The sequence below is a fragment of the Pseudomonas sp. LS_2 genome, from assembly GCF_042709235.1.
In the GTDB taxonomy this organism is placed as follows: Bacteria; Pseudomonadota; Gammaproteobacteria; order Pseudomonadales; family Pseudomonadaceae; genus Aquipseudomonas.
In genome coordinates this window covers 1-114,471 of sequence record NZ_JAVAYC010000012.1, presented here as the reverse complement: position 1 = coordinate 114,471, position 114,471 = coordinate 1, and the positions used below count along the sequence as shown (strand labels likewise).

101 protein-coding genes, 1 tRNA gene and 1 pseudogene (1 of these 103 only partly in view) are annotated in these 114,471 nt (G+C 62.6%); 50 read left to right on the top strand and 53 right to left on the bottom strand.

The genetic code is table 11. From position 1 onward, the window contains the following. Positions 1–1,074: the 5' portion of an OprD family porin gene (locus tag RAC97_RS13530; RefSeq protein ID WP_375098916.1), read on the bottom strand. Its footprint begins 255 nt before the window's first position; only the first 1,074 of its 1,329 coding nucleotides appear in the window; its start codon is at positions 1,072–1,074; its stop codon lies off the left edge, out of view. Between the two features lie 495 nt (positions 1,075–1,569). Here RAC97_RS13530 and tauA point away from each other — a divergent pair, with 495 nt between their 5' ends. From tauA to tauD, 4 genes are all read left to right on the top strand, one after another. Beyond that, a complete protein-coding gene (gene tauA, locus RAC97_RS13525; protein WP_375098917.1) occupies positions 1,570–2,541 on the top strand; it encodes a taurine ABC transporter substrate-binding protein in 972 nt (323 codons plus the stop codon). Between the two features lie 17 nt (positions 2,542–2,558). Beyond that, positions 2,559–3,353, top strand: coding sequence for a taurine ABC transporter ATP-binding subunit (gene tauB, locus RAC97_RS13520; RefSeq protein ID WP_375098918.1), 795 nt, complete (start codon positions 2,559–2,561; stop codon positions 3,351–3,353). Further along, positions 3,350–4,180 (top strand): taurine ABC transporter permease TauC, encoded by an 831-nt coding sequence (tauC, locus tag RAC97_RS13515; RefSeq protein WP_375098919.1) that lies wholly within the window; start codon positions 3,350–3,352, stop codon positions 4,178–4,180. The genes tauB and tauC overlap by 4 nt, the downstream gene beginning before the upstream one ends. Positions 4,181–4,342: 162 nt before the next feature. Beyond that, positions 4,343–5,176, top strand: coding sequence for a taurine dioxygenase (gene tauD / locus RAC97_RS13510; RefSeq protein WP_375098920.1), 834 nt, complete (start codon positions 4,343–4,345; stop codon positions 5,174–5,176). Positions 5,177–5,261: 85 nt separating this feature from the next. Here tauD and betT read toward each other — a convergent pair whose 3' ends face one another. Together betT and epsC are read right to left on the bottom strand one after the other, a co-directional pair. Further along, a complete protein-coding gene (gene betT / locus RAC97_RS13505; RefSeq protein ID WP_375099012.1) occupies positions 5,262–7,223 on the bottom strand; it encodes a choline transporter BetT in 1,962 nt (653 codons plus the stop codon). 266 nt (positions 7,224–7,489) lie between these two features. Then, on the bottom strand, positions 7,490–8,422 hold the full coding sequence (gene epsC / locus RAC97_RS13500; RefSeq protein ID WP_375098921.1) for a serine O-acetyltransferase EpsC: 933 nt from the start codon (positions 8,420–8,422) through the stop codon (positions 7,490–7,492). Between the two features lie 379 nt (positions 8,423–8,801). On the opposite strand from epsC, the gene tcyJ reads away from it, so the two are divergent. From tcyJ to RAC97_RS13455, 9 genes are all read left to right on the top strand, one after another. After that, on the top strand, positions 8,802–9,596 hold the full coding sequence (gene tcyJ / locus RAC97_RS13495; RefSeq protein WP_375098922.1) for a cystine ABC transporter substrate-binding protein: 795 nt from the start codon (positions 8,802–8,804) through the stop codon (positions 9,594–9,596). After that, the gene (gene tcyL / locus RAC97_RS13490; protein WP_375098923.1) at positions 9,593–10,261 is read left to right on the top strand and encodes a cystine ABC transporter permease; all 669 of its coding nucleotides are present in this window, start codon (positions 9,593–9,595) and stop codon (positions 10,259–10,261) included. Before tcyJ ends, tcyL begins: the two co-directional genes overlap by 4 nt. A gap of 2 nt (positions 10,262–10,263) precedes the next feature. Then, on the top strand, positions 10,264–11,025 hold the full coding sequence (tcyN, locus tag RAC97_RS13485; protein WP_375098924.1) for an L-cystine ABC transporter ATP-binding protein TcyN: 762 nt from the start codon (positions 10,264–10,266) through the stop codon (positions 11,023–11,025). A 265-nt stretch (positions 11,026–11,290) separates the two neighbouring features. After that, a complete protein-coding gene (locus RAC97_RS13480; protein WP_375098925.1) occupies positions 11,291–12,532 on the top strand; it encodes an SfnB family sulfur acquisition oxidoreductase in 1,242 nt (413 codons plus the stop codon). Positions 12,533–12,648: 116 nt separating this feature from the next. After that, positions 12,649–13,830, top strand: a complete 1,182-nt coding sequence (locus tag RAC97_RS13475; RefSeq protein ID WP_375098926.1) for an SfnB family sulfur acquisition oxidoreductase — start codon at positions 12,649–12,651, stop codon at positions 13,828–13,830. After that, positions 13,830–15,221: an LLM class flavin-dependent oxidoreductase gene (locus RAC97_RS13470; protein ID WP_375098927.1), complete on the top strand. Its 1,392-nt coding sequence runs from the start codon at positions 13,830–13,832 to the stop codon at positions 15,219–15,221. Before RAC97_RS13475 ends, RAC97_RS13470 begins: the two co-directional genes overlap by 1 nt. Then, positions 15,214–16,014: a MetQ/NlpA family ABC transporter substrate-binding protein gene (locus RAC97_RS13465; RefSeq protein ID WP_375098928.1), complete on the top strand. Its 801-nt coding sequence runs from the start codon at positions 15,214–15,216 to the stop codon at positions 16,012–16,014. Before RAC97_RS13470 ends, RAC97_RS13465 begins: the two co-directional genes overlap by 8 nt. A gap of 1 nt (position 16,015) precedes the next feature. Then, positions 16,016–17,125, top strand: a complete 1,110-nt coding sequence (locus RAC97_RS13460) for a methionine ABC transporter ATP-binding protein (protein WP_375098929.1) — start codon at positions 16,016–16,018, stop codon at positions 17,123–17,125. Beyond that, entirely contained in the window at positions 17,115–17,759 is a 645-nt protein-coding gene (locus RAC97_RS13455) for a methionine ABC transporter permease (protein ID WP_375098930.1), read from the top strand. Before RAC97_RS13460 ends, RAC97_RS13455 begins: the two co-directional genes overlap by 11 nt. Positions 17,760–17,959: 200 nt before the next feature. Here RAC97_RS13455 and dibA read toward each other — a convergent pair whose 3' ends face one another. Further along, positions 17,960–19,855 carry a phosphodiesterase DibA gene (dibA, locus tag RAC97_RS13450; protein ID WP_375098931.1) on the bottom strand — a complete coding sequence of 632 codons (1,896 nt, stop codon included), beginning with the start codon at positions 19,853–19,855 and terminating at the stop codon, positions 17,960–17,962. 148 nt (positions 19,856–20,003) lie between these two features. On the opposite strand from dibA, the gene desA reads away from it, so the two are divergent. The 3 genes from desA to RAC97_RS13435 all read left to right on the top strand — a co-directional run bounded on the left by desA (position 20,004) and on the right by RAC97_RS13435 (position 23,277). Beyond that, positions 20,004–21,188: a delta-9 fatty acid desaturase DesA gene (desA, locus tag RAC97_RS13445; protein ID WP_375098932.1), complete on the top strand. Its 1,185-nt coding sequence runs from the start codon at positions 20,004–20,006 to the stop codon at positions 21,186–21,188. A gap of 140 nt (positions 21,189–21,328) precedes the next feature. Next, on the top strand, positions 21,329–22,315 hold the full coding sequence (locus RAC97_RS13440; protein WP_375098933.1) for a GGDEF domain-containing protein: 987 nt from the start codon (positions 21,329–21,331) through the stop codon (positions 22,313–22,315). Between the two features lie 521 nt (positions 22,316–22,836). After that, the gene (locus RAC97_RS13435) at positions 22,837–23,277 is read left to right on the top strand and encodes a hypothetical protein (RefSeq protein ID WP_375098934.1); all 441 of its coding nucleotides are present in this window, start codon (positions 22,837–22,839) and stop codon (positions 23,275–23,277) included. Between the two features lie 252 nt (positions 23,278–23,529). Here RAC97_RS13435 and RAC97_RS13430 read toward each other — a convergent pair whose 3' ends face one another. The 12 genes from RAC97_RS13430 to RAC97_RS13375 all read right to left on the bottom strand — a co-directional run bounded on the left by RAC97_RS13430 (position 23,530) and on the right by RAC97_RS13375 (position 38,167). After that, positions 23,530–24,858: an HDOD domain-containing protein gene (locus RAC97_RS13430; protein WP_375098935.1), complete on the bottom strand. Its 1,329-nt coding sequence runs from the start codon at positions 24,856–24,858 to the stop codon at positions 23,530–23,532. Between the two features lie 145 nt (positions 24,859–25,003). Continuing rightward, complete coding sequence (gene gabT, locus RAC97_RS13425; RefSeq protein WP_375098936.1) at positions 25,004–26,281, bottom strand: 4-aminobutyrate--2-oxoglutarate transaminase; 1,278 nt, start codon at positions 26,279–26,281, stop codon at positions 25,004–25,006. A 192-nt stretch (positions 26,282–26,473) separates the two neighbouring features. Further along, positions 26,474–27,916, bottom strand: a complete 1,443-nt coding sequence (gene gabD / locus RAC97_RS13420) for an NADP-dependent succinate-semialdehyde dehydrogenase (protein ID WP_375098937.1) — start codon at positions 27,914–27,916, stop codon at positions 26,474–26,476. A 292-nt stretch (positions 27,917–28,208) separates the two neighbouring features. Beyond that, positions 28,209–30,740 (bottom strand): dermonecrotic toxin domain-containing protein, encoded by a 2,532-nt coding sequence (locus RAC97_RS13415; protein ID WP_375098938.1) that lies wholly within the window; start codon positions 30,738–30,740, stop codon positions 28,209–28,211. Positions 30,741–30,831: 91 nt separating this feature from the next. Continuing rightward, on the bottom strand, positions 30,832–31,107 hold the full coding sequence (locus RAC97_RS13410; protein WP_375098939.1) for a gamma-butyrobetaine hydroxylase-like domain-containing protein: 276 nt from the start codon (positions 31,105–31,107) through the stop codon (positions 30,832–30,834). Next, a complete protein-coding gene (locus tag RAC97_RS13405) occupies positions 31,107–32,072 on the bottom strand; it encodes a HEAT repeat domain-containing protein (RefSeq protein WP_375098940.1) in 966 nt (321 codons plus the stop codon). Before RAC97_RS13405 ends, RAC97_RS13410 begins: the two co-directional genes overlap by 1 nt. After that, on the bottom strand, positions 32,069–32,926 hold the full coding sequence (locus RAC97_RS13400; protein ID WP_375098941.1) for an ABC transporter ATP-binding protein: 858 nt from the start codon (positions 32,924–32,926) through the stop codon (positions 32,069–32,071). Before RAC97_RS13400 ends, RAC97_RS13405 begins: the two co-directional genes overlap by 4 nt. Continuing rightward, positions 32,926–33,708 (bottom strand): ABC transporter permease, encoded by a 783-nt coding sequence (locus tag RAC97_RS13395; protein ID WP_375098942.1) that lies wholly within the window; start codon positions 33,706–33,708, stop codon positions 32,926–32,928. The genes RAC97_RS13400 and RAC97_RS13395 overlap by 1 nt, the downstream gene beginning before the upstream one ends. A gap of 22 nt (positions 33,709–33,730) precedes the next feature. Beyond that, entirely contained in the window at positions 33,731–35,137 is a 1,407-nt protein-coding gene (locus RAC97_RS13390) for an ABC transporter substrate-binding protein (RefSeq protein ID WP_375098943.1), read from the bottom strand. 120 nt (positions 35,138–35,257) lie between these two features. Then, the gene (locus RAC97_RS13385) at positions 35,258–35,503 is read right to left on the bottom strand and encodes a ferredoxin family protein (RefSeq protein WP_008096634.1); all 246 of its coding nucleotides are present in this window, start codon (positions 35,501–35,503) and stop codon (positions 35,258–35,260) included. A gap of 193 nt (positions 35,504–35,696) precedes the next feature. Further along, positions 35,697–37,421 (bottom strand): fumarate reductase/succinate dehydrogenase flavoprotein subunit, encoded by a 1,725-nt coding sequence (locus RAC97_RS13380; RefSeq protein ID WP_375098944.1) that lies wholly within the window; start codon positions 37,419–37,421, stop codon positions 35,697–35,699. Next, complete coding sequence (locus RAC97_RS13375) at positions 37,418–38,167, bottom strand: GntR family transcriptional regulator (RefSeq protein WP_375098945.1); 750 nt, start codon at positions 38,165–38,167, stop codon at positions 37,418–37,420. The genes RAC97_RS13380 and RAC97_RS13375 overlap by 4 nt, the downstream gene beginning before the upstream one ends. A 320-nt stretch (positions 38,168–38,487) precedes the next feature. Between RAC97_RS13375 and RAC97_RS13370 the strand changes: the two genes are divergently transcribed. The 8 genes from RAC97_RS13370 to RAC97_RS13335 all read left to right on the top strand — a co-directional run bounded on the left by RAC97_RS13370 (position 38,488) and on the right by RAC97_RS13335 (position 47,499). Beyond that, a tRNA-Arg gene (locus RAC97_RS13370) sits at positions 38,488–38,564 on the top strand. A 110-nt stretch (positions 38,565–38,674) separates the two neighbouring features. Beyond that, positions 38,675–39,769: a DUF6538 domain-containing protein gene (locus RAC97_RS13365; RefSeq protein WP_375098946.1), complete on the top strand. Its 1,095-nt coding sequence runs from the start codon at positions 38,675–38,677 to the stop codon at positions 39,767–39,769. Positions 39,770–39,771: 2 nt separating this feature from the next. Further along, entirely contained in the window at positions 39,772–40,506 is a 735-nt protein-coding gene (locus RAC97_RS13360) for a site-specific integrase (RefSeq protein ID WP_375098947.1), read from the top strand. Between the two features lie 162 nt (positions 40,507–40,668). Then, entirely contained in the window at positions 40,669–41,451 is a 783-nt protein-coding gene (locus tag RAC97_RS13355; RefSeq protein WP_375098948.1) for a hypothetical protein, read from the top strand. Between the two features lie 213 nt (positions 41,452–41,664). Beyond that, positions 41,665–42,261 carry a recombinase family protein gene (locus tag RAC97_RS13350; RefSeq protein WP_209450924.1) on the top strand — a complete coding sequence of 199 codons (597 nt, stop codon included), beginning with the start codon at positions 41,665–41,667 and terminating at the stop codon, positions 42,259–42,261. A gap of 549 nt (positions 42,262–42,810) precedes the next feature. Further along, positions 42,811–43,407, top strand: a complete 597-nt coding sequence (locus tag RAC97_RS13345; protein ID WP_375098949.1) for a helix-turn-helix domain-containing protein — start codon at positions 42,811–42,813, stop codon at positions 43,405–43,407. Positions 43,408–43,562: 155 nt separating this feature from the next. Continuing rightward, the gene (locus RAC97_RS13340) at positions 43,563–44,774 is read left to right on the top strand and encodes a hypothetical protein (RefSeq protein ID WP_375098950.1); all 1,212 of its coding nucleotides are present in this window, start codon (positions 43,563–43,565) and stop codon (positions 44,772–44,774) included. Between the two features lie 379 nt (positions 44,775–45,153). Beyond that, positions 45,154–47,499: a hypothetical protein gene (locus RAC97_RS13335; RefSeq protein ID WP_375098951.1), complete on the top strand. Its 2,346-nt coding sequence runs from the start codon at positions 45,154–45,156 to the stop codon at positions 47,497–47,499. Positions 47,500–47,924: 425 nt separating this feature from the next. Here RAC97_RS13335 and RAC97_RS13330 read toward each other — a convergent pair whose 3' ends face one another. Beyond that, positions 47,925–48,305 (bottom strand): hypothetical protein, encoded by a 381-nt coding sequence (locus tag RAC97_RS13330; protein ID WP_375098952.1) that lies wholly within the window; start codon positions 48,303–48,305, stop codon positions 47,925–47,927. Positions 48,306–48,428: 123 nt separating this feature from the next. Here RAC97_RS13330 and RAC97_RS13325 point away from each other — a divergent pair, with 123 nt between their 5' ends. Together RAC97_RS13325 and RAC97_RS13320 are read left to right on the top strand one after the other, a co-directional pair. Next, the gene (locus tag RAC97_RS13325) at positions 48,429–48,665 is read left to right on the top strand and encodes a helix-turn-helix domain-containing protein (RefSeq protein WP_375098953.1); all 237 of its coding nucleotides are present in this window, start codon (positions 48,429–48,431) and stop codon (positions 48,663–48,665) included. Between the two features lie 49 nt (positions 48,666–48,714). Continuing rightward, a complete protein-coding gene (locus RAC97_RS13320; RefSeq protein WP_375098954.1) occupies positions 48,715–50,703 on the top strand; it encodes an ATP-binding protein in 1,989 nt (662 codons plus the stop codon). Positions 50,704–50,968: 265 nt separating this feature from the next. On the opposite strand, the gene RAC97_RS13315 is transcribed toward RAC97_RS13320, so the two are convergent. From RAC97_RS13315 to antA, 15 genes are all read right to left on the bottom strand, one after another. Further along, positions 50,969–52,204 carry a dienelactone hydrolase family protein gene (locus RAC97_RS13315; RefSeq protein WP_375098955.1) on the bottom strand — a complete coding sequence of 412 codons (1,236 nt, stop codon included), beginning with the start codon at positions 52,202–52,204 and terminating at the stop codon, positions 50,969–50,971. Between the two features lie 27 nt (positions 52,205–52,231). Next, positions 52,232–53,023 carry an SDR family oxidoreductase gene (locus RAC97_RS13310; protein WP_375098956.1) on the bottom strand — a complete coding sequence of 264 codons (792 nt, stop codon included), beginning with the start codon at positions 53,021–53,023 and terminating at the stop codon, positions 52,232–52,234. Beyond that, the gene (locus RAC97_RS13305) at positions 53,023–53,616 is read right to left on the bottom strand and encodes a cysteine hydrolase (protein WP_375098957.1); all 594 of its coding nucleotides are present in this window, start codon (positions 53,614–53,616) and stop codon (positions 53,023–53,025) included. The genes RAC97_RS13310 and RAC97_RS13305 overlap by 1 nt, the downstream gene beginning before the upstream one ends. After that, positions 53,616–54,149, bottom strand: coding sequence for an aromatic-ring-hydroxylating dioxygenase subunit beta (locus RAC97_RS13300; protein ID WP_375098958.1), 534 nt, complete (start codon positions 54,147–54,149; stop codon positions 53,616–53,618). Before RAC97_RS13300 ends, RAC97_RS13305 begins: the two co-directional genes overlap by 1 nt. Next, complete coding sequence (locus tag RAC97_RS13295; RefSeq protein WP_375098959.1) at positions 54,139–55,482, bottom strand: aromatic ring-hydroxylating dioxygenase subunit alpha; 1,344 nt, start codon at positions 55,480–55,482, stop codon at positions 54,139–54,141. The genes RAC97_RS13300 and RAC97_RS13295 overlap by 11 nt, the downstream gene beginning before the upstream one ends. Positions 55,483–55,499: 17 nt before the next feature. Further along, complete coding sequence (locus RAC97_RS13290) at positions 55,500–56,444, bottom strand: PDR/VanB family oxidoreductase (RefSeq protein ID WP_375098960.1); 945 nt, start codon at positions 56,442–56,444, stop codon at positions 55,500–55,502. A gap of 364 nt (positions 56,445–56,808) precedes the next feature. Further along, positions 56,809–57,612, bottom strand: a complete 804-nt coding sequence (locus RAC97_RS13285; protein ID WP_375098961.1) for an alpha/beta hydrolase — start codon at positions 57,610–57,612, stop codon at positions 56,809–56,811. Positions 57,613–57,618: 6 nt separating this feature from the next. After that, a complete protein-coding gene (locus tag RAC97_RS13280; RefSeq protein WP_375098962.1) occupies positions 57,619–58,305 on the bottom strand; it encodes an ABC transporter ATP-binding protein in 687 nt (228 codons plus the stop codon). Then, positions 58,298–59,047, bottom strand: coding sequence for an ABC transporter ATP-binding protein (locus RAC97_RS13275; RefSeq protein WP_375098963.1), 750 nt, complete (start codon positions 59,045–59,047; stop codon positions 58,298–58,300). Before RAC97_RS13275 ends, RAC97_RS13280 begins: the two co-directional genes overlap by 8 nt. Then, on the bottom strand, positions 59,044–60,060 hold the full coding sequence (locus RAC97_RS13270) for a branched-chain amino acid ABC transporter permease (RefSeq protein ID WP_375098964.1): 1,017 nt from the start codon (positions 60,058–60,060) through the stop codon (positions 59,044–59,046). Before RAC97_RS13270 ends, RAC97_RS13275 begins: the two co-directional genes overlap by 4 nt. A gap of 10 nt (positions 60,061–60,070) precedes the next feature. After that, positions 60,071–60,982 (bottom strand): branched-chain amino acid ABC transporter permease, encoded by a 912-nt coding sequence (locus tag RAC97_RS13265; protein WP_375098965.1) that lies wholly within the window; start codon positions 60,980–60,982, stop codon positions 60,071–60,073. Positions 60,983–61,043: 61 nt separating this feature from the next. After that, positions 61,044–62,204, bottom strand: coding sequence for an ABC transporter substrate-binding protein (locus tag RAC97_RS13260; RefSeq protein WP_375098966.1), 1,161 nt, complete (start codon positions 62,202–62,204; stop codon positions 61,044–61,046). Positions 62,205–62,279: 75 nt separating this feature from the next. Continuing rightward, positions 62,280–63,302 (bottom strand): anthranilate 1,2-dioxygenase electron transfer component AntC, encoded by a 1,023-nt coding sequence (antC, locus tag RAC97_RS13255; protein ID WP_375098967.1) that lies wholly within the window; start codon positions 63,300–63,302, stop codon positions 62,280–62,282. 19 nt (positions 63,303–63,321) lie between these two features. After that, positions 63,322–63,813, bottom strand: coding sequence for an anthranilate 1,2-dioxygenase small subunit (gene antB / locus RAC97_RS13250; RefSeq protein WP_375098968.1), 492 nt, complete (start codon positions 63,811–63,813; stop codon positions 63,322–63,324). A gap of 2 nt (positions 63,814–63,815) precedes the next feature. Then, a complete protein-coding gene (gene antA, locus RAC97_RS13245) occupies positions 63,816–65,222 on the bottom strand; it encodes an anthranilate 1,2-dioxygenase large subunit (protein WP_375098969.1) in 1,407 nt (468 codons plus the stop codon). 343 nt (positions 65,223–65,565) lie between these two features. Between antA and RAC97_RS13240 the strand changes: the two genes are divergently transcribed. From RAC97_RS13240 to RAC97_RS13220, 5 genes are all read left to right on the top strand, one after another. Beyond that, positions 65,566–66,816: an OprD family porin gene (locus RAC97_RS13240; protein WP_375098970.1), complete on the top strand. Its 1,251-nt coding sequence runs from the start codon at positions 65,566–65,568 to the stop codon at positions 66,814–66,816. A gap of 239 nt (positions 66,817–67,055) precedes the next feature. After that, positions 67,056–68,069: an AraC family transcriptional regulator gene (locus RAC97_RS13235; protein ID WP_375098971.1), complete on the top strand. Its 1,014-nt coding sequence runs from the start codon at positions 67,056–67,058 to the stop codon at positions 68,067–68,069. Position 68,070: 1 nt separating this feature from the next. Beyond that, a complete protein-coding gene (locus tag RAC97_RS13230; protein ID WP_375098972.1) occupies positions 68,071–69,045 on the top strand; it encodes an AraC family transcriptional regulator in 975 nt (324 codons plus the stop codon). A 159-nt stretch (positions 69,046–69,204) separates the two neighbouring features. Next, a complete protein-coding gene (locus tag RAC97_RS13225) occupies positions 69,205–70,935 on the top strand; it encodes a dipeptidase (protein ID WP_375098973.1) in 1,731 nt (576 codons plus the stop codon). A gap of 251 nt (positions 70,936–71,186) precedes the next feature. Then, positions 71,187–71,624, top strand: coding sequence for a CBS domain-containing protein (locus tag RAC97_RS13220; protein ID WP_375098974.1), 438 nt, complete (start codon positions 71,187–71,189; stop codon positions 71,622–71,624). A gap of 6 nt (positions 71,625–71,630) precedes the next feature. Here the strand turns inward: RAC97_RS13220 and RAC97_RS13215 are convergent, their stop codons facing one another. The 5 genes from RAC97_RS13215 to RAC97_RS13195 all read right to left on the bottom strand — a co-directional run bounded on the left by RAC97_RS13215 (position 71,631) and on the right by RAC97_RS13195 (position 74,057). Then, positions 71,631–72,269, bottom strand: a complete 639-nt coding sequence (locus RAC97_RS13215) for an NADH:ubiquinone oxidoreductase subunit N (protein WP_375098975.1) — start codon at positions 72,267–72,269, stop codon at positions 71,631–71,633. Between the two features lie 69 nt (positions 72,270–72,338). Then, positions 72,339–72,581 carry a DUF2789 domain-containing protein gene (locus RAC97_RS13210; protein WP_375098976.1) on the bottom strand — a complete coding sequence of 81 codons (243 nt, stop codon included), beginning with the start codon at positions 72,579–72,581 and terminating at the stop codon, positions 72,339–72,341. 81 nt (positions 72,582–72,662) lie between these two features. Continuing rightward, positions 72,663–73,295 carry a LysE family transporter gene (locus RAC97_RS13205; RefSeq protein WP_375098977.1) on the bottom strand — a complete coding sequence of 211 codons (633 nt, stop codon included), beginning with the start codon at positions 73,293–73,295 and terminating at the stop codon, positions 72,663–72,665. Positions 73,296–73,372: 77 nt separating this feature from the next. Next, positions 73,373–73,825 carry a YaiI/YqxD family protein gene (locus RAC97_RS13200; RefSeq protein ID WP_375098978.1) on the bottom strand — a complete coding sequence of 151 codons (453 nt, stop codon included), beginning with the start codon at positions 73,823–73,825 and terminating at the stop codon, positions 73,373–73,375. Positions 73,826–73,910: 85 nt separating this feature from the next. Then, entirely contained in the window at positions 73,911–74,057 is a 147-nt protein-coding gene (locus RAC97_RS13195; protein ID WP_375098979.1) for a hypothetical protein, read from the bottom strand. A gap of 256 nt (positions 74,058–74,313) precedes the next feature. Between RAC97_RS13195 and RAC97_RS13190 the strand changes: the two genes are divergently transcribed. From RAC97_RS13190 to RAC97_RS13170, 5 genes are all read left to right on the top strand, one after another. Continuing rightward, positions 74,314–75,234: an RHS repeat-associated core domain-containing protein gene (locus RAC97_RS13190; protein WP_375098980.1), complete on the top strand. Its 921-nt coding sequence runs from the start codon at positions 74,314–74,316 to the stop codon at positions 75,232–75,234. Between the two features lie 235 nt (positions 75,235–75,469). Beyond that, positions 75,470–76,864: a COG3014 family protein gene (locus RAC97_RS13185; protein WP_375098981.1), complete on the top strand. Its 1,395-nt coding sequence runs from the start codon at positions 75,470–75,472 to the stop codon at positions 76,862–76,864. A 17-nt stretch (positions 76,865–76,881) separates the two neighbouring features. Continuing rightward, on the top strand, positions 76,882–77,253 hold the full coding sequence (locus RAC97_RS13180) for a YcfL family protein (protein ID WP_375098982.1): 372 nt from the start codon (positions 76,882–76,884) through the stop codon (positions 77,251–77,253). Between the two features lie 23 nt (positions 77,254–77,276). Beyond that, positions 77,277–77,864, top strand: a complete 588-nt coding sequence (gene lpoB / locus RAC97_RS13175; RefSeq protein WP_375098983.1) for a penicillin-binding protein activator LpoB — start codon at positions 77,277–77,279, stop codon at positions 77,862–77,864. A gap of 3 nt (positions 77,865–77,867) precedes the next feature. Continuing rightward, positions 77,868–78,611 (top strand): penicillin-binding protein activator LpoB, encoded by a 744-nt coding sequence (locus tag RAC97_RS13170; protein ID WP_375098984.1) that lies wholly within the window; start codon positions 77,868–77,870, stop codon positions 78,609–78,611. A 43-nt stretch (positions 78,612–78,654) separates the two neighbouring features. Here the strand turns inward: RAC97_RS13170 and RAC97_RS13165 are convergent, their stop codons facing one another. Continuing rightward, entirely contained in the window at positions 78,655–78,963 is a 309-nt protein-coding gene (locus RAC97_RS13165; protein ID WP_375098985.1) for a Txe/YoeB family addiction module toxin, read from the bottom strand. Further along, complete coding sequence (locus tag RAC97_RS13160; RefSeq protein WP_375098986.1) at positions 78,929–79,213, bottom strand: type II toxin-antitoxin system Phd/YefM family antitoxin; 285 nt, start codon at positions 79,211–79,213, stop codon at positions 78,929–78,931. Before RAC97_RS13160 ends, RAC97_RS13165 begins: the two co-directional genes overlap by 35 nt. Before the next feature lie 363 nt (positions 79,214–79,576). On the opposite strand from RAC97_RS13160, the gene RAC97_RS13155 reads away from it, so the two are divergent. Then, the gene (locus RAC97_RS13155) at positions 79,577–79,876 is read left to right on the top strand and encodes a HigA family addiction module antitoxin (protein ID WP_375098987.1); all 300 of its coding nucleotides are present in this window, start codon (positions 79,577–79,579) and stop codon (positions 79,874–79,876) included. 39 nt (positions 79,877–79,915) lie between these two features. On the opposite strand, the gene RAC97_RS13150 is transcribed toward RAC97_RS13155, so the two are convergent. Further along, on the bottom strand, positions 79,916–80,170 hold the full coding sequence (locus RAC97_RS13150; protein ID WP_375098988.1) for a DUF3077 domain-containing protein: 255 nt from the start codon (positions 80,168–80,170) through the stop codon (positions 79,916–79,918). Beyond that, positions 80,167–80,430 (bottom strand): hypothetical protein, encoded by a 264-nt coding sequence (locus tag RAC97_RS13145; protein WP_375098989.1) that lies wholly within the window; start codon positions 80,428–80,430, stop codon positions 80,167–80,169. Before RAC97_RS13145 ends, RAC97_RS13150 begins: the two co-directional genes overlap by 4 nt. Before the next feature lie 562 nt (positions 80,431–80,992). On the opposite strand from RAC97_RS13145, the pseudogene RAC97_RS13140 reads away from it, so the two are divergent. Both RAC97_RS13140 and RAC97_RS13135 read left to right on the top strand, forming a co-directional pair. After that, a pseudogene (locus RAC97_RS13140) lies at positions 80,993–81,235 on the top strand (RHS repeat-associated core domain-containing protein); the annotation flags it as partial. Positions 81,236–81,496: 261 nt separating this feature from the next. Next, the gene (locus RAC97_RS13135; RefSeq protein ID WP_375099014.1) at positions 81,497–81,832 is read left to right on the top strand and encodes a hypothetical protein; all 336 of its coding nucleotides are present in this window, start codon (positions 81,497–81,499) and stop codon (positions 81,830–81,832) included. A gap of 382 nt (positions 81,833–82,214) precedes the next feature. Here RAC97_RS13135 and RAC97_RS13130 read toward each other — a convergent pair whose 3' ends face one another. From RAC97_RS13130 to RAC97_RS13105, 6 genes are all read right to left on the bottom strand, one after another. Continuing rightward, the gene (locus tag RAC97_RS13130) at positions 82,215–83,633 is read right to left on the bottom strand and encodes an efflux transporter outer membrane subunit (RefSeq protein WP_377748130.1); all 1,419 of its coding nucleotides are present in this window, start codon (positions 83,631–83,633) and stop codon (positions 82,215–82,217) included. After that, on the bottom strand, positions 83,630–84,505 hold the full coding sequence (locus tag RAC97_RS13125; protein WP_375098991.1) for an efflux RND transporter periplasmic adaptor subunit: 876 nt from the start codon (positions 84,503–84,505) through the stop codon (positions 83,630–83,632). The genes RAC97_RS13130 and RAC97_RS13125 overlap by 4 nt, the downstream gene beginning before the upstream one ends. Continuing rightward, entirely contained in the window at positions 84,502–84,714 is a 213-nt protein-coding gene (locus RAC97_RS13120; RefSeq protein ID WP_375098992.1) for a DUF1656 domain-containing protein, read from the bottom strand. Before RAC97_RS13120 ends, RAC97_RS13125 begins: the two co-directional genes overlap by 4 nt. Further along, a complete protein-coding gene (locus tag RAC97_RS13115; protein WP_375098993.1) occupies positions 84,711–86,798 on the bottom strand; it encodes an FUSC family protein in 2,088 nt (695 codons plus the stop codon). The genes RAC97_RS13120 and RAC97_RS13115 overlap by 4 nt, the downstream gene beginning before the upstream one ends. Then, positions 86,795–87,232: a MarR family winged helix-turn-helix transcriptional regulator gene (locus RAC97_RS13110; protein WP_375098994.1), complete on the bottom strand. Its 438-nt coding sequence runs from the start codon at positions 87,230–87,232 to the stop codon at positions 86,795–86,797. The genes RAC97_RS13115 and RAC97_RS13110 overlap by 4 nt, the downstream gene beginning before the upstream one ends. Before the next feature lie 449 nt (positions 87,233–87,681). After that, positions 87,682–88,491, bottom strand: a complete 810-nt coding sequence (locus RAC97_RS13105; RefSeq protein WP_375098995.1) for a tetratricopeptide repeat protein — start codon at positions 88,489–88,491, stop codon at positions 87,682–87,684. A gap of 206 nt (positions 88,492–88,697) precedes the next feature. Here RAC97_RS13105 and RAC97_RS13100 point away from each other — a divergent pair, with 206 nt between their 5' ends. Further along, on the top strand, positions 88,698–89,255 hold the full coding sequence (locus RAC97_RS13100; protein WP_375098996.1) for a WYL domain-containing protein: 558 nt from the start codon (positions 88,698–88,700) through the stop codon (positions 89,253–89,255). A 118-nt stretch (positions 89,256–89,373) separates the two neighbouring features. Here RAC97_RS13100 and RAC97_RS13095 read toward each other — a convergent pair whose 3' ends face one another. Genes RAC97_RS13095 through RAC97_RS13080 form a run of 4 tightly spaced genes read right to left on the bottom strand, consistent with a single transcriptional unit; the run spans position 89,374 to position 93,059 of the window. Beyond that, entirely contained in the window at positions 89,374–90,237 is an 864-nt protein-coding gene (locus RAC97_RS13095) for an ABC transporter permease (RefSeq protein WP_375098997.1), read from the bottom strand. A gap of 13 nt (positions 90,238–90,250) precedes the next feature. Further along, entirely contained in the window at positions 90,251–91,114 is an 864-nt protein-coding gene (locus tag RAC97_RS13090; protein WP_375098998.1) for an ABC transporter ATP-binding protein, read from the bottom strand. Between the two features lie 6 nt (positions 91,115–91,120). Further along, on the bottom strand, positions 91,121–92,140 hold the full coding sequence (locus tag RAC97_RS13085; RefSeq protein WP_375098999.1) for an ABC transporter substrate-binding protein: 1,020 nt from the start codon (positions 92,138–92,140) through the stop codon (positions 91,121–91,123). Between the two features lie 19 nt (positions 92,141–92,159). Continuing rightward, complete coding sequence (locus RAC97_RS13080) at positions 92,160–93,059, bottom strand: TauD/TfdA dioxygenase family protein (protein WP_375099000.1); 900 nt, start codon at positions 93,057–93,059, stop codon at positions 92,160–92,162. A 573-nt stretch (positions 93,060–93,632) separates the two neighbouring features. Here RAC97_RS13080 and bcsQ point away from each other — a divergent pair. Genes bcsQ through RAC97_RS13035 form a run of 9 tightly spaced genes read left to right on the top strand, consistent with a single transcriptional unit; the run spans position 93,633 to position 108,371 of the window. After that, complete coding sequence (gene bcsQ, locus RAC97_RS13075) at positions 93,633–94,784, top strand: cellulose biosynthesis protein BcsQ (protein WP_375099001.1); 1,152 nt, start codon at positions 93,633–93,635, stop codon at positions 94,782–94,784. Then, positions 94,781–97,003 (top strand): UDP-forming cellulose synthase catalytic subunit, encoded by a 2,223-nt coding sequence (gene bcsA / locus RAC97_RS13070; protein ID WP_375099002.1) that lies wholly within the window; start codon positions 94,781–94,783, stop codon positions 97,001–97,003. Before bcsQ ends, bcsA begins: the two co-directional genes overlap by 4 nt. Further along, entirely contained in the window at positions 97,000–99,291 is a 2,292-nt protein-coding gene (bcsB, locus tag RAC97_RS13065) for a cellulose biosynthesis cyclic di-GMP-binding regulatory protein BcsB (RefSeq protein ID WP_375099003.1), read from the top strand. The genes bcsA and bcsB overlap by 4 nt, the downstream gene beginning before the upstream one ends. Before the next feature lie 4 nt (positions 99,292–99,295). Beyond that, the gene (gene bcsZ / locus RAC97_RS13060; protein WP_375099004.1) at positions 99,296–100,507 is read left to right on the top strand and encodes a cellulose synthase complex periplasmic endoglucanase BcsZ; all 1,212 of its coding nucleotides are present in this window, start codon (positions 99,296–99,298) and stop codon (positions 100,505–100,507) included. Continuing rightward, positions 100,483–104,463, top strand: a complete 3,981-nt coding sequence (locus RAC97_RS13055; RefSeq protein ID WP_375099005.1) for a cellulose synthase subunit BcsC-related outer membrane protein — start codon at positions 100,483–100,485, stop codon at positions 104,461–104,463. The genes bcsZ and RAC97_RS13055 overlap by 25 nt, the downstream gene beginning before the upstream one ends. Before the next feature lie 18 nt (positions 104,464–104,481). Further along, a complete protein-coding gene (locus RAC97_RS13050; RefSeq protein WP_375099006.1) occupies positions 104,482–105,138 on the top strand; it encodes an SGNH/GDSL hydrolase family protein in 657 nt (218 codons plus the stop codon). Further along, positions 105,138–105,797 carry an alginate O-acetyltransferase AlgF gene (locus RAC97_RS13045; protein ID WP_375099013.1) on the top strand — a complete coding sequence of 220 codons (660 nt, stop codon included), beginning with the start codon at positions 105,138–105,140 and terminating at the stop codon, positions 105,795–105,797. The genes RAC97_RS13050 and RAC97_RS13045 overlap by 1 nt, the downstream gene beginning before the upstream one ends. Before the next feature lie 19 nt (positions 105,798–105,816). Then, on the top strand, positions 105,817–107,232 hold the full coding sequence (locus RAC97_RS13040; protein WP_375099007.1) for an MBOAT family O-acyltransferase: 1,416 nt from the start codon (positions 105,817–105,819) through the stop codon (positions 107,230–107,232). Then, on the top strand, positions 107,232–108,371 hold the full coding sequence (locus RAC97_RS13035; RefSeq protein WP_375099008.1) for a cell division protein FtsQ: 1,140 nt from the start codon (positions 107,232–107,234) through the stop codon (positions 108,369–108,371). The genes RAC97_RS13040 and RAC97_RS13035 overlap by 1 nt, the downstream gene beginning before the upstream one ends. Positions 108,372–108,599: 228 nt before the next feature. Here RAC97_RS13035 and RAC97_RS13030 read toward each other — a convergent pair whose 3' ends face one another. Continuing rightward, positions 108,600–109,976 carry an HlyD family type I secretion periplasmic adaptor subunit gene (locus tag RAC97_RS13030; protein ID WP_375099009.1) on the bottom strand — a complete coding sequence of 459 codons (1,377 nt, stop codon included), beginning with the start codon at positions 109,974–109,976 and terminating at the stop codon, positions 108,600–108,602. Continuing rightward, the gene (locus RAC97_RS13025; RefSeq protein ID WP_375099010.1) at positions 109,966–112,122 is read right to left on the bottom strand and encodes a type I secretion system permease/ATPase; all 2,157 of its coding nucleotides are present in this window, start codon (positions 112,120–112,122) and stop codon (positions 109,966–109,968) included. Before RAC97_RS13025 ends, RAC97_RS13030 begins: the two co-directional genes overlap by 11 nt. Positions 112,123–112,779: 657 nt before the next feature. Between RAC97_RS13025 and RAC97_RS13020 the strand changes: the two genes are divergently transcribed. Next, positions 112,780–114,471, top strand: a 1,692-nt coding sequence (locus tag RAC97_RS13020; protein ID WP_375099011.1) for a retention module-containing protein, incomplete at its 3' end; no start/stop codon positions are given.

The window sequence follows — 114,471 nt, the reverse complement described above, 5'->3', positions numbered from 1 at the left end:
GTCGTAGCTGTACTGACCGAAGGTGGTGTTGGTACCAGCACGGGCGAACTGGTTGATCATGCTGTCGGTGAACAGGTAGAAGCTGGAGCCGCCACCGTTTTCCGGACGGCCACGGCCGTCGGTCACGCTGCCTTGGTTCAGCCAGACGAAGCCGCCGTCGTCGCCCACCTGCTGGTGACCCAGCATCAACGCATGGCCACCCAGGGTGTAGGTGAACATCGCGGACCAGGTCTTGTTGTCGACCTCGCCGGTGTTCTTGGCGTAGCCACCGTTGTTGTTGAAGTTGTAGCCGCCGCCGTCGCCGTTCTTGCCATCGCTGCTGCTGTCGAAGTAGCGCAGGTCAGTCTTGAAGGACTGGTCGTCAGCGATCTTGAAGACGTGAGTCGCGCCCAGGAAGTGCTGCTTGTAGAAGTCTTCCAGGTTCGAGTAGTAGTACTGCAGGGTCAGGTCTGGAGTGAGCTTGTAGTCCAGGCCACCGAAGCGGAACTTGTTGCTGTCCTGGGTAGCGCCGTTGATCGACAGACCGGTGCTGTTGCTCGAGGCACGGCCCATGGCCTTGCTCAGCTGACCGGCGTTGATGGTCAGGTTGTCGATTTCCTTCGAGGTGAGGGTGCCACCTTCGAAGGTCTGTGGCAGCAGACGGCCATCGTTGGAGACGAGGATCGGCAGGTTTGGCGCCAGGGCGCTACCGTAGCGAACTTCGGTCTTGGAGAAACGAGCCTTGGCGTTGCCGCCGATGCGAGCCCACTGGCTGGAAGCCGAACCGTCGGTGTCGCTTGGGAAGAAGCTGCTGTTGTTCGGGTGCTTGCCGCGGCCGCCGTCGAGGTGAATACCCCACAGGGCCTGGACATCGACACCGAAGCCAACAGTGCCCTGGGTGAAGCCGGAGAGGTAGTCAAGTTTGAAGCCTTGACCCGACTCGCGGTTATCAGCGCCACCTTCACGGTTGTCGTTGTTGAAGTACATGGTACGAGAGCTGACGGACAGTTTGCTGTCCTCGACGAAACCGGCAGCGCCTGCTTGTTGGGCAAGAACCCCCAGTGCCACGGCCAAAGCCAGGCTGGACTTGTACATGTGTTGCTCCTCTACGTTCTAATTTTTGTGTGTCGCAAGCGGCGGGATCTTCTGCCCCACTCGCCGTCGATCTGGCGATTTAGCACCAATTCGTGACTGGTAAGTCAATCGTTACCCGTCGCTTATAGACTTTGGTCTAAGCCGCCACCCCGGGCTACAGGATAATGACAATCCTATAAATCCAAAATGACCGTTTTATGAAATTCTAAGATTTTTACGGAATAACAATGGAACCTTCACAACCAAAAGCTGTATCGGCGTGACGGAAGATAGCTATAGGTTATCTGCAAACGTTTGCCAATAGTCATAGCGGTGAAAGCGTACCGAGCCTGCCAGCGCGGGCGAATTTCACGACAGGATTTACCCTGGCGCTGCGGCTTCATCGCGGTTTTTTGGCTCCTAAGCTAATTCTAAAAAGTTATTTATTTTTAATTTGTTAGATCATTTAGCCTTTTCGTCATTCATCACACCGACTGCCTGACGAGAGGTTCGACCATGATCCCGCACGCTCCCCTGCGCCTGTTCGCCGCGCTGACCCTGGCCGGCAGCAGCTGGCTCGCCCAGGCCGCCGACCTGACCGTTGCCTACCAGACCACCGTCGACCCGGCCAAGGTGGCCCAGGCCGACGGCACCTACGAAAAGGCCAGCAAGGCCAGCATCGATTGGCGCAAGTTCGACAACGGCGCCGATGTCATCACCGCCGTGGCCTCGGGCGACGTGCAGATCGGCTACCTGGGCTCCAGCCCCCTGGCCGCCGCCGCCACCCGCAAGCTGCCGGTGGAAACCTTCCTGATCGCCACGCAGATCGGCGCCGGCGAAGCGCTGGTGGCCCGCGACAGCATCAAGACACCGCAGGACCTGGTCGGCAAGAAAGTCGCCGTGCCCTTCGTCTCCACCGGTCACTACAGCCTGCTGGCCGCGCTGAAGAGCTGGAACATCGACCCGGCCAAGGTACAGATCCTCAACCTGGCCCCCCCGGCGATCATCGCCGCCTGGAAGCGCGGCGACATCGACGCCACCTACGTATGGGACCCGGCCTTGGGCGTAGCCAAGGAAAACGGCAAGGTGCTGATTACCTCCGGCGAACTGGCCAGCAAGGGCGCGCCGACCTTCGATGCATGGATCGTGCGCAAGGACTTCGCCGCCAAGCACCCAGAGATCGTCAAGTCGTTTGCCAAGGTCACCCTCGACGCCTATGCCGACTACCGCAAGGACCCGAAAGCCTGGCTGGCCGACAGCAGCAACGTCGACAAGCTGGTCAAGCTGTCCGGCGCCAAGGCCAGCGACATTCCCGTGCTGCTCGAAGGCAACGTGTTCCCGCTGGCCGCCGACCAGGCCAGCGCACTGGGCGCACCGACCACCCAGGCGCTGACCGACACGGCCACTTTCCTCAAGCAGCAAGGCAAGGTCGAAGCCGTCCTGCCGGACTACTCGCCCTACGTCAGCGCGCAATACCTGCCCAACTGAGAACCCCGGAGCCTGCCATGGCCTTGCTCGAGCTGGAGCGCATCAGCGCACAGTACCCCGGCGCCGACACCCCGGTGCTGGCCGACATCAACCTGAGCCTGGGCCCGCGCCAGCTGCTGGTGGCCCTCGGGCCTTCCGGCAGCGGCAAGACCTCGCTGCTCAACCTGATCGCCGGCTTCGTCGCACCCAGCGCCGGCCGCATCACCCTTGATGGCAATCCTGTACAAGGCCCCGGCGCCGAGCGCGGCGTGGTGTTCCAGGACGACGCCTTGCTGCCCTGGCAGGATGTGCTGGGCAACGTCGCCTTTGGCCTGGAACTGGCCGGCGTACCGCGCCCCCTGCGTGAAGCCAAGGCGCGCGAAATGCTGGCGCTGGTCGACCTGGCCGGATTCGGCGAACGACGTATCTGGCAGCTTTCCGGCGGCCAGAAACAGCGCGTGGGCCTGGCCCGGGCGTTGGCCGCCGACCCACGGGTATTGTTGATGGACGAACCCTTCGGCGCCCTGGATGCCTTTACCCGCGAACAGATGCAAGAGCTGCTGTTGCAGGTCTGGCAGCGCACCGCCAAGCCGGTGTTCCTGATTACCCACGACATCGAAGAAGCGGTGTTCCTCGCCACCGAACTGGTGCTGCTGGCGCCCAACCCAGGGCGTGTGGTGGAACGCCTGCAACTGGACTTCGGCAAGCGCTACGCCGCAGGCGAACCGGCACGGGCGATCAAGTCCGACCCGCGCTTCATCGAGACCCGCGAGCATGTGTTGGCGCGGGTGTTCTCGCAACGCCAGAGCGCACGCCAGCAGGAGGCCGTATGAACAATAGCCTGGAGCTATCCGTGGCGGGCAAAAACGACCGCCAAGCGCCCACGCGCCGACCACTGCCGACCCGCTGGATCAGCGCATTCACTTTGGCCAGCCTGCTGCTGGCCTGGTGGCTGGTAACCACTGCCGGTTGGGTCGAGCCGCTGTTCCTGCCCGCGCCCGGCGACATCCTGGCCAAGGCCTGGCTACTGCTGACCCAGGGCTACATGGACGCCAGCCTCTGGCAACACCTGGGAGCAAGCCTTGGGCGTATCGGCCTGGCGCTGGTGGCGGCGACCCTCACCGCAGTGCCGGTCGGCATCGCCATCGGCTACAACCGCATCGCGCGGGGCGTTCTCGACCCATTGATCGAGTTCTACCGGCCGATCCCGCCGTTGGCCTACCTGCCGCTGATCGTGATCTGGTGCGGCATCGGCGAACTGTCGAAGGTGTTGCTGATCTACCTGGCGATCTTTGCGCCGATCGCCATCGCCACCGCCACCGGCGTGCGCACCGTCGACCCGGTCAAACTGCGCGCCGCGCAGTCGCTGGGCGCGACCCGGGCGCAGCTTATCCGCCATGTGATTTTGCCCAGTGCACTGCCGGACATCCTCACCGGCGTGCGCATCGGCCTGGGCGTCGGCTGGTCGACCCTGGTGGCCGCCGAGTTGATCGCCGCCACCAGCGGCCTGGGCTTCATGGTGCAGTCGGCGGCGCAGTTCCTGGTCACTGACGTGGTGGTGCTGGGCATCTTGCTGATTGCCCTGATCGCCTTCGCCCTGGAAATGGGCCTGCGCGCCCTGCAACGCAAGCTCGTGCCCTGGCACGGGCAAAGTCACTGAACTGTTTTCGACCTGGCCGACCCTTTCGCGGGTAAACCCGCTCCCACAGGTTCACCGCTGACATTGAACACGGCGCTGTACCTGTGGGAGCGGGTTTACCCGCGAAGAGGCCGGCAGCGTCACCCCTGATATTTCTGAATCCGAATCAACGGCGAGACCGACATGAGCCTGACCATCACCCCCCTCAGCCCGGCCCTCGGCGCGCAGATCAGCGGCGTGGACATCAGCGGCGAAATTTCCCCGCAGCAACGCGATGCCCTCGAGCAGGCGCTGCTGCAACACCAGGTGCTGTTCTTCCGCGACCAGCCGATCAGCCCGCAGCAGCAGGCCGACTTCGCCGCGCGCTTCGGCGACCTGCACATCCACCCGATCTACCCCAACGTGCCGCAGACCCCACAGGTGCTGATTCTCGACACCGCCGTCACCGACGTGCGCGATAACGCCATCTGGCACACCGACGTGACCTTCCTGCCGACCCCGGCCCTGGGCGCGGTGCTCAGCGCCAAGCAACTGCCGGCTTATGGCGGCGACACCCTGTGGGCCAGCGGCATCGCGGCCTTCGAGGCGCTGTCGGCGCCGCTGCGTACGCTGCTCGATGGCCTGACTGCGACCCACGACTTCACCAAGTCCTTTCCCCTGGAGCGCTTCGGCACCACGCCTGAAGACTTGGCGCGCTGGGAAGCCACGCGGCGCAGCAACCCGCCGCTGTCGCACCCGGTGGTACGCACCCATCCGGTCAGCGGGCGCAAGGCGTTGTTCGTCAACGAGGGGTTCACCACGCGCATCAACGAGTTGAACGAGCATGAAAGCGAGGCGCTGCTCAAGCTGCTGTTCGCCCATGCCACGCGACCGGAGTTCAGCATTCGCTGGCGCTGGCAGGAGAACGACGTGGCGTTCTGGGACAACCGGGTAACCCAGCACTACGCCGTGGATGACTACCGCCCGCAGCGGCGGGTGATGCATCGCGCGACCATCCTGGGGGATGCGCCGTTCTGAGCAGGTAAAGCCCGCTCCTGCAGGCGCTGGGAAACCTGCAGGAGCGGGCTTTGCCCGCGACGGCGCGCAACGCGACCCTGGGGACCTACCGAACCAGATGCAGGAACTGCATGTGCCGTTCGTACTGGTCGAGGATGTCGTTGATGATCTGCTCCTTGCTGTACCCCACCAGGTCATAGTTCTGGCTGCCTTCGGCCAGGTGCACCTCGGCGCGGTAGTAGCGGCGGTTCTTCAACTCCTGGGTTCCCAGCCCACCCAGAGCGAACGACGGCGTGAAGTAGCCGCGCATCTGCACCTGGTAGATGAACGGCTGCTCCTCGCCATGGCCTATCTTCAGGCTGACATTGTCGTGGCTCGGGTCGTCCTGCGTGATCAGTGTCAGGCCCTTCTGCTCGAACACTGCGGTCACCTCGGCAATCGCCGGGCGCACCACGTTGTCCATGAACCGATAGACCTCGTCACGCGACGGGAAGTGCACCGCCTGGCTCAGGCGCTGGCGCCAGCCCCCGCGGCCAGGGCGCGACACGGCGAACGGCGCCAACGAATGCATTTGCGCGATCTGCCGCTGGCTCTCCAGGTAGAACGCCTTGTGCAGCCCCCACATCATGCACAGCAAAATCAGCGAGAACGGTAGCGAGGTCAGCACCACCGCTGACTTGAGCGAGTCGATGCTTCCGGCGAACAGCAAGCCGCTGGTGATCAGCGCCGTCATCGCCCCCCAGAAGATGCGCAGCCAGTTCGGCCCATCCTCGTCCGGATCACCGCCTTTGGCCGACAGGGTCGAGAGCACCACGGTGCCGGAGTCGGCGGAGGTGACGAAGAACACGAAGCTGATGAATACCGTCACGGCGATCACCGTCTTGCTCCAAGGGTAGGTTTCCAGCAGCAGGTAGAGGCTCATCGACGGGTTGTCCAGCGCCGACTGGCCAAGCGCGGTCATGCCGTGGTTGATCACCTGGTCCAGGGCACTGTTGCCGAAGATCGACATCCACGCCAGGGTGAAGCCCAGGGGAATCAACAGCACGCCGAAGACGAACTCGCGGATGGTCCGCCCCCGGGAAATACGCGCGATGAACAGGCCCACAAACGGCGACCAGGCTATCCACCAGGCCCAGTAGAACACCGTCCAGCCGCCCAGCCAGTCGCGGTTCTCGCCGTAGGCATACACGTCGAAGCTCTTGCGCGGCAAGGCACCGAGGTAGTCACCGAGATTCTGGATCAAGGTATTGAACAGGTGCTGGGTAGGCCCTGCAAACAGCACGAACAGCAGCAGCGTGCAGGCCAGGAACAGGTTGATGTCGCTCATCACCCGCACGCCCTTTTCCACGCCAGCTACCGCCACGGCGACCGCCGCGCCCATCATCAGGGCGATGAGCGCCACTTGCACCCACTGGCTGTGGTCGATGCCGAACAGGTAGTCCAGGCCGGCATTCAGGTGCAGCACACCGAAGCCCATGTCGGCGCCCAAGCCGAACACCGTGGCGATGATGCCGAAGCCGTCCACTGCGTAGCCGATCGGCCCGTTGATGCGCTTGCCGATCAGCGGGTACAGTGCCGAGCGCAGCGCCAGCGGCAGGTTATGGCGGTAGGCGAAGTACGCCAGGGCCATGCCGACGAAGGCGAACACGCCCCAGCCGTGCAGGCCCCAATGCAGGAACAGCACCTGCATCGCCTGGCGCCCGGCCTCCACCGTGCCAGCCTCGCCCTGGGGCGGTTGCAGCAGGTGGGTCAGGGGTTCGGAGACGCAGAAGAAGAACAGCGTGATGCTGATGCCGGCCGCGAACAGCATGCCGGCCCAGGACAGGTAGCTGAACTCGGGTTCGTCATGATCGGCGCCGAGCTTGATCTTGCCGTAGCCCGACAGCGCGGTGACCACCACGAACACCAGATACAGGGTCATGGCCAACATGTAGTACCAGCCAACCGTGTTGGCCGCCCAGTTCTGCGCGGCCAACAGCCACTCGCCAGCAGCCTGCGGATAGGCGATGACCACCAGGCCGAAGGCGAGGATGAAGGTCGCGGCGAAATAGAAGACCGGGGGGTTCATGCGTACCTTGCCCTCGGCAAGGGCGGGGGTCGGTGCACTCATCGGACGTGCACCTCGTCGAGCGACGTAAGGTTCGGATTGAACGGGTTCAGCAAAGGGAATCCTCCTGTTGAACACCGGCAGCGGACCAGCGTTTATATTGAACAAGCGTTCAAGTTAAACATGGATCGGAAATCAATGCGACCCGATGCCGCTGGGCGGGCGTTCAACAGACCTTGCCGTTGTGTCGACAGTTCCAGCCTGTTCGCGGGCCGGAACAGCCAACCTCAGTTCTTGTCCTGGCAATCCAACTGCAAGTTCGCCTGGGTGATGTTGCTGTCCGCTGGCACGCTGCGGGTCAGCCACACATTGCCGCCAATGGTCGAGCCCTTGCCGATGGTGATGCGCCCCAGGATGGTCGCGCCGGCATAGATCACCACGTCGTCCTCGACGATCGGGTGGCGCGCCAGGCCCTTGTGCAAAGTGCCCGACTCGTCCGAAGGGAAGCGCTTGGCGCCCAGGGTCACCGCCTGGTAGATGCGTACCCGCTCACCGATGATCGCGGTCTCGCCGATCACCACACCCGTGCCATGGTCGATGAAGAAGCTTGGGCCGATCTGCGCGCCGGGGTGAATGTCGATGCCAGTGGCCGAATGCGCCAGTTCCGAACTGATGCGCGCCAGCAGCGGCAGGCCCGCCTGGTACAGGTGGTGGGCCAGGCGGTGGTGGATGATCGCCAGGATGCCTGGGTAGCACAGCAGCACCTCGTCGACACTGCGTGCCGCCGGGTCGCCCTGGAAGGCGGCGAGCACGTCGGTGTCGAGCAGCACGCGCAGTTGTGGCAGGGCGGCGGCAAAACCCTGGATCAGCTTCAATGCGTGGGCATCGACGCCAGCCAGGTCGGCCTTGGTCTGCCGCGCCGCGTAACGCAGTTCCAGGCGCGCCTGGCCGAGCAGCGCGGTGAGCGCAGCGTCGAGGGTATGGCCGACATAGAAGTCTTCGCTTTCCTCACGCAGGTCCACCGGCCCAAGGCGCATGGGAAACAACGCACCACACAGCTGCTCGAGAATATGCTGCACCGCCTCGCGCGATGGCAGTTCACGCCCACCCTGCTCGCCGCTGCTGCGGCCATTGCGGGTACGCCATTGTTCTCGGGCACTGCGCAGGCCGCTGACGATGCCCTGCAATTGCCATTGGCCGGTGGATGGTTGTTCGCTCACGGTGATCTCCTGGCTCGCGGCGGTCTCAAGGAAGTTGCACTGAACCCTGTAGGCGCGGGCTTGCCCGCGAATGCCATGTGCAGTCAAGCACCGCATTCGCGGGCAAGCCTGCGCCTACAGAACCAAGGCACGTGCCGCCGATGCGTTTTTACTCTACGGCAAATTCTTCCCTTGGAAAAAACATCGCTTTATTCCATCCTGCGCTAAGTCGGGCATAAGCAGCAGTGACGGGGGCCGGGTTCATGGTTACCCTCTACGCTGTCATTCATGGATGAAGTAGAAAAGAGTAATAATAAAATAAGTTTTTATTATTTCCTGAGCTATAAAGCCCACCCTATAGTCGCCACCCACCACCTCAACAACAACGCGCGGGGCCGCCATGACGAAATTCACCAAACCACTTCTCAACGCCAGCCTGGCGCTGCTGCTCGGCACTGGCCTGCTGGGCCAGGCATTAGCCGGCGAGCAACTGAAGACCATCCAGGAAAAAGGCGTGATCAACGTCGGTCTCGAGGGCACCTACCCTCCGTTCAGTTTCGTTGACGAGAGCGGCAAGCTGACCGGTTTCGAGGTTGAGTTGTCGGAGGCCCTGGCCAAGAAGCTTGGCGTCAAGGCCAAGGTCCAGACCACCAAGTGGGACGGCATTCTCGCGGCCCTGGAGTCCAAGCGTCTGGATGTGGTCGTCAACCAGGTGACCATCTCCGAAGAGCGCAAGAAGAAGTACAACTTCTCCGAGCCATACACCGTCTCCGGCATCCAGGCGCTGGTTCTGAAGAAAAAACTGGAAGACCTGAAGATCAAGGGCGCTGACGACCTGGCAGGCAAGAAAGTAGGCGTGGGCCTGGGTACCAACTACGAGCAATGGGTCAAAGCCAACGTGCCCAAGGCAGACGTGCGCACCTATGAAGACGACCCAAGCAAGTTCCAGGACCTGCGTGTAGGCCGCATCGACGCCATCCTGATCGACCGCCTCGCCGCACTGGAATACGCGAAAAAAGCCACCGATACAGCCGTGACTGGCGAAGCGTTCTCGCGCCAGGAGGCGGGTATCGCCCTGCGCAAGGACGAGCCTGAACTGCTGGCCGCCGTCAACAAGGCGCTGGACGAACTGCGTGCCGACGGCACCCTGGCCAAGCTCTCCGAGAAATACTTCGGTGCCGACGTCACCCAATGATCGCTGAAAGCCTGCAACTCGTTATCGACTCCGCGCCCTTCCTGTTGAAGGGCGCGGGCTACACGGTGCTGCTCAGCGTCGGCGGCATGTTCTTCGGCCTGCTGCTGGGCTTCGCCCTGGCGCTCATGCGGCTGTCGAAGATCTTGCCGCTGAACTGGCTGGCGCGGATCTACGTGTCGTTCTTCCGCGGCACGCCGCTGCTGGTGCAGTTGTTCGTCATCTACTTCGGCATGCCGCAGATCGGTATCGAACTCGACCCGATACCCGCCTCGTTGATCGGCCTGTCGCTCAACATGGCGGCGTACATCTGCGAAATCCTGCGCGCGGCGATCTCCTCGATCGACCGTGGCCAATGGGAAGCCGCTGCCAGCATCGGCATGACCCGCACCCAGGCCATGCGCCGGGCGATCCTGCCCCAGGCCATGCGCACCGCCCTTCCGCCCTTGGGCAACAGCTTCATCTCGCTGGTCAAGGACACCGCCCTGGCGGCAACCATTCAGGTGCCCGAGCTGTTCCGCCAGGCCCAGTTGATTACCGCGCGTACCTTCGAAGTCTTCACCATGTACCTGGCCGTGGCAGTCATCTACTGGATACTGTGCACCATCCTCGCGCACTTCCAGAACCGCATGGAAGCGCGGGTCAACCAGCATGACCAGGAGCACTGAAGATGATCGTAGTTGAAGGCCTGACCAAGCAGTTCAAGGGCCAGACCGTGCTCAACGGCATCGACCTGACCGTGCAGCCCGGCGAGGTGGTGGCCATCATCGGCCCCAGCGGTTCGGGCAAGACCACCTTCCTGCGCTGCCTGAACCTGCTGGAAACCCCGGATGCCGGGCGTATTCAGGTAGGTAACATCAGCATCGACGCCAACCGCTCGCTGGGCAAACAGCAGGCTGCCATTCGCCAGCTGCGCCAACAGGCGGGGTTCGTGTTCCAGAACTTCAACCTGTTCCCCCACCGCACCGCCCTGGACAACGTTATCGAAGGGCCGGTGATCGTCAAGAAGACACCTCGCGACAAGGCCGTCGCACTGGGCCGCAGCCTGCTCGCCAAGGTGGGCCTGGCCGGCAAGGAAGACGCCTACCCACGGCGGCTTTCCGGTGGCCAGCAGCAGCGGGTGGCCATTGCCCGCGCGCTGGCCATGGAACCTGAGGTGATCCTGTTCGACGAACCGACCTCGGCGCTCGACCCGGAGCTGGTCGGCGAAGTGCTGGCGACCATCCGCGGCCTGGCCGAGGAGAAGCGCACCATGATAATCGTCACCCACGAGATGAGTTTCGCCCGCGATGTCGCCAACCGGGTGATCTTCTTCGACAAGGGGGTGATCGTGGAGCAGGGCGAGGCCAAGGCGCTGTTCGCCGCCCCCAAAGAGGAGCGCACCAAGCAATTTCTGCGCAAGTTCCTCGGTACGGCTGCTGCGCAAGACTGAAATCCTCCTTCGACGCCTTCGCGGGTAAACCCGCGAAGGCGTCAGCACATCCGCAAAAATCCCAACTTCTATCCATATTCCAAACCGTTAGTTCATAAACGGTTTATAAGCGCATAGGGTATATAGACCGGACCACCGGACCAGCAAACGTCTGTCGCGATCAGCTGACGCGACACATCCACTTTGTGAGGTAAGGAATGGTCAGGATCACAATCACCCCAGTGCGTAACGCCAGGGCATTGAGTGCAGCCAAGGAGCGGCACTGATGTCCAGCCAGCCAGAAACCCTTTTCCAAAGCGACCTCGACAGCTCGCCCCTGCTGCTGCCGGCCAAGGTGTTGCGCAACGACGCCCAAGCCCTGCAAGCGGCCCGCGAACTGGCCGAGGTCGCCCGCCAGCAAGCCGCCCGCCGCGACCAGCAGCGCAAATTGCCCTGGGCCGAGATCGAGCAGTTCACCCGCAGCGGCCTGGGCAGCATCAGCGTGCCCAAGGCCTTCGGCGGCCCCGAGGTATCGTTCCAGACCATCGCCGAAGTATTCCGTATCATCAGCGCGGCCGACCCGGCGCTGGGGCAGATCCCACAGAACCATTTCGGCATTCTGCAACTGCTGCGCCTGACTGCTACCGAAGCCCAGCAGGCGACCATCTTCCGTTCGGTGCTGGACGGATGGCGCATCGGCAATGCCGGCCCCGAGCGCGGCACCAAGGACACGCTGACGCTCAAGGCGCGCATCACCCGCGCAGGCGACAGCTATCGCATCAGCGGCGAGAAGTTCTACTCCACCGGCGCCCTGTTCGCCCATTGGGTCGCGGTCAAGGCAATAGACGATGAAGGCCGCCAGCGCCTGTCGTTCGTGCGCCGGGGCAGCCCGGGGCTGCGTATCGTCGATGACTGGTCCGGCTTCGGCCAACGCACCACCGCCAGCGGCACCGTGTTGCTGGACAACGTGCCGGTGGACGCGGAACTGGTGATCGACAACTGGCGCCAACGCGAGCAACCGAACACCCAGGGCGCGTCTTCGCAATTGATCCAGGCGGCCATCGATGCCGGCATCGCCGAAGCGGCCATCGAGGATGCCATCGCCTTCGTGCGCGAGAAGTCGCGGCCATGGATCGATGCCAAGGTCGAGCGTGCCAGCGACGACCCCTACGTCATTGCCGATATCGGCCGCCTGAAACTCGAGCTGCACGCCGCCGAAGCCCTGCTGCGCAAGGCCGCGCAAGTGCTCGACGAAGTCAGCGCCGCGCCCGTCGACGCCGCCTCCGCAGCCCGCGCCTCGATCGCCGTGGCCGAGGCCAAGGTGCTGACCACGGAAATTTCCCTGCACGCCAGCGAGAAGCTGCTGGAGCTGGCCGGCAGCCGCGCGACCCTCGCCGAGTTCAACCTCGACCGCCACTGGCGCAACGCCCGGGTGCACACGCTGCACGACCCGGTGCGCTGGAAATACCACGCGGTGGGCGCCTACTACCTCAACGGCACGCTGCCTGCGCGGCATTCCTGGATCTGATTTGCGGCCTTGGAGCCGCTGCGCAGCCCTTCGCGCCTACAGGGTTCACCCTACCCTGCGGGAGCGGGCTTGCCCGCGAAGGGCGCACAGCGGCCCCAAGGCCCCGGAGAAACACCATGACGACAGCACTCATCACCAGCGACACCCAAGCCCTCGCCATCGCCGAGGAAATCGCCCGGCAACTAAGCCGCGACAGCGCCCTGCGCGACCGTGAACGCCGCCTGCCGCACGCCGAGCTGGAGCTGTTCAGCCAGTCCGGCCTGTGGGGCATCAGCGTGCCCAAGGCCTTCGGCGGTGCCGGCGTTTCCAACGTCACCCTGGCCAAGGTCATCGCTCGCATTTCCCAGGCCGATGCCTCGCTGGGGCAAATCCCGCAGAATCACTTCTACGCCCTGGAAGTGCTGCGGGTGAACGGCAGCCCAGAACAGCAACAGCGCCTGTACGCCGAAGTGCTGGCCGGCCAACGTTTCGGCAATGCCCTGGCCGAACTGGGCACCAAGACCGCCCACGACCGCACCACCCGCCTTAGCCGTGAGGGAGACGGCTATCGCATCAACGGCCAGAAGTTCTACTGCACCGGCGCGCTCTACGCCCAGCGCATCCCGACCTCGGTAATCGACGAACAGGGTGTGCAGCAACTGGCCTTCGTGCGCGCCGACAGCAACGGGGTCAAGGTGATCGACGACTGGAGCGGCTTTGGCCAACGCACCACCGGTAGCGGCTCGGTGCACTTCAACAACGCCTTCGTCGCCACAAACGACGTGGTGCCTTTCCAGAGCGCCTTCGAGCGCCCGACCACGGTCGGCCCGCTGGCGCAGATCCTCCACGCCGCCATCGACACCGGCATCGCCCGCGCTGCCTTCGAAGACGCCCTGCACTTCGTGCGCACCCGCAGCCGCCCTTGGGCCGACGCTGGCCTCGACAAGGCCAGCGACGACCCACTCACCCTAAAGAGCTTCGGCCACCTGGGTATCCGCCTGCACGCCGCAGAGGCCTTGCTGGAACGCGCTGGCGAATTCCTCGACCGCGCCCAGGCCGACAGCAGCGCAGCCAACGTGGCCGCGGTATCCATCGCCGTGGCCGAGGCGCGAGCGATCAGCACGGAAATTTCCCTGGCCGCGGGCACCACGCTGTTCGAGCTGGGCGGCAGCCAGTCCACCCTGGCCGAGCACAACCTCGACCGCCACTGGCGCAACGCCCGGGTGCACACCCTGCACGACCCGGTGCGCTGGAAGTACCATGCTATCGGCAACTACTACCTCAACGACCAGAACCCGCCACTGCGGGGGACGATCTGATGAGCAAGCAGATCCTGCTCAACGCCTTCAACATGAACTGCGTCGGGCACATCAACCACGGGCTGTGGACCCACCCGCGCGATACCTCGACCCAGTACAAGAGCCTGGCCTACTGGACCGACCTGGCTCGCTTGTTGGAACGCGGGCTGTTCGATGGGCTGTTCATCGCCGACATCGTCGGCACCTACGACATCTACGGCCAGTCGCTGGACGTGACGCTCAAGGAGTCGATCCAGCTACCGGTCAACGACCCGCTGCTGCTGGTTTCGGCCATGGCAGCGGTGACTCGGCACCTGGGCTTCGGCCTCACCGCCAACCTGACCTACGAAGCGCCCTATCTGTTCGCCCGGCGCCTCTCCACCCTCGACCACCTGAGCAATGGCCGGGTCGGCTGGAACATCGTCACCGGCTACCTCGACAGCGCCGCCCGGGCCATGGGCCTGGCCCGGCAGCCTGAACACGACCGGCGCTACGACCAGGCCGAGGAGTACCTGCACGTGCTGTACAAGCTGCTGGAGGGCAGCTGGGACGACGACGCGGTGCTCGCCGACCGTGCTCGGCGCATCTACGCCCAGCCCGAAAAAGTCCGCAAAGTCAGCCACCACGGCGAGTTCTACAAGGTCGACGGCTACCACCTGTGCGAGCCCTCGCCACAGCGCACCCCGGTTTTGTTCCAGGCCGGAAGCTCCGCGCGCGGCCTGGCCTTCGCCGGCAACCATGCCGAGTGCGTGTTCATCAGCGGGCAGAACCAGGCCGCGACCCGCGCCCAGGTCGACAAGGTGCGCGCCGCCGCCCAGGCCGCTGGCCGCGATCCGCAGGCGGTAAAGGTGTTCATGGGCATCACGGTGATCGTCGCGCCCACCGAGCATGAGGCCCGCCTCAAGCACGCCGAGTACCTGCGCCATGCCAGCCCGCAAGCCGGTGTGGCGCACTTCGCCGCCTCCACCGGTATCGATTTCGCCGCGTTCGAGCTGGACGAACCGATCGCCTTCAGCCCAGGCAACGCCATCCAGTCGGCCACCCGCCAGTTGCAGGACAACGCCTGGACCCGCCGCAAGCTCCTCGAGCAGCACGCCCTGGGCGGGCGCTACGTGACCCTGGTCGGCGACCCCAGCCAGGTTGCCGAGCAGTTGATCGCCTGGCTCGACGAAACCGGCCTGGACGGTTTCAACCTGGCCCGCACCGTTACCCCGGAAAGCTACGAGGACTTCATCGACCTCGTGGTCCCCGAACTGCAACGCCGAGGCCGCTACAAAACCGCCTACGCCGAAGGCAGCCTGCGCGAAAAGTTGTTTGCAGGCAGCGCCCGGCTGCCCGCAGGCCACCCTGGCAGCCGCTATCGCAACACCACCCCTGAACATGCCCCGACTGGAGCCCTGCACCATGCTTGAAAAACTCTTCCGGCCCGTCGTGGCCGCCGCCCTGTCCCTCGGCATCGCCGTCGCCAGCCATGCCGACGAGCCACTGAAGATCGGCACCACCGCCGCCTTCGCCATTCCGCTGGAAGCGGCGGTGGAAGAAGCCCACAAGCAAGGCCTGGAGGTGAAGCTGATCGAGTTCACAGACTGGATCGCCCCTAACGTGAGCCTGGCCAGCGGCGATATCGACGTGAACTACTTCCAGCACATTCCCTTCCTGGAAAACGCCAAGGCCGCCGCGGGGTTCGACCTGGTGCCGTTCAAGCCGGGCATCATCAACAACGTCGGCCTGTATTCGAAGCAGTACAAAAGCTTCGCCGAACTGCCCGAAGGCGCCAGCGTGGCCATCGCCAACGACCCGATCAACAGCGGCCGCGGCTTGCAATTGCTGGCCAAGGCCGGGCTGATCACGCTCAAGCCGGGGGTGGGCTACAAGGCCACCGAGGACGACATCGTCGCCAACCCGAAGAAGCTGAAAATCCTGCAAGTCGAAGCCGTGCAGCTGGTGCGCGCCTACGACGACGCCGACCTGGTGCAGGGCTACCCGGCCTACATCCGCCTGGCCAAGACCTTCGACGCCACCTCGGCCCTGCTGTTCGACGGCCTGGAAAACAAGGAATACGTGATCCAGTTCGTCATCCGCCCGCAAACCAAGGACGACCCGCGACTGGCCAAGTTCATCGACATCTACCAGCACTCGCCGGCCGTGCGCGCCGCCTTGGACAAGACCCACGGCACCCTCTACCAGGCCGGCTGGGAGGGCTGAGGTGAGCAGCGCCAGCGCCCTCAGGGCGCCCGCCAGCCAACCCGTGCCGCTGCCCGCCCGCGAGCAGGTGCTGCGCCCGCAGGTCAATGAAGCGCACGTGCGTTTCATCGGCCTGGGCAAGACCTACCCCGGCCAGGCCCAACCGGCCCTGCAAGGTATCGACCTGAACATCCGCCGCGGCGAGATCTTCGGCATCATCGGCCGCAGCGGCGCCGGCAAGTCGTCGCTGCTGCGCACCATCAACCGTCTGGAACAACCCAGCGAAGGTCGCGTGCTGATCGACCAGGTGGACATTGCGCCGTTCGACGAAGACCGCCTGGTGCAGTTGCGTCGGCACATCGGCATGATCTTCCAGCACTTCAACCTGATGTCGGCCAAGACCGTATGGCAAAACGTCGAGCTGCCGCTGAAGGTGGCCGGCGTGGCCAAGGCCGAACGCCAGCGCAAGGTGCGCGAACTGCTGGCGCTGGTGGGGCTGGAGCACAAGCACCACGTCTACCCGGCGCAGCTCTCCGGTGGCCAGAAGCAGCGCGTGGGCATTGCCCGGGCGCTGGTGCACGACCCCAAGATACTGCTGTGCGACGAAGCCACCTCGGCACTCGACCCGGAAACCACCGCCTCGATCCTTGAACTGCTGCGCGACATCAACCAGCGCCTGGGCCTGACCATCGTGCTGATTACCCACGAGATGGCGGTGATCCGCGACGTCTGCCAGCGCGTGGTGGTGCTTGAGCACGGGCAGGTGGTCGAGCAGGGCGAGGTGTGGCAGGTGTTCGGGGCGCCGCGCCACGAGGTTACCCGCACCCTGCTCGCACCGCTGCAAGCCAAGCTGCCTGCGGCGTTGCAAGCCGGCCTGCGCGCCAGCCCGGCCAGCCGCGACGCTGCCACCGTGCTGCGCCTGACGCGGCTGGGCGAACCTGAACTGTCCGAACTGTTCGCCGACTTGGGCGGGCAGGTGCGCCTGTTGCAAGGCGGCGTGCAAACCATCGGCGAACGCGCCCTGGCGCAGCTTGTGCTGGAGGTGCGCGGCTCGCCGTTCGAAGGTCATCAGCTGCTGGAACGCGTCCGCCGCTGGGGCGACGACGTGGAGGTGCTTGGCTATGTGGACTGAACGCCTGCTGCAAGGCCTGCTCGATACCTTGCTGATGGTCGGCGTGTCGTCGCTGATCGCACTGCTGGCGGGTATTCCGATGGCGGTGCTGCTGGTCACCAGCGGCAAGGGCGGCATCTATGAGGCGCCACTGCTCAACCGGGTGCTGGGGGCCTTCGTCAACCTGTTCCGCTCGATTCCATTTCTGATCCTGATGGTCGCGCTGATCCCCTTCACCCGCCTGGTAGTGGGTACCACCTATGGCGTATGGGCCGCCGTGGTGCCGCTGACCATCGCCGCCACGCCGTTCTTCGCGCGCATCGCCGAAGTGAGCTTGCGCGAGGTCGACCACGGCCTGATCGAAGCTGCCCAGGCGATGGGTTGCCGACGCTGGCACATCATCTGGCATGTACTGCTGCCCGAGGCGCTGCCGGGTATCGTCGGCGGCTTCACCATTACCCTGGTGACCATGATCAACTCCTCAGCCATGGCCGGGGCGATTGGTGCGGGGGGGCTTGGCGACATTGCCTATCGCTATGGATACCAGCGCTTCGATAGCCAGATCATGCTGACGGTGATCGTCATGCTGGTGGCGTTGGTGGCGGTGATCCAGCTGGGTGGGGACCGGTTGGCCAAAGGTTTGAACAAGCGCTGAGGCAATCGCGGGACAAGCCCCACAGTCACCGGACAGCCCTCAAAAACGACGCTGCCCCCTGTGGGAGCGGGTTCACCCGCGAACCAGGGCGAAGCCCTGGCCATACACCACGGTGGATTCTTCGCGGGTAAACCCGCTCCCACAGGTCCGCGCTGAATCAATAAGTGATGTGGAGCTCTATGAGAGCAAACACCACCAAATCAGGGCCAGCGCAGCTCGCAAGCCGGCACCGGCCGCCCGAACCAGTACCCCTGGCCCAGGTCGCACTGGTGCTCCAGCAGGAAGCGCGCCTGTTCGGCCTGCTCGATGCCCTCGGCATGCACCTGCATGCCCATGCTGCGGGCCAGGGCGATGATGACCCGCACGATGGCCACATCGTCCTCATCAAGCGGCAGCCCGGCGACGAAGCCCTGGTCGATCTTCAGCTTCTGCACCGGCAGGCGTTTGAGCCGCAGCAACGATGAATAACCCGTGCCGAAATCATCGATAGCCAGGCGCAGGCCCAGCTCGCGCAGACGATGCAGTTGCTCCAGCGCCACCTCCGGGTCGTCCATTACCGCGCTTTCGGTGACTTCCAGCTCCAGCAGCGCCGGGTCCAAGCCCGTCTCGTGAAGCACCTGGGCGACCTGTGGATAAAGTTCACGCTGGCCGAACAGGCGGCTGGACACGTTCACCGCGACAAACTCCAGCCCACGCGCCTCGGCCTGCCACTGCACCATCTGCCGGCAGGCCTGGCGCAGCACCCAGGTGTCGATCTCGGCAATCAACCCGGTACGCTCGGCAACAGGGATGAACGCCCCCGGCGGTACCAGGCCGCGCTGCGGGTGCTGCCAGCGTACCAGCGCCTCCACACCGACCATGCGCGAGCTGAACAGGTCGTGCACCGGCTGGAAGAACACCCGCAGCTCGTCCTGCTCCAGCGCACGGCGCAGCTCACCGGCGGTTTCGACACGATGCTGGGCGTGGGTGGTCAGCTCTTCGGTATAAAGCGCATAGCAGGCGCGGCCATTGCCCTTGGCCTTGAACAACGCCGCATCGGCATTGCGCAGCAACTGCTCGGCGCCCAGCGCGTCGGCGGGAAACAGGCTGATACCGATGCTGGCACTGATGAACAGGCGGTGCTCGTCGACGTCGAATGGCTCACGCAGGTGGTCGATGATCGACTGGGCCATCTCTGCGGCCTGGCCGACCTGCTGGCAGTTCTCCAGCAGCATCGCGAACTCGTCACCGCCCAGGCGCGCCAGGGTCACACCACTGCCCAGCAGCTCACGCAAGCGCTCGCCCACATGCTTGAGCAACTGGTCGCCCAGGGTGTGGCCCAGGCCATCGTTGATGCTCTGGAAGTGGTCGAGGTCCAAGAGCAACAGGGCACAGCCGCGCTTGTTGGACTGCGCCGACGCCATCGCCTGCTCGGCGCGATCGCTGAACAGCAGGCGGTTGGGCAGGCCGGTGAGCGGGTCGTGGTGGGCAATATAGGCCAGCTCCTGCTCGCTGTGCTTGATGGCGCTGATATCGCTGAACACCGCCACGTAGTGGCTGAGTTCGCCCTGTTCGTCGCGAATGCTGCGGATCGTCTGCCATTGCGGATAGATTTCGCCGTTTTTGCGGCGGTTCCAGATTTCCCCGCTCCACTCGCCCTGGTTGTCCAGCGCTGCGTAGATCTGCTGGTAAAACGAAGCGCCATGGCGGCCAGACTTGAACGTGTTCGGACGCTGGCCGAGCACTTCGTCCTGCTGATAGCCGGTAATGCGCATGAAGGCGCGATTGACGTGCACGATCAGGCCATCGCGGTCGGTCACCAGCACGCCTTCGAGGGTGCAGTCGAACACCGCTGCGGCCATGCGCAGGCGCTCGCGATCCTCGTTGCGCAGGCGCGCGCCAACGCCAATGAAGTTCAGCAAGCGGGCCCGGGAGCAGAAAATCAGCGCTGTGCTCAGCAGCACCCAGACCACCACGTTGATCTGCCGACCGACGGTCAGCGCCAGCGGGTCGTTGGTCATGCCGCGCAATACACCCTCGGACAGCACCAGCCAGAGGATCGAGAGCACCAGGTAGAGCGCAGCCATGCGCAGGGCGTCGCGTGCGGAAACAGACATGTCGGGTGGGTAAGCCCCTGAAAAATGATGGGGCATTATAAAGACTGAAACATCCCGTGACTTCCTATCAAAAAGGGCGACTGGTTTTATTTCCCTGCCAATGGATAATCGGCCCCTGTTTCCTTGATATCCCGAGGGTATTTGCCCCATGTGGTACTACGGTCTGCTCGACCTGTCGGCCTGGCAACTGGTCGGCGTCACCCTGCTGATGACCCACATCACCATCATCAGCGTCACCCTGTACCTGCACCGCTACTCGGCCCACCGCGCCCTGGAGCTGAACGCAGGCCTCAAGCATTTCTTCCGATTCTGGCTGTGGCTCACCACCGCGCAGAACACCCGCGAATGGACCGCGGTGCATCGCAAGCACCACGCCAAGTGCGAAACCCCCGACGACCCGCACAGCCCGGTGCACAAGGGCCTGGGCACCGTGTTGCGCAAGGGCGCGGAACTGTACCGCGACGAGGCGCAGAACCCGGAAACCCTGCGTATCTATGGCAAGAACTGCCCGGAAGACTGGGTCGAGCGCAATGTCTACTCGCGCTTCAAATACGCCGGTATCGCCTTGATGGCGGTCATCGACCTGCTGCTGTTCGGCACCATCGGTATCACCATCTGGGCTATCCAGATGATGTGGATTCCCTTCTGGGCCGCCGGCGTGGTCAACGGCCTGGGGCATGCGGTGGGCTACCGCAACTTCGAATGCAAGGACGCCGCCACCAACCTGGTGCCCTGGGGCATCATCATTGGCGGCGAGGAGCTGCACAACAATCACCACACCTACCCCAACTCGGCCAAGCTCTCGGTCAAACGCTGGGAGTTCGACATGGGCTGGATGTGGATCCGCCTGCTGTCCATGCTGCGCCTGGCCAAGGTGCAGCGCGTGGCGCCCATCGCCCATCGGGTGGAAGGCAAGGCGCACCTGGACATGGACACCGCCATCGCCATCCTCAACAACCGCTTCCAGATCATGGCCCAGTACCGCAAGCTGGTGATCGCGCCGTTGGTCAAGCAGGAGCTGGCAAGAGTCGATGACGCCGTACGTTACCGCTTCCGCCGCGCCAAGCGCCTGCTCTCGCGTGAAACCAGCCTGCTGCACGAACGCCATCATGTGCGCATCGATTCGATGCTGGCACACAGTCAGGCGTTGAAGACCATCTACGAAAAGCGCCTGGCCTTGCAGCAAATCTGGGCGCAGACCAGCGCCAACGGCCACGACATGCTGGCCGCCATCAAGGAATGGGTACACGAGGCCGAGGCCAGCGGTATCCAGTCGCTGCGCGACTTTGCTGCGCAGCTCAAGACCTACTCCCTGCGCCCCGCCACCGTCTGACCGCCGTTGATCGGGCCGCCCTTCATCAGGGCGGCCCGACCGGAACAAATGTCCCAATTCCAGTTCGAAAGGATTAAATCGCCCGCGCGGCGGGTCGCCCTGTGCCCGCGCGCTTTCCTGCAGAGATTCGTTCCGTGTACATGGCCAAGAATCCGCCCTCGCCATTCTCCGTCCCCACGCCGCCCGAGGCGGCCCAGACATTGCTCGCCCTGCTGCACGCCCAAGGCGAAGTGGCACGGCTGAGCGAGCGCGAGCAGCTGTACAGCTCCCTGCTCGACAGCGTCAATGCCGTGCTCTGGGCCTTCGACTGGGAAACCCGTCAAGTGCTGTACGTAAGCCCCGCCTATGAGCGCATCTTTGGCCGCCCCGCCAGCCTGGTGCTGGCCGACTACAACGAATGGCGTGACGCCATCTACCCCGACGACCTCGAATACGCCGAACGCAGCCTGGCCCAGGTGCTGATCAAAGGCTCGGTGGAAGACCGCGAGTACCGCATCATCAACGCCAGCGGCGAGGTGCGCTGGCTGAGCGACAAATGCTTCGTCAACCAGCAACGCGAAGGAGACCGGGTGATCATCGTCGGCATCGCCGAAGACATCACCGAGAAAAAGCAGCTCGAAGGCGAATTGCAGCGTCTGGCCACCACCGACGTGTTGACCCAGAGCAGCAACCGCCGCCACTTCTTCGATTGCGCCCAGGAGGCCTTCGAGCGCGCCAGGGAGGACGGCACGCCGATGTCGTTCCTGCTGCTGGATATCGACGACTTCAAGCAGGTCAACGACAACTATGGCCACCAGGAAGGCGACCTGGTGCTGCAAAGCATCGCCGACAGCGGCAAGGCCGTGTTGCGTCGGGGTGACCTGTTCGGGCGTATTGGTGGTGAGGAGTTCGCCGCAGTGTTCCCCGGCTGTACCGCGCAGGTGGCCGAGCAGATCGCCGAGCGTTTGCAGCGCGAAATCCAGCGGCTGAGCTTCACCTATGAGCAGCAGACCTATGGCGTGACAGTGAGCCAGGGCCTGACCGGGCTTCTGGATGACGACGAAGCGCTCGACAAACTCTACGCCCGTGCCGATGCGGCGATGTATCGGGCCAAGCGGCAGGGGAAGAACCAGATTGTGCGGGGCTGAATTCCCGGACTATTCGCGGGCAAGCCCGCGAATAGTCGATGGAGTACAGGCGGGGTGTGTCTGATAGGAAAGGAAACGGTGGGGGTCGGGAACGTGCTTTTTCATATCGCAAACTCCATGTCAGTTTGAAAGACTGCCCCGATCCTTCCCACAGATTAGGGTGGCAACCGCGCACGAGGTGAGAAGACCGTGGACACAGCGAAACACGGCCAGACCGAAGTCTGCTCGTGCACGGCTGCCATGACATGGAGCCAACGTGTCGGTGACGGGCTTCTCACACCCGATCGCCTGCTGGGCGACCCGGCAAAATTAGACCCGGGGCATTTCCCCGACAACTCAGAGGCTTTCGCAAATTGCGTAGGATACTTCCCAAGCATCCCTAACTGAAGGATTTAGACTCAAGTTCAGATTTGTCGCACCACGCGAGATCACCAGACAATAGCCTCTGGTACGGCTGATGAATTAGGCATAAAAGGGCGATGAGCTGGACTGACATAACAGACGATGGACGCGTCTATAGCATGGCCCATCTGCAACCCTTCACCCGCGCGTTCAGGGTTCACGAAGCCGACATAACTATTCATTTCACATTCGGCTTCCATTGTTTTACGGGCGAGAAAGGGGGTGGAGGGCTGATTCTCAACAGAGGTGAATCCCGTTACTTTTCTCGTGATCGCTGGGAAGCAAGCAAAGACCTGCGCAACTGGATCAGCGAGCGCATGCTGGAGGCGCGAGTCACTCTACACCACAGCGCCAAGCAACGCCGTTATTTCTGCCTGGACATTTATGATTACGCGATGTTTTTTCAGATTACAAAACCTGTCAACACCACGAATGAACTGAAGATGCCGATAATCTCAGCTTACCCGCTGGATCAATGGGGACGTTCAAGCATGCCCAGAGGCAAGTACCATAACCTTTCATGGGTACTTAGCCAAAGAGCGAAGGGAATCGTTCTCTGAAAGCAAAAAGCCCTCGATGCAGAAGCATCGAGGGCTTTTTGTGAATCTGGTTAAAGGTCTGCCTTTTCGCACCGTAGCGCTTATCCAGCCAAGGCTCGGAGAGGTTTTCACCTCCGGATCGACACCCCTTGTTGCCAAGGTTCCAGTCTGTGCCGACCCACGCACTATACCAAAAAGTCCAGCCGTCGTGTCAACGAAGTGGTCACACGCCCGGCAGCTCATTATTTACAGCGTGCTACGTTTGCATACCAATTACGTCCGTGGAGCATGCTCATCCTGGGCATCCGCTTTCGCAGGAATAGCTTCACTCGCGGCAGTTGCCTCAGCCTCAATCGACACCGCCTCCACACCTGCCTCAACCACCTCCAGCACCTCTTCCTCCTTGCGCAACCGCCGCAACTCCGGCAACCCCAGCTTCAACAACCGCGCCGTCTTGCTGCTGGCAACCTTCTCCAAGCCCTGGCTCGCGGGTAGCCGCGACAACTGACCCGCCAGGTTCATCGCCAGGATCTCCCGCGAATACACCCCGCCACCCAGTTGGTACACCGCCGCAATCAGCTCGCGCAGCGACAGTGGCAGGCGCCAACGGGTGCGCAGGGCCGAGCCGAACGGCGCGCCGAACTCGTTGAGCGCGATCTGCACCTGGTCTTCGTCCAGCTCGCCACCGGCCAGGCGCCACTCCTGCAAGCAGCGCAGCACCGCCAGGTCGCCCAGGCAGTGCAAGAGGCCTGCGCAATAGCAGCGCTCTTCGTCTACCTCGAGCATACGCGCCAGGGTGCGGCCATATTCGGCGGTGTGCAGCGAGAGATCCCAGAAATGGGTGGCTTGGCGCTCCAGCAACGGGTCGCTCAGACGCGCACTGCGCTTGAGGGTCAGGCCCAGGATCAGGTTCATGCTCTGGGTACTGCCGAGCTTGTTCAGCGCTTGCAGCAAGGTCTGCACCGGTGCTTCGCGATGCAGGGCCGCGCTGTTGGCAGCCGCGATAAGCACCGCCGTGACCTGCGGGTCGTTGCGCACCTCCGCTTCCAGCACCCGCAGGTCCAGGCCCTGTGGGTTGAGGGCGCGCTTGATCGCCACCTGCACATCGGCGAACAACGGCCCGCCGTCGGCTGTGGCGCGGCGTTGCTCCAGGTAAGGGTGCAGCTGGATGCCAGGTTGCAGCGGCGGCACCGGGCAAGCGACCTGCTCCCCTGCGCCAAGCAGCAGGTGCTCCAGTCGCTTGCGCAGGCTCTCGATGTTCAACGGCTTGCTCAGGTACGCGGTGGGATGCAGCGGCAGCGCCTCCTTCACGCTGGCACTGTCACTGCGCTCGCTCATGAGAATGAACGGCAGCCCAGGCTGGTCTTTCTTGGCGCGCACTTTGCGCAACAGGTCGAGACCATCTATGCCCGCCAGTTCGCGGGCAGCGATGATCAGGTCGGGTTTGCTGGCCAGCTCGCTCATGGCTTGTGAGCCGTCGGCGCATACCTTTACCTGGGCATCGCAGCGCACGCTCAGAAGCATTTCGCTGAGCATGTCACGCACCCAGGGGTCGCTTTCGGCAATCAATACAAGAGGAGGGGCGGCGTTTGCAGCGCTCATGAGGAAACTCCTGGTAATCCTTGACGTGCGGCCTGGGGCAGCGGTTCCAAGGCAAGTCCTGTCACAACGATAGTGCCGACAATCAGCGTCGAGCATAAAAAAAAACCCGCCGAAGCGGGTTTTTCTTGAACTGCGTCACATTTTATCAGGCAATTTCCGCGAAGCACTCTTCGATGATCGCCAGGCCCTTGTCCAGCAGCGCGTCTTCGGCAGTCAGCGGAACGAGGATCCGCAGGACGTTGCCGTAGGTGCCGCACGACAGCAGGATCAGGCCCTTGTCACGTGCCTTGGCGACCACTTGAGCCACGGCGGCGGCGTTCGGGGTGTGGGTGCCTTTCTCGAACACTTCCACGGCAATCATCGAACCCAGGCCACGCACGTCACCGATGATCGGGTTCTTTTCCTGGATCTTGCGCAGGCCAGCGGTCAGACGCTCGCCAACAGCCTTGCTGCGGTCCAGCAGTTTTTCTTCCTCGAACACCTGGATGACGGCCAGGGCCGCGGCACAGGCGATCGGGGACCCGGCGTAGGTGCCGCCCAGGCCGCCCGGGGCGATGGCGTCCATGTATTCGGCCTTGCCGCACACACCGGCCAGCGGGAAGCCGCCAGCGATGGACTTGGCGAAGGTGGTCAGGTCAGGCGCGACGCCCATCTGCTCCATGGCGAAGAAGGTGCCGGTACGGCCAGCGCCGGTCTGCACTTCGTCGGCGATCAGCAGGATGCCGTGCTGGTCGCACAGGGCGCGCAGGCGCTGCATCAGTTCTTTCGGCGCTGGCAGGAAGCCGCCTTCGCCCTGGACCGGCTCGAGGATGATCGCGGCGATGTCGCGCGGCTCGGCGTCGTTCTTGAAGATACGTTCGACCGAAGCGATGGCGTCGTCGACGCTCACGCCATGCAGCTCGCTCGGGAAGATCGCGCGGAACACGCCGCCTGGCATCAGGCCCATGCCCGCGGAGTACGGCACGACCTTGCCGGTCAGGCCGAGGGTCATCATGGTGCGGCCGTGGTAGCCGCCGGTGAAGGCGATCACGCCAGCGCGGCCGGTAGCGGCACGGGCGATCTTGACGGCGTTCTCGACGGCTTCGGAGCCAGTGGACACCAGCAGGGTCTTCTTGTCGAAGTTACCCGGTACCAGCGTATTGATCTTCTCGCACAGCTCGACGTAGGGTTCGTAGGCCAGCACCTGGAAGCAGGTGTGGCTGACCTTGGTCAGCTGCTCTTGAACCGCTGCGACCACTTTAGGGTGCAGGTGGCCGGTGTTCAGTACTGCGATGCCGCCCGCGAAGTCGATCAATTCGCGGCCTTCGACGTCGATCACCGTCGAGTTCTTCGCCGACTCGACGAAGATCGGGTGGATCTGGCCGACGCCACGTGGGACGGCGGCGACACGGCGTTGCATCAAGGATTCGTTGGTCTTGCTCATAATGCCCTCATTCGCGCCGGCTCTGGCGGCGCTGTTATTCGGGGGTGGCTGGTGCGCACGCGAACAGTATTCGTTGATCGACTGCCGTGAACGCCCAGGTCACCAGGTACTGCATGTCAAAAAAACCAGCGAGGCGTCGCTCTCGCGCCCCGCTGGCAGAGGCAAACAAACCGTGGTTCGCCTAGTACGCAATCAAACGCTGATGCACAGGTATTTGATCTCGAGGTAGTCCTCGATGCCGTACTTGGAACCTTCGCGGCCCAGGCCAGAGGCCTTGATACCGCCGAACGGCGCGACTTCGTTGGAAATCAGGCCGGTGTTGATGCCGACCATGCCGTACTCCAGGGCCTCGGCGACACGGAACACACGGCTCATGTCACGGGCGTAGAAGTACGAAGCCAGGCCGAACTCGGTGTCGTTGGACATGGCAATCACTTCGGCCTCGTCCTTGAAGCGGAACAGCGGGGCCAGCGGGCCGAAGGTTTCTTCCTTGGCCACGGCAGCGTCTTTCGGCACATCGACCAGAATGGTCGGTTCGAAGAAGTTGCCTTCGATCAGCTTGCCGCCGGACAGCACCTTGGCGCCCTTGGAGACGGCATCCTCGATGTGCTCCTGGACCTTGGCCACGGCCTTGTTGTCGATCAGCGGACCGGTGGTGGTGCCTTCTTCCAGGCCGTTGCCGATCTTCAGCTTGGCCACGGCGGCCTTGAGCTTATCGGCGAACGCGTCGTAGACGCCGTCCTGCACGTAGATACGGTTCGCGCAAACGCAGGTCTGGCCGTTGTTGCGGTACTTGGAGACGATCGCGCCTTCCACCGCCTTGTCCAGGTCAGCATCGTCGAACACGATGAACGGCGCGTTGCCGCCCAGCTCCAGAGAGACCTTCTTGATGTCCTTGGCGCACTCTTGCATCAGTTGGCGGCCGATTTCGGTGGAGCCGGTGAACGACAGCTTGCGTACCAGCGAGTTGCCGGTCAGCTCGCCGCCCACTTCGCCGGCGCTGCCGGTGATCACGCTGAGCACGCCAGCCGGGATGCCGGCGCGGTTGGCCAGCTCGACCAGGGCCAGGGCGGAGTATGGGGTCTGCGAGGCAGGCTTGAGCACCATGGTGCAGCCGGCAGCCAGGGCCGGGCCGGCCTTGCGGGTGATCATCGCGGCCGGGAAGTTCCATGGGGTGATCGCGGCGGTGACGCCGATCGGCTGCTTGATGACGATCAGGCGTTTGTCCGGCTGGTGGCCTGGGATGGTATCGCCGTAGACGCGCTTGGCTTCCTCGGCGAACCACTCGATGAACGAGGCGGCGTAGACGATCTCGCCCTTGGCTTCGGCCAACGGCTTGCCTTGCTCGATGGTCATCAGGCGGGCCAGGTCGTCTTGGTTCTCGATCATCAGTTCGAACCAGCGACGCAGCTTGTTGGAACGCTCCTTGGCGGTCAGCGCGCGCCAGGCCGGCAGGGCCTTGTCGGCGGCTTCGATGGCGCGGCGGGTCTCGGCGGCGCCCATTTTCGGAACGCTGCCGATCACTTCGCCAGTGGCGGGGTTGGTAACCTTGATGGTCTGGCCACTGTCCGCGTCCAGCCACTCACCGTTGATGAAAGCTTGCTGGCGGAACAACTGAGCGTCTTTGAGCTGCATGTCGGCTTCCCTTGGCACCGTGCTGGCACGGGGCGGATTAGTGATGGTCGAAAAGGCGCCCGCGTGGGGCGGCCGTCAGGAATTCTGGCACCCATTTGCGCCGGGTGTTCAATATTGGGTGTCGAGCGTTTGAAATCTCAAACGAATGCTAAGCGGGCGTTGGGGTGTTGGACAATAGGCTGTTCGAAAAAAAGAACGAATGGTTGAACAGCCTGTCGGGAATCGGCGTATACCGGGCAGCAGAATAGCCCTACGGGAGCGGCCTGGCGTTGCCAGGCCCGCTCTCACCACTTTACATCCATCGTGCCGCGGGGAAGAAACGCTCCACCACCCAGTCCATGTCGACACGCTCGGCGTAGGCATTGCGGTCGAACAGCTCGCCGGTGCGTAAGTCGTGGATGGGTTCGTTGCCGGGCTTTTCTACCCCGCGCAGGGAGACCTTGACGAAGTGATAGTGCTCGCCGCGCACCTGGCGGATCGACTCGATGCGGAAGAAACAGCCCGGCGTGAACAACACCTCGGCCTCCAGCGGATGCGACGACAGCGGCCCGGCAGGGATGCCATTGCGCAGGCCGTCGCTGAGCAGCTCGTACACCACCGAGGTTTCATTGAATACGCTCTCGTAGCTGTCCGCCCCGACGACTCGGGTAGGCGCCACGAACATACGCAGAATGTAAGGGTTCTCGGTAAACGACGTGATGTCGGTGGTCACCAGCACATCACCCGGGTTCAGCTCGCCATTGCGGTAATGCAGGCCACCCGTCAACCGGAAGTTGCTGCCGCCGCGCCACATCCGCACGGCCTCGCTCCTGGGCAGCTCATCCAGGGCATCGAACAAGCGCCGCAGGTAACCGGACAAATCACCATCACCCGCTTCTACGCTGCTCTGCACGCCATGACGGAACAGGTTGTTCACCTGTGACATCTCGCTGCTGTAGATCTCCACCAGTTGGTTGTACAACTCGCCATCCTGCTGCCAGGTGTAGTGCTGCTGCCCATTGCGCAGCACACACTGGTAGCCGAGCTCGTCGGTCTGCACGGCCTCGTCCGAGGCAAGCGTGGGCAGCTCGACCCTCGACAGGGTCTGCTGCTGGCGGGCGAGCAGGGTCTGGGACATCTCCCAGGCCAGCTGCAGGTTCTCGCTCATGTAGGTGTCCCAGAACCCGGACGCCTGTAGCGGCAAGCCATCGGTCACCACGCCGGAAGGCTGGGGCACCTCGAACAACTGCCAGCCGTCGTCCACCACCCGTAGCGGGTAGTTGGGCAAAAAGGCGAACGGGTCCTCGAAATCGACCGCCAGCCAGCCGTCCGACTCCGGGCTGTAGCGGACGCGCACCGTGCATTCGTTCATCTCGATCCAGGTGGCGCCCTGCTCGTCCACGCCCACACCGTGCAGCAAGCCTTGCGACGACGATGGGCTGACGGCAATGCGGTTGCTATCCAGCTCGCTCAGTTCGTCGTCCAGGGTGTCGACCGCCACCCAGTTCGAGGGCTGCGCCAGCCGTTCGTGGGGCGGCGCCCGGAAAGTCAGGGCACTGACGCCCAGGCCGACATCGATGATCGCGAACGCCACTACCACGGCATCGGCCAGCACGGCCAGCAGCGCCTCGCCACGGGCGTGGGTAGAGCTGGCGTTGGCAGCGGCTTCGGCGTCGAACACCAGCCGCGCGACACCGGCGCCCAGCACCAGCAGGCTGAGCGGCCAGGCGGCCGGCGCAAGAGGCGCGACCACCTGGAGGAAGGCGCCCAGGTAGCCGCGCCACAGCTGCTTGCGCAGGTCGTGGTTGCTGACCAGGGCCAACTGGCTGTGCTGCAGCTCCTCCTCGGCCCAGGCCTGCTGCGTCACGAACAGGTCGTGGATGAGGGCCTCGCCCTCACCGAACGGCCAGGTCGGCTGTCCGGGCGTGCCGCTGAGCGCACGCAATTGATTCAACAGAGCGCTGGGTTGCTCGTCCAGTGCCGGCTCATGGACCCGCGCAAGACCCTGCAGCCAGTCGTGCGCCAAGGGCGCGGCCAGTTGCTCGTGCACCCAGCCGTTCAGCGCTGCCTGGTCGGCGAATGCACGGGGTGCCCCTATGGCGTTGGGGCAATACAGCACCACCCGCCCATCATGCGCCGCCAGCGTCAGCAGGTGGCCGTTGCCCACCTTGAACTGCCGCAGGGTGAACGCACTGCCATCCACCGGCCGCTGCAGGTCAGCCAAGGTCGGTGGTGCGTCCGGGCCCAGCTTGAGGTAGGCGCGCAAGCGGCGATGGTCCAGGGCCTCCAGCGTGCCGTCCCGCAAGCCTTGCTCGAGCAAGGCGACGAACCGCACCCTGGCCAGCAGCGCAAAATCGGTGCCCTGGTGCGCCCAGAAGTGCTCGGTACGTTCGCGAACCAAGGTGGCGAAGTCCATCGCCCAGAGGTCGTCCATGACCTGCTGCGGGTCGAGCCGGACTTCGTTCTGCGCGTCATAACTGTTGACGCCTGCGCCACGGGTGTAAAAGCCGCCGTACAGCGGCAGCACATCTGGCGCCTGCTGGAAGCCCCCGGCAAATCGCCGGATCAGCAACTCGGTGAAGCGCACCGACTCGCGCGGCGGAGCACTGTGGCGCCAGCCGGTGAAGGTCGGCGCGCCGACGGCGGTGTCGAAGACGTTCCACCAGATGCGGTCGGGGTCGAGGGGTTTGCCGGTATGGCGCAGCAGGTAGTCGGCGGCGGCCTTGCGGGCCAGCGAGTAGAGGTCGGGCCAGGCGTCCAGGTAGGCGCGCGCCTTGTCCATGACCGTGCGGGCATCCTTGAGCGAGGCCAGGCTGCGCTCATAATGTTGTAGGTCGAGGGGCATGACTAGGATCCATCGGTGAAGGGATCCGCGATTGGATGCCACGCCGCCAAACCCATGGCGGTGCAGGAATGCCGCCTTGGGGCGAGGACCCTCATCCCAGGTGCTTCAGGTACTCCCAGGGGTAGATGCCGCGGTCGTGCCCGTCACTGAACACCAACTGCATGCCGTACCCTTGCGGCTCGATGCGCACCACCCGCACGTCCTCCGCCACCAGGCTGATCGCCCCGCGCAGCCGCGCAGCCCGGCACTGCGAGCAGGGGCAGGCGCCGCGCAGGCGAGCGTGGCCGAGCACCTGGCGGGTATCGCCCCACTGCAGCACCAGCTCAGCTTCGCCAAGCAGGTTGAGCACGGCACTGGGCACCTGCATCAGGCTACCCCTTGCAACTGGGCCAAGGCGATGCGCACTGCCTTGCGCACTTCAGGGTCGCTGTCGGCTTCGGCCTCGTGCAGGGACGCCAGGGCTTGGGCATCACCCAGCTCGCCCAAGGCCAGCGCCGCCTCCTTGCGCAGGTTGGCGATGCCATGGCCGAGCAGTTCGGCCAGTGCCCCCAGCGCCTGACGATAACGCAGGCGCCCCAGCGCACGCGCCGCACGCAGGCGGACCTGCCAGTAGCTGTCGGCCAGCGCCTGTACCAGCGCTGGGCCGGCCTGGGCCTGGCCGACCTTGCCCAACGTGGTGGCGGCTTCTTCGCGTACCTGCCAGGCGGGGTCGTGCAGCGCCGCTACCAGCGCCGGCAGCACCCGGGCATCGCGGGCCAAGCCGAGGGCGCCGATGGCTGCGCGGCGTACCTCGGTATCCGGCTCGTTACCGGCCAACTGCGCCAGGGCGGGCAACGCAGGCTCGTGCTTGAGCCAGCCGAGAATACCCACCGCCTCGCGGCGTACTGCCGCGTCGGGATCGGACAGCGCCAGCACGGCTGGCTGCGCGGCCTCTTCAAGACGCAGTTCGCGCAATGCGCGCAGGGCACTGGCACGCACGAAGGCCTCGGCGTGCCCCGCCCACGGCAGAATCAGCAGGCCCGCCTCCTGGCTTTTCAGTTCGCTGAGGCTCTGGGCCGCCGCAAGGCGCACCGGCTCGACAGCATCGGCCAAGGCTGCGCACAAGGCTTGCACTACCTCGGGTTCCTCCCACGCCTCGAGCAGGCGCGCCGCCTGCGCGCGCACCTCGGCGCTGCTGTCGACCAGCAGTGCATCGGTGAGCCACGGCAGGCCTTCAGGGTCTTCCAGGTCGGCCAGCTCGATCAGCGCGATACGGCGCACGCCCGCATCGGCGGCCCCCAGGCGAGGCAACAGGTCGAGGATGTCAGGGTTGTCGGTGTGTCGTTCGGTCATAGGGCGATCCGTAGCGGTGGGTGATCGCTGTCTGGCAGGCCGAGCGGGGTCAGGCGCGGCAATTCGCGGCCTTCCTCATGACGCAGCAGGGCCAGGCAGTGACGCTTGAGGTGGGTGAATTCGGGGCTGGTCAACAGGCTAGCCCGGCGCGGACGGGTGAAGTCCAGGCGCAGGTCTTCGATGAAGCGGCCTGGGCGCGGGCTCATCACCAGGATGCGGTCGGCGAGGAACAGCGCCTCGTCGATGTCGTGGGTGACGAACACCACGGTGGTGCGGATGCGCGTCCAGATATCCAGCAGCAGCTCCTGCATGCGCGCTCGGGTCTGTGCATCCAGGGCGCCGAAGGGCTCGTCCATCAACAGTAGGCGCGGGCGGTTGATCAGCACCCTGGCGATTTCCGCACGCTGCTGCATGCCGCCCGACAACTGGCTGGGCCAGCGTTCGGCGAAGTCGGCCAGGCCCACCAGTTGCAACAGTTCATAGGCCCGGCGATGGCGCTCGGCCTTGCCCAGGCCTTGCATCTTCAGGCCGAAGGCGACGTTGTCGAGCACACTGCGCCAGGGCAGCAAGGTGTGGTGCTGGAACACCATGCCCCGCGCGGGCGACGGCCCGTCGATGGCCTGGCCATCCACCAGCAACTGGCCACTGGCTGGGGTCAGGTGGCCGGCCAAGGCACCGAGCAGGGTCGACTTGCCGCAGCCAGAAGGCCCGAGGATGCACACGAACTCCCCCGGTGCGATGGCAAAATCCAGCGTCTGCACCGCCTCGAACGCATCAGAGCCCTCGCCCAAGCGTATCGACACACCGCGTGCATCGATGCGCCCCGGCTCCGGGGCCTGTTGATAACGGCTCATCACGACGCCCTCCGTGCGCGGTACCACGGCGTAGCCAAGGCGCCCAGGCGCTTGACCAGCGCGCTGCTGCCCATGCCGAGCACGCCGATCAAAAGCATGCCGACGATAATGTCGGGGTAGTTCTGCAAGGTGTAGGACTCCCAGGTGTAGTAGCCGATGCCGAACTGCCCGGAGATCATCTCGGCGGTTACCAGGCAGAACCACGAGGTGCCCATGCCGATGGCCAGCCCTGTGACGATGCTCGGCAGCGCCCCCGGCAGCACCACCTCGCGCAGCAGCGCCCAGCGCCCGGCGCCGAGGCTGCGCGCCGAGGCCAGCAGCCGTGGGTCGACCGCTTCCACCCCATGCACGGTGTTGAGCAGGATGGGGAACAGCGCGCCGGTGAAGGTGATGAACACCATCGACAGCTCCGACGACGGGAACATCAGAATCGCCAGGGGAATCCATGCCACCGCCGGGATCGGCCGCAGCACCTCCAGCGGCGGCAGCAAGGTGTCTTCGGCCCATTTCGAGCGACCGATCAGCAGCCCCAGGGCCACCCCCAGCAAGGCCGCCGACAGGTAGCCGGCGAACACCCGCGCCAGGCTACTGCCCAGGTGCGTCAGCAGCGCACTGGACGCCAGCAGTTGCCCGCCAGCATCGAGCACCGTGCCTGGCGTGGGCACGTAGGTGAAGGCGAACAGGCCGAGGTCCAGCCTGTGGCTGGCCGCCAACTGCCAGAACAGCAGGCACGCCAGCAGCGAAGCCAGGCGCACGGGCCAACGGGCGAAGGAGCGGTTCATGAGGTTCTCCGGGCAAGGCCTGTCAGCGCTGGGCAACCAGCGTGCGGTTGGCGCCGGTGAAGTCCAGGGCTTCGCCGCCATGCGCCTTGGCGTATTGCTCGGCCTGGTCCTTGAGCAGGAAGGCCGATAGCTCGCCCTTGTCGTTACGCACGAACCACGCCTGGTTAGCCAGCAACTTGATACCGCTGTCGGCAGCCTGGGCATAGATGGCGCGGATGTCCTTGCCTTCCTGCTCGAGCTGGGCCAGGGCGCTTAGAGCAGCTTGTGGCGTGGCGTAATGGCGCACTTTGTCTTCGCCGCGCACCCAGATCTGCGCCAGGTGGCGAACGTCGCTGATCGGCTTGCCGGTCAGCGCGTCGTTGGCCTTCAGCGGCAACGGGGCGTAGTCCTTCAGTGCCTGGTCGTAGTCCTGCCCGGCCTGCTTGAAGGCGGCGCGGATGTACTGGTCATCGATGAAGGTGGCGGTGTCCAGGCCACGGTCGGTCCGCTTCAGCAGCTTGAGGGTGTCTATGGAGGTCACCACCGCCTGGCGGTACTCGGGCTTCCAGGTCAGGTCGCGGGTTTGCAAGCCGAGCGGGCCGTGGAACAGGTAGTTCACTTCGGCCTCGATGCCGGTGACTTTCTCGATCAGCTCGCTGTACTTCTCCGGCTCGGCGGCGATCAGGCGGTTGGCCTCCAGGCTGGCGCGCAGGTAGGCGGTGACCACTTCGGGATACTTCTTCGCGTATTCGGCATCGACCAGCGCGCCATGGAAGGTCGGGGCGCTGGCCTGGGAGCCGTCGAAGATCTTGCGGGCAAAGCCACGGTTGGGGAACAGCTCGGCGAACGGCACGAAGTCGGCGTGCGCCTCGATGCGGTTGCTGCGCAGGGCGGAGCCGGCGATTTCCGGGGCCTGGGCGATGATCTTCACGTCCTTGGCCGGGTCCCAGCCCTGGGCCGCGACGGCGCGCAGCAGCATGCCGTGGGCGGTGGAGGCGAATGGCACGGAAATGGTCTTGCCCTTGAGCTCGGCCAACGACTGCACGCTGGACGAGGCCGGCACCACGATGCCGTTTCCGCTGCCCTGCACGCTGCCGGAGAGCACGCTGATGAACAGGCTGCGCTTGCCCGCGTCGAGGTGGGCAACGCCGTTGAACGAGCCAGGGAAGTCGGCCATGGCGCCGAAGTCGAGCTTGCCGGCGACCATCTCGTTGGTCAGTGGCGCGCCGCTGGTGAAGTTCTTCCATTCCACCTGGTATTGCGCGTCCTTGTACTTGCCGTCGCGCGGCAGGTACTTGTCGAGCAGGCCCAGCTCGCGGATCAGCAGGCCGCCGGTGGCGCAGTTGATGGTGGTGTCCTGGGTGCCGATGGCCACGCGGATGGTTTCGGCGTTGGCGTTCAGGCCAGCGATCGCCAGCGCGAGGCCGGCCACGGTTGCTACAAGGCGCATGGGTGTTTCCCCTCGAATCGTCAAGTATTGGAATCGTCTCCGCCACGTGGTTTGGGTGGTGGGAAACGAGGGGGCTTGCGGTGTGGGCGTCCGGTGGTCGGGCCGGATGGCGGGTGTGGCTCAGCGCAGCAGGTACGGGATATCGACCTTCACCGCGCCGGTGGGGCAGTCCTTTTCGCAGGGCATGCAGTACCAGCATTCGTCGAAGGCCATGTAGGCCTTTTGCGTGGCTGGGTTGATGGCCAGCAGGTCCATGGGGCACACCTCGACGCAGACGGTGCAGCCTTTTTCGGCGATGCATTTGTCTTCGTCGATGGTGACCGGGGCGCTGCTGCGGAAAAAGATTTCCTGGGGCTGATAGGCCATTTCACGGGGTCCTTGGGGCCTTTGGCCCTCTATCTCTATAACGGTATCCAGGTCCTACAGATACAGCGTTGTCCTCGGGATCAGCGATGAACCTGTGGGAGCGGGTTCACCCGCGAACCAGGGCGCAGCCCTGGCCATGCACCGCAGTGCTTTCTTCGCGGGTAAACCCGCTCCTACAGGGCTTTGCAGCGCTCTAAGCAGCGTCGGCTTTTACCCGCAGCCGGTCGTAGGCGCTCTGCTCGTCGGCATCCAGGGCAATCAGGTACGGCTCCACCGGTTTCTTGAAACTGGTCATCTGGCCGTCGTCGCCCTTCTTCAAATGACAGTGACAGAACCACTCGCCGTCGTTGCGCTCGGGGTAGTCCACCCGGTGGTGGTACAGCCCCCAACGGCTCTCCTCGCGAAACAGCGAAGCCCGCGCGGCCATCTCGGCGCAGTCGCGAATCACCGACACCTCCATGGCACGCATCAGTTCGTGGGGGTTGCTGGCCTTCATCTGCGAAAGGTCCCGCTCGATCTCGGCGAAGCGCGCCAGGCCGATCTCCATCTTCTTGGTCACCTTCGGCGGTTGCAGGTAGTCGTTGACCATGCGTCGCAGCTTGTACTCGACCTGCGCCGGCGGCAGCCCGTGCTCGCGGTGCAGCGGGGCAAACACCCGCGCCTGCTCGCGCTCGACCTGCTCGGCATCGACCTCGGCCAACGCCCGGCCCTGCACGTACTGCGCGGCATTGACCCCGGCGAACCAGCCATAGGTGAAGGCGCCCAGCATGTAGTTGTGCGGCACAGCGGCCATGTCACCCGCTGCATACAGACCTTTCACGCTGGTCTCGGCCTTCTCGTTCACCCACACCCCCGACGCCGAGTGCCCGGAACAGAAGCCGATTTCGGAAATGTGCATCTCGACCATGTGCTGGCGGTAGTCGGTGCCGCGCCCGGCGTGGAACTGGCCGCGGCTGGGGCGTTCGTTGCTGTGCAGGATCTCTTCGATGTTCTGGATGGTTTCCTCGGCCAGGTGGTCGAGCTTGAGAAACACCGGGCCATTGCCGCCTTCGAGCTCCTGGTGGAACTCCCACATCATTTGCCCGCTCCAGTAGTCGCACTCGATGAAGCGCTCGCCCTTGCTGTTGGCGGTATAGCCACCCAGCGGGCCGGTGACGTAGGCGCAGGCCGGGCCGTTGTAGTCCTTGATCAACGGGTTGATCTGGAAGCACTCGAGGTTCGCCAGCTCCGCCCCGGCGTGGTAGGCCATGGCGTAGCCGTCGCCGGCGTTGGTGGGGTTCTCGTAGGTGCCCATCAGGTAGCCCGACGACGGCAAGCCCAGGCGGCCCGCTGCGCCGCAAGCGAGAATCACCGCCTTGGCACGCACCACGCGGAACTCGCCCGTGCGGCAGTCGAAGCCCAGCACACCGGCGGCGGCGCCTTCGTCATCCAGCAGCACGCGGGTGCACACCATGCGGTTGCTGATTTCCACCCGCGCGCGCTTGAGCTGGCGGTACAGCACCTTCTTGATGTCGTGGCCTTCAGGCATGGGCAGCACGTAGGCGCCCATGTGGTGAACCTTCTTTACCGCGTAGTCGCCGGTTTCGTCCTTCTCGAACTTCACGCCCCAGCGGTCGAGCTGCTCGATGGTCTCGAAGCTGTGGGTGGCATAGGCATGCACGGCGGCCTGGTTGACGATGCCGTCGTTGGCCACGGTGATTTCCTTGGTGTACTGCTCGGGCGTGGCGTGGCCGGGGATGATGGCGTTGTTCAGGCCATCCATGCCCATGCTGATGGCGCCGCTGCGCTTGACGTTGGCTTTGTCGAGCAGCAACACGCGCAGGGTCTTGTCGTGCTCCTTGGCCTTGATCGCGGCCATGGGCCCGGCGGTGCCGCCGCCGATGACGATGATGTCGTAGTCCTGGGTCTGGATGCTCATGGCTTGGGCCCTTTCTGGCGGTCGATGCGCAGGCGGTACTGGAAGGCGTCGCCGCGGTAGTACAGGTGTTCGAAGTCCAGCGGGGTGCCGTCGGCGGTGTGGGTAAGGCGTTCGATGCGCATGATCGGCGCGCCCTCTTCCACTTCCAGGGCCTGGGTCAGGTCGCTGTCGGCGAGCACTGCGTCGATGGCGAGGTCAGCGTGGCCCAGGGCGATGCCGCAGTCGTTTTCCAGCAGCAGGAAGATGTCGCGGGTGACCAGGTCGGCTTTTTCCAACTTCTCGCCGACCGCCTTGGGTAGCCAGGTGAGCTCCAGCGATACCGGCTCACGGTTTATCAGGCGCACCCGGCGAATCTCGGTTACCAGGCTGCCCTCCTCTACCTGCAACCGCGCCGCCACCAATGCGCTGGCCGGTACATGGCGGAAACTGCGCAGGCGGTTGAGCACTTCGTAGCCCATCTGCGTCATCGACTCGGCCAGCCCTTGCAGGGTGCTGACGTTCTGGAACGCCTTGGGCTTGGCGACGAAGGTGCCTTTGCCATGAATCTTGAAGATCAGCCCTTCCTTCTGCAGGTCGCCCAGCGCCTGGCGCACGGTGATGCGGCTGACCGAAAACGCCTTGCCTAGCTCGCTTTCCGATGGCATGCGGCTGTGCGGCGGGTAAGTGCCGTCGAGAATGCGCTCGCGCAGCACAGCCTTGAGCTGGGTGTAGAGCGGTACCGGGGAAAGGGGGAGCAATTCGGCCATGGGTCTCGTTCGCTGTCGGTGACTTGTTATAACAAGTTGTGACCTGAGATTAGCGAGCATAAGAGGCGGTAGGGAAATACCGATATTGCATATGGATAGATGCAGGAGATTTGGCTGTATTTACCTTCGGCACTGCGGCGCCTGCTTCGCGGGTAAACCCGCTCCCACAGGATCCCACCGCTCTAAAGGGCTGTGGAAATCCTGTGGGAGCGGGTTTACCCGCGAAGCAGGCGCCGCGAAAGTCCCTGTAATGAGTAAAAACAGCCACAGATCAAGGCGATGGACGCCACAAGCACAGATCGGTATGATTGCCCACCGTTGCACTCGTAGCTCAGCTGGATAGAGTACTGCCCTCCGAAGGCAGGGGTCGTGGGTTCGAATCCCGCCGAGTGCGCCATCTTCCCTAAGTGCTTGTCAGGCATGAAAATACTGACGATCACTGCTCCGGAATCGCTGGTGTGACACTGAGTGGTGCTCGTAGGTGGGGCATCGCAGAGGTGCGAACCCATGCCAGCACAGCCCGCTTATATCACCCGGAACCGTCACGGAACCTTCTACTTCCGTATCGTCGTTCCGCTGCCTTTGCGCAGCGCATTGGGCTTCCAGCGAGAAATTCGGCGCTCCCTCAAAACAGACAGCCAGCGGCTGGCGCTTCGCCGTGCTCGACAGTTCGCCGCCCGCTATGAGGCTGCCTTTGACAAGGTGCTTACTATGGTTGAGCGCGACGATTACCAAATCACAGACGAAGATATCGAAGCCTGGGCGGCTGAGATTGAGGGAGCTGGCAGCTCGGAGCCGTGGGGATCGTGGAGCAGTCCCTCAACGGAGCAGCCCGAGCAGTCGGACTCACCTATTACCGATGCAGAACGCCGCGAAGACGACGAGCAGCAGCGACGGGCATTGATTGCAAAAGTGCTCACCGGAAGCAGCAAGCGGACGATCCCTAACCATCAGCAGGAGCTTGCGGGACAGCTCTTCGACTTCGGTCGAAGCCTGCCCTATCGGCTCTTTGCGAAACTGCTTCCGGAGCGGCTCAAGGCGCTGGCGCTTGAACAAGGGCGAGCAAACACACCACAACCGGTCAACACGGCGCGCCCAGCAGAACCAGCCGGCCCTACGCTGTATGAGCTGTGGAGCCTTCAGTGGGAATCCGAATCAAAACTGGCCTTAGCCTCCAACAAGAAGCCAAAGCCGGTGCGCACTAAAAACGCAGAGCGCGCGCACGCCTGCCGTCTCAACATCCTGAGCGGAAATAAGCCAATCAGCCAGCTTAGCCTGGACGACTTCAATGATATCTATCTGCGAATTTCCCAGATCAAAGTTAGTCCTGGCAAAAAGCTACCCGACCCAAGCGCGCCGATTGACTCAATTCTGGCTCAGGCGGGAGAGCGAAGAATCGAGCCGGCGACAGCTGACAAGATCGCTATTCGATTGGGGGTGCTACACAAGTTCGCTCATAAGCGAGGGCTGACCACGATCCGCCAGACCTACCCGATAAACCCAGCTTTGACCAAAAGCAATCGGGAGCCGAACCGCAGGAGCGCGCCTTCACGAAGAGTGATCTTGAATCAATTTTCAGCGGTTGGCTTTACACAGGCTTGAAGGTGAATCATCGGCAGAAGGTATTTCCGTACCAGTTCTGGCTACCGCTTCTCGCCCTCTACACTGGTGGGCGGCTAAACGAGCTTTGTCAGCTTGATACCGAGGACATAAGGGAAGTCAGCGGTATATGGACAGTGACCATAGTGGACGACCCGACTGAAAGTCCCTTGCCTAAATCAGTCAAGAACGACTCCAGCCGAAGAGTCTTACCTCTCCATACGGCGCTACTCAAAGCCGGTTTTCTTGACTTCTGGAAGCAGGCAGTTGCTGAGGGGCGTAGGAAGCTATTTTCAGACGGACTGGTATTCAACATTCAGAAAGGCTGGGGCGGAATCGCTACGCATTTCTTTTGCCGCATGCCGACTGGGAGTACGCCCACTGGAGGCTACCTCTTCAACGTGGGAGTGCGGAAACGTAACGATGATGGGAGGACGGACGGCAAAAACTTCCACAGCTTCCGTCACACATTCGTCGATCTGGCCCGAGACGCCGGGGCGGAAACCTATCTGGTCATGCCAGACCTGACTGGTCACTCTCGTAAGAAGTCCGAAGGCCAGTGGGTCGACTACGGTAACGGCTTCTCACTTGAGAAGAAGCAGCTGGCTATCGAGAGCCTGCCGTTCCCTTTCGATCTATCCAACGTGACCTATGCGGATTTCGAAAGGCGGCTGGGTTCCTATCTCGAAACGTGGATCACACGCCATCGAAAGGAACATGGGCTAAACCAAGCGGAATAGCTCTAGTTGATTAGTCACGCAGACCCGCCTGCACATGTGCGTTCGGCCTGACCAGTCCTTAGGGGCAGACTAGGCCGGAACGCTCCTTGGTCATGACAGGCAGAAGTCGCATTCAGCCTGATATGCTCGGGACTTCGTTGAGTTGATAACTGGATAGCTAAGATGGGTTTTATCCCGAGCTGTGACCACAGAGAAGATGCGATCATATCGCTGTCGCAAATCTATGCGGTTCCCGTAGGTGAAATTGAGAGGGTTCTTAACGCTTCAGAAGTGCGAGAAATCGCCGAGGTGTATTCTGAAATTGATTCGCCTGGATTCCACTTCGTGGTTTGTCACCTGCTTAAAGCTTCTCCTTGCACAGACATTACCCATGCTTATTACTACCATTCGACAAGCTACGATGGCAGCCCTTCATGGTTTGAAGAAGGGCTCCTAGGCTCGTCACAAGGTGTGGAGCGCTTTCTAGACAAGATCACCGAGTGGCTACCACCTGACAAGCAGCTACTTGCGAAGCAGTCGGCTATGAGAATCGTGCAGCTCCGCAGCGAGTATGAAGGCTCCAAAGCCGAAATGTGTGGCCCATACGCATGGAACACCTTCACCGCCGCCAGCTCTAGCCCAAGCGGTATTCGTTATCGGGTTCCAGAGGCTATACAGGATCTTTGGTCTCCCAGCTTTTGCGGTAACGGAGGTTTAGTCGATCTGAAAGGAATTATCGAAGAGCGACTAAAACCTGTAGTTGTTAAGTTCAAGGGAAAGACTTCGAACATTGATGACTACTGCGCCACCCTATGGGCCTATTTACTATCAGATGAGGGTGAATGCCACCTTAGGCATACCTTTAGAGGTAATGGACTCGCTATACCGCGAGAAGACATCGCTGCGCTGATGGACGTCACTCATGATTGCCTGAGCGAAGCCTCTACTACGCCAGTAGAGGTCTAAGGAGCCGTCGACTCTCGATGAAGGCTTGAGGGCATCTGAAAAGTTGAGTTAGTCCGGTCAGGTGCTAGCTCAAAAAGTACACCTTCTGAGCCCTTCTGATTGCGGCGAGCATCGGCCGAACAATGGGGCTCTCACGATGGATCAGAAGTGTTGATTTTCATTGAGCCACACCTCATAATCTGATCCAGCTTTATGAGCCCATCAGGTGGAACAATGTCAGCAATCCTCGCCTACTCCCGTGTAAGTACCGATGGTCAATCAATCGAAGCCCAGAGGCACGCTATCAGCCAACGCTACAACGTGGCCAAGTGGTTTAGCGATGAAGCCACTAGCGGAGCGACCAAGGCGCTTGACCGAAACGGCTTCAAAGAGCTGCACAAATACGCCCGGGAAGGTGACACCGTTGTAGTTGCTGCCGTTGACCGGCTCGGACGCAATACCATTGACGTGCTTGAAACCGTTGAAGCCCTAAAAGCCAAGGGAGTATCAGTTGTTTCTTTGCGAGAAGGCTTTGACCTTTCCAGCGATGTTGGAAAGATGATGCTGACTATGTTGGCTGCCGTTGCAGAGCTGGAACGGGCCAACATCAAGGCTCGTCAGATGGCAGGAATAAACCGGGCAAAGGATGAAGGGCGCAAGCTGGGGGCGCCTAAAAGAATTAATGATGCAGAAGTAGCCGCCTGGAGAAGAAGCAACGCAGCCACTATCAGCGCAACAGCAGCAGAGTTTTCAATCTCAACTGCTGCGGTCAAGCGCGCCTGCCAGAAGTTCCAGCATATGGACGACCAGCAACTCCAGCCAGCAAGCTAGACGCGAAACACAACACACGATAAAATTTTGGCGCTGATTTTTTTGATCAGCGCCATCAACCAAAAACATGCGAGGTAACCCTATCGAAGAGCCGAATTCATACACCGTTACTTAGGAGTAACAAATGCACAACCTAGTAGAAGCTGCCCGCAAGTTCATGCAATACGACAACGGCAGTTATTCCCGCCTAGCTGACCACCTCAATAACATCGCCCACGCTCCGACGGTTCACGTTGGACAAAAGACGCCGCTTACCACCTCTGCCGGACTCACGGCATCAAATCCAATCGCCCTTGTAAGAATCAGCCTGCTGCCGGATGCGCTCAACGCGCCAGAACTCGGCAGAGCATCATTAACGCAACGCTTGAAGCCTTGTCCAGAAAGGGCCAAACCATTCATGACATCGCCCCGGTACAGCTCAAGAACATCGTCATGCTGTCCCGCTCCCCGCTCTACAACGTGCGCAACAACTGGCACGAACTCTCGAACGAGCTAAACGCCCTGGCCGGTCTCCCGAAAGCGCTCCGCATCATCGAGGACTGACCAGCCATGAGCCGCAAGACAAAGCCAGACATTGAGGCTCAGGCCGTGATCCTGCGCGAAGCTGGTTACTCGTGCCCGGCAATAGCAGCCCAACTTGACCTATCCCTCTCGACCACCAAGCGGATACTCAAGCGGCGAGGCGCTGTTGCTGGCGCTGCAACCGAAGCCCTCATTGAGCAAGCGCGGCAGAACATGCTCAATGCCGCCTTTGATTTGGAAACGGTGCAAGGGCAAGCCGCAGCGCTAGCCCTGAAGGACATCGCCCTTGCCCGACTGATCAGGGAAAAGACGGTGGAAACGCTCGAAGCGCTCGACCCCAGCACCAGCACGCCCTATCAGATGATGCGCACGACCGTAGCAGCGGCAACGGCCCTCGACCTTACGCAGAAGGTCAGCCGTCGCGCCCTACCTCTTGAAAGGCTGGCAGAGGCTACCCACGTTGAGCAGCTTTCCGAGCTACGCATTCGGATCATGACCGATGAGGACGTTCGGGTAATGCGAGAGCAGCAACGCAGGGAGGCAGCAGAACGCATCACGGGCAATCCCCTACTGAATGAGCGAAGCCCCGAGGACGATGAGGTGGTGGAGCTGGTGCACGAGTAGCGAGACACCGACCCGACACCGGGCCGAACCTGACACCACAGGCCCGGTTGTCAAAACCCTAGAAGAACGAAGATGACTCGACCCCATAGCGCTTTCTGCGGACGACCCGAAATTGAAAATCGGGCAGAGGGAAGAGCACAACGAGAATTGGACAGATGCAGCACATTACGACCCGAGAGCTAAGCCCGGTTGAGATAGAGGCTTTTAAGCAGCGCCTGATCGAAGAAGCTGAGGAATCGCGGCGAGCCCAGCTTCAAGACCGACGACGAATGGAAACGATGTTTGACGGTTTCAGGGACTGTGAGCCGGTAGACGAAGAGCTAGAAGCCGAACTGGCGGCGTTAGATAGCCTGCTGCCTGATATTCAGGTTCGAAAGGAAGGCAGCCGGGCGGTAGCAAAACCAGCCTCGCAGGAAGAGCACGAGCCAAGCTTTTTGCCAGTAAACGCTTCTAAGCCCAAAGATTGGGGAGCCTTCTCCTCCCTCGATTCAGGCAGCAGAAAGCGCTCTCTTGCAAAAAAATCTGCTGAGCCAGCGACTGCCCCATCTGGAGTAGATGCAAAAAGTAGCAAGCGACGCGCCGGCTCCATACGACTCTCAAACGCCCATAAAGCGGGGCTTCTAGCGAATTTCCAAGGCATGCGGGAGCGAAACGTAGCAGCTATTAGCGAACTAGACCCAGACCTTGACCATGAGCAGATAGCTCAGATTGAAGCCAAGATCAGTTTCATCGACCAAGTGGCTCAGTCATACGCAGGGAAAGACTCCGGCAAGCTGGCTGACTGGTCGAAGCATGTGCCGGCAGAAATCAAACAGTTCTTCCGGCTGCTCTGGCTGGCACGCCAACCTGACGCAGTTGCCGTGACCATTCGCCTAGATCATCGCACAGCGACAAAGGCGCTCGATGCGAAGCGAGGCCCGGCTAACCACCTTGCAGCGATCATCCAGCGAACGCTAGCAACACTGGGGATCAGCACTGACCTCGCCTTCAATCTGGAGTACACACACGGCGCCAGCACTGAGAACCACCCGCTTCACTTACACGGGATTGTGCGCATCCCGGTTGACCGCATCGAAGAGGTTAGGCTGACGCTCAGGTCGGCACTTGCTGAGGGATACCGGCAACGCTTCAACAACCTAGCCGTCCATATCGAGGCAATCAGCAATCCACGGTGGTGGGCTGGGTACTGCACCAAGGAGCACAAAATATCCGCCGACATCCTCAAGAAGGCCCGGGGGAAGCGTACGGTTCCGGACTACGCCAGCGACTCGGCGAGAGATGGCGGTAAAACGCTCTACGAGCGCGTAGGAGAGCTTTTCAGCGATGAAAGCTGGTCACGTAGCACTTGCCCTTTACATCGCGCTTAGCGGGCTCCCAGGAGCGAGCGCGGACGATCAGAGACCATCCTTCTCGGGCGATGACTTGAGGATCGACGAAGACGGGCCGGAGCAAGACAAACTGTACGACGAAGACGACCAGCTATACGACGAAGCAGACGACTATGAAGACCATGAGGACGGGGAGGAATGAAAAGAGCCAGCGGATTAGTCAAAGTAACTAACCGCTGACTTAATTACGAGCTTGGACAGCGTAAATTATACAACGCCAGCCCGAGTTTAGGCAGATTTAAATATCTCCTGCCCCGGAGGCTTGACAAAATGCGGGCAAAGATCAGAAACAATTAAAAGAATGCGCAAGGCCATAATAAACATTCAAGTATGAAAGAAATAAAACAGGACTAGCTTTATGCCCTCAAAACCTTCAAGCCTAGACTTAGCAGAGCGCATTTTTTTTGAGGAGCATGCTCGCTACCCCAGGTATAGAATCCACTATTTCATCCCGCACTACAGAGAAGACTGCGAATCCCCATCGATATTTATGGCGTACTGGCCAGGAATACTATTCTCGGCTGATTTGATAGAGCTCTCACTGATATTGCCGTTTGATATTAGAGAGCTAAAATCAAAACGAGAGAGCATCGCAGTATCGAGGGCTATTGGAATTACCTCTCCCACTATCAACCCCATAACTATTGAGTCACTGGCAGAAAATGCTTTAGCCTTCAACGCGATTGCCTATAAGTGCATTCTTTCAAATGACAGAACCTATGAAGCAGTGGCCGACTTCATGCAGAAAAGCGGAGAAGGCTGGCTTCACATTTCAACATCAAGTAGTGCTGACAAAGAAACCAGTGCAACAAGCATAGAACGTTTCTGCATCCATATCGCCCAACAAACCAATCGACTATTAGAGTCCGGTGAGATTGATACAATCTTCTCTGACTCAGTACATGAATTACTTAACCCTAAGCGCCCACCATGGAAAAGACTTATCTTCCCAGGATACGCTCATGGAATTACTCGACCAAATGAGTTAATTGCAGCCTCACTTAATTCAGAGATAAACCTAGAAAAGCCTTTAAGGCCAGATCACCCCAATGATTATATATCTGCAGTAACTAAATCATGTAAAGCTGTTTTCGGCTTGCGAAGAAAGTTAGCAACAGACGCTCCGTTTGAGAATGACCTCTGCCTAACCACAGAGCCAATAATCTGGAACTTATACAAGGCCAACGTAGACAGAGAGCTATTCGAAAACATACCAGAGAGCAAAGAGATCGTTACCGCCTTGCGCCGCTTTGTTAAGGCAATTAGAAAGCCTGGCGGATACACTAAAATTCACATGGCCGAAAGCGAAGAAAGCTTTGAAGAGCTACTTAAAAATGAATCAGTACGAGCCTTCATGAGAAGCTATCGATTGGAGCTCCGAACATACAGCGCTTGCCTATCAATCCTTAACGCCTCCAGCATTACACCTACGCTCAGAATAGAGTCGAGGATCAATGGTATAAAAGGGGGCCTTGTAAATTTGGCAGCATGCGTCAGGGGTAGTAATCCTCACGTTAAATTCAAAGCATGCAAACTCGCGCTGACCATACAAAATAAAATGGAATCATTATTAGCGCCTGAGCATAGAAAGCTAATAGACAACTCCACCCCAGAATTCTCGGGAGTTACTTTATTTGGAGACATCCCTCTTGAATGGTTTCCCGTTCGAGGGCTACCACTCACGCTGAGGTGCGACGTAAGCCGAATTTCTGCAACGCCAGGAAATCTTAGCCTGCAGCAATGCTTACGAAGCCAATATACAAGCATCGCGCTGAAAGATTTTGAAGAAATATTAATAATCAGATCCTTCGACAAGAAGGACAAGATAAGAAACGTATTAGAAAACGCACTTTACAAACTATCCACCACACACAAAGATTACCCAAAATACAAATTTGTCGATGTTGAAAACGCCGAACAATTTGCCAGCGCTGTTAATGAGTTTGAAGGCGCATTGATGATATTCGACGGGCATGGCGCTCTAACTGACAGCACCGGTGTAGGTTCTATAGTTGTAGGTGGAAAGGCGCTTGACGTTTGGGAACTACGAAATTCTATAAGAATGCCACCGATTGTCCTGCTAAGCGCCTGCGATACGCTCCCCATTGATGGAGGGCATGGGTCGTCTGCTAACGGGATGCTAGCAATGGGCGCGGTCACAGTATTAGGCACGGTGTTACCCGTTGACTCCATACGATCTGCAATATTTATTGGTCGCTTGCTGCATCGAATACAAGAGTTCTTGCCAATTGTAGTTAATCGATCTAGCTATATGCCTTGGCGCTCATTTATTAGCGGAATGCTTAGAATGACATTTTGCACCGAGCTCGTCATATCCCTGATCGAAGACGCCAAAATAATATCTTTCGATGACTATCCAAAAATCCAAATGAGAGCAAATGTCGCGATTAACGCTTTAGACCCAAACTGGTACGAAGAAATTATATCTGAAATTTGCAGCTGCTCAGGCTTAGAAAGAAGTATCATTCTAGAGAAATGTCGATTCTGGGGCTCACTTGTCGACTCACTTAAATACATCCAACTCGGCAGACCTGAAAAAATCAGGCTCAGATCAAAGAGCCTTAATGAAGCCATTGAAACACTAATGCAAAGCAAATCAGTTCCGCTGGATTCAATACCCACCATGCAGGCATACCCAAGCTTATTTCATCACTCAGATCAGTTTGGCTATCGGCAAACTTAGCGCCTGTACTTGAGCATCAAAAAGGGTCGCATAAAGCGGCCCTTTTTACACCCTTCGATGCAAAGACAATAGTAATCCCGCCGAAAGCACATATAGATTGCGCCGGGATAGCAACGCCGAGAGAACCAACAATAGATACAACCCAAACCAAACGTACGGGAAGAAGACTCCTGGCGTTAGACCGCTATCCTCCGGAATGAGCAGCCTAAGAGACTTGACCACAAGCTCCCCTGAAAAGGTATTAGCGATCATCCATTCCCCATCCTGGCAATACTTTCCCTCGAAGCTCAGCCCTTCGCCTTAGGGTCATAGTAACTTTCCTCTCGACAAAGCCAATCAGTAGTCCCCCCGGCCCACATAACCCAATTCGCAAAGAGAAACCAAAACAGCAGAGAAGCATATCTTGCCATCTTCATTACGTAGCCTTACTCACACGCGCCAGACTGAAGCCTGTTCAGAAATTTCTTTGAAATAGGAGTCTTCCATTTTTCCTGAGAAACAAGCCGTAGCTCCGTAGCGCCATCCTCAGTTTTAGTGCCGAGAACTATGTCAGATGGAAGCGATGCGCCAAAGAAGCCCGGGAAGGAATACCTGACGACGAAACTGTCGTCATACGCATCGTACTGACCATCCACAAGCCATCCGGTGCCACAGTACGGATGGGCCTTCATTCCTTCATAAGCCTGCCTGACCGGCATATCTACGACGATGACTTGGTAGGGTTCCCGATGCTCCATCGGCTGACCAGCACACCCGGCAAGCGCTATACCCCCTATGCTCCCCAGTAGTAACAACCTCACGCTCATCAATGCTCTTCTACCTTCCAGTGCTTTTCTGTGATTCGGCGAGTGAAGACATTTAGCCACCTCGACGCGGAGCGCTAATCATAGTATGTAGAATCATGGTATGCATACGCTGACATTAGGCAAATGCCCGTCAAACCTCAGCAATGCGCCCTTGTCACCGTCTTCGCCGCCAATGTGCGGCGTAGGCGCCTTGAGCTCGGCCTCTCGCAAGAAGAGCTAGCCGAAGCAGCCGGTGTGCATCGTACCTATGTGGGGATGCTGGAGCGGGGGGAGAAGAACGTGACGATTTACAACATCGAGCGCATTGCCATTGCCCTCGGCGTAAGACCTTCAGCCCTTCTTGAGGGTGATCCAAGCTAGTCGCTTTGATAACTATGCGCTGGTTGGCTACATACGAATGGAGTCGAGAATGACTGAATATAAAGAATTTCAAGTCGGTCTTGAGAAGGATCACTTAGCAAAAATTAGCCGAGCCACCCCGGTGTCGGCATTAGCTGAGCTAGTTTGGAATGCTCTCGATGCCGATGCATTTAATATTGAGATTTATCTCAATAGCAATGATTTAGGTCTGTATGAAATAGTAATCAGAGACGATGGTCATGGCATTCCTTATCCTCAAAGCGAAAAGCTTTTTGGTTACTTGGGGGGCTCATGGAAGGCTAGCAACAAGCAGTCGCCACTAGGGCGATACTTGCATGGCCAGGAAGGGCAAGGAAGGTTCAAATCGTTCTCGGTAGGTCGAGTTGTAGAATGGATCACCACCTATAAAGATGGCGACAACTACAAGTCCTATACGATGCTTGGCACAGCAGAAAACCCTAAGAAAGTCCGCTGCACAAATGAAGTCGCTGCCGAAAGAAAGAAAACCGGTACAACCGTTAAGATTACCGAGCCACATAAAGAATTTCGACTTTCAAACAAAAAAACGCTTGAAAGCTTGTCCTCCATATTTGCGATTTATCTTTCAAAGTATCCAGGGATAAAGATTTCCGTCGATGGACAAGAAGTCGATCCAGAGTCTCAGATAGAGCAGAGAAAGGAGATCGATCTTGATCCTGTAATGTTCAAGGAGAACCTATACCCCTATGAGCTTGAGCTTATAGAGTGGAAAAGCTCTGACTCAAATGAGTTCTTCTTGTGCAACGAGAATGGCTTCCCGTTAATGCCGATTGATAAGCGCGTGCGCGGCGCAAACGGCATTAATTATTCTGCTTACTTGAAATCGGAGCACCTTAGTCAACTCAATAAATCCGGCCTTCTTGGGCTTGGCGATTTGGAAGAGTCGCTGAGAACCGCAGTTGATCGTGCAGTTGTCGCAATAAAAGACTATTTCATAAAGAGAAAACTTGAAAAATCTTCTGACAAAATCAGAAAGTGGAAGGAGGAAAAAGTATATCCATATAGCGGGGACGCATTCACTCCTGTTGACATGGCCGAAAGGCAAGTATTTGATATCTTAGCGCTAAATGTCAGCGAGCAACTTTCTGAATTCGAGAAGCAAGATATAAGCTCCAAGAAATTTCAGCTAAGGCTTCTTAAGCAAATAGTTGAGCAGAGTCCGAAAGAGCTTCAAAAAATAATGAATGAAGTTCTAGATCTCTCGACTGAAAAACAGCGGGAGCTTGCTGAGCTTTTAGAAGAAACCTCAATCTCCGCCATAATTTCCGCATCCAAACTAATTTCCGATAGGCTTAAATTTATCTCTGGACTTGAAGAAATAATTTTTCAAACGGAAATGAAGCAGGCGCTGAAGGAAAGAAGCCAGCTACATAAAATATTGGCGGAGAATACATGGATATTCGGAGATGAATTCTCGCTTTCAGTGAGCGATAAATCCCTGACAGAGGTGCTCAGAAAGCACCTTGGAGCATCAAATAGTAAGCTGGCCATTGATGAGCCAGTTAAGCGAATAGACGGCACCGTTGGCATCATAGACTTGATGCTAACAAAGAGCATTCCTTGCAATCATGCAGATGAGCGTGAGCATCTTGTTGTTGAGCTAAAGGCTCCAAAAGTTCCAATTGGTCATGAAGAGACCACACAAATTAAATCTTATGCCTTTGCCGTACACAAAGATGAAAGATTCAAGCATCTGAAAACTCGCTGGCATTTTTGGATTATTTCTAATGACGTCACAGAACATACTGCAATAGAACTAAAAGCTGACAGGACAGGCAAAGGAATACTTTATCAAACGGACGAAATAACTATCTGGGTCAAGACTTGGGCGCAAGTAATTCAAGAGTGCAAGCACAGGCTCGATTTTGTTAGGCAGCAACTGAATATAACTCTGGACAGCTCTAGTGGCTTGGACTATTTGCGTGAAAAGTACTCTGAATATACTCAGGGAGTGATTGTGGAAGTTGAGGCTGAGACTGAGGCTGAAGCCGTGGAATGACGCCGGACGAGGTAGCCCAGGGTGATTGCCTTCGTGGGTATACCATGTGAAGCTGTAGTGAGACATCAACCACTCCCACGAGAGTGATCCACTCAGCTAGCGCGAAGCTAGAAGGCCGGCAAAAAAGGCGCTTCTCAGGTCGTGGGTTCGAATCCCGCCGAGTGCGCCATCTTCGTTTCTTCATTTGAAACACAAGAAACCCGACGCTTTCGCCTATGCGAAACCGTCGGGTTTGTCGTTCCTGGGCCTTGAGAAACAACCAGGCTCAACGCCCGGTGCTGTCCCCCCAACGCTGCATCAGGGTATTGGAAGGCAAGCTTTCATCCAGCAACTTGCGCGCCGTCTCCACCCCTGCGACCGGCAGCCCTTCGGGGTTCAGCAGGCCAATTTGCACCAACACGCTGGCTTGGTCCCAGTAGATGTGCTCGTGGTACAGCTTGTCGCCACGGAACTTCACCACCCCCAGCATGGGAATTTCCACGGCCTTGCCGGTCGGCGCGACGTTGGGCAGCAGCCAGTCGATTTCCGTGGTGTGGGTGAAGCACAGGATGAACTCGTCGACGATCTGCAATGCGCCAATGGTGCGGGAGATGGGGATCAGCTTCATGTCCGGCGGGTTGCCGTGCACGAAATGGTGCTGGTAGAAGCGGCTCAACTCCTTGGCACCGACGCCGCCGGTCATGGTCGGGATATGGTTGACGTAGGGCTGGGCGACCATGGTCGCCATGGTGGCCGGCACGTCGCGGGTGTCGAACTCGTGCTTGATGTGCTCTTCCCACAGCGCCGACAGGTTGAAGTGCGGGCCGATCTCGCGCTTGAGCGCGGCGATGCTGCGCTCGTGGGCCATCAGCGAGGCGGATTTATCGAAGTGCGGGCTGCCAGCGCGGGCGAAGGCGTGGTCGGCGCCCTGGTAGAGGTACAGCTCGACCTTGTCGTTGCCCGCCAGGTGCTGGCCGATCTGCCCGCGAGCAGCGGCGTCGCAATACACATCGTTCTCGGCCATGTGCAGCACGAAACGGCCCTTGAGGTGCTCGGCCTCGCTCAGCAACTGCTCGATACCCATGCCGTAGTAGCCCACCGAACACGCCGCCTGGGTGCGGGTAGCGGTGAGCCAGGCGAGCTTGCCGCCCAGGCAGAAGCCTACGTAACCCTGGCGCTCGCCTTGCACCTCGGGCAGCGCACGCAGGGCGGCGAAGCTGGCGTCGATGTCTTGCACGGCAAGGTCCACGTCCAGGCGCTGGAACAGGTCGATGGCCACCGCGAAATCTTCCTCGGTGTAGCCCAGCTCCAGGCCGGGTTGCAGGCGCCAGAACAGGTCGGGCACCAGGGCCACATAGCCTTCCTCGGCATAGAAGTCGGCCACGGCACGCATGTTGGCGTTGACCCCGAAAATCTCCTGGCCAATCACCACCCCCGGGCCTTTGCCGCTGGCGGGCAAGGCGAGGTAGCCGCTGAAGGTTGCAGTGCTGTCGGGTGCCTGAATCTGGATGGTCTTGCCCATTGGGTTCTACCTCATCGGTTGCAAGGGTTATTGGCTGTCACGGAATTGTTCGAACCACACACGCGGAGACACGCCCCGGTCAGGCCCGAGAATCGAGAAACCACCGTCTACCGGCACATCGATGCCGGTCATCCAGCTGGCGCCGGGGCTGCACAGGAAGGCCACCACGCTGCCGATTTCCTCGCCCCGGCCTACGCGGCCCAGCGGGTGGAACGGTGCGCCGACGCGGTCGGCAAGCGCCGGGTCGTTGCCGCTGAAGTCGGCCACGCTGGGCGACCAGGTCCAGGCGGGCGACACACTGAGCACGCGAATGCCCTGGGGCGCCAGGCTGACGGCGAGGTTCTTGGTCAGTTGCAGGATGCCGGCCTTGGAAGCCGGGTACAGCGCGCGCCCGGCGGCGCCGAACTTGCCGCCGGTGCTGCCGATGTTGATGACCACGCCATCGGCCGGCAGGTGCGCCACGGCTTGCTGGGTAAAGATGGCCGCCGACACCAGGTTCACGTTCAGGGTCTGCAACCATTGCGCGCGGCTGGAGGCCAGGCCTTGGTCGGCATACAGGCAGGCGTTGTTGACCAGGATGTCGAGGCGCCCGAAACGCGCCAGGGTGGCGTCGATGCAGCACTGGATATCCTCGTCGCGCTCCACGTCGCAGGCGCTGAACGCACAGTGCTCGCCGAGCGCCTGGGCCAGCGCCACGCCGCTTTCGGCATTGCGCCCCACCAGCATCACCCGGGCACCGGCCGCCAGGAGCTGGCGAGCGATGTCCAGGCCCAGCCCCTGCGTGCTGCCGGTGACGATTGCCACTTTGCCTTCGAGCATCATGCTGCTTCCTCCAATGCCTGGTTCACTTCGCAGATACGCGCGATCAACGCCATGCTGGCCAGGGACGCTCGGTGCGCGTCGGCGTCGGCGCAGGCGCAGGCATCGGCGGCCACCGTCACCTCGAAGCCGCAGTCCACGGCATGGCGCACCGTGCTTTCCACCACCGAGTGGGTGGCCACACCGGCGATCAGCAGGCGCTTGCTGTGGAACTGGCGCACCAGTTGCTCCAAGGGCGATCCGTAGAACGCGTTGATGCGCTGGTGGGTAACGCTGAATTCATTGCTGCTCGCCAATGGCGCCAGGTCGCTGAAGAACTCGGCGCCCCAGCTGCCCTCCTGCACCGCGCCGATACGCGCGACGTTGCGCAGGATCGGCGCGTTCTGCTGCAAGTCGGCGTAATCCGGGCGGAACGCAACGCGCACATGAACGATCGGCCAGCCCCGCGCCCTGGCGCCGGCCAGCAGGCGCCCGGCGGCATCGAGCAACGCTGTGCGCGCCGCATCCTCGGCGCCCAGCCCGACGCGGATCTTGCCGTCGGGGTGCAACACGTCATTCTGGTAATGCAGGGCAATGACCACCGGCGCCGCCATCAGACGAACACCTCGAGGTTGGCGAACACGTCGTTGCAGTTGATCAGGTCCACGCGCTTGAGCTGGATCTTCCAACCGCCGCCGTCCTGGGCGGCCAGCTTGTAGGTGTAGCGCCCGGCCAGTTGGCGTTGCTCCAGGCGCCACTCGCTGAGCTGGAAGGTTGCGCTGACCACCAGCAAGCCCTGGGCATCGAGCCCCTCGATCATCACGTTGCCGACCAGATGGGCGGTTTGGGTTTGCGGCTGCTGCGACCAGTTGCGCGCATTCTCCACACGGCGGATGCGCACCTCGCGCAGCATGCGGTTCTCCCAGAACAGCGAGATATGGTCGAAGGGGTTTTCCTGCTCGTGTTTTTGCGGCACCCAGTACATGCCGGTGTCGGTGAACAGCTTGTCCCACGCCCAGAAGCGCCGCTCATCGAGCAGGCGCGCTTCGCGGTAGAGGAACTGCTCCAGGTCGCGCTGCGTGTCACGGGGCACGTTGACCGCAGTGAGCGTGCGGGTGTCGACGTCGATTCGGCGGTCAAGCAGCATGGGTGCTCTCCTTGGCGATCAGGGTGGCGGTCATGAAGTGCTTCCAGGCAGCGAACTGGTTGCGCATGGGCAACTCGCTGGTGCCGTTGGTGGAGACGGCGCCGTCTTCCAGGGTGAGGTCGGTGCCGACGTAGCGGTGCATGCTGATCCAGTCACCTCCGCGGGTCATGTTGCCCTCCTGGCAGCGGGCGTAGACCTCGACGTCGTCGGGCATCACGTTGGAGGATGGCGAGTTGATGACGTTGGCGTAGGTCAGGGCGCGGTCGAACACCGCATCCGGTGCGCCTTTGCAGCGGAAGGTCTGGATCTCGACCATGGTCTGGTCCACGGCAATCGGGCGGATCACGCGGAACTGCATGAACACCGTGTGCGGCGAGCCGCTGCCGTAGATCACCGTGTTGTGGCGGTTCATGCCGAGGATTTCCCGGGCACGCTCTTCGCCGTAGGCCTGGGTCAGGCAGTCGAAGTGCGCACGGGAAACCTCATCGCGCTCGGCGGCGGCGGGGTCGAAGATCGCCTCCATGTAGCCGTGGCCATTGTGGTAGGCGCGCAGCTCGAGTTTTTCCCAGAAGTCGTAGGGCTCGCCGTTGCCATCCATGATCAGCAGTTCGAACGGCATTTCGCCGATGGCTTGGGCCTCTTCACGCGCAGCGTCTACCGACGATTCGTGGGTGACGCGGGCGTGCATGGTGTCGTGCAGGTTCTCGTAGAACACCTTCCAGTTCGAACGCTGCTGCACGCGGAAGATACCGCCGGCCACTTCCACCTCGCCCACCGGCGAGCGGTCGCAGAGGTTGTCGATGGAGGTGATCACCCCGCCCAGGAAGCTTTTCAGGTCTGGGCCATAGGCCGCTTGGCTGGCGAACACGAAGCCGCGGTAGGTTTCCACGCGGGCCACGCTGACCATCGAGAAGTCGGCGTGCTTGGGGTCGTAGCAGGTGCCTTCGAAGCCGCTTTTCAACGGAGCCGAGAGGTGCTGGCCGTCGAGCTTGAAGGTCCAGGCGTGGTACGGGCAGCGGAAGAACTTGCCGACGCTGCCGTCACCGTCGGCCACAAGCTTCGCGCCCTTGTGCGGGCAGCGGTTGTACAGCACGTTCACCTGCTTGTCGGCGCCGCGCACCATGACGACGTCCTGATCGCCAATGCGCGTGGTGTGGTAGTCGCCGGGGTTCTTCACCTGGCTCTCGTGGCCGACGTAGATCCAGGCATAACCGTAGATGCGCTCCATCTCCAGCTTGAACAGCACGGGGTCGGTGTAGACGCTTTTATGCACGCTGTCCTCGCGGATCAAGGCAGCGATTTGCTCATTGGTAGGCTCTTTTGTAGAAAACACGGGCTTTCCTCGGCGGGTTACAGGTCGAGCACCAGCAGCGGGCCGCTGGCACGAGAAACGCAGGTGCAGAAGCTGCCTGCATCGCGGTCGCGTGCAGACAGGCAGATATCGCGGTGGTCGGCCTCGCCTTCGAGCACCTGGGCCACGCACACGCCGCAGTCACCGCGGCGACAGTCGAACATCGGGTCCAGGCCGGCCTCGAGCATGGCGTCCAGCACGGTCTGGCCGGCGGCCACTTGCAGGCTCACGCCGCTGCCTTGCAGGCGCACTTCGAAGGCTTGGTCGCCGGCTTCTTCAAGGGCGCCGTTGAACAGCTCGAAATGCAGGTGATCCTCCGCCCAGCCCAGTTCGCGGGCGCACGCCAGCACGCTGCTGAGCATGGCGGCGGGGCCGCAGATGTACAGGTGCAGGCCGGGGCGCGGGCTGGCCAGCACCTGGCTGGCTGGGAAGCGCCGCTGCGGGTCGCCGCCACTGATCCAGCAGTGGGCGTCGGGGTAGTCGCGGGCTTCTGCCAGGTAGGCCATGTGCGCGGCATCGCGGCCGGCGTAGTGCAGGCTGAAGGCCTTGCCCTCGGCTTGCAGGGCGCGGGCCATGCCGAGCATGGGTGTGATGCCGATGCCACCGGCGATCAGCAGCAGGTGATCGGCTTCATCGCACAGGGGGAAATGGTTTTTCGGCACATCTGCAGTGACCGTATCGCCTGCCTTGAGCGAGTGCACCCAGCGTGAGCCGCCAGTGCCAGTCTCTTCCAACTGCACGGCGATTTCGTAGTGCCCGGTGCCCGGCAGGTTGACCAGGGAATAGGCCCGGCGTTGGGGCCGCTCACCGGGGACGTGCAGTTCCAGATGAGCGCCAGCGGTGAAAGCTGGCAAGGGTTGGGCGGCGTCGCCCACCAGCAGCAGGCGGCGGATTCTGGGGGTCAGGGCTTCGACCTGTTGCACCCGGAGAGAGAGGCTGGGCATACGTGATTCCTGTGTGAATACGTAGCCACTTTATGAACTGGTCCTTTGGTGAAATAGCCGCAAACGGCAAACTTCTATCCGCAAATGGCGAGTTTTTTGGGGCGATGGAAGTAGCTGTTCTTTGCAGGATATAAAGCCACCGCAACCCCTGTGGGAGCGGGTTTACCCGCGAAGAAGGCACCGCGGTAGATGGCACCGGCTACGCCGGTGTTCGCGGGTAAACCCGCTCCTACAGGGTTTCGCCGTTCTCAATAGCGGCGCGGGCACTGTGGGAGCGGGTTCACCCGCGAAGAAGGCACCGCGATGGATGGCACGGGCTTCGCCCGTGTTCGCGGGACAAGCCCGCTCCCACAGGGTTCTGGGTTTACCTTGAGGGCAGTGATAGGTTTTGCAGCAGCGCGGGGAGTTGCTGGCCATCTAGGCGGGCGAGGTCATCGAGCACCTGGAAGTGGTTGCAGCCGGGCACCTCCAGCAACCGCACCGCCTGCCCCGCCGCCTCGCAGGTGCTGGCGTACTCGCGCGAATGACGCAGCAACTCCGGCAACTCATCAGCACCCACGGTCACCAATAGCGGCGCGCCGTCGCCAATCAGGCGTTGCGGGCTGAAATCGCGAATTTCCTCATCGCTCAACTGCAACTTCTCGTTCAGCCAACACTGGCTGATCGGCGCCAAATCCATCAGGCCGCTGATCGGCATCGCCAAACTCACCATCGGGTGGCTGCGATACAACGCCGCCAAATGCCCACCCGCCGAATGCCCGGCCAACACCACCGGCCCACCGATGCCGAACGCCTCGCGCTGATGCTGCAGGTAGCCCAACGCACGGCCTATCTGCTGCACGATTTCCTGCATGCGCGCATAGGGCGCCAGGGTGTACTCCAGCAGGCCGACATTGAACCCTGCCTGGATCAAACCCTCGGCGATAAAGGCGTAGTCGCTCTTGTCCGAGGCCTGCCAGTAGCCGCCATGAATGAACAAAAACGTCGGCGCACCGGCCTGGCCCTGGCCGCACCAGTCGATGCGCTCCCGTGGCGCCGGCCCGCACGGCACGTCGCGCTGCCAGCGATGCGCCGCATAGGTGTGGGCGCTGCGCTGGCGAAAACGCGCCATGATCTCGGGGAAGTTACCCGCCGCCGCGACGTTGTTGTAGGCCTGGTCGAGGTCCATCACGCCTCACACGCCCAAGTAGCGCTGCGACAGCTCAGGCTGCGCCGCAAGCTCCGTGGGCGTGCCCTGCCAGACCTGGCGGCCCTTCTCGATGATGTGGTGACGGTCCACCACCCGCGCCATTTCCTTGAGGTTCTTGTCGATCACCAGGATCGTCTCGCCCTCGGCCTTGAGGGTCGCCAGGCAATGCCAGATCTGCTCGCGGATGATCGGCGCCAGGCCTTCTGTGGCTTCGTCGAGAATCAGCAGGTTGGGGTTGGTCAGCAGCGCGCGGCCTACCACCAGCATCTGCTGCTCGCCGCCCGAGAGCGTGCGCGACAGCTGGTCCTGGCGCTCCTGCAAACGCGGGAACAGCGCGTACACCCGCGCCAGGTCCCACTTGCCCTTGCTGGCCGTGGCCAGCAGGTTCTCGCGCACGCTCAGGCTGCTGAACGCACGCCGTCCCTCAGGCACCAGGCCCAAACCGGCCTTGGCGATGCGGTAAGGCGCGGCGCCGCGCATTTCGGTGCCATTAACGCGAACGCTGCCGGCGCTGGGCTTTATCAACCCCATGATCGACTTGACCGTGGTGGTCTTGCCCATGCCGTTGCGCCCGATCAGCGACACCACCTGGCCCTGCTCGATGCTCAGGTGCATGTCGAACAGCACCTGACTCAGCCCGTAGCCCGCTACCAGCCCTTGCACTTCAAGCATGTTCTTCTCCCAGATAGGCGGCCCGCACCTGCGGGTCGTTGCGCACCTGCTCGACGGTGCCGGTGAGCACGGTCTGGCCATAGACCAACACGGTGATGCGGTCGGCCAGGGCGAACACCGCGTCCATGTCGTGCTCCACCAGCAGGATCGAATAGCGGCCCTTGAGGCTGTGCAGCAGCTCGGTCATGCGCGCCGATTCCTCGGCGCCCATGCCGGCCATTGGCTCGTCGAGCAGCAGCACCGAGGCTTCCTGGGCCAGGGCCAGGGCAATTTCCAGCTGGCGTCGTTCGCCGTGGGACAGCTCGCTGACCGGGTCGTTGGCCCGGGCCTGCAAGCCGACCTGTTGCAGGTAGTGCAGCGCAGGCTCCAGCAAGCGCTTGTCACTGGCCAGCGGCTGCCACATGCCAAAGGCCTTGCCCTCGCGGGCAGCAATGGCCAGGCCGACGTTCTCCAGCAGGGTGAACTCGGTGTACAGCTGGCTCACCTGGAAGGCCCGCGCCAAGCCAAGGCGCGGTCGGTCCCAGGCTGGCACCTGGGTGATGTCGCGACCTTGCAGGTGGATTTCGCCTTCATCCGGGAAAATTTCGCCAGCAATCTGCGCGATCAGCGTCGACTTGCCCGCCCCGTTGGGGCCGATGATCGCGTGCAGCTCGCCGCTGGCCAGCTCCAGGCTAGCGTCGTTGGTGGCCTTCACCGCGCCGAAGGCCTTGTACAGGTGGCGAATCGAGAGTTGTGCGCTCATGTGCGAGCCTCCACGCGTTTGGCAACCGGCTCAGGCGCCGCCTTGCGCTTGCGCTGCAACAGGCTCAGCAGCAGGCCGTACACGCCCTTCTTGCCGAACAGCACCACTAGCAACAGCAGCGGGCCGAAGATCAGCATCCAGTGCTCGGTCCATTGGCTGAGCACCTGCTCCAGGCCCAGGTAGGTGGCCGCACCCAGCAGTGGGCCAAGCAAGGTGCCGACACCGCCGAGAATCACCATCGCCATCAACTCGCCGGACTTCTGCCAGGCGCCCATGTCCGGGCTGACGAACAGCGCATAGTTGGCCCACAGAATGCCCGCTAGACCACCGCCGGTACCGGCGATCACGAAGGCGGTGAGGCGATAGCGCAGGGGTCTCAGGCCCAGGCTGATGGTGCGTCGCTCACTTTGTTTGAGGCCGCGCAGCACGAAGCCGAAGCGCGAGTTGACCAGGCGTCGGCACAGCAGCAACCAGCCCAGCAACAGCGCGCTGCACAGGTAGTAGAAGTGGTTGGCGTCGCCCAGGTCCAGGGCGCCGATGGTGTTGCGCTCGTTGAGCAGAATGCCGTCGTCGCCGCCATACAGCGACAGCGAGCTGAGCACGAAGTACAGCATTTGCCCAAACGCCAGGGTGATCATGATGAACTGCACACCCGTGGTACGCAGCGACAGGTAGCCCACCACCAGCGAGAACAAGGCGCAGATCAGCAACGCCAGTGGCCACACCACCAGCGCATTGTTGCTGCCGTCCCAGCCCCACAGCGGCATACCCTGGGAAGTATGGAAAGCGACGACGCCGACGATATAGCCGCCCAAACCGAAGAACGCAGCGTGGCCGAAGCTGACCATGGCGCCATAACCGATCAACAGATCGAGACTGACGGCAGCCATGCCGTAGATCGCCAGGCGGGTGAAAAAGCTGACCAGGTAGGGCTCGTTCAGCCAACTGGCCAACAGTGGCACCAGGGCGAACACGGCCAGACAGACCAGGTCGATGACAAGACGTGGTGACATGGTTCTCTCCTCAGGCACGGGCCGGCAGCAGGCCACGTGGGCGCAGCAGCAGCACCACGGCCATGACGATGTAGGCACTGGCGGAAATCAGCCCGGCACTGACCGTGCCGCTGCTTTCGGCAGGCAGCAGTTGGTCGAGCAGCGGCGGTATGTAGGCGCGGCCCAGGCTGTCGACCATGCCGATCAGCAAGGCGCCGACCAGCGCACCGCGTACCGAGCCCACGCCGCCAACCACGATGACCACGAAGGTGGTGATCAGGATCTTCTCGCCCATGCCGATTTCCACCGACAGCAACGGCGCCGCCATGAACCCGGCAAGCCCGCAGAGCACACAGCCAAACACGAACACCAAGGTGTACAGGCGCGAAATGTTCACCCCCAGCGCGCCGACCATTTCGTGGTCGTCGGCACCGGCGCGAATCAGCATGCCCAGGCGGGTGTAGCTGATCAGCCACCACATGCCGACGGCCACCACGATACCGGCGGCGATGAACAGCAGGCGGCTGACCGGGTACATCAAGCCGGGCAGCACCTGCACGAAGCTCGAGTACCACTCAGGCGTAGGCATGGCCGGCGGGCTGCGGCCGAACAGCACGGTGAGCAGCTCGTTGGTGAAGAACACCACCGCCAGCGTGGCCAGCACCTGGTCGAGGTGGTCGCGCTGGTACAGCCTGCGCATGATCGAGGTTTCGATCAGCGCGCCATAGCAGGCGGCGCCCAGCAGGGCCGCGAGCCCACCGAGCCAGAACGAGCCGGTGCTCATGGCGGTGTAGGCGGCGCAGAAGGCGCCGACCATGTAGAAGGCGCCATGGGCCAGGTTGATGACCCCCATGATGCCGAAGATCAGGGTCAGCCCCGAGGCCAGCAGGAACAGCAGGGCGCTGTACTGCAAGCCGTTGAGAATCTGTTCGAGCAATAGCATTTGGCGTTCCTCATGCAAACGCCCCGCAGCAGGCTACGGGGCGACCAGCGTCAGCAGCGGTTCACAGCTTGCACTGCGCCGCGTAGCTGTCCACGTGGTGAGTGGCCAGGGTCTTGATCGGCACTTGCACCAGCTTGCCGCTGGCATCGGCCTGCACTTGCAGCAGGTACCAGTCGATCACCGGGTGTTGGTTCTGGGCGAAGCTGAAGTCGCCGCGAATGGAGTCGAACTTCACGTCCTTCATGGCGGTGCGGAACGCCTGGGTGTCCTTCAGGTCGCCCTGGGTGGTCTGCAGCGCCGCGCCAATCAGGCGTGCGGTGTCGTAGGTCTGGGCGGCGTAGACGGTGGGTTCACGCTTGTACTTCTCGGTGAACGCCTTGACGAAGGCCTGGTTGGCCGGGTTGGTCGACTGCGGGTTCCACAGGGTGACGATATTGGTGCCCTTGGCCACTTCGCCGGTGGCCGCCAGCATGCGTTCGTCCATCGAGAACACCGGCACCACCATCGGGATCTTCGCCGAAAGGCCCGAGCTGCCGTACTGCTTGGCGAAGTTGATGCCGCCACCGCCTGGGTGGAACTGGAAGATCGCATCGGGGGCCAGCGAGCGGATACGCGCCAGCTCAACCGAGAAGTCCAGCTGGTTGAGCTTGGTGTAGATTTCGGTCACTTCGCCCTTGAAGGTGCGTTTGAAGCCTGCCAGCGCATCGCGGCCACCCTGGTAGTTGGGCGCCAGGATGACCATTTTCTTGTAGCCCAGCTCGTTGGCAGCCACACCGGCCATCTCGTGGATGGTGTCGTTCTGGTAGGAGCCGACGAAGTAGTTGGCCATGCACTTTTCACCGGCCAGGGTCGACGGCGCGGTATTGATGCTGACGTAGAAGCCGTCCTTGGTGGCGGTGTTGATCACCGCCGCCAGCACGTTGGAGAAGATCACCCCGGTGTACAACGAAATGCCATCCAGGCTCATGCGGTCGGCGATCTGCTTGGCCTTGGCCGGTTGCAGCGCGTCGTCCTCGACGATCAGTTGCACGGGTACACCCCCGAGCTTGCCGCCTTCCTGGTCGATCGCCAGCTGGAAGCCGTCGCGCGAATCCTCGCCCAGGTAGCCGGCTGGGGTGGACAAGGTGGTGATGAAGCCGATCCGGACAGGTTCCACCGCCTGTGCGGCGGTTACCGCGCAGAGCGAAGTTGCCAGACATGCACGCAATATCAGGTTTTTCATGATGCGGCCTTTGCTGTTATTCGAGGAGGGCAGCGTTTCTGTTCTCGGGCGGGCCGAGGTGTTGTTGTTATGGGTTCAGCTGTTGCTTTCGGTGAATTTCTCCAGGTACAGGCGGCTGTGCTCCAGGCCATGCTCGCTGCGCCAGGTCTTGATCGACTCGACCATCGGCGGCGGGCCGCACAGGTACACATCGAAGGGCTGATCGCGTAGCGCCGCCACGTCCAGGTGCTCGGCAATATAGCCCGCCTTGCCTGGCCAGTCGCCATCAGGGTCGCTGACTACCGGCGTGAAGGTAAAACCGGGTATACGGGCGGCATAAGCCTCGATACGCGCCAATTCGCACAGGTCGGCGGCGTTGCGCACGCCGTAGTACAGGTGCACCGGGTGGCCGCAGCCGCCCTGCTCGGCGATCTGGTCGAGCATGCCGAGGAACGCCGAAAGCCCCGTGCCGCCTGCCACCATCAGCAGCGGGCGGTCGACGTGGCGCAGGTAGAAGGCGCCCAGCGGCGCTTCCATGTCGATCACATCGCCCACCTGGCAGCGCTCACGCACGTAGTCGCTCATCACACCGCTGGGCAGCAGGCGAATCAGGAACTGCAACTGGCTGCTGCCCGGTGCGCAGGCAAACGAGTACGAACGGCGGTGCTCGGTGCCCGGCACCTTCAGGCGGGCGTACTGGCCGGGCAGGTAGTCGAGCGCGGCACCGGCGGCGCCGGTTTCCACATGCACGATGGCAGTGGTGGGCGACACCTGCTGCACCTGGCTCACGGTGCCTTGCAGGCTGGCCGGGCCGCTGCTGCCGCACAGCGTGGAGTCGAAGTCGAAGTAAAAGGCGGCGTCGGACTGCACGCGGGTCTGGCAGGTCAGGACCTTGCGCTCGGCCAGGTCCTGGGCCGACAGCGCCTCGTCGTCCACGTAATCCTGGGTGTACTGCCCGGACTCACAGCGCCCCTGGCAGGTGGCGCAGACGCCTTCGCGACAGTCCAGCGGGATCTTGATGCCGCTGCGCAACGCGGCGTCCAGCAGGATCTCGTTGCCCTGCACCTGGCAGAACAGCGTCTTGCCGTCGGCAAAACTGAAGGCGACTTTGTACGTCATAAGGCAGGTTCCGCAGGGATCAGAGGTGGTAGAAATCGAGCACGGAGTTGATCTGGTCGTTGAGCAGCACCACGTGCTTGCGCGCAATCTTCCAGCTCTCGCCGTCCGGGCGCAGGCGGTAGGTGGCCAGGCCAAAGAACTGCTCGGCGGTCTGCATGCGGTAGAACAGGGTGTGCCAGTTCACCCGCACTTCCAGCTCATCGCCTTGCAGCGGCGCGATGCGCACATTGTTCAACAAGTGCACGGTGCGCGGCATCGGGATGGTCGAGGCGGCCTTGCCTGTACGGATGCGGAACACGCGGTCTTCCAGGCCACCGCGGTTGGCGTAGTAGATCAGCGACATGCCTTTCTTCGGGTCGGTGGTGTACACGTGTTCCGAATCCCATTGCGGCAGGTGGAACTCGCTGTCCTCGCTGAACATCGCAAGGTAGGCGTCCCAGTCCTGGGCATCGCAGGCCTCAGCGTTGCGGTAGAGGAATTGCTCGACGCGGTATTGCAGTTGCGCATTCATGGTCACACTTCCTTGAGCTTGAGCAGCTGCTGTTCGTCGTTGGCCTTGCGGGCCAGGCCTTCGAGCAGGAAGCGCTGCCAGTTGGCGTGCTGGTTGACGTACAGGCCTTCGTGGGTGAATTCGGCGCCGGTCATGGCCGGGCGGATGCCGATGGTTTCGCTGTTGGGCGTGGCGCCTTCGATCCACTTGCCTTCGCCACGGGAGATGTCGCTCCAGCGCTCCAGGCGCGCCTGGAAGCCGCGCTGGGCTTCGCGGAACTCCACCAGGTCGTCAGGGGTGCCCATGCCGGAGACGTTGAAGAAGTCTTCGAACTGGCGAATGCGGTTTTCGCGGTCTGCGTCCGACTCGCCCACCACACCCAGGCAGAAGCTGTTGATCTCGGTCTTGTTCCAGGCCACGGGGCGGATGATGCGCAGTTGCGAGCTGATCTGGTCGAGGAAGAACATGCTCGGGTAGATGTTCAGGTTGCGCAGGCGGTGCATCATCCATTCGGCCTTGCCCTGGCCGTGTTCTTCGACCAGGCGCGGCATGATGCTGGCGTAGCCAGGGCGCACGGCGGGGTTGGGCATGTCGCTGAACAACACGCTGTGGCCGTTGTGGAAAGCGAACCAGCCGTCATCGGTTTCCTTGTCGCCTGCGCCGAGCTTGCTGTAGTCCAGGGTATCGCTGGAGGTCAGGCCTTTCTCGGCGTTGACCTGCTGACGGTGCTGTACGGTCGCCACGTAGTTGTAGTGCACGGTGCTGACGTGGTACCCGTCCAGGCCGTTCTCGTTCTGCAGCTTCCAGTTACCGTCGTAGGTGTAGGAGCTTTTGCCCGGCAGCACTTCGAGCTGGCCGGTAGGCGACTGCGCCACCATCATGTCGAAGAACACCTTGGCGTCACCCAGGAATTCTTCCAGGGTATCGCTGCCGGCCACATCCAGGCTGACGAACACGAAGCCCTTGTAGCTTTCGATGCGGGCTTTCTTCAGGCCGCGGGTGGCCTTGTCGAAGCCTTCGGGGTATTCGCCCGGCGCCTTGACCTTCACCAGGCGCCCGTCGCTCTTGTAGCACCAGGCGTGGAACGGGCAGGTGAACGTGGACTGGTTGCCCTTGCCGACCCGGGTCAGGGTGGTGCCGCGATGCTGGCAGGCGTTGATCAGCGCGTTGAGCTTGCCTTCGCCGTCGCGGGTGATGATCAGTGGCTGGCGCCCGGCGCGCATGGTCATGAAGTCGTGGTTGTTGGCGATCTCGCTTTCGTGACAGGCGTAGATCCAGTTCTTCTCGAAAATCAGCTCCATTTCCAGGTCGAACAATGCCGGCTCGGTGAACATGTCGCGGGCGATCCGGTAGACGCCATCGGCGGGGCGAAAGTCCAGGCAACTTTCAATGAAGTGTTTCCACTGTTCGACGCTTCTCGCTTGGTGCATGGGGGTAGTCCTCGGCCATCGGGCTCATTCATGCATCCATTAAATGAGCTGGCGTCGCGCAGGGTCTATCCGCTTAGTGGGTGAATACCATCCAGAAAATCGGCGGCATTTTTCCGGATATTTTCCAACCCCGCGCAAACCGGGATATCCCCCTTTTCCAGTGCTGAGCAAATGGCTATTTGTCCTTAAGTAACGGGATAGCCGCTGACGCAGGCATACCGCTTAATTCCCCCAGGCACCGAAAGAGTGTCGTTGCATTGGTAACACGACTGCCCTCTTGCATAGCGGCCTGTGGCCGTCCAATTAAAAATGCCGCGCTGCACGCGGCCTGGGGAAGAACGATATGTTGCAAAGAACGTGGTGGGTCCGGGGCGTATTGACCGCGGGTGTATGTGCGCCATTGTTGGCGCAGGCCGACATCGTCGAAGACAGCAGCCTGGCGCTGGGCATGCGCAACTTCTACATCGACCGCGACTTCAAGAATGACAACCCGGCGCGCTCGCGGGTGGGCAGCTGGACCCAGGGCTTCGACCTGCGCTTCGCCTCGGGCTACACCGGAGGCCCGCTGCAATTCGGCGTGGACGCCAACGTGCAATACGCACTGCGCCTGGACGGCGGTGGCGGGCGTGGTGACGACAGCATCATTCCCTACAGCGTGAGCAGCCAGAGCCAACCGCACGACTACGGGCGCGGCGGGCTGACCTTCAAGATGCGCTACTCCAAGACCGAGCTGAAACTGGGCGAGCTGCGGCCGATCCTGCCGGTGGTGGTGATCGACGATTCGCGCCAGCTCATCACCACCTACCGTGGCGGTTTGCTGGAGTCCAAGGAAATCGACGGCCTCACCCTGCATGCCGGGCGGCTCACCGAGATCGGCGCACGTAACTCGGGCAACTACGAAAAGCTGTACCTGCAAACCGGCTCGGGCGTGGTGCGCGAAAGTGACGGCATGAACCTGGCCGGCGGCAGCTATGCGTTCAACAAGGCGTTCACCGGCAGTTACTACTTTGCCCAGCTGGAAGATATCTACAAACAGCACTACCTGGGCCTGACCCACCTGGCCGACCTCGGCGGCGGCTACGGGCTGAAGACCGACCTGCGCTACTTCAACAACAACGAGGACGGCGATGCGCTGTATGGCAAGATCGACAACCAGTCCTACGGCCTGATGACCACCTTGCGCAAAGGCGCCCACGGTTTCGGCGTGGGTTACCAGCGCATGCTCGGCGACAGCAACTTCCCCACCCTGGGCGGCTACGTGCCACAGCCGTTCCTGGTGAACTGGTCGCGCGTGGCGTTCATCAAGCCCAACGAGAAGTCCTGGCAGGCGCGTTATGACTATGACTTCGCCGGCATGGGTATTCCGGGCCTGAAGTTCATGACCCGCTACCTGCACGGCACGTCGGTGAAACGTGCTGGCGACCTGAGCGAGGCCGCGGAAAGCGAACGTAACCTGGTGCTTTCCTACGTGGTGCAAAGCGGGCCATTGCAGGGGCTGGGGTTCGAGGCGGGTAACGTGGTGGCGAAGTTCAGCCACGGTAACGACTGGGTCGAGAACCGGCTTATCACGACCTACACGTGGAAATTTTGGTAACGGTCTGCCCTGAAATAGAACTTCGCCCTGCTCTGATTTGCCCCGGAGCAGGGCTTATATTGGATCCGGACACATCTGGAATTAGATATAAACCGAGTGGATATCCAGTTAGTCAGTCATTGCTAGCCAAAAAATCTGGATATGCCCAAAGGTCACGACTACGGGCATAGGCTTTGCTTACCTAACGTGCATAAACGCCGATAGAGCGTGTCGATATCCCTAGCCGTGGGTGCACTGTCATGAACCAACCCAACATTGTGCAAATAAGAGATATTCGAATAGATCGCTACGATCTTGCCGGTGCAAGGGACTGGATGGCCGGCATCTGTGGGCCGCACGAATTGCAGACTCGCCAGCCGAACCGCATTCATTTCCACCACAGCGCCAATGTCTTCAAATCCATGTCCACCACCTTGGGGCGCATGGAGTATGGAACCGACGTGACCATCGGCGTCGAGGATGCCGAACACCTCAATTGCTACAGCCTCAGCCTGCCGATCCGTGGCGAGCAGGAGCTGCTCAAGAACGGCAAGCGCCTGAACTCCGACCGCGACCAGGGGCTGATCGTCACCCCCTACGAAACCCAGACCCTGAGCATGACCGGCGACTGCCACAAGGTCTCGGTGGTGATTACCCGCATGGCCATGCGCCAGACCCTGGAATCGATGCTGCAACGCCCGCTGGACATGCCGCTGGTGTTCGAGCCGCTCATGGATGCCGTGGAAGGCGCCTCGGCTTCCTGGTGGCGCATGGCACGCTACTACGTGGATGAACTGGAGCGCGGCCACGGCCTGTTCGAGCACGTCTCGTTCACCCGCGACGTGGAAACCGCGCTCATCAAGGGCCTCATTCTTTCGCAGCCCAACAACTACAGTGCCGAACTGCGCGAGCAGATGGGCAGCAAGCTGCCGTACTACCTGGTACGCGCCAAGAACTACATCGAGGCCAATGCCCGCGAGGAAATGCACCTGGAAGACATCGAGCACGCTGCAGGCGTTTCGCGCTTCAAGCTGTTCGAGGGCTTTCGCAAGCACTTTGGCCTCTCGCCGATGGCCTACCTGAAGAAGTACCGGCTCGGTGCCGTGCGCCAGGAAATTCTCGAAGACGCGTCGGTGCGCAATATCTCGGTGATCGCCATGGGCTGGGGCTTCTCGCACCTGGGGCGGTTCGCCAGCGAATACCGCAAGCTGTTCGACGAGGCTCCCAGCGCCACCCTTCAGCGCAACGAAGCCCGTCGCAACCGGACGCTGTGACATGGGCAGCCTGCACAGCACGAGCGCCAACCGCCTCGGCCTGGACCTGTCCGCCCTGATCGGCCAGCCGGGGTTCACCAGTTGCTCGGCCCAGGCCGTACAGCAGCGTTTGGGCGAAGCGTTGGTGGCCCATGAACTGGAGTGGCCCGATGGCCGGGTAGACGTGACCTTGCACCGCGGCCAGGTGGCCAGCTGCGAGTTGTATGCGCTGCGCTACGGCGGTCAGGTGGAAATTCGCCCGCAACCCTTCGACGATTTCGTGCTGGTGCAGATGCCATTGCACGGTACTGCCACCTTGCAGTGCGACGGCATGAGCCACAGCGTGAGCCCCGGCGATGCCGCTGTGCTGGCGCCCCGCGAGAGTGCTCGCGTGCTGTGGGAAGCCGGCTGCGAACAGCTGATTCTCAAGCTGCCCCGGGCATTGATCGAGACCAGCCAGGTGCAGATGCAGCAGAGCGCCGGGCTGCCGGCCCTGAGCCGCCTGCAACGACCGCTGGCGGTGCGCTGGCTGCGCTTGGTCAGCGAACTGCTCGAGCATCTGCCCCAAGGCGCGCAAGCGCAGCCGCTTTCGCCCTGGCTGCAACATCTGGAGCAGAGCCTGCCGCTGTTCCTGCTCAGCCATTGCTCGGCCGAGCCACAGGGCAGCAACGACCTGCGCCATCCGCCACGGCACCTGGAGCGCATCGAGGCGTGCATGCGCGCCAACCTGAACCAGAGCATCAGCCTGCCGCAACTGGCCAGCGAAGCGGGGGTGAGCATTCGCAGCCTCAACACCCTGTGCCAGCGCGAATACGCGCAAAGCCCGATGGACCGGCTGCGCAGCCTGCGCCTGGAGGCGGCGCGGGACTATCTGCTGGGCAACCCCGGCGCCAGCGTCACCGAAGTGGCGTTGGAATATGGCTTTGCCCATACCGGGCGTTTTTCGGCGTACTACCGCCAGCGCTTTGGCGAATTGCCGCGCCAGACGCGCGGTTAGCGCAAACGCTATTGGGGCCGTTACGCGGCCCCAATACCTCACCCGTTCAAGCACCACCCCTTTCCCCCTCCCGCAAGCCACCTGAATGGTGTTAGCGTTGCCGCCTCCCCGTTTCCTACAAACGGGCACCGTCTTTCAACACCTCGCGAAGGAATGCGCATGCTTTTGAACAAGCTCTCCGCCACCACCCTCATACTCGCCAGCCTGGCGCTGGTCACCGGCCACGCTCAAGCCAACCTTTCCACAGAACAGTCCGCCGCCATTCTCAAAGCCTACGACGGCAGCAACCCCGTCGACTTCAAGCAGTTCCTCGGCACGCTCGCAGGCAGCGAACAGGCTAAGGTCGATACGCTCGGCACCACGCTCAAGACCTACCTGGCCGACAAGCCGCTCAGCGCCGAGCAGCACAACGAAATCAACCGCCTGCTGGGCCTGTACACCCGCATCAAGTACGGCAAGGCCGCCACCGAGACGCTGCGCGAACTGGTGGAAATTCCCACCTTCCGCGTCGACGGCCTGGCCCAGCACGACAACCCCCAGTTCCACAAGGTCGCCGCCAAGATTGAAGCCCTGGCCAAGGATTTCGGCCTGCAATTTCGCAATGTCGACAACCGCGTGTACGAAATCACCCTCGGCGAAGGCAAGGAAGTGGTCGGTATCCACGCCCATGCCGACGTGGTGCCGGTGAACCCGGACAACTGGAAGCTCGAAGACGGCACCCGCCTCGACCCGTTCAAGGTCACCCTGGTCGGCGACCGCATGTACGGTCGCGGCACCGAGGACGACAAGAACGGCATCGTCGTGGCGATGTATGCAATGAAAGTGGCCAAGGACGAGAAGCTGCCGCTGGCCCGCCAGTTCAAGCTGCTGATCGACACCACCGAGGAAACTTCCGGCGACGCCATTCCCTACTACTTCGCCCGCAACCCCACCCCGGCCTACAACCTGGCACTGGATGGCGGCTACCCGGTGGTGATCGCGGAAAAAGGCTACGGCACCGTGATGGCCAGCTTCAGCCGGCGCACCGCCACCGGCAAGGGCGCCGAAGTGGTGAACCTGACCGGGGGCCTTGCCACCAACCAGATTCCTACCACCTCCGTGGCGACCTTGGTCGGCGACAACCCGGCAGAACTGGCCAAGCGCCTGGAAAAGGCCGGCGCCGAGTACGCCAAGGCCAACGGCGGCGACTTCACGGTCGATGCCAAGGTGTCCGGCAAGCAGGTGTTGCTGACGGTCACCGGGGTGTCGGCGCACTCGTCCGAGCCCGAGTCGGGGGTAAACCCCGTTGCGCGCATGCTGGTGCTGCTCCATAGCCTGGGCCAGCAGGTGCCGCTCAAGCGCAACCACATCACCGACGCCGCCCGCTACGCCGCCGAAAACTGGGGCCTGGACTACCTCGGCAACAAGCTGGGCATCGGTTTCAAGGACGACTTCATGGGGCCGCTCACCGCCTCGCTGACCTACGTGAACCTCGACCAGAAGACCCTGAAGCTGGCGGTGAACCTGCGCATCCCGAAAGGCAAGCCGGTGGCCACGATCAAGGACGAACTGGCCGACAAGCTCGGCAACTGGGCACGCAGTAGCCACACCTCGGTAGCCCTCGACTACACCCTGGACGAGCCGATGTACCGCAACCCGGAAGGCGAGTGGGTCAAGGCGCTGCTCGACGTAGCCACCGAAAACCTCGGCCTGCCCCACGCGTTCGACAGCTCCGCCGGTGCCACCTCGGTACACGACCTGCCCAACGGCGTGCAGTTCGGCCTGGCGATGCCAGGGGTGAAGTACACCGGGCATAACGACAACGAGTTCAAGACCGTGGAGCAGTTCCTGCTGGACTTGCAAGTCGTCAGCGAGATGGTCGCGCGGATCGGGCAGATGCCCAAGCTCTGATCATCTCAAGAGCGCCGCAATACCTGTAGGAGCGGGCCGACCCGCGAAAAGAAGACCCCCAGTTATGGCACCGGCTGCGCCGGTGTTCGCGGGCAAGCCCGCTCCTACAAGGGCTGCGCCGAATCGAGAGCGGCGCTGCGCAAATGACGTTTTTCAATTACCTCGATGCCGTTTCCTGCATTGCCGTGCAGAGCGCCGTGGCGGATGCTTTATTTACTCCACAACAAGATTTTCCACCCTCCGAGGCCTGTATGAAGAACGTCGAACAAATCCTCAAGACCAAAGCCCAGCATCAGACCGTCCACACCATAGGCCCTGATGACTCGGTGCTCGACGCCCTGAAATTGCTGGCGGAAAAGAACATCGGTGCGCTGCCGGTGGTGGAAGACGGCCAGGTGGTAGGCATCGTCAGCGAACGTGACTATGCCCGCAAGCTGGTGCTCAAGGGCCGCTCGTCGGCAGCGACACCGGTACGCGACATCATGAGCGCACCCGTCGTCACCGTGGAGCCCAAGCAGAACCTCGAGTACTGCATGAACCTGATGACCAACCGCCACCTGCGCCACCTGCCGGTGGTAGAAAACGGCCAGTTGCTCGGCCTGCTGTCGATCGGCGACCTGGTCAAGGAAACCATCGCAGAACAGGCCAACCTGATCCAGCAACTGGAGCAGTACATCCGCGGCGAGTAAGCCGTCCTAGTGGTAGGCGCGCTCCAGCTCGTCCAGCTGATGGTCGAAGCTGCGCAGCCGTGCCGACCAGGTGTACACCAGCACTTCCAGGTCGCGGTTGAGCACGGCGGTGTTGCCACCGTCGCGCCCTTGCGGGTCGCACAGGTCCAGTTGGTAGCGCTCGCGGGCCATGGCTGTGGCCACGCTGGACAGGTCGCGGGCGTTGGCCAACCAGTGGTGATGATGGTCGTGCACTTCGCGGTCGAGCTCGCGGCATTGCAGCTTCAAGGCGTCCAGGCATTGCTCCAGCGGCGTGCCCTTGAGCTCGCCCATGACTTCCTCGAAGGTTCGTCCCGAATGCCAGTAGCTGCCCCAGAAGTAGCGGTCGAACACCGTCTCGACCCGGCGCAAGGCGACCTTGGTGTTCCAGATGGTCACCAACGTTCGGCCCTGGGCCACTTCGCGCTTGTTCAGGTGCAGCTGCTGCCAGGCGATCCACGCCAGGCCGCAAAGCGCCACCGCCGCGGTGACCGCAGCGGCGGCGTAGAGAAACTGCACCGCCTGGTTCATCTGGTGGGTGTGCCGGATACCGTAGAAGTAGCCGGCCGTCAGCGTGCCCAGGATCGTCACGGTGCACCAGAAGCCTGGTGCGTAGGGATCTTTCATCGCGCCATCCCCTTTTTGTTTTCCTGAGCATAGCAACGACAAATCACCCATCAGGTGCCGCTCGGCGCTTTATTTCTTCTGCGGATGAAGCGCCTCGTTGAGCTGATCGATCATGACTATCCAATCGGAGTCGGCGATGTAGTTTTCCTTCAGGAAGGCGCGCTGCGAGTCGTTCCAGAACGGCGCATCGACCAGCTTGATGCCATCATCGAGCGGCGAATGGGTGGTGATGAACCGCTCGATCTCCACAGGATCGTCCGGCAGGCCCAGTTGCTTGAAAATGTCGGAAAACGGATGAATAGGTGCGTCCATGGGTAGCTCCTCGGTTTCACGAACAATGCCCAGGATAGACAGCAGAGCTGCGGCATCGACTCGATCGGGTACGCTGCGATATCAGACTGGCGCCCGACGCAAGGTCGCGAGGAAAGCCGCCGCACCCAGGAACAACCCAGCAAAGGTGCGGTTCAGGCGTTTCTGCTGGCGGGGCGTGCGCAGCAGGCGCAGCACCCGCGCGGCCAGCCCGGTATAGCCGGCCATCACCAGCAGGTCGACGCTGACCATCGTCACGGCAATCGCCAGGTACTGCGCCAGCAGCGGCTGGTGCGGATCGATGAATTGCGGCAGCACCGCCAGCATGAACACCAGCGCCTTGGGGTTGCTGACATTCACCAGAAAGCCCCGGAACACCAGGCTCAAAGGCTTGCCAATCGGGCGCACGGCAGCGTTATCGGTCATGTCCATCGGCAACGCGCGCCATTGGCGGTAGGCCAGGTACACAAGGTAGGCCACGCCAAACCACTTGATAACCTGGAAGGCCGTGGACGAGGCGGCAAGTATGGCGCCGACACCGGCGGCGATGATGGCGATCTGTAAGATCAGCCCCAATTGCAGGCCCAAGGCATTCCAGTAGCCACGCCAGAACCCATACTGCAGCCCGCTGGACATCGAGGCGATGGCCCCGGCACCCGGCGACAGGCTGATGACCCAGCACGCGGCAAAGAACGCCAACCAGGTTTCCATCGACATCACACACCTCGCTCTAACAAATGTTGCAAAAGGTTAAGCTACGGCGTGACCGGAAAATTGGCAATCGCCACCCCGCGTCAGGCCTTGGAAAGGCGGCTGAGAATGCGGTCCAGGGCATTGGCGAAGGCTTGTTTCTCACGCTCGCCATAAGGTGCCTGGCCACCGCCGACCTGGCCTTGTTCGCGCAGCTCGGTGAACAGGTTGCGTACCGCCAGGCGCTCGCCCATGTTGCGTTCGTCGAATTCGCGTCCGCGTGGGTCCAGCGCAGCCACGCCCTTCTTGATGAGCCTATCGGCCAGCGGCACGTCACTGCAGATCACCAACTCACCGGGCACGGCATGCTCGACCAGGTAGTCGTCGGCCGCGTCCGGGCCACTGGGGACCACGATCAGGCGCACAACGGCGAACGCTGGCTTGATCTGCGACTGGCCGGCCACCAGCACCACCTCGAACTTGCGCTTGAGGGCGAACTTGACGATCAGGTCCTTGGCCGCCTTGGGGCAGGCGTCGGCATCGATCCATACACGCATTTTGGCTGTTTCCGTGATTCTGAATTTGCATAGTGTCGGCTGCGGCCTCTTCGCGGGCAAGCCCGCGAAGCAGACGCCGCCGATCTCAGCTGGCCGCCGCCCGCCGCTTCTCGGCCCGCCACGAACGCCCGTACAGGATCACGATGGCCAGCAACGCCAGTGCCTGCGCCCCCGCCTCTTGCACAGCCTTCACGCCATGCCCGGCGAACACCACCGACAACGCGCACGGCAACGCGGCATCTCGGTGCCGTCAATGCCCAGGCCGACCGTGTTGTGTTCTCGACGCTCAAGGCTCCGGGCGGATTTCATGAAAACTTAGGCACACTTTCCGCCCGAGTCAGCGTCGTCTTCACTGTGCTGCACCCCTCCAGGCTCGCTGTCTCAGGCCAACCGGCGACCAGGTAAATCTGCCAGTTGCGCAAGCAAAACATCACGCAGATGCTTAATTTCCTATCAGCCCAAACGGGTCATCCAACCTGGGAAATCACATGAAAGCCACTCATTTTTTTTATTGTAAACAGCAGTTGACTCAGGCTATCGATCTCAACGAACAATGCACTTTCATACGGTATAAAGAAATGCCGCTTGCCGAGACCACATCCTCCAAAACTACTAAACTCCTGATAACTGATCAAAAACACTCGACACTACAAGCCTTCCACCCCGCGCCTTCGAAACTCAGCTATACGCCCTATGGGGCGATGTCAGGCTCCACAGCGACCGCTTTATCGCTTGGATTCAATGGCGAAATAATCAATGTACTGCCTGGCGGCTATCTGCTCGGCCAAGGGTATCGCGCCTACTCACCGTCCTTAATGCGATTTTACGCCCACGACAACTACAGTCCCTTCGGCCAGGGGGGGCTCAATAGTTACGCCTACACTGCGGGCGACCCGATAAATTTTTCCGATCCCAGCGGCCATGTTCGAGCCTCGTTCACCAGTGGATTCAACCCCACAGCACCCACGTTGAAATCGCTGAAAAAAATTCATTCCCTCACGATCGCGCATCGCCAGGCGAAAGAAAGCTACCAACAGGCACGTCAAGACTTACAGCGAGCCAATAAACTAAGTAATGACTCGTTTGACACACTCTTGATGGCTGAAAATTTATCACGCGGAGGCAACCTTTCCTCGGTACCCCTTTCCGATATACGTCGAACCCATTCAAACATAGACGCACTAAGGGAGAGCCGCGCCACTACGGTCAGGGAGACCTTTAATAATATGCAAAACATTCAAAGTGAACGACGTCATCTACAAGAAGTGGTACCGGGTGCGTATAGTGCCGACGCAGCGCTCGCTGCTCGCATTTCAATAAACCCGTTCAATCGGCCTGATAAACCATCTTTAACTCCCACGCTTTTTACCGAAGAGAACGCGCGCATTCGTATGCCGCGAACAACTTGAAGCACTGACCATCGCCTAGGTTCTGTACGCAATCCCAAGCAACCGTAAATCCTTTCAACAAACCGCGATACGTTCGGGCTTGCTGAGGGAGCAAGGAGCGCCAAAACCCTGTGGGTAGCACGGCTTACTGACCAAGCAGCGCCATCACCAAAAAAGGCGATTAGCCATCATAAAGCCACTACTTTAGTTATAATCCCTGCCTTTTAGCGCCATCCACTCAGGGAAGAACCCACCAATGGTCACCCGCGCCCTCCCCTTGGCAGCCCTGCTCGCCACCTTGCAACTCACCGGCTGCGCCGCGTTCCGTAGCTACGACAGCGAGTTGCAGCAAACCAACCAGCAGCTGGCCGCCGGTAATGTCGACGCCGCCCTGACCCTGCTGGAGAGCAACAACAAGGGCGAAGACAAAGACCTGCTCTACTACTTCGAGAAAGGCGAGCTGCTGCGCTCCAAGGGCGACCTCACAGGTAGCCAGGACGCCTGGCGCGCCGCCGATGGCGTGGTGTTCCAGTGGGAAGAGGCGGTCAAGCTCGATACCGACAAGTACCTGAGCCAGTTCGGCAGCTACCTGGTCAACGACAAGGTCCGCCGCTACGAGGGCTACGACTACGAAAAAGTCATGCTGACCACCCAGATGGCCCTGAACCTGCTGGCCAACAACGACTTCGACGGCGCCCGCACCGAAATCAGGAAGACCCACGAGCGCGAAGCGGTAATCGCCGAACTGCGCGACAGGGAATACCTCAAGCGCGAGGAAGACGCTGAGAAACAAGGCGTTCAGACCGAGCTCAAGGACTTGAAGGGCTACCCGGTGGCCAGCCTCGACGCCCCTGAGGTGGTCAACCTCAAGAACAGCTACCAAAGCGCCTTCAGCCACTACCTGTCCGGCTTCGTCTACGAGGCCCTGGGCGAGAAAGGCCTTGCCGCACCGGGCTATCGCAAGGCCGCCGAACTGCGCCCGAACACCCCGCTGCTGGAGCAAGCCCTGCTGGACCTGGACAAGAACGCCGCCACCCCCAGCGAAAGCGACGTGCTGATCGTGGTGCAAAGCGGCCTGGCCCCGGCTCGCGACTCGGTACGCATTCCCCTGCCGCTGCCCATCGACGGCAACCTGGTAATCACCCCGCTGTCGTTCCCGGTCATGAAGGACGACACATCCACCGCGCATTTGCGCGAACTGCAGCTCAACGACAAGGCCCTGGCCCTGACCCCGCTCAACAGCACCAGCGCGATGTCGCGCCGCGCGCTGCGCGACGATATGCCGGGCATCATCCTGCGTACCAGCGTGCGTGCCATCACCCGTGGCGTGGCGCAGAAGAAAATGAACGAAGTGAACCCCATGGCAGGCCTGGTCATGGGCATCGCCTCGGCCGTGGTCGAAGGTGCCGACACCCGCACCTGGCGCACCCTGCCGGATGAAACCCAAGTGGCCCGCGTGCGCCTGGCACAGGGCGAACACCGCCTGAGCCTGCCGTCGAGCCTGGGCGGCACCCAGGTGAAAGTGAAGATCGACCGCCCCTACCAGGTCGTCAGCCTGCGCGTGGTCGGCAACCAGGTGTTCGCCGGCGGGGCAGCCATTCAGCTGCCTGCCCCGCTACCACCCCAAACCCAGGCCATCGCCCTCAAGTAACTGCTCAGGACCCGACCATGCGTAACACCTGCCTCGCCCTTATCACCGCCGCCTTGCTGGCCGGCTGCGCCACCCCGCCCCCACCGGCTCCCGGCAGCGCCGCCAGCAAGGTGGCGACCATGGGCCAGTTGGACGACATCGAAGTCGGCCAGATGCGTGTGGCCCGCGAAAACGGCTTTCTCACCGTCAAGGTGGCGCTGAACAACACCAGCCGCAGCAACCAGACCCTGTTCTACCGCTTCGCCTGGCTGGGCAACGACGGTTTCCCGGTGGCCGAAGAAGAAAGCTGGAAAACCCTACCGCTGTATGGCAAGCAAGCCAGCACCCTGCCTGCGATCGCGCCGACCCCCAAGGCCACCGACTTCCGCCTCGAAGTCCACACCCGCTGACCTCTGTTTTCGGAGCTTCTCCCATGTTTGCACGCATTTCCCTCGCCGCCGTCGCCATCGCCCTGGTCAGCGGCTGCAGCACCCCGTCACCCGTGCTCGGCGGCAAGAACATCAGCTACGGCGACGCCAAGGCCGTGGAACTGGTGACCAACGAATTCGGCTCCACCGACCTGCAGATGATTGCCGAGAGCATGACCCGCTCCCTGGCCCAGTCCGGCGTGCTGCATGGCCGCCCGGTGGTGCAGGTGTACGACGTGAAGAACAAGACCAGCGAATACATCGACACCCGCGAGATCACCACGTCGATCAAGACCCAGCTGATGAAAAGTGGCGTAGCGCGTTTCGCCAGCGACAACACCGACATGCAAAGCCAGGTCGACCAGCTGAAGTCGCAGAACCAGAGCGGCCTTTACAAGAAAGACACCGTGGCCAAGACCGGCAACATGATCGCCGCGCAGTACCGCCTGGAAGGCTCCATCAGCTCCATCGTCAAGCGCAGCAGCGACTACAAGGACGTGTTCTACAAGTTCAGCCTGCAACTGGTTGACGTGGAAAGCGGCCTGGCCGAATGGATGGACGAAAAAGAAATCCGCAAGACCACGGAGCGCTAACCAATGCGAGCATGGATGGCAGTGATGGGCCTGGTATGCGCGTTCAGCGTGCAGGCCGCGCCCAAGGTGGCGGTGACCGACCTGGCCTACCAGGAGCGGGTGCAGGAATACATTCGCATCGTCAGCGCCCAGGCCAGCCACCAGGTCAGCGCCTACAGCGCCAGCGGCCAGGCGAGCTACAACGAGTTCGAGAGCCTCAGCAGCTACATTGAGCAGGGCGAGCTGCGCAAGTTCGGTGGCGACATCAAGGGCGAGATCCTCAAGGGCGGGATGTTCCAGCTGGTGCAGGGTTCGGCCCACACCGCCGACTCGAAGGGTGATGTCTACGACGTGATCCGCCGCATCAAGAGCGGCGCATTCAAAGGTGCCGACTACGTGCTGTTCGGCACCGTGTCGGACATCGACTTCCAGCAGGACATCAACGCCCTGGACCACACCAACGCCTACTCGGCGGTGCTGGGCCTGACCTTGGTGGCCGACTTCAGCCTGATCAACACCCGCACCTACGAGATCACCTCGGCGTTCACCGCCATTGGCGAGGCGCAGGACACCAAGCTGGTGAAGAGCCAGGATGCGCGAGTAACCCTCAACCGCCCACGGGTAGTGCGTGAGGTGTCCAAGGCGCTGGGCGTGGATGTGGCGCAGCAGTTGGCCGAGCAGCTGGGCGGTGTGGTGCCAGGGCAACCTGGGCGAGCGCAGGGGCAAAGCAACTTGCCGCCGGATGAGCCGGCGAAGATTCTGCGCTGAAATGCGAACGCCCGGTGATACCGGGCGTTTGTTTTTCAGGGAGTCAGTCGTCGTAGTGGAAGCGACATTGCAGAACGGTAAGTTGCCCAGCTTCGAATAGGTACACCAGACGGTGCTCACGGGTGATGCGGCGCGACCAGAAACCAGACAAGTCGCCCTTGAGTGGTTCAGGCTTTCCCGTGCCTTTGAACGGAGTGCGCAGGCACTCTTTGATAAGTGCATTGATCGCGCTGAAGACGTCAGCATCCGCATCCTTCCAATGGCTATAGTCCTCCCAGCCCTCGGCGGTACACGCAATGCTGACGGCGCTTCTGGCTTCAGTCTTGTTGCGTTGCTTTGACTTCATGTTCATCGAGGGTCAGCTCATGGGTAACAGCCTTACCTGACCGAAGCTGATCGATGGAGGAACGCAAGCGCTTGGCGTTGGCCGATGTTCCCAGCAGATACATCGTCTCTTGCATGCCGTTGTAGTCCTCCAGGGAGATCATGACCACAGGCTCGCCACGCTGGCGTGTGATGATGGCGGGCTCATGGTCCCGACATACATCATCCATAGTCTGCTTCAGGTCGGCGCGAGCCTGGCTAAAAGTCAGTACGTGCATACTTTCGAATCCTTTCCAGGCTTTGCCCAGATGAGGTTTTCACGACCCCGAAGCTTGGCTTCAAGAGTGACAGGCTTTGTCGTAGCGGTGGTAGGCGACAACGCAACATTGTACAAACCTAAGTACAAACTTCAAAGAACCTATAGTCGGGAATCGTGAGGGCTGAAAGCTTAATGCTCGCTTTCCTTGAGATGAAGGTTGCGACCTACCCAGTTGGCTGTAGGCAATTTCCGTGATCGACGCGAGTCAGATCGCACGTCGCAATGATCATTTCAACAGCAGGTAAGATCTTGCGGGGTGCGTCACATGGACCGACGAAGGCCCGGAAAACGTTGAGATTGTTGATTATCACTGAGGTACATCATGTTCAAGAACGGCATGCGTCCCGTACACCCTGGCGAAATTCTGCGCGAGGACTTCCAGCGCGAAATGGGCTTCAGCGCTGCGGCCTTGGCCCGAGCGCTCGGCGTTTCTACCCCTACGGTGAACAATATCCTGCTCGAGCGCGGCGGGGTTTCTGCCGACATGGCGCTGCGCCTTGCTGCCTGTTTGGGCACTACCGCAGAGTTCTGGCTGAACCTGCAAACGGCCTATGAACTGCGCAAGGCCGAGCTGGAGCATGGTGAAGAAATCGCCGGAACCGTGCAGCGCCTGGTTGCCTGAGCGAAGTCCGGCAAACCCAGGCGCCTTTGCGCCACCGGTTCAGCGCTGACGATTCATCCCTATCTCCAAGTCATTGATCAGCGCCTTGGCCATGGCGCTGAGCACCCGCGCTGCGCTGCCCGCTTGCAGGTCGCCCTCCATCTCGGCCTCGGTGGTGAGGTGGCGGATGCAGCCCAGCAGCATGGAGATTTCATCCAGCGTGCGGTCCAGAGGGATGCCGGGCTGTACGCGGAACAGCTCCAGGAAGGTTTCCGTGCCTGCCGTGGTGCAGGCTTTGAGGTCATCGTCGCTCATGCCGATACCTCCCGCTCGATGTTGAGCTTCGCCAGCGTGTGCTCGACCAGGGCGCAGGCCATGTCGGCGGCGTGGGTGACGTTGGCGAGCATGTTCTGGCCGGGCTCACCGACGTGCAGGCGGCGGTGTTCTTCGAGGGTTTCGATCAGGCCGCGCAGCAGTTCGCTGGTGTGGGCCAGGGCATCGGGGGGGAGAAGGTCAGATTGGACGGAAAAGTAGGAATAGACGACGCGTGGGGGATCGGGGACGAGCTTTTTCATAAGAAGGCCCTGTATGCGCAAGTATGGAAACTGCCGTCCTCGTCGTCTCACGGAATTGGGTGGCAGTCGTGCACGGGGTGAGACCCGGGGCATACAGGAACCCGGCCAGGCCGAAGCCTGCCCGCACACGACCGCCATTGAAGCGGTGATCCTGCAAGCCGGGTGTCTCACGCCCGATCGCCTGGAAAGGCGACCTGGGGACGTTATCCGTGAGGCATTTCCCCGACAACACAGAAGCTTCCGCAAAATGCGTAGGATACTTCCCAAACAAGCGACACCTGAACCGATAGCTTTAAAGTTCAGAATTGCCTTACTGGAAGTGAGCACCCCCGCAACCCCATGACCTACCTATTACTTTTGCCAGTTGAGCTAACGCGTCATGGAAAACATATTGTCGACTTCATAAGAAGAGAGGCAACACCCATGACCACCACTCGACTATTCTATCAAAGTAGCTTGATGACTCATTCAATCACTGAAAAAGAACAACGCGCCCTGTTGAGAGTCGGCCAAACCCCACTCGCAGAGAACGCTCAGCATTCAGGAAAAAAATCAAACGTCATTGCTTGCCGCTGACGAAAAAAACTCCGTATTAAAGGTACATAAGCCAGAACAAAAAAGCCCAACCTACACGCCCTATGGTTACAACCACGCGGCCATCAGAGAGCATGCTTTGCTTGCGTTCAACGGCGAGTATCAAGACCCCGCAACGCACCATTACTTACTGGGTAGCTATCGTTTATACAGTACAACCCTCATGCGCTTCCATTCGGCTGATAGTCTCAGCCCCTTCGAGCATGGCGGAATCAACGCTTACGCTTACTGCGCCGGAGATCCCATAAATCGAACGGATCCTAGCGGGCATATGTACAGCGTAGGGACAGGAAGAATTTACCCTGGCCTCCATAAAATGGCTGGGCTTCAGAATCCTGCGCGCCCTGTGAGCCCCACCCCTACTACGAGCACATCGACGGTATTGAGCAGTTCACCGAAAAGGGTACGCTTGATGCCAGAAACCGCGGCACCGATAGGCCCTGGGAGTATCGTCGGGGGCAATGGCAATAGCATGAAGGCGTCAAAAACAGTAGAGATCATGCTGAACAGCGCAGAAAGGGAAGCATGGCGTACCTTCCATCCACCACAAACACCAAGTGACGCCTCCATAACCGGCTTAAAATATTTCACAGTAGGTGTCGAACTGGAAGACCGCGGCTTAATTACAGCCGCCGAATATGCCTTTGGTTTTGCCAAGAGCCAAGCGCCCAATGTGCTCAACTGGGGTGGGCTACCCAATGCCAGGCAAGCGCAGGTAGACAAGACTTGGGGCTCGGTCTTCCAACGCTCCGAACACGACATCGTAGGTTTGTTAAACAAAGAGGTGAGGCTGCAACTCCCCGTTTAATCGGTAGTTTTCAGGCACAGGTGATGCAGCTGCGGCGTCGCCTGCTTCCATCCCACCCAACGCCAAAAAACACCACCGTCTGCCCCATCGCCACGTCTCGAACGTGAGGGTTTTCCGTTTGAAGTGAGAGCAGATTTTCACCGTCAGCGGGAGTTCTCACGTATGAGTTTGCAACTCACTCAAGAAGCTACAGACCTCCAGCACATGACAAGTACTCGCCGTGCGGAGCGCGAAAATCTTATGCCCCTGCCTCCACAACCTGAGAGCACCAACACGCAAGGGCAGAGACAGGTAATCGACACCAATAATAGAATCAGAAATACCCGACAATCTCTGTAACCGTTAGAGATGCAGGAAAGGCTTTTAGAGAACCTTTGCCAATTCACTGGCCCTCTATAGCCTTCCAGCCCCCACCCAACGCCAAGAACACCCCCACCTGCCCCATCGCCACCTGGCTATTGGCCGCCGCCAACTGCGCCCGCACATCGGTGTAGGTGCGGGTCGCCTGCAAATCTGCCAGGAACGACTCACGCCCTACCTGATACCGCAAATGCGTTTGCTCAGCCGACTCTTTCGCCGAGCGCTCCGCCTCCGCCAGCGCATCACGCCGATCCAGCAACGCGCTGTACTGCGCCAAGCGGGTCTGGGTTTCGCGAATGGCGTTCAGCACCACCCCATCGAAATGCGCCAACGCCGCCTGGCTCGACGCCTCGGCCATGCGGATGCGCGCGCGGGTGCCATTGGTGGGAATGGTCCAGCTCACCAACGGGCCGAAGCCCCAACGGTTGGTAGCGGGCTCACCAAGGTTATCGAGGATACCGATAGTGCCCACCTGGGCGCCGAAGCTGATGTTCGGGTACAGCGCACCCGTGGCCACGCCGATGTTGGCGGTGGCCGCAGCCAGTTGGCGCTCGGCCTGGCGCACGTCGGGGCGGCGCTTGAGTAACGCGGCGCCGTCGCCGACCGGAATCAGCTGCGCCAAATGCGGCAGCTCGGCGCATTCGGCGGTGCCGGTGGGCAGCTTTTCCACAGGGGTGGCGAGCAGCGCGGCCAGGGTATACAGGCCCGCCTCGCGCTCGGCCTTGAAGCGTGGCAGCTCGGCACGCAGGGATTTGAACTGGGTCTGCGAGCGGGTCACTTGGGTGTCGTCGCCACGGCCTGCATCACGCAGGCGCTGGGTGAGTTGCACGCTCTGCTGCTGCAAATCCAGCGACGCGTGGGCGATGTGGTATTCCTCGTTGGCCGAGCACACCTGGGTATAAGCCTTGACCACATCCGCCACCAGGGTGATGCGGGCGGTGTCGGCGGCGGCCTGCACCGCGTCGGCGTTGGCCTGGGCGGCCTCGGTGCCGCGCTTGAAGGTGCCCCACAGGTCGAACTGGTACGAGGCGCTGAGAATCGCCTCGCCAATATTGGCCACCGGCACTTTTTCCGGCAGCAGGAAGGCCTCGCCGGACTCCTGCAAGCGCTGTGCTGCTACCTTGGCACCGCCGCTGAAACCGCCCTGGGCATCGGCCACCTCCACCTGGGCGCGGGCCTTGGCGATGTTGGCGGCGGCCACACGCAGTTCGGTGTTGGCGGCCAGGGCCTGGCGTACGAGTTCGTTCAGGCGCGGGTCTTGGTACAGCTGCCACCAGTCGTCAGGCACCGGCGCCGATACCACGCTATCGGCATCCTGGCGCAACGGGCCGTTGAGATCGCTGCGCTGAATCGCGCCGTCCTTCGGCACTTCATAATCCGGCCCGACCATCGCGCAGGCCCCCAACGACAACGCCAGCCCCAGCAACATCAGGTGTTTCATGGCTGCTGGCCCTCAATGATCGATACCGTGGCAGTGCGCCCGGCGATCATGCGGAAGTCCTCCGGCACCTCATCGAAAGCGATACGCACCGGAATCCGCTGGGCCAAACGCACCCAGCTGAACGCGGGATTGACGTTGGGCAGCAGGTTGGCGCCGCTGACCCGGTCGCGGTCCTCGATGCCTGCCGAAAGGCTCTGCACATGGCCAAGCAGGCGGGTGTCATCGCCCATCACGCGGATGTCCACGGCATCGCCAACATGAATGCCGCCGAGCTTGGTTTCCTCGAAATAGCCATCGACGTGGTACGACGCACTGTCGACCACCGACAGCACCGGCCGGCCCGCGCTGACGAACTCGTGGGCACGCGGGGCGCGGTCATTGAGGTAGCCGTCCACCGGGCTGCGCACCACCGAGCGGTCAAGGTTGAGCTGGGCGGTATCCACTGCCACCTGCGCCTCGCTCACCGCCGAGCGGGCGCGGGCCTGGCGGGACTGGCTCTCTTCGAGCTGCTCGGCGGCCACCAGGTTGCCCAGCTTGCGGTTGCGCTGCGCTTCGCGGCTGGCCTGGGCCAGGGTTTCCTCGCGCTCGGCGAGAGTCGCCTGGGCGTGGCGCAGGGCCAGGCTGAAACGCGCCTGGTCGATGGTGAACAGCACGTCACCGCGCTTGATCGGCTGGTTGTCGCGAACTTCAACCTTTTCGATCAGGCCCGAGACATCCGGGGCGATCTGGATCACGTCGGCGCGAATGTGGCCATCGCGGGTCCAGGGGGCGAACAGGTAGTACACGACCATCTGCCACACCAGTACGGCGGCGAAGGTCACGACCAGCAAGGTCAGGGCCACCTGGCCCAAGGTCAACAACGGCTTTTTCATGGCAGCATCAGGCTTCGGCAAAAGTGGTCTACGCCGCCAAGCAGCACGGCGTAGAGGGCAACGTTGAACAACGCCCGGTGCCAGACCAGGCGGTAGAAATGCAGGCGCACCAGCACGGCGTGCACGCCCAGGAACAGCACATAGGTACAGACCATCATCACCAGCAGGGTGGGCAGGAATACTCCGCTGATATCCAGTTCACCGATCACAGCGGTGCTCCATCGATGCCCGCAGGCAGTTGTGGTTGTTCGGCGGGCTCAAGCATCACTTCCACACCCGGCAGCAGCGCCAGGCGCAGGCCGCTCAGGGCATGCAGCAGGTGCACGCGGGCGTCGCCGCGCTCGCTCGCCTCACCCAGCGCCAGGGCCTGACGGGCGCGTTCCATGTTGCGCAGCAGCGCCGCCGGGGCGTGCAGACGCTCGCCAGCACGCAGGCAAGCGGCGTAGTGCTCGCCCACTTCCTCTATCACCGTGCGCAGGCGCTCGCGCGGCTGTTGGCCAACACGCGGCAGGTAGGCCAACAGGTCAAGCAGGTTCAGGCCCACGCGCAGGTCACGCAGGGCAACGCCGCTGTCCTGCCCGGTTTGTGACAGGCGCGGCAGGTGCTGCATCAGGCGGTCGAGCATTTGCACACCTACCTGGCGCTGCTCGGCGAGGGTGGCCGGGGCAGTCATTTCGACGATGTCGCGCCAGGCGAAGCGGGTCATGCGCTTGGCCGCCAGCTCCACCCCGAACGGGCGCAGCAGCAGGGTCCAGATGAAGGCGAACAGCAGCCCCACGGGCCCGGCCAGGTTGGCGTTGATGAAGGTGAAGAAGTCGGCGTCGTAGGCACCCTGGATGCTGATGAAGGTGGAGGTGTTGACGATGGTCAGCAAGGTGCCGAGGTAGAAGCGCGGCTGCACCGTGAGGGTGCCGACGCAGATGAACGGTACGGCGAAGGCCAGCACCAGCATGGGGAAGTCGTGCAGGTTCGGCAGTACCAGGAACAGGTAGACGCTGGAGAAGATCACCGACAGCAGCGTCCAGAAGAAGAACCGGTAGATCTGCGGCGCCGGGTCGTCCATGGCGGCGAAGAAGCTGCACGCAACAGCGGCGAGGATCACCGCACTGGCGCCGTCGTTCCAGCCCAGGCCAATCCATAGGCCGCAGGCGACGATGATCGCGGTGACGGTGGAGAATACCGAGTAGAGCATCAGGCCACGGTCGAAGAACGGCGTCAGGCGGCCCAGGCGCCAGTGGCGGTAGACCGCACGCCAGGGCGTGGCATCGTCCAGGCGCAGGGCATGTTGCAGGGTGCAGCAATCCTGCCACAGGTCGACCCATTCGCTGAGGCGGTAGAGGGCATTGGACAGCAGCAGTTGCGGGCGTTGGTCGAGGGCTTCGGCGCTGGGTTGCAGTTGCTCGATGCGTTCGCGCAGGGCGCTCCAATGGGCTTGCGAGGCGTCTTCGGCGGTGTTCGCAAGCCAGCTTCCAGCCTGCGCCAGCAGCGGCTGGACCACCGCGAACTGTGCAGGCGCGCGGCTTTCGAGGGCCACCAGGGCATCGTCCAGTGCATCGATCACCGGCAGCAGGTGGATCATCCGCCCGCGCAGCTCGCGGGCGTTCTTCAAGGTGTGCGGGCCGGCGCCTTCGTGGCCGAGTTGGCCGATCATCAATTCGAGGCTGTTGAAGGTGGCGACCATCGAGCCGCGCAGGCCGCCGACCTTGTCGCTGGAAGCCTCGCGGGCCAGATACGTGGCGCTGTAGCGGATCGCCTCGGCGAACCAGCTGCCGGTTGCGCCGACCACCACGGGCGCCAGCCGGCGCGGCCAGAAGATCGCCCCCACCACCGCCGCGCAGACGATGCCCAGGCAGATCTCCTGGGCACGGGACGACGCCACGTCGAACACTGCCAGCGGGTTGTCGACCACCGCCAGGGCGATCATCGGCAAGGTGTAGCCGGCCAGCATCAGCACGTAGTTGTTGGCCGTGCGCAGGTTCAGCGAGAGGAACAGCAAGGTGCCGGTCCACAGCGCGATGGCCACGCTCAGCAGCAGCGGTGACTGCACCAGCGGCGGCACCAGCAATATTGCCCCGCCTGCGCCGAGCAAGGTGCCCAGGGCGCGGTACAGCGCTTTGGAGCTGGTCGGCCCGACGAACGGGCTGGAGACAATGTACACCGTGGCCATGGCCCAGTAAGGGCGCGGCAGTTGCATCAGCAAGGCGATGTACAGGGCGATCATCGAGGCGGCGAAAGTGCGCACGCCGTAGAACCAGTCGCGCGCCGGGGGCACCGAGGAAAAGAACCCGCTCATGCCGATTCGCCCGCTTCTTCGAAGGCGCGAATCACCCGCAGGGTGGCTTCCAGGTCGGCCTGGTCGATGCCACGCAGCACGTCGCGGCGCAGGCGTACCAACTCGCCTTCGATGGACTCCGCCAGCGTGCGACCCGCCGGGGTCAGGCTCAGGGCCTTGGCGCGGCGGTCGAGGGGGTCTTCGCTGCGTTGCACCAGGCCGGCCTTGCACAACTGGTCAAGCAGGCGCACCAGCGACGGGCTTTCCAGCCCGGAGGCGTGAGCCACCGCCACTTGGTGCACGCCATCGCCCAGGCGCACGATCATCAGCAGCGGCACCGCGCAGGCTTCGGAAACGCCATAGCCGGTCAGGGCCGCATGGCAGATGCGCCGCCAGTGGCGAGCGGCAACGACCATGCCGCTGCTGATTTTCAGGTGCAGTGCGTCGAGATTCATGAGTGGGTATCGGGCATATTCATAGTTTGCTAACTATCAATATACGCCTAGCCCTACCCCCAGCGTCAACCCGAGGGAGTTTGGGTTAGATGAAAGGTTGTTCATGTGGGGGGGCATTGAGATTTATGTCGTATGGCACGGGCTACGCCCGTGTTCGCGGGTGAACCCGCTCCCACAGGTAGTGCACCGTTCTCAGGCTCGGCGCGCGCCCTGTGGGAGATTTGTGTCGTATGGCACGGGCTGCGCCCATGTTCGCGGGTGAACCCGCTCCCACAGGTAGTGCACCGTTCTCAGGCTCGGCGCGCGCCCTGTGGGAGATTTGTGTCGCATGGCACGGGCTGCGCCCGTGTTCGCGGGTGAACCCGCTCCCACAGGTAGTGCACCGTTCTCAGGCTCGGCGCGCACCCTGTGGGAGCGGGTTTACCCGCGAAAAGGCCAGAACAGGCGGCTCAGGGCTGAATCTGATCTTCCAGCTTCATGGTCAACGCCAAGGTGCTGCCCATTGCAATCGCCTGGTCACGCCAAGCCAAGTAGCGCGCCGCATCCCGCCGACTGAAATGCACCGCCAGCTCTTCCGCCGCCTGCATCACCCCCGCCCCCGCCGCCAGCTCCAGCCAGTACAGCGCCGCCTTGGTCTCGGCCTCGACATTGACCCCATGCAGCAGTCGGTAGCCCACCTCGAAGCGGCAGCGCGCCTCGCAGGCCTCGGCGCCGCGCAGAAACCAGCCATAGGCCTCGACCAGGTCCACTTGCCAGAGCTGGTCGCCATCGCACACTTCTTCTTCGTAGAGGTCGCCCAGCGCCGCCGCGGCATGGGCCATGCCGCACTCGAAGGCATGCCGATAACACTCGGCAGCATTGGCGTAGGACACCACTACGCCCTTGCCGAAGTAATGCTGCTGCCCCAGGTTGAACCAAGCCGCGGCATTGCCCTGCATCGCCGCCATGCGCAACAGGTGCCCGGCCCGGGTGACGTCTGAGCGCCAGTACTTGCCGTTCAGCCATACCCAGCCCAGGTCGTTGAGCGCCGCTGCGCTGCCTTCCAATGCCTGGCGCCGCAGCTCGGCATAGATGGCCTGCAAGTCGACCGCCTCGTCCAGGCGCTCGGCCAGGCTGAAGCGCTCGCCCAGCAACGCGCGCTGGCTGGGCATGCCAACCCCGGTGAACACCCGGCGTTGCCCAGGGTTGGCCGCGGCAGGCGCAATGCGCTCGGGCAACAGCCGAGCGAGCAGCGAATGGATATTGCTGGCAGCAGACATGTTCATCCTCATTGAACGATCCACAGCGTCGACCTCGACTGTGATGAGGCGTGATTCTGCGCGATGGCACGACAAAACCTGTCGCGAACGATTCGATCCACGGCAACCATTGTTATCTTCCTTGGTCGGAGCGAAACATGGCCATTTGCCATGCAGCCTTACTGCCGCCATGCTATGCCGGCAAGCCTAGACAAGGACGTTACCTTTTGCCCTTCGCCACCACCCGCGCCACCCTCAGCCGTCAATGGGCGCTGTTGCGTCAACTGCCCAGCCGTTCGCCCGGCACCACCAGTGCCGAGCTGGTGTGGCGGCTGCGCGATGTCGGTTTCCACGTCAGCAAGCGCACGGTCGAGCGCGACCTCAACGAGCTGTCGCTGATCTTCCCGCTTGAGCGCAACGACAAGAGCATCCCGTTCGGCTGGCACTGGTCGACCAATGCCGTGGGCGACTTGCGTGGAAATTTCGATTTGCACGGCTACTTGCGCAGCGACTCGCTCCTACCGCGCGAGGATGAAGGAATCGAGTTGCAAGCGTGGGTCAGTGATGCCCTGGCGCGCCAGTTGCGCGAAGCGCCGCTGACCCCGGACATGCAGCTGACCGCGCTGGAGCACGGGCACCGGCTGCGAGCCACGGTCAGCGACTGCGGGTCGCTGCGCTGGTGGGTGCTGGGGCAAGGGGATGGGGTGGTGGTGGAGCAGCCGCAGTGCTTGCGCGAGGAGATTGGGCGGATATTGAGCAGTGCGGCGGCTCGGTATCAGGGCTGAGATCGGCTGCTGCCTTCGCGGGTAAACCCGCTCCCACAGGGATTGCGCCGAGCCTGAGAGCGGTGCAGTACCTGTGGGAGCGGGTTTACCCGCGAAGGCAGCAGCGCAAAACCCCAGCTCAGCGCTGCATCCCCCAGCGCCGCACGGTCACCCGCTCCAGGGTATTGAACACCAGCCCCTCCACCAGCAGGCCAATCAAAATCACCACCGCCAACCCAGCGAACACCTTGTCGGTGTACAGCTCGTTGCGGTTCTGGAAGATGTACCAGCCCAACCCACCCTTGCCGCTGCTGGCGCCGAACACCAGCTCTGCAGCGATCAAGGTGCGCCAGGCGAAGGCCCAGCCGATCTTCAGCCCCGACAGAATCGACGGCAGCGCCGCCGGCACCAGCACATGCGCCACCAGCCGCAACCCTCGCAGCCCATAGTTGCGCCCGGCCATGCGCAGGGTTTCGGAAACCCCGAGAAACCCCGCATAGGTGTTCAGCGCCAACGCCCACAGCACCGAGTGCACGAGCACGAAGATCAGGCTGTTGTCGCCCAGCCCGAACCACAGCAAGGCCAGCGGCAGCAAGGCGATGGCCGGCAGCGGGTTGAACATCGATGTCAGCGTACCGAGCAGGTCGCGGCCCACCTGGGTGGACACCGCCAGGCTGGTGAGCGCGAAGGCCAGCACGATGCCCAGCACGTAGCCCTTGAGCAGCACCACCAGCGACACCGCCACCTTGGCCGGCAGCTCGCCGCTGAGCATCCCGTCCCACAGCGCCGTGGCGGTTTGCAGGAAGCTCGGCAACAGCAGGTCGTTGTCGGTATAGCGGGCCGCCACTTCCCAGGTGACGGCCAGTAGCACCAGGATCAGCGCCTTGCGCAGCCAGCCCTGCTGCCACAAGCGCTGGGCCAGCGGCAGTTCGCGCTCTACCGAAAGGCCTGGCAGGGGCGCAAGCTGCACTTCGTATTCCTGGCGTGCAGGTGTAGTCGTCATGGGTCGGCTCCTGTCAGTAGGCGATGCGAATGTCGTTGAAACCGAGGTCTGCGGCCGGCTCCGGCTCACCGGCCTCGTCGAACAGCAGCCGATGGATACGCCGCGCGCTGGCCTGGAAGTCGGTACCGCCCAGGCTGCCCAGGTCGTACTGGTGGCTGTGCACTTCTGCGCGCACCCGGCCTGGGTGCGGCGACAGCAGCAGGATACGGTTGCCCACCACCAGTGCTTCCTCGATGGAGTGGGTGACGAACAACAGGGTGAAGCGCACCTCCTCCCACAGCAGCAGCAATTCCTCCTGCATCTTGCGGCGAGTCAGGGCATCCAGCGCGGCGAAGGGCTCGTCCATCAACAGGATCTTCGGCTGGGTGGCCAGCGCCCGGGCAATCGCCACGCGCGCCTTCATGCCGCCCGACAAGGTGTGCGGGTAGGCGTCGGCAAAGGCGGCCAGGCCGACCTTCTCCAGGTAGTGCAAGGCCCGCTCCTCGGCCTCGGCACGCTTGAGCTGGCCCGACACCAGCAGCGGGAACATCACGTTCTGCTTCACCGTCTTCCACGGCGGCAGTTGGTCGAACTCCTGGAACACCACGATGCGGTCAGGGCCGGGGCCCTTGACCGGCTGGCCCTGCAACAGGATCTGCCCTTCCCTGGGCTCGATGAACCCGGCCACGGCCTTGAGCAAGGTGGACTTGCCGCACCCAGAGGGGCCGAGCAGCACGAAGCGGTCGGCGCGATCGACCTCGAAGCTGACCTGGTGGGTGGCCCGCACCACGCGCTGGGCGGTGCGGTATTCGAGGCTGAGGTTGTCCACCTGCAACAGCGGCGGCGTATCGACACGGCTCAGGTTGCTGGCCGTGTGGCCTGGCAATGGGGCGGTCATGGCTAATCAGCTCCCTTGCAGCGGGCGTTCGTCCTGGAAGAAGTAGTCCTTCCACGACTCGGGCTTGTTCTTGATCGCGCCCACCCGGTAGAGAAACTCGGCCAGCGGGTAGGTGTTCTTCGGCGTGACGGTGAATTCGTACTTCGGGTTGTCGATGATGCGTAGCAACGCCTCGCGGTCGATCTTGGCCTTGGTCACGCGGATGTAGGTGTCGGCGGCAGCGCCCTTGTCCTTCTGGGCGAAGTCGGCGGCTTCGGCCAGCGCATCGATGAAAGCCTTGTAGGTCTTGGGGTTGTCCTGGCGGAATTTCTCGGTGGCGAACAGCAGGGTCGGTGAGTTGGGGCCGAGCAAGTCGTAGCTGTCGAGCACCACGTGCACGTTCTTGTTGGCCAGGGCCTGGTCTTGGAACGGCGGGTTGGAGAAGTGCCCGTTCAGCTCGGTGCCGCCGGCCAGCAGCGCGGCGGTGGCATCCGGATGCGGTACGGCCAGGGTGTATTTGTCGAGGCGGTCGAATTCCTTGTCGCCCCATTGCTTGGCGGCAGCGTATTGCAGGAAGCGCGACTGCACCGAAACGCCCACGGCCGGTACGGCGATGCGGTCTTTCTCGCCGATGTCGGCGATGGTTTTCACCTGGGGGTTGCTGCTGACCAGGTAGTACGGAAAGTTGCCCAGCGAAGCCACGGCCTTCACGTTCTGCCGGCCTTTGGTGCGGTCCCACACCGTGAGCAGCGGGCCGACACCGGCACCGGCGATATCCACCGAACCGGACAGCAGCGCATCGTTGACCGCCGCGCCGCCGGACAACTGCGCCCAGTCCACCTTGATGTCCAGGCCCTGCTGCTTGCCGTGCTTTTCGATCAGCTGCTGGTCACGTACCACGTTGAGCAACAGGTAGACGATGCCGAACTGCTCGGCGATGCGGATCTGCCCTTCGGCCTGGGCCACCGTGGGCGCAGCAAGACTGCCGACGACCAGGCTGGCGCCCAGGCCAATGCTTGCCGCCAGGCGGCTGATGGATTTGCGCATGATGAAGTGTCCTCAGTCGTCAGAACGGGGCATCGCCCTGGATGGTGGTTCGGTAGAGTTTGCGCCGCAGGTGGGCGGGGCAGCCGGCCGCCAGGTGAATCAGCGAGCGGTTGTCCCAGAACACCAGGTCGTGGGGCTGCCACTGGTGCCGATAGATGTTCTGTTCCAGCACGCTCAAGGCATACAGCTGTTGCAGCACGTCACGGCTTTCGTCGTCGGGCAGGCCAACGATGCGGGTGGTGAAACCCTCGCTGACGAACAGTGCCTTGCGGCCGTTCTCCGGGTGGGTGCGCACCACGGGGTGGATGACTTCGTTGACCTGCGCCAGCTGCTCGGCGGTCAGCGTGGGGCGCCAATTGCCTTCGAACTTGGTCTCGGCGTAGCGCGCGGTGTACGAATGCGCAGCGCTGCGGCCCTCGACCACCTTGCGCAAGGCCGGCGGCACGGCGTCCCAGGCCTTGTGCATGTCGGCGAACAGGGTGTCGCCGCCTTCGCTGGGCAGTTCCTGGGCGTGCAGCATCGAGCCGAGGCTCGGCAATTCCTTGTAGGAAAGGTCGGAATGCCAGAACTTGCCGGCGTCGCCCAGGCCGACATTGCGGCCATCCTCGATGATGTTCGAAACGATCAGGATCTCGGGGTGACCTTCAAGCAGGAACTGCTTGAGCACATGGATCTGCAACTCACCAAAGCGGCGGCTGAAGGCGATCTGTTGTTCGGGGGTGATGCGCTGGTTGCGAAAGACCAGCACGTGATGATCGAGATGGGCACGGTGGATCTTGCGAAAATCCTCGGCATTGACCGGCAGGCTCAGGTCGAGGCCGGTCAACTCGGCGCCGACGGCGTCGCGGAAGGGGCGGATTTCGAAGGCTTGCGGCTGGGCGCTGTCGATTGACGACAAGGCGTTAGAGGCGGCGGACATGGTTCACTCCCACGCAGAGCGCGACGTTCAAGGGCGCGCATCGATTCAGAAACGCACGGGGTTCTCCCGTGTGGGTTCGAGTCGTGCGGCGCGCCGATTGGTCGGCAGGTACGCAGTGGGATGAATATAAAAGAATAAAAAAATATTTTTAAATACGTTTATTGCATAAGCATATGTAATGAGCTGTGTACGGATTCCGACGATCAGCAGCCCTGGGATGCTTACGCTATACCGTAATATGGATATCATTCGTAAGCATTATCCTATAAGCGGAATCGGCATAAGAGGACACCAGGTCCCGCGCCCCGACCCGTTTGCAACGCCAGCGTCAAAATCCTGCCTAAGACCCTTGTGCATTCAACTTCTGCCGTTAGCCGCCGAAATAAAGGCTATGGCTCGGGTTAGACAGGTCGTGTAAAAGTCAAAAAAACGGCGCTATTTTTTCGATTTCAGAAATTCTGAATCGAAATAAACAAATTATTGACACAGCCATTTTGATATCAGACCCTTTCCCTCGTGGTAGGCCTGATCTGACCCCAAACGCCCAGATAGCCGTAGGCTGGAAGTACACATATGAGCCAAGCAGACGATGTAGGGAACCTGTTCCTGAGGTTCGGGGCGAGCGCCGACAGCTACAAGGAAATCAATTCCGAGTTCGAGTACTTCGAGCCGCTGATCGCGAGCGTCGAAGCGCCCGTGCCTGCGCCGCCACCTGCCCTGGCCAAAAGCCCGGCAGCCACCCTGGTCGAACTCAAGCGCACGCCAGCACTGCCCGCCGTCAGCCTGCCCGTGCAGGCCACTGCGCAGCCTGTGCCCGCCAGGCTGCCGACGCCAGCCGTAGCGCCGTCGCCAGCCCCCGCAGGCTCGCTGCGCGAACGTTTGCTGGCCGTGGCCAGCGAACGCCGCGCCCAGGTGCAGCCGCCGGCAGCGCAGCCCGGCACGCCGGCACAGCGGCCACAAGCCCAGGTGATCGTGGTGCTGTCGGCCAAGGGTGGGGTAGGCAAGACCACCGTGGCAGCTTCCCTTGGCAGGCTGCTCAAGCGCCGTGCAGGACGCACCGTGCTGCTCGACCTTGACCCGCAGAACGCGCTGCTCAGCCATTTCAACCTGCCACGCAGCACTCCCGGCCTGAACCAGGCCCGCCTGCACGCCAGCACCTGGGGCACGCACTGCGTCATGACCAGCGCTGGCATCGAGTGCCTGCCCTTCGGCCCTAGCAATGCAGCCGACCTGCGCGCCCTCGACAGCCTGCTGGCCACACACCCGGACTGGCTGGCAGGGCAACTGGCCGACCTCAAGCTGGGCCGCGACGACCTGTTGGTCATCGACACCCCCACCGGCGCCTCGCCCTGGCTGCAGCAGGCGCTGGCCATGGCCGACCAGGTGATCGGCGTGACCCACGCCAACGCCGCCTCGTACCTGGTGCTGGACAAGCTGCAAGCGTGGCTTTCGCACCTGCACCCGCAGGCCTGCCACTACCTGGTCAACAAGGTCGACCCGCAAAACGCACTGAGCGTGGACATGGCCGAGTTGTTCCATCGCCACCTGGGCAACCAGTGGCTGGCCGCCATTCCACTGGACGCGCACTTCGACCAGGCCTTGGCCTTCGAATACGACCCTTTCCAACAACCGGCCGACACCCCCGCCTGCCAGGCGCTGCGGGCGGTCGCCGTCAACCTGGCTCAACGGATCGAGCATAACCGCGAAGAATCCAGCGCCAGATGACCGTACACCACAAAACGGCGCCGGTCCCCCCGACGCCGAGCAGCGCGCGGGCGGCTGACTGGCTCGCGCCGCTGCAACAGCTGCCGCCTGGGATCAAGCGCGCCCTGAAAATCGTCGCACTGCTCCTCAGCCTGCTGTTCCTGGTGGCCGTGGTCACCGCGCCCCTGGACCTCGAGCGCCAGTTCGCCTTCGCGGCGCTGTGCTTCGTCTGCCTGCTGGTGCTGCGCAAGGTGCCCGGGCGCCTGGCGGTGATCATGATGATCGTCCTGTCGCTGGTGGCCACCCTGCGCTACGTGTACTGGCGCCTGACCGACACCCTGGGCTTCGACAACTGGCTGGACATGTTCTTCGGCTACGGCCTGGTGGCCGCCGAAACCTACGCGCTGATCGTGCTTGCCTTCGGCTACATGCAGACCGCCTGGCCACTCAAGCGCCAGCCGAAGATCCTCACCACGCCCCCTGAAGAATGGCCGGTGGTGGACGTGTTCGTGCCCACCTACAACGAAGACCTGAGCATCGTGAAGCTCACCGTGCTGGCCGCCCAGGCGATGGACTGGCCGAAGAACAAGCTGCGCGTGCACATCCTCGACGACGGTCGGCGCGAACACTTCCGCGAGTTCGCGCGGCAGATCGGAGTGAACTACATCGTTCGCGACAACAACCGCCACGCCAAGGCCGGTAACCTCAACGAGGCCCTGAAAGTCACCGATGGCGAGTTCGTGACCATCTTCGACGCCGACCACGTGCCGACCCGCTCGTTCCTGCAGATCGCCATGGGCTGGTTCCTCAAGGACCCGAAGCTGGCGCTGCTGCAAACCCCGCACTTCTTCTTCTCGCCCGACCCGTTCGAGAAGAACCTCGACACCTTCCGCTCGGTGCCCAACGAAGGCGAGCTGTTCTACGGCCTGGTACAGGACGGCAACGACCTGTGGAACGCCACCTTCTTCTGCGGCTCGTGCGCGGTCATCCGCCGTACCCACCTGCTGGAAGTCGGCGGCGTGGCGGTGGAAACCGTCACCGAGGACGCCCACACCGCGCTCAAGCTCAACCGCAAAGGCTACAACACCGCCTACCTGGCCATTCCCCAGGCCGCGGGCCTAGCCACCGAAAGCCTGTCGCGACACATCAGCCAGCGTATTCGCTGGGCGCGCGGCATGGCGCAGATCTTCCGTACCGACAACCCGTTCACTGGCAAGGGCCTGAGTTTCGGCCAGCGGGTCTGCTACGTGAACGCCATGCTGCACTTCTTCTACGGCCTTCCGCGCCTGGTGTTCCTCACCGCACCGCTGGCCTACCTGATCTTCGGCGCGCAGATCTTCCATGCCTCGGCATTGATGATCACCGCCTACGTGCTGCCGCACATCTTCCACGCCAGCCTGACCAACTCGCGCATCCAGGGGCGCTTCCGCCATTCGTTCTGGAACGAGGTGTACGAGTCGGTGCTGGCCTGGTACATCATGCGCCCGGTACTCATGGCCCTGGTGAACCCCAAGTTCGGTGGCTTCAACGTGACCGACAAGGGCGGGATCATCGACAAGGAATACTTCGACTGGAAGCTGGCGCGCCCGTACATCGTGCTGTTGAGCCTGAACCTGATCGGCTTGGGCTTCGGCATCTTCGGGCTGATCTGGGGTGACCCCAATGCGATGGTCACCATCCTGATCAACCTGGCCTGGACCGTCTACAACATCATCATCACCAGCGCCGCCGTGGCGGTCGCCTCGGAAACCCGCCAGGTGCGCACCGAGCCACGGGTTCGCGCGCAACTGCCGGCCAAGGTGACCCTGGCCGACGGCCAGGTGCTCGACTGCACCACCGTCGATTTCTCGCAAAGCGGCGTGGGCCTGCAGTTGCCGGGTGATGGCTTGATCGAGAAAGGCGCCAGCGTCGAGGTCACCTTGCTGCGCAACAGCCAGGCCTGCGTGCTGCCAGCCCAGATCGTGTTCGCCAAGGGCCGCATGGCCGGCGCGCGCTTCAAACCTCTGACCCTGCGCCAGCAGAGCGACATGGTGCGCATGACCTTCTCGCGCGCCGACACCTGGGCCCAGGCCTGGGGCAGCAGCAAGGTCGATACCCCCTTGGGGGCGCTGCGCGATGTCAGCGGCATCGGGGTGCGCGGCATGCTCGACCTGAGCCGCGCCACCCTCGCCGCCCTGCGCCACCGTCGTTACAAACGCCCGACTTCCACTCCTTTGGAACCTTCCCTGGACCCGCAATGACCGACATGCCTGACATCGACCGCGAGCCTAACCCGCTGCGCCGGCCACGCCTGCTGCTTGCCTGCTCGCTGCTGTGCCTCGCCGGCCTTGCTCCTTCGGCGCAAGCCGAGGAAGCCGCCGCCCCGGTCGCCTCTGCGCCGGCCCAGGATGGCTACCAGCTGACCTTCAAGCAGCTGGGCAAGGACTACACCATGGGCCTGCGCGGCATCGAGTCGACCGACACGGTCAACTTCGACGTGCGTGCCGACGAGGTGGTGACCGGCGCCCAGCTGACCCTGCAATACACCTATTCGCCGGCGCTGCTCAGCGACCTGTCGCAGATCAACATCATGGTCAACGACGAAGTCGCCGCCAGCCTGCCGCTGCCCAAGGAAACCGCCGGCACCGTGCAGAAGCAGACGGTGGAGATCCCGCCGTACCTGCTCACCGAGTTCAACCGCATCGGTGTGCAGCTGATCGGTCACTACACCATGCAGTGCGAAGACCCGCTGCATTCGAGCCTGTGGGCCAAGATCAGCAGCGACAGCCAACTGAACGTGCAGGTGGCCCCTGTAGCGCTGCCCAACGACCTGTCGATCCTGCCGCTGCCACTGTTCGACCGCCGCGACTCGCGTCCGCTGAACCTGCCGTTCGTGTTTGTCGGCACCCCGGACAATGCCATGCTCGAAGCCGCCGGTGCGGTGAGTTCGTGGATGGGCGCCCTGGCCAGCTACCGTGGCGCGAACTTCCCGGTGCAAACCCAGGGCCTGCCGGAAAAAGGCAACGCGGTGGTACTGGTGAGTGGCGACGGCGCCCGCCAGTGGCATGGCCTGGACCTGCCCTCGGCACAAGGCCCGAGCCTGACCCTGGTCAGCAACCCCAACGATCCGCACGGCAAGCTGCTGATCGTCGCTGGCCGCGACGGCGCCGAGCTCAAGCGCGCCGCCACCGCTCTGGTTATTGGAAACCGCAGCTTCGCAGGCAGCAGCGTGCTGATCGACAAGCTCGACGTGCTGCAACCGCGCCAGCCGTATGACGCACCGAACTGGCTGCCGTCCGACCGCCCGGTACGCCTGGGCGAGCTGATCGAGGCACGCCAGCTCAGCGTTTCCGGCTACAACCCCGGCGTCATCACCGTGCCGCTGCGCCTGCCGCCGGACCTGTTCAACTGGCGCGAGCAAGGCGCGCGGCTGAACCTGAAATACCGCTACACGCCGCAGCAGACCAGCACCAACTCATCGCTGCTGGTGAGCTTCAACGACAACTTCATCCAGTCGATGAACCTGCCGTCGGTGGAAACCCTGGGTGCAGGCGAAGCGCTGCTGGCCTCGCTCAAGCGTGACGACAGCCTCACCCGCGAAGCGCGCCTGCTGCTGCCGCTGGACAGCGTGGCGCTGCAATCGCGCCTGCAACTGCGCTTCATGTACGACTACATTAAGCAGGGCGAATGCCGCGACATCATCATCGACAACATGCGTGGCGCCATCGACCCGGAATCGACCCTGGACCTGAGCGGCTACGACCACTTCATGGCCATGCCGAACCTGGGCGTGTTCAAGGACAGCGGCTTCCCCTTCACCCGCCTGGCGGACCTGTCGCAAACCGCCGTGGTCCTGCCTGAGCAGGCCGGCCCCGCCGACTGGAGCGCCTACCTGACCGTGCTCGGGCGCTTCGGCGAGTCCACCGGCTACCCGGCCACTGCCGTGACCGTGGCCCAGGCCGCCCAGGTACCGAGCCTGGCCGACAAGGACTTGCTGGTGCTGGCCTCGGGCAGCAACCAGCCGCTGCTGGACACCTGGGCCGACCGCTTGCCAGGTCGCAACCAGGAAGGCGCGCAGTACGTCGAGTTCTCCGACCTGCCGCTGCGCCTGCGCGAATGGATCAGCCCGGACCCGGTCGCCAACCTGCGCAAGGCCCGTGGCGCGTTCACCTTCAGCAGCGACGCCAGCAACTCCTACGTCACCGGCTTCGAGTCGCCGCTCAAGAGCGGGCGCAGCGTAGTGGTGTTGTCCAGCCCACGCCCGGAAAACCTGGTGGACGTGACCGATGCGTTGATCGGCGGCGAAGCCTACACCCAGACCCTGCAAGGCAGCCTGGCGGTGATCAAGGGCAAGAACGTCGAGTCGCTGGTGGCCGAGCAGAGCTACTACGTGGGCAGCCTGGGGCCTCTGCGCTACGTGCAGTGGTTGCTCTCCGAGCGTGTCTGGGCGCTGTTGCTGCTGACCATCGTCGGCGTGGGCCTGGTCAGCGCCCTGGCCTACCTGTGGCTGCGTGCGCTCGCCCGCCGCCGCTTGAACGAAGGTGAATAAGCCCATGGCCAAGCGTTGCATCCCTTCCCGCCTGCGCGGCCTCGCCGCCGCCCTGGCCTGCCTGCTGCTGCCGGGAATGGCCCTGGCCGAGGCGCAGGCCTGCGATGCCAACGCCTGGCCGCTGTGGCAAACCTTCCGCACGCACTTCATGCAGCCCGACGGCCGTGTGCTGGACGCCAGTACGCCACAGCAGCACAGCTCGTCGGAAGGCCAGTCGTATGCCATGTTCTTCGCCCTGGTCGGCAACGACCGCGAAAGCTTCGACAAGCTCTGGGCCTGGGCCAAGGACAACCTGGCAGGCAGCGATATCCGCAGCAACCTGCCGGGTTGGTGGTGGGGGCTGGACGACAAGAAAAGCTGGCGCCTGCTGGACCGCAACTCGGCCTCCGATGCCGACCTGTGGTTCGCCTACGCCCTGCTCGAAGCCGCGCGCCTGTGGAAGGACGAGCGCTACACCAACGACGCCCGCGCCCTGCTGGCCAACATCGCCCGCCAGGAAGTCGCCGACCTGCCGGGCCTGGGCAAGATGCTGTTGCCAGGCTTCATCAGCTTTGCCAAGCCCGACCACTATTGGCAGCTCAACCCCAGCTACCTGCCGATTCCGGTGCTGCGCCGCCTCGCCGTGGCCGAGCCGAATGGCCCTTGGAGCGAGATCGCGCGCAACACCGGCAGCCTGTTCAAAGGCGTCAGCCAGCATGGCTTCGTCGCCGACTGGGTGGGCTACCGCGGCACCAGCCCAAACAGCGGCATGTTCGTGACCGACCCGGCCAAGGGCCCACTGGCCAGCTACGACGCCATTCGCGTGTACCTGTGGGCCGGTGTCACCCCGGCCAAGGACCCACAGGCCAAGCCGATACTCGACAGCCTGCAAGGCATGAGCCGCGCCGTGGCCAGCCAAGGTACGCCGCCAGAGAAGGTCAGCCTGAACGACGGCGCACTGCAAGGCACCGGCCCATTCGGCTTCTCGGCCGCGCTGCTGCCGTATTTCAAGGCCCTGAAACAGCCCTACCTGCTCGACCAGCAACGCGCCCGGGTCGACCAGTTGATGGCCGCCAGCCTCACCGAAGAAGCGGTGAAGATGCGCCAGCCCCCTTACTACGATTTCGTGCTCAGCCTCTTTGCCCTCGGTTACATCGACGCGCATTACCAGTTCCTCGATGACGGCAAGCTGAAAACTTCCTGGGAGTCCTCATGTCCGCCCGCCGCAACACGCTAGCCCTGGGGGTCATGCTGGCCCTGATCCACAACAGCGGATACGCCGAGCTCAGTGCCAACGGCAAAGTGCTGCTCGAACAGGGCCAGTACTGGCAGGCCCGCAAGGACAACGCGCGCGCCACCGAAGCCTGGCGCAAGCTGCTGCTGATCGACCCGCAACAGGCCGACGCGCTTTACGGCCTGGCCCTGCTGGAACTGGACGGCAACCGCCCTCAAGGCGCACGCCGCTACCTGGAGCAATTGCGCAGCGCGCACCCCGATGCCCGCCAGACCCTGCTGCTGGAACAGGAAATCGCCCTGCACGCCGGTGGTAACGAGGAGCTGCTGGCCGAGGCCCGCCAGCTGGCCATCTCCGGCGAGCTGGACCAGGCCGTCGTCGCCTACCGCAAGCTGTTCGCCGGCCAGGTGCCGCAAGGTGACCTGGGCCTGGAGTTCTACAGCTACCTGGGCTACACCGAAGGCGGCTGGCAGGAGGCGCGCCAGGGGCTGGAGCGCCTGTCGGGCCTTGCGCCCAACGACATGAAGATCAAGCTCAACCTGGCCAAGCTGCTGCTGCGCAACGAGAGCACCCGGGTCGAAGGCATTCGTCGCCTGGCGTCCTATTCCTCGGACACGGTGATCGGTGGCGAGTCGGTGGAAGCCTGGCGCCAGGGCCTGTCCTGGCTGGGCAACCCGCGCCCGGCGGAAGTGCCGTTGTTCGAGGCGTACCTCAAGGCCTACCCGGACGACGAGGAAATTCGCGAGCAGCTCAAGAGCGGCGCCCGCGCTGCGCAACCGGCCGCCTTCCAGCAGAACGCCAACCTCACCCGCGGCTTCAAGGCCCTGGACAACAACGACCTGGCTGGCGCCGAGCAAGCCTTCCAGGCGCGTCTGCGCGAGCAGGCGCAGGATGCCGACGCCCTTGGCGGCCTGGGCGTAGTGCGCCAGCGCCAGGGCCGCCTGGGCGACGCCGACGCGCTGTTCAAACAGGCCATCAGCCGCGGTAACAGCAGCCGCTGGCAAAGTGCATTGCAGGGCAACCGCTACTGGGTGCTGCTCGACGATGCACGCCTGGCTCGCGACAACGGCAACCCGCAGCAAGCCCGCGAACAGCTGCAACGGGCCATTGCCATGAACCCTCGGGAAATCCAGGGCCACGTGAGCCTGGCCGACCTGCAAGCCGCCCAAGGCCAGTTCGATGCTGCCGAAACCACCTACCGCCATGCCCTGTCGCTGGACGCTGGCAACCCCAATGCCTTGCGCGGCCTGGCCACCGTGCTGGCGCAGAGCGGCAAGCTGGCGCAAAGCCAACGCCTGATCGACGGCCTCAGCGATGCCCAGCGCCAGCGCCTGGGCGACCTGCGCACGCTGCGTGCGGCCATCGCCATCGGCCAGGCCAAGGAAGCCGAGCGCAGCGGCGACCTGGCCGGCGCCCGCACCGCCCTGGAAGCGGCGCTGCGTGACGACCCGCGTAACGTCTGGGCCAGCTACGACCTGGCGCAGCTGCACCTGAAGGCCGACGCCTCCAGCAAGGCGCGCCAGGTCATGGAGCAGATGTTGCGCAACAATCCCGGCCAGGCCGAAGCGCTGTACGCCAGCGCCCTGTACGCCAGCCGCCAGAACGATTGGGCCACGGCCCAGCAACAGTTGGCCCAGGTGCCGACTGCCCAGCGCACGCCGGCCATGCAGGCCCTGGCCGACGAAGTGTCGCTGCGCCTGCTTTCCGATCAAGCCCAAGACCTCGCCAGCCAAGGCCAGCGTCAACAGGCCGTGCGCCTGCTGCAACGCGCCGAGAGCACTGCGGGCAACGACCCGGCGAGCCTGTCGGCACTGGCCTCGGCGTATATCGAAATCGGCCAGACCGACCGCGCCCTGACCCTGCTGCGCAGCGCCATCGCGCAAAGCCCGGCAGCAGCCCCGGGCCTGCGCATCGCCTATGCCAACGCCTTGCTCAAGGCCGGCAAGGACGAAGAAGTCAGCAAGCTGCTGCGCGAGCTGCGCAGCGAACCGTTGCAAGGCGCCGACCAGCGCCAGTACGACGACCTGCTGTTCCAGTACACCGTGCGCCAGGCCGACCTGCTGCGCGAGAAGGGCGACCTGGTGGCAGCCTACGACACCCTGGCCCCGGCCCTGGCCCAGCGCCCGGACAACGCCCAGGCCAACGCCTCGCTGGCGCGCATGTACCTGGACAACCGCAACCCGCAGAAAGCCGTGGAGCTGTTCACCCCGCTGCTGCGCCGCGAGCCGCAGAACGCCGACGTGCAGATGGGCGCGGCGCAGGCCTTCCTGGCCAACGGCGAGGCTGGCAAAGCCGAGGAGGCCGTGGAAAAGGCCGTGCAACTGGCACCGCGCAACCCGCAGATCCTCTCCAGCGCAGCCGGTTACTACCGGGGTCGTGGCCAACTGGCCAAGGCCCAGGAGCTGTACGCCCAGGCGCTGGCCCTGCAAGCCCCGCAGGAGAAGGAAATCCTCAACCCGTTCGGCCAGGCCGTGGCCGCCAACCCGTTCGTTGGCCAGCCAGGCCAACGCAAGCAGTCGCGCCTGAACGAGTCGGTACTGGCAGAAATTCCAGAGCCTGCCGCCGTGCAGACCCAGGCACGCCGGCAAACCGCCTTCGATGCACCGACCCTGGTGGCCAGCCGCGAGGCCGAACCGCTGCCACGTGGCGAGCGCAACACCCTGGCGATGAACGACGCACCCGCGCCGGTGGTCGACCCGCGTGCCGCCATCGAGCGTGAACTGGAGCAGATCCGCGAGGCGCGCAGCCCGCAGATCAAGCAGGGCGTGACCTATCGCGGCAACGACAGCGAGTCGGGCATGGGCAAGATCACCGATATCGAGACCCCGCTGGAAATCAGCCTGCCGTGGAACGACGACCGCGTGGCGCTGCGTGTGACCCCGGTCTCGCTCAATGCCGGAAGCGTGGGCGACGAGCTGTCGTCCACCACTCGCTTCGGTGGCCCAAACGCCGCCCAGGTCGCGCAGTACCTCGCTGCACCGACGGACGTCGCGCGCAATGCGCTGGCCGACCAGTTCCTCGGCGCCAGCACCGGCTCGCAAAAGGCCGAGGGCGTGGGCCTGGCGGTCGCCTACGAGAAGCCGTCGATGGGCCTGAAGGCCGATATCGGCACCAGTCCGTTGGGCTTCCGTTACACCAATGCGGTAGGCGGCATCAGCCTCGACCGGCCGTTCGCCGAGAACAGCAACTTCCGCTACAACCTGAACCTCTCGCGCCGCTCGGTAACCGACAGCGTGGCCTCCTGGGCCGGTGTGCGCGATGCGCGCAGCGGCCTGGAATGGGGCGGCGTGACTGCCACTGGCGGGCGCCTGCAACTGGGCTACGACAACCAGGAGTTCGGCAGCTACGTGTACGGCGCCTGGCACAGCCTGGAAGGCAACCATGTGGAGTCCAACACCCGCATCGAGCTGGGCAGCGGCATCTACTGGTACCTGGTCAACAACCTCGACCAGCGCCTGACCCTGGGCCTGTCGCTCACCGGCACCCGCTACGACGAGAACCAGAGCTTCTTCACCTACGGCCATGGCGGCTACTTCAGCCCGCAGAACTTCTTCTCCATCGGCGTGCCGGTCACCTGGGCGCAGCGCGGGCCGCGCTGGAGCTACCAGGTGCAAGGCGCCGTGGGCCTGCAACACATCGAGCAGGACGGCGCGCCGTACTTTCGCGATGGCACCACGCAAGCCGCGCTGGAGCAGTTGAGCCGCGACTACGCTGCCGACGGCCGCGAACTGCGCACTCGCTACGAGTCGCAGAACAAGTCGGGCATTGGCTACTCGCTCAATGCCAGCGGCGAATACCGCCTCGGCGATGGTTTCTTCTTCGGTGGCAGCCTGGGCGTGGACAACGCCCGCGACTACCAGCAATGGACCGGTGGCCTGTACCTGCGCTACCTGTTCGACGGCGCCAGCGGTGCGATGCCACTGCCGGTCAGCCCTTACCGTTCCCCTTATTCGAACTAAGTTCAAGGAGCCCTAACCATGGCGTCTTCCCTTCTCGCAGGCCTGACCATTCTGATGATCGGCGACAGCCACCTGGCTACGCCCGACTACCTGATCAAGAGCCTGCACGACAACTTCGTGCAGCAAGGCGCGCAGGTGCATTCCATGGGCGTGTGCGGCGCCAATGCTGGCGACTGGCTGAAAGTGACCCCTGGCACCTGCGGCGGCGCCGAGCGCCGTGGCACCGACAAGCCGGTGGTGCTGGGCACCAAGGCTGCCACCCAACCGGTGGGCGACTTGATCAAGGCCGACAAGGCCGACCTGATCGTGGTGGTGATGGGTGACACCATGGCCAGCTACACCAAGCCGGCCTTCCCCAAGGCCTGGCTGTGGCAGCAGACCAAGGACTTCACCACGGCCATCAAGAACTCCGGCGCCAAGTGCGTGTGGGTTGGCCCGAACTGGGGCAGCGAAGGCGGCAAGTACGGCAAGACCTACGCCCGGGTGAAGATGACCTCGGACTTCCTCGCCGCCAACGTGGCGCCGTGCAGCTACATCGACTCGCTGGCCATGTCCAAGCAAGGCCAGTGGGCCACGGTCGATGGCCAGCACCTCACCGCACCGGGCTACCAGGCCTGGGCCAAGGCGATCGGCGAAGCGGTCGCCCAGAGCCCTGCCGTGAAGGGGGCCAAATGATGCGCCGCGCCCTGCTGTCGCTCTCTTGCCTGCTGGCGGCTGGCGCCGCCCAGGCGGAAATCGCCTTGTACCCCACAGGCCCCAGCGAAGACTCGGCCTTCCTGCGCTTCGTCAACGCCACCCCTGCCCCTCTGCAACTGGTGGCGGCGGGCTCCAGCGCAAGCCTTGAGCTGAAGACCGCGAACAGTGTTTCGGACTACCTGCCGGTACCTGCGGGCAAGCCGATCAAGGGCACCCTCAAGCAACCCGCCGCCTCCGCCGCGCTGGACCTGAGCGTAGCGCCAGGCGAGTTCGCCACCGTGGTGGCGATTGCCGACGCCAAGGGCCTGCGCCAAGTAGTAGTGCGCGAGCAACCCGATGACTTCAACGGCCTGAAGGCCTCGCTGGCTTTCGTCAACGTCGACCCGGCCTGCACCGGCGCCGCCCTGCGCCCGGCCGGACGCAACGCCGACCTGTTCAAGGATGGCGCCGAAGGCCAGGTGCAGCGCCGCTCGATCAACCCGGTGAAGTTGTCGGTGCAACTGGTGTGCGCCAACGCCAACGTCGGCGCCCCGGTGGACCTGGGCGACTTGCAGGCCGGCGAGCGCTACAGCGTGATCGTGCTGCCGGGCGCCAACGGCCCGCAGGCACTGGCCACGGTCGACACGCTGGCTCACTGACAAGGAACCCCGGCCGACCATGGTTTTCGCCTCGCTCGAGTTCCTCACGCTGTTCCTGCCGCTGTTCATGCTGGTGTATGCGCTGAGCCGTCCAGCCTGGCGCAACGGCGTGCTGCTGATCGGCAGCTGGCTGTTCTATGGCTGGCTGAGCCCGCTGTTCCTGCTGCTGCACATGGTGCTGACGGTGATCGCCTGGGCCGGTGGCCTGGCGGTGGACCGCAGCCGCGAGGATGGACGAGGGCGAGTGCGCCTGCTGGTGGCGCTTATCGTGCTGAACACCCTGGTGCTGTGCTGGTACAAGTACGCCAACATCCTCGCTGCCACCTACAACCAGCTCATCACCTACTACGGTGCGCTGCCCATGGAGTGGCAGCGGGTGGCCTTGCCGGCAGGCTTGTCGTTCATCGTGCTGCAGGCCATCTCGTACCTGGTGGACGTGCACCGGCACACGGTTCCGGTGGAGCGCAGCTTCGTCAACTACGCCACCTACATCTCGATGTTCGGGCATTCGATCGCCGGCCCCATCATTCGCTACGACTGGGTGCGCCGCGAGCTCGAGCAGCGCTACTTCAACTGGGCGAACTTCTCCCTGGGCGCGCGCCGTTTCATGATCGGCATGTGCATGAAGGTGCTGGTGGCCGACACCCTGTCGCCGCTGGTGGACGTGGCCTTCTACCTGGAGAACCCGTCGTTTCTCGACGCCTGGCTGGGCTGCCTGGCCTACTCGCTGCAACTGTTCTTCGACTTCGCCGGCTACAGCGCCATGGCCATAGGCCTGGGATTGATGCTGGGCTTCCATTTCCCGGAGAACTTCAACCGGCCTTACCTGGCCAGCAGCATCCAGGACTTCTGGCGGCGCTGGCACCTGTCGCTGTCGAGCTGGCTGCGCGACTACCTGTACATCGGCCTGGGCGGCAACCGCTTCGGCACCTGGAACACCTACCGCAACCTGTTCCTGACCATGGCCATCGCCGGCCTGTGGCACGGCGGCGACAGCTGGAACTACCTGCTCTGGGGGGCGGCCCACGGTATCGCGCTGTGCGTCGACCGCGCCTGGAGCCGCTCGAGCCTGCCGGCACTGCCCAAGGTGCTGTCGCACACCCTGACCCTGCTGTTCGTGTGCCTGGCCTGGACACTGTTCCGCGCCCCGGACTTCGACACCGCCCTGAACATGTATGCGGGCCAGTTCGGCCTGCATGCCTTCGCCCTGGGCGAGGCGCTGTCGGCCATGGTGCGCCCGGTGCACGGCCTGGCGGCGCTGCTTGGGGTGTTTTGCGTGGTCGCGCCGCTGTGGCAGGCGCGCATCGAACGACGTTTCGGTCACAGCGCGCTGTACGCGGTGGTGGCTGCCCTCTGGCCTGTGGCCGGTTTCCTGCTGGCGTTCTCGTTGATCGCCAGCCGTGATTCCGTGCCCTTCCTGTATTTCCAGTTCTGATGACCAACACGACCCCACCTCCAAGCACGGCCCCGACGCCCCCGAGCGACATCGCCGTGCGCACCAGCCCTGTGGCTGGCATCGCCCTGGCGGCCTTCCTCGGCATCGGGCTGGTGTCCTGCGGCTGGCTGTTGGCTTCCGGCAAACTCACCTTGCTGCCTGACCAGGCGGTGTCCAACGATGAAATGCTCGAAGGCGAGATCACCCACCGCATCGCCAAAGAGCTGGCCAAGGCACCGCTGCCCGAACAGGCCGCACGCCTGGAGCGCGCGGGCACCTGGCTGCTGCTCGGCGACAGCGGGCCGCGGGTTCGCCAGGGCTGCGAGCAATGGCTGTTCATCAGCGACGAGTTCAAGCTCGACCGCCATGCGCTGGCGAACGCCCAGGCCAAGCAGCAAGCGGTGATCGCATTGCACCAGGCCTTGGCAAAACGCGGCGTGAAGCTGTTGGTGAGCGTGGTGCCGGACAAGAGCCGCATCGCCGCCAGCCAGCTGTGCGACCTGCCGCGCCCGGCGAGCCTCGAGCCGCGTATCCGCGATTGGGCCGATGGGCTACAGGCTGCGGGCGTGCCCGTGCTGGACCTGACTGCCAGCCTGCAAGCCCTGGGCAGCGATGCTTTCCTGCGCCTGGATACTCACTGGAGCGAAACCGGCGCCAAGGCTGCCGCGCAGGCTATCGCGGCCAAGGTGGCGGCGCTGGGAATCCAGGCCACGCCTACCCGCGCCTTCGACGTCGGCCAGCAAGCGGCCGCACCGAGGCCGGGCGACCTGGTGCGCCTGGCGGGGCTGGACTGGCTGCCGACCTCGCTGCAACCACGGCAGGAGTGGGTGCAGGCCACCACCTTCAGCGAACAGACGCCGGGCGGCGACGATCTGGATGACCTGTTCGGCGACGACAACCTGCCGAACGTGGCGCTGATCGGCACCTCGTTCTCGCGCAACTCGAACTTTGCTGGGTTCTTGCAACAGGCGTTGTCGGCGCCGATCGGCAACTTCGGCAAGGACGGCGGCGAGTTCTCCGGTGCGGCCAGGGCGTATCTCGACAGCGCGGCGTTCAAGCAGACGCCACCGAAGCTGTTGATCTGGGAAATACCTGAGCGCGACTTGCAAACGCCTTATGCGGGGGATGTGACGCTGTAGCCCGCGAATGAAACAACGCGGTGGATGCCACCGGCTATGCCGGTGTTCGCGGCGGTTCGGCGCCCCGACAAGCCCGCTCCAGCGGGCGTGGTGAACCTGAGGCTGCGCTGTACCTGTGGGAGCGGGTTGACCCGCGAACACCGGCAGAGCCGGTGCCATTCACCGCGGTGCTCTTTTCGCGGGTAAACCCGCTCCCACAGGGGCTCTTTGTCGCATCAGAGAAGTCACTCACCGCTCGCGTAACGCCTCCGAGCGGGCCTTGAAGATCGGCTTGAGCAGGTAGCTCATGATGGTCTTCTTGCCGGTGAGGATATCCACCGTCGCTACCATCCCCGGAATGATCAACAGCGGCTTTTCATCGGTGCCCAGGTGGCTTTTGTCGGTGCGCAGCTTGATCAGGTAGTAGGTGGTCTTCTTGTCGTCATCGGTGACGGTATCGGCACCGATCTGTTCCAGCTTGGCCTTGAGCCCGCCGTAGATGGTGTAGTCGTACGCCGTGAACTTCACCGTCGCCTCCTGCCCTGGATGCAGGAAGGCGATGTCCTTGGGCAGGATCTTCGCCTCGATCACCAACGTGTCATCCAGCGGCACGATCTCGATGATGTCGCTGCCTGGCTGGATCACCCCGCCGATGGTGTTCACCAAGAGCTGCTTGACGATGCCGCGCACCGGCGAGGTAACCAGGGTGCGGTTGACCCGGTCGTCCAGCGCCTTGCTGGTGGCGGTAGCCTTGCTCAGCTCGGTACGCGCCTCGTTCAGTTGGGTGAGTGCCTCGCTGCGGAACTTGCCACGGGTTTCCTCGACCTTGCTCTGGATTTCCTTGATGGCCGCCTCGGCCCGGGGAATGGCCAGCGCGGTGGCGTCCATCTGGCCACGGTTCTCTACCTCGGCACGGCGCAGACGCAGGATCTCGACCTGAGAGACCGCCCCCCTGCCTACCAGCGGCTCGGACATGGCGATTTCCTGGCGTAGCAGCTGCAAACTGCTGGCGTACTGGGCGCGCTTGGAATTGAACTCGCGCAGCTCCTGCTGGCGCTGCACCAACTGTTGCTCCAGCCCGCCGATTTCATCCTGCAACTGCTGGCGCCGGCTCTGGTACAGCGATTCCTCGCTGGCCGCCTGGCTGGGGGAGGCCTGGCGCAGTTCCTCGGGTATCTGCAACGGCCTGTCCTCGACCTCGGCACTCAGGCGCTCGACCCGCAGCGCCATGGCCACGCGCTCGGCCTCGGTTTCGCCGACGTTGGAGGCGAAGCGCGTTTCATCCAGGCGCAGCAGGGGTTGGCCGACTTCGACGATCTCCCCTTCCTTGGCGAAGATCTGCGCGACGATGCCGCCCTCGAGGTTCTGCACTTTCTGCACCTTGGACGACGGGATGGCCTTGCCTTCGCCACGGGTCACCTCGTCGATGGGCGCGACGCTGGCCCAGACGATCATGAACAGGAAGAAGGCGATGATCCCCCAGATGGTGAACCGCACGATGCGCGGTGCATCCTCGATCAGCGACTTGCCGACTTCGGGCAGCGGCTGGCCGGCGAGCGATTCGGAGCCCTTGAAATAGCGGCGCAGGTTGTCCTTGAAGCGGCCTGCCTCGAGCTTAAGCGACACTGATCTGCCCCTTCTTCAGTGCTTCCATGACGGCGGCTTTCGGGCCATCCGCAACGATTTGACCACGGTCGATGACGATCAGGCGGTCCACCAGCGACAGCAACGAGGCGCGGTGGGTCACCAGCAGCACGGTCTTGCCTTCAATGACCGCCTGCAAACGCTGCTTGAGACGTTCCTCGCCGGTGTTGTCCATGGCGCTGGTGGGCTCGTCGAGCAGCAGGATCTGCGGGTTGAGCAGCAGCGCCCGGGCCAGGGCGACGTTCTGCCGTTGCCCGCCGGAAAGGTTCTGCCCGCGCTCGCCCACTTGCAGCTCGTAGCCGTCCGGGTGCAGCCGGGCGAACTCGTGTACCCCGGCAAGCTCCGCGGCCTGCAGGATCATTTCGTCTTCGATGTAGCGCGCGCCGCTGACCAGGTTGTCACGCAGGGTGCCGGCCAGCAGCTGGATGTCCTGTGGCACGTAGCCGATGTTGTGGCGCAGTTCGCTGACGTCGATCTGGCGGATGTCCACGCCATCGACCAGCAGCGAGCCACCATCGGCCTCGTAAAGGCCGACGACCAGCTTGGCCAGGGAGCTCTTGCCCGAGCCGCTGCGACCGATGATGCCGACCTTCTCGCCGGGCTTGATCACCAGGTTGATGCCCTTGAGCGCGAGGTTCTGCTGGTTCGGGTAGGTGAAGTCGACCCCACGGAACTCCACTGCGCCTTGCAGCACCTGGCGGCTGAGCGGGCGTTCCTCGAAGTTGCGCTCCTGGGGCAGGCCCATCATCTGGTCGGTGGCGGTCATGGTCACCTTGGCCTGCTGGTAGCGCGCCAGCAGGCCGTTAAGCTGGCCGAGCGGGCCGAGGGCGCGGCCACTGAGCATGTAGCAGGCCACCAGGCCTCCCATGCTCAGGTTGCCGCCGATGATCAGGTAGACACCGACGCAAATCATGGCCACCCCGGCCAGTTGCTGGATCAGCAGGGTGATGTTCATCGCCAGCCCCGACAGCACCTTGACCCGCAATTCGAGGCGGCTGAGGGTGCCGAGGGTCTGCTCCCACATGTACTGGCGTTCGCTCTCGGCGTTGTTGACCTTCACCGCATCCAACCCGGCGAGGGTTTCGATCAGGCTCGACTGGCGCTCGGAGGCCAGGGCCATGGTACGTTCCATGGTCGCCATCAGCGGTTTTTGCAGGGCGTAGCCAATGCCCAGGGCGAGTGGGAAAGCGATGATCGGGATCCATACCAAGTGGCCGCCGATGAGGGCGATGACCATGAGGATCAGCAGGGTGAACGGCAGGTCGATCAGGCTGGTGAGGGTAAGCGAGGCGAGGAAGTCGCGCAGGCCTTGGAACTCGTGGATGTTCTGGGCGAAGCTGCCGACCCGTGCCGGGCGAAACTTCATCGACATCCCGACGATACGTTCGAACAGCGTGGCCGAAATGATCAGGTCGGTCTTCTTGCCGGCCAGGTCCAGGCACAGGCTGCGCAGGCCCTTGAGGACAAGATCGAAGACGTAGGCCCCGGCGATGCCCACGGCAAGTACCCACAGGGTCGAGGTGGCCTGGTTCGGCACTACCCGGTCGTACACGTTCATCACGAACAGCGGTGCGGCCAGGGCGATCAGGTTGATCACCAGGCTGGCGGCGATGGCGTCGATGTACAGCCACTTGCTGCGCAGCAAGGTGTCGCGGAACCACGAGCGGGTGCGAGGGATGAGGTTGCCGTGGTTGACGTCGAACTTGTGTTGCGGCTGGGCGAAGAACACCTTGCCGCTGTAGTCGCTGACCAGCGCCTCGCGGGTCACCAGCACTTCGCCGCCGTCGCTCTCGCTGAGCAGCAAGCGCGCGGTGTCGGCGTTCTCCCAGCCCAGCAGCACAGCGCTGCGGCCTTCCTTGAGCAGCAGCATGGCGGGCATGGCCAAGGTGGGGATCTGCTCGAGCTTGCGTTGCAACAGACGCCCCTGGAGACCGGCACGGGCGGCGGCGCGAGGCAGCAGCTCGGGGCTCATACGCTGGGCCGGCAAGGGCAGCCCGGTCGTCAACATGGCCCGGCTGGCCGGCTTCTGATGCAAGACACACAGGGTCAGCAGGCTATCCAGCAAGGGGTCGTCATGCTGACTGCGGGGGTCGTGACTGAGTTGAACTCGACTGACTTCAGATTCCACGCGGCGCTCTCTTCATCCTTGCAGTAGATGGGCAGTGAGCCTTCCGAGCAAAGGAGCAGCCCACCCAACTTTCAGCCTTTCTAATTAATGAATTAGCAATATCCCGGCTTCATTAATTCGTACCAGTCAATAACATGACAGGCTGTACCGTTATTACCGGGCTAACGCTCGCTTGCTCTCCACGTATACCAGACGGCGGCAGGCGCGGAAGGTTTCATATCGCCCCGGCATTGCGGATCGAACTACCTCTCGACGTCCCAGCAAGACTAACCTGTGATTGAGCCGATGCAAGGTATTGCAGCGAATTCCTTGCAAACCCGTTGAGACAGGCCAGGAGGCCCGTCATTGACACGTCCAGTTCCACGCTCGCAATCAAGGCTTGCCATAACCGGCATTTCGCCGAGCGATATTGCAATGGAATCACTGGGAACACCTCCTAACTAATACCAAAGTAAGAATTGGCAAGCCGGCAACTATCGATGTGACATGAGGTCAGGTGCGTCTGGATTTTCCAGAGGCCTTACTGCCGTCAGTGGCGCACATACCCTCCGCCCTGAAAGTTGCGAACCCCACTGACTCAAGAATATTCCTCCGGCACGGCGCTTCTCTGCGCCAGCCGGGCACGGAAGCGACTGGTCGGGTAACCCGGAGAACTTCATGAGCACTGCCGTTGCCATCGTCAAAAGCGTTGTTGGCCAAGTTATCGCGGTATCCCCGGAAGGCGTTCGCCGGGTTCTCATCGAAGGAGACCGATTGTTCGCTGGCGAGCAGGTGCTGACCGGCCCAGGGGGCGCGATCACCCTCGAGCTGGCCGACGGCCGCCTGCTCGACCTGGGCCGCGACACGCAATGGAGCGCGGATACCCCCGATGCGAGCTCCGACCTGGGCCAGGCCAGGGCACAACAGGCGCCTTCGGTGGAAGAGCTGCAGCAAGCCATTGCTGCCGGCGCCGACCCGACCACCGCACTGGACCCCACCGCCGCAGGCCCCACCTCGGCGGGGGGCGGTAACGCGGGCGGTGGCCACGGCTTCGTGCAATTGCAGGAAACCGCGGCCGTCGTGGACCCTACCGTGGGCTTTGCGACCAACCCGCTGGGCTTCGCCATCAGCATGGCCAACCTGGAGCTGGGCGCGCCGGATACCAGCGTCAACAACCCCCTTGCCAGCACCACCCCGGCGCCCATCGGCACGGCGCTGACCCTGAGCGCCACGCAGACCCTCACCGAGGCCGGCGGGGTGATCGTGTACACCGCCACCGTGGGCCAACCACCACTTACCGACCTGACCGTGACCTTGTCCAACGGTGCAGTGATCGTCATTGCCGCAGGCCAGACCAGCGGCACGGTCAACGTGACCCTGCCGCCCAACGACACGGTGTACCTGGACGGGGGGCAAGTGTCCGCCACCGTCGTCGGCACCAGTGGTGGCAACGGCCTGGTCGTCACCCCGAACCCCGCCCCTGCGGTCACCACCATCACCGACACCCTCGACACCACCACCGCAACGCTTTCGGCCACGCCGACCGTGGGCGAGGGCGGCGTGATTACCTACACCGTGACCCTGAGCAACCCGGCACAGACTCCGGTGACCATCACCTTGTCCAATGGCCAGTCGATTCTGGTCGAAGCCGGCAACTCGACTGGCAGCATCGCGGTGCAGACGCCAACGAACGATGTGTATGTGAATGGCTCCACGATAACCACCACGATCGCGGGGGTAACGGGCGGCAACTTCGAGAATCTCGTGGCCAACCCGACACCTGTCAGCACGCTGGTGAGTGACAGTATCGACACCGTGGCGGTCAGCATCACCGCCAATGGCAACGTGACCGAAGACCAGGCGCCGACCTTCACCCTGTCGCTCAACCAAAGGCTCGACCACGACCTGAACGTGACCTTGAGCAATGGCGCTACGGTGGTGATTGCTGCGGGCCAGACCCAGGCCACTTACAGCCTGCCGGCCCAGGGCGATGACGTATTCAAAGATGCCGGCCAGGTCAGCCTGGGTGTGAGCGATGCCACCGTGGCTGGCAAGACCTTCGAGCACCTGGTACTGGGCGGCCCGGCCACGGTGCTGATCAATGACACCACCAGCGAAGTGGTCGCCACCCTTACGGCAGACAAGACCACGGTCAGCGAAGGCGGCGAGGTGACCTATACCGTCAGCCTCAGCAGTGCCCAGGGCCTGCCGGTCACGGGACACGGCGGTCTGACCTTCACCTTGAGCGACGGCACCCAGGTCACCGTCGCGGCGGGCAGCGCCACTGGTACTGTCACGGTCGTGGCCAAGGACGACGCCTATGTAGGCGGGCAAGCGTCGCTGGTCAACAAGCTCGAATCGGTCGCCGGT

Excerpts from the sequence above, each read along its gene's own strand:
- tauA (WP_375098917.1), top strand. The coding sequence starts at position 1,570 with ATGATCCCGCACGCTCCCCTGCGCCTGTTCGCCGCGCTGACCCTGGCC.
- tauB (WP_375098918.1), top strand. The coding sequence starts at position 2,559 with ATGGCCTTGCTCGAGCTGGAGCGCATCAGCGCACAGTACCCCGGCGCC.
- tauC (WP_375098919.1), top strand. The coding sequence starts at position 3,350 with ATGAACAATAGCCTGGAGCTATCCGTGGCGGGCAAAAACGACCGCCAA.
- tauD (WP_375098920.1), top strand. The coding sequence starts at position 4,343 with ATGAGCCTGACCATCACCCCCCTCAGCCCGGCCCTCGGCGCGCAGATC.
- betT (WP_375099012.1), bottom strand. The coding sequence starts at position 7,223 with ATGAACCCCCCGGTCTTCTATTTCGCCGCGACCTTCATCCTCGCCTTC.
- tcyJ (WP_375098922.1), top strand. The coding sequence starts at position 8,802 with ATGACGAAATTCACCAAACCACTTCTCAACGCCAGCCTGGCGCTGCTG.
- tcyL (WP_375098923.1), top strand. The coding sequence starts at position 9,593 with ATGATCGCTGAAAGCCTGCAACTCGTTATCGACTCCGCGCCCTTCCTG.
- tcyN (WP_375098924.1), top strand. The coding sequence starts at position 10,264 with ATGATCGTAGTTGAAGGCCTGACCAAGCAGTTCAAGGGCCAGACCGTG.
- RAC97_RS13480 (WP_375098925.1), top strand. The coding sequence starts at position 11,291 with ATGTCCAGCCAGCCAGAAACCCTTTTCCAAAGCGACCTCGACAGCTCG.
- RAC97_RS13475 (WP_375098926.1), top strand. The coding sequence starts at position 12,649 with ATGACGACAGCACTCATCACCAGCGACACCCAAGCCCTCGCCATCGCC.
- RAC97_RS13470 (WP_375098927.1), top strand. The coding sequence starts at position 13,830 with ATGAGCAAGCAGATCCTGCTCAACGCCTTCAACATGAACTGCGTCGGG.
- RAC97_RS13465 (WP_375098928.1), top strand. The coding sequence starts at position 15,214 with ATGCTTGAAAAACTCTTCCGGCCCGTCGTGGCCGCCGCCCTGTCCCTC.
- RAC97_RS13455 (WP_375098930.1), top strand. The coding sequence starts at position 17,115 with ATGTGGACTGAACGCCTGCTGCAAGGCCTGCTCGATACCTTGCTGATG.
- dibA (WP_375098931.1), bottom strand. The coding sequence starts at position 19,855 with ATGTCTGTTTCCGCACGCGACGCCCTGCGCATGGCTGCGCTCTACCTG.
- desA (WP_375098932.1), top strand. The coding sequence starts at position 20,004 with ATGTGGTACTACGGTCTGCTCGACCTGTCGGCCTGGCAACTGGTCGGC.
- RAC97_RS13440 (WP_375098933.1), top strand. The coding sequence starts at position 21,329 with ATGGCCAAGAATCCGCCCTCGCCATTCTCCGTCCCCACGCCGCCCGAG.
- RAC97_RS13435 (WP_375098934.1), top strand. The coding sequence starts at position 22,837 with ATGGCCCATCTGCAACCCTTCACCCGCGCGTTCAGGGTTCACGAAGCC.
- RAC97_RS13430 (WP_375098935.1), bottom strand. The coding sequence starts at position 24,858 with ATGAGCGCTGCAAACGCCGCCCCTCCTCTTGTATTGATTGCCGAAAGC.
- gabT (WP_375098936.1), bottom strand. The coding sequence starts at position 26,281 with ATGAGCAAGACCAACGAATCCTTGATGCAACGCCGTGTCGCCGCCGTC.
- gabD (WP_375098937.1), bottom strand. The coding sequence starts at position 27,916 with ATGCAGCTCAAAGACGCTCAGTTGTTCCGCCAGCAAGCTTTCATCAAC.
- RAC97_RS13415 (WP_375098938.1), bottom strand. The coding sequence starts at position 30,740 with ATGCCCCTCGACCTACAACATTATGAGCGCAGCCTGGCCTCGCTCAAG.
- RAC97_RS13410 (WP_375098939.1), bottom strand. The coding sequence starts at position 31,107 with ATGCAGGTGCCCAGTGCCGTGCTCAACCTGCTTGGCGAAGCTGAGCTG.
- RAC97_RS13405 (WP_375098940.1), bottom strand. The coding sequence starts at position 32,072 with ATGACCGAACGACACACCGACAACCCTGACATCCTCGACCTGTTGCCT.
- RAC97_RS13400 (WP_375098941.1), bottom strand. The coding sequence starts at position 32,926 with ATGAGCCGTTATCAACAGGCCCCGGAGCCGGGGCGCATCGATGCACGC.
- RAC97_RS13395 (WP_375098942.1), bottom strand. The coding sequence starts at position 33,708 with ATGAACCGCTCCTTCGCCCGTTGGCCCGTGCGCCTGGCTTCGCTGCTG.
- RAC97_RS13390 (WP_375098943.1), bottom strand. The coding sequence starts at position 35,137 with ATGCGCCTTGTAGCAACCGTGGCCGGCCTCGCGCTGGCGATCGCTGGC.
- RAC97_RS13385 (WP_008096634.1), bottom strand. The coding sequence starts at position 35,503 with ATGGCCTATCAGCCCCAGGAAATCTTTTTCCGCAGCAGCGCCCCGGTC.
- RAC97_RS13380 (WP_375098944.1), bottom strand. The coding sequence starts at position 37,421 with ATGAGCATCCAGACCCAGGACTACGACATCATCGTCATCGGCGGCGGC.
- RAC97_RS13375 (WP_375098945.1), bottom strand. The coding sequence starts at position 38,167 with ATGGCCGAATTGCTCCCCCTTTCCCCGGTACCGCTCTACACCCAGCTC.
- RAC97_RS13365 (WP_375098946.1), top strand. The coding sequence starts at position 38,675 with ATGCCAGCACAGCCCGCTTATATCACCCGGAACCGTCACGGAACCTTC.
- RAC97_RS13355 (WP_375098948.1), top strand. The coding sequence starts at position 40,669 with ATGGGTTTTATCCCGAGCTGTGACCACAGAGAAGATGCGATCATATCG.
- RAC97_RS13350 (WP_209450924.1), top strand. The coding sequence starts at position 41,665 with ATGTCAGCAATCCTCGCCTACTCCCGTGTAAGTACCGATGGTCAATCA.
- RAC97_RS13345 (WP_375098949.1), top strand. The coding sequence starts at position 42,811 with ATGAGCCGCAAGACAAAGCCAGACATTGAGGCTCAGGCCGTGATCCTG.
- RAC97_RS13340 (WP_375098950.1), top strand. The coding sequence starts at position 43,563 with ATGCAGCACATTACGACCCGAGAGCTAAGCCCGGTTGAGATAGAGGCT.
- RAC97_RS13335 (WP_375098951.1), top strand. The coding sequence starts at position 45,154 with ATGCCCTCAAAACCTTCAAGCCTAGACTTAGCAGAGCGCATTTTTTTT.
- RAC97_RS13330 (WP_375098952.1), bottom strand. The coding sequence starts at position 48,305 with ATGAGCGTGAGGTTGTTACTACTGGGGAGCATAGGGGGTATAGCGCTT.
- RAC97_RS13325 (WP_375098953.1), top strand. The coding sequence starts at position 48,429 with ATGCCCGTCAAACCTCAGCAATGCGCCCTTGTCACCGTCTTCGCCGCC.
- RAC97_RS13320 (WP_375098954.1), top strand. The coding sequence starts at position 48,715 with ATGACTGAATATAAAGAATTTCAAGTCGGTCTTGAGAAGGATCACTTA.
- RAC97_RS13315 (WP_375098955.1), bottom strand. The coding sequence starts at position 52,204 with ATGGGCAAGACCATCCAGATTCAGGCACCCGACAGCACTGCAACCTTC.
- RAC97_RS13310 (WP_375098956.1), bottom strand. The coding sequence starts at position 53,023 with ATGCTCGAAGGCAAAGTGGCAATCGTCACCGGCAGCACGCAGGGGCTG.
- RAC97_RS13305 (WP_375098957.1), bottom strand. The coding sequence starts at position 53,616 with ATGGCGGCGCCGGTGGTCATTGCCCTGCATTACCAGAATGACGTGTTG.
- RAC97_RS13300 (WP_375098958.1), bottom strand. The coding sequence starts at position 54,149 with ATGCTGCTTGACCGCCGAATCGACGTCGACACCCGCACGCTCACTGCG.
- RAC97_RS13290 (WP_375098960.1), bottom strand. The coding sequence starts at position 56,444 with ATGCCCAGCCTCTCTCTCCGGGTGCAACAGGTCGAAGCCCTGACCCCC.
- RAC97_RS13285 (WP_375098961.1), bottom strand. The coding sequence starts at position 57,612 with ATGGACCTCGACCAGGCCTACAACAACGTCGCGGCGGCGGGTAACTTC.
- RAC97_RS13280 (WP_375098962.1), bottom strand. The coding sequence starts at position 58,305 with ATGCTTGAAGTGCAAGGGCTGGTAGCGGGCTACGGGCTGAGTCAGGTG.
- RAC97_RS13275 (WP_375098963.1), bottom strand. The coding sequence starts at position 59,047 with ATGAGCGCACAACTCTCGATTCGCCACCTGTACAAGGCCTTCGGCGCG.
- RAC97_RS13270 (WP_375098964.1), bottom strand. The coding sequence starts at position 60,060 with ATGTCACCACGTCTTGTCATCGACCTGGTCTGTCTGGCCGTGTTCGCC.
- RAC97_RS13265 (WP_375098965.1), bottom strand. The coding sequence starts at position 60,982 with ATGCTATTGCTCGAACAGATTCTCAACGGCTTGCAGTACAGCGCCCTG.
- RAC97_RS13260 (WP_375098966.1), bottom strand. The coding sequence starts at position 62,204 with ATGAAAAACCTGATATTGCGTGCATGTCTGGCAACTTCGCTCTGCGCG.
- antC (WP_375098967.1), bottom strand. The coding sequence starts at position 63,302 with ATGACGTACAAAGTCGCCTTCAGTTTTGCCGACGGCAAGACGCTGTTC.
- antB (WP_375098968.1), bottom strand. The coding sequence starts at position 63,813 with ATGAATGCGCAACTGCAATACCGCGTCGAGCAATTCCTCTACCGCAAC.
- antA (WP_375098969.1), bottom strand. The coding sequence starts at position 65,222 with ATGCACCAAGCGAGAAGCGTCGAACAGTGGAAACACTTCATTGAAAGT.
- RAC97_RS13240 (WP_375098970.1), top strand. The coding sequence starts at position 65,566 with ATGTTGCAAAGAACGTGGTGGGTCCGGGGCGTATTGACCGCGGGTGTA.
- RAC97_RS13235 (WP_375098971.1), top strand. The coding sequence starts at position 67,056 with ATGAACCAACCCAACATTGTGCAAATAAGAGATATTCGAATAGATCGC.
- RAC97_RS13230 (WP_375098972.1), top strand. The coding sequence starts at position 68,071 with ATGGGCAGCCTGCACAGCACGAGCGCCAACCGCCTCGGCCTGGACCTG.
- RAC97_RS13225 (WP_375098973.1), top strand. The coding sequence starts at position 69,205 with ATGCTTTTGAACAAGCTCTCCGCCACCACCCTCATACTCGCCAGCCTG.
- RAC97_RS13220 (WP_375098974.1), top strand. The coding sequence starts at position 71,187 with ATGAAGAACGTCGAACAAATCCTCAAGACCAAAGCCCAGCATCAGACC.
- RAC97_RS13215 (WP_375098975.1), bottom strand. The coding sequence starts at position 72,269 with ATGAAAGATCCCTACGCACCAGGCTTCTGGTGCACCGTGACGATCCTG.
- RAC97_RS13210 (WP_375098976.1), bottom strand. The coding sequence starts at position 72,581 with ATGGACGCACCTATTCATCCGTTTTCCGACATTTTCAAGCAACTGGGC.
- RAC97_RS13205 (WP_375098977.1), bottom strand. The coding sequence starts at position 73,295 with ATGTCGATGGAAACCTGGTTGGCGTTCTTTGCCGCGTGCTGGGTCATC.
- RAC97_RS13200 (WP_375098978.1), bottom strand. The coding sequence starts at position 73,825 with ATGCGTGTATGGATCGATGCCGACGCCTGCCCCAAGGCGGCCAAGGAC.
- RAC97_RS13190 (WP_375098980.1), top strand. The coding sequence starts at position 74,314 with ATGAAAGCCACTCATTTTTTTTATTGTAAACAGCAGTTGACTCAGGCT.
- RAC97_RS13185 (WP_375098981.1), top strand. The coding sequence starts at position 75,470 with ATGGTCACCCGCGCCCTCCCCTTGGCAGCCCTGCTCGCCACCTTGCAA.
- RAC97_RS13180 (WP_375098982.1), top strand. The coding sequence starts at position 76,882 with ATGCGTAACACCTGCCTCGCCCTTATCACCGCCGCCTTGCTGGCCGGC.
- lpoB (WP_375098983.1), top strand. The coding sequence starts at position 77,277 with ATGTTTGCACGCATTTCCCTCGCCGCCGTCGCCATCGCCCTGGTCAGC.
- RAC97_RS13170 (WP_375098984.1), top strand. The coding sequence starts at position 77,868 with ATGCGAGCATGGATGGCAGTGATGGGCCTGGTATGCGCGTTCAGCGTG.
- RAC97_RS13165 (WP_375098985.1), bottom strand. The coding sequence starts at position 78,963 with ATGAACATGAAGTCAAAGCAACGCAACAAGACTGAAGCCAGAAGCGCC.
- RAC97_RS13160 (WP_375098986.1), bottom strand. The coding sequence starts at position 79,213 with ATGCACGTACTGACTTTTAGCCAGGCTCGCGCCGACCTGAAGCAGACT.
- RAC97_RS13155 (WP_375098987.1), top strand. The coding sequence starts at position 79,577 with ATGTTCAAGAACGGCATGCGTCCCGTACACCCTGGCGAAATTCTGCGC.
- RAC97_RS13150 (WP_375098988.1), bottom strand. The coding sequence starts at position 80,170 with ATGAGCGACGATGACCTCAAAGCCTGCACCACGGCAGGCACGGAAACC.
- RAC97_RS13145 (WP_375098989.1), bottom strand. The coding sequence starts at position 80,430 with ATGAAAAAGCTCGTCCCCGATCCCCCACGCGTCGTCTATTCCTACTTT.
- RAC97_RS13135 (WP_375099014.1), top strand. The coding sequence starts at position 81,497 with ATGAAGGCGTCAAAAACAGTAGAGATCATGCTGAACAGCGCAGAAAGG.
- RAC97_RS13130 (WP_377748130.1), bottom strand. The coding sequence starts at position 83,633 with ATGAAACACCTGATGTTGCTGGGGCTGGCGTTGTCGTTGGGGGCCTGC.
- RAC97_RS13125 (WP_375098991.1), bottom strand. The coding sequence starts at position 84,505 with ATGAAAAAGCCGTTGTTGACCTTGGGCCAGGTGGCCCTGACCTTGCTG.
- RAC97_RS13115 (WP_375098993.1), bottom strand. The coding sequence starts at position 86,798 with ATGAGCGGGTTCTTTTCCTCGGTGCCCCCGGCGCGCGACTGGTTCTAC.
- RAC97_RS13110 (WP_375098994.1), bottom strand. The coding sequence starts at position 87,232 with ATGAATCTCGACGCACTGCACCTGAAAATCAGCAGCGGCATGGTCGTT.
- RAC97_RS13105 (WP_375098995.1), bottom strand. The coding sequence starts at position 88,491 with ATGTCTGCTGCCAGCAATATCCATTCGCTGCTCGCTCGGCTGTTGCCC.
- RAC97_RS13095 (WP_375098997.1), bottom strand. The coding sequence starts at position 90,237 with ATGACGACTACACCTGCACGCCAGGAATACGAAGTGCAGCTTGCGCCC.
- RAC97_RS13090 (WP_375098998.1), bottom strand. The coding sequence starts at position 91,114 with ATGACCGCCCCATTGCCAGGCCACACGGCCAGCAACCTGAGCCGTGTC.
- RAC97_RS13085 (WP_375098999.1), bottom strand. The coding sequence starts at position 92,140 with ATGCGCAAATCCATCAGCCGCCTGGCGGCAAGCATTGGCCTGGGCGCC.
- RAC97_RS13080 (WP_375099000.1), bottom strand. The coding sequence starts at position 93,059 with ATGTCCGCCGCCTCTAACGCCTTGTCGTCAATCGACAGCGCCCAGCCG.
- bcsQ (WP_375099001.1), top strand. The coding sequence starts at position 93,633 with ATGAGCCAAGCAGACGATGTAGGGAACCTGTTCCTGAGGTTCGGGGCG.
- bcsA (WP_375099002.1), top strand. The coding sequence starts at position 94,781 with ATGACCGTACACCACAAAACGGCGCCGGTCCCCCCGACGCCGAGCAGC.
- bcsB (WP_375099003.1), top strand. The coding sequence starts at position 97,000 with ATGACCGACATGCCTGACATCGACCGCGAGCCTAACCCGCTGCGCCGG.
- bcsZ (WP_375099004.1), top strand. The coding sequence starts at position 99,296 with ATGGCCAAGCGTTGCATCCCTTCCCGCCTGCGCGGCCTCGCCGCCGCC.
- RAC97_RS13055 (WP_375099005.1), top strand. The coding sequence starts at position 100,483 with ATGTCCGCCCGCCGCAACACGCTAGCCCTGGGGGTCATGCTGGCCCTG.
- RAC97_RS13050 (WP_375099006.1), top strand. The coding sequence starts at position 104,482 with ATGGCGTCTTCCCTTCTCGCAGGCCTGACCATTCTGATGATCGGCGAC.
- RAC97_RS13045 (WP_375099013.1), top strand. The coding sequence starts at position 105,138 with ATGCGCCGCGCCCTGCTGTCGCTCTCTTGCCTGCTGGCGGCTGGCGCC.
- RAC97_RS13040 (WP_375099007.1), top strand. The coding sequence starts at position 105,817 with ATGGTTTTCGCCTCGCTCGAGTTCCTCACGCTGTTCCTGCCGCTGTTC.
- RAC97_RS13035 (WP_375099008.1), top strand. The coding sequence starts at position 107,232 with ATGACCAACACGACCCCACCTCCAAGCACGGCCCCGACGCCCCCGAGC.